We start from the raw sequence: 114,087 nt of genomic DNA, 5'->3' as shown, positions 1-114,087 counted from the left end.
GAGCTCTTGAGCGGAAGGAGAGCATCATGCCGAAAGCACTGACTCCGGGGACGCCGGCACCGTCGTCCGGGCTGTACCGCAATAACGTGACTCGCACCGAAGTGACGGGGGTGAAAGGCCGCCCGCTGCCGCCTACGCCCGGGCGTCATCAGACCTACACCCTGGTTGATCCCGCGAAACATAAGCGCTAATTCGAGAGCGGGAGGACGGCGCAATGAGTACACCAGCACTGACTATTAGCCCCTTGGACGGTGGCAGGGGAGAAGGCCGCGGAGCGACGTTGCAGACGCCGCAACGGCGATCTACCTTTTCGTACCGTGCGGAGACGCAGTTCTTTCACCTTGCCGATACGATCGCGCGCTCGCACGAACTGACGTCGACCCAACTTCTGGCGCTCGAGTCCTCCTACATCAGCACCGCGGAGTATCTTGCCGAGAGTGACGAATTCGCCGGTCTGACGACGAACATTCATGGCCATGGCTCGAGGGCCTTGGGGACGTTGCTTAGGCCGTCGGATGAATCCCGTGAAGGTTTCGACATCGATCTCGTCGCGCGACTCGATCAGCGTGCCATGTTGAGATACGGTGGAGACGGTGGTCCAGGATTGCTGATCAACCACCTGCATGCAGTCCTGTCACGATATGCGAGCGCGCACAGTCTGAAGGTCAAGCGTTGGGAACGGTGCGTCACACTTGAATATGCAAGCGGCATGTTCGCCGACATCACGCCGGTTGTCGACGATCCGCTATCTTGGGCCCCGTACGGCGACACGCATGGCCGTGTCCCAGATCGCCAGTTGCGGACGTACGAACCGACGAATCCGCGCGGGTTGACCCGTAGCTTTGCGCGTGCCGCAGCGATTGCGCCGGTCTTCACTGCCGTCGAGCATCGGACATTCGCGGCCGATTCCGTTCGCAAGTCCATTTCCCCCCTTCCGAAGGCCGATGAGGTTTTCGAGCGATTGCTCAGCCGCCTCGTACAGCTGCTCAAACTACATCGGAACGTAGCGTTCGGGAAGGCGAGCGGTCACGAGGATTTCGCTCCCTCGTCCGTGTTCATCACCACCCTCGCAGCTGCGGCGTACGTTGATCTGGCTCCGAAACCGCATTCCACGCCGCTGGATCTTCTGCTTGATATCGTCGAGGCGATACCGCGGTACTTCACGCGGGAGCGCGATTTCGGTGGCAGGGAAGTCTGGTATCTCCAGAACCCGTCGTCGCCGTACGATAACCTCGCGAGCAGCATGAACACACGTGAGCGCCAGGGGGCATTTGACGAGTGGCATGCCCGAATCTGTAGGGACCTGCGCAAGCTCCTTGACGCGATCGAAGCAAACGCGGGCCTGGATGCCGTCATGCGTATCGTGCGCGCTGTTTTCGGGGAGCGTGCGGAGGCGGAGATTCTCAAGGACGATCGGGCGCGACGGGAAGCGGGCCGGAGAGCAGGGCGCGTGGCTATCATCGGCGGCGGCGCGGCCCCATCTTCCGTCATCGCCAGGTCGAAGCCGCACACCTTCTACGGTGATTGAATGCGCCGCGTCACGCCACCACCGAGTCTTGCTGCACGGGCGCTGGATCTTGAGTCGCTGCGATTGCCTTACAGTTCATTTACCTTGTGTTCCGGCAAGGAGCTGCGCTTTGTGTTCGTGGTCTCCCCCGGACCGTATGCGCGCAGATACAGATGCCTTCTTCGGTTGAAGGCCGGACGCAAGGTGCCCGAACTCTTGGTACTGGAACCCGACCTGAGTGCTCTCGCAAACGGCAAGCGGCCGCCGCATACCTACTTGCACGACGGTCCGGGCACAAAACTCTGCATGTGGTGGCCGAAGGCGCGTGAATGGTCTACGGGTATGAAGTTGTCTGAAACGTACATTCCGTGGGCCGTCGAGTGGCTGGGGTATTTTGAGGAATGGCTGGCGACGGGAAAATGGACGGGCGGCGGTGAGCATCCACCGTCGGTTCCCCGCCGACGGTATGGCATCGGACGAACGGCCGCTTGAGGACCTTCCGGTCGGGCATAGCCAGACATGATTTGCTGGAGTTATTGAACGCTTTCTCTGAAACAAAAATGTCCAACGTAGATCCGATACGAAAACGTTACTTCGATGACGTCGAGCTTGCCGATACCGCGACAGACTGGCTGTTTTACGTCGGCGCGATCTTGTCGGTTCTGTCGCTGCTGCTCGACAAGAGCGTGTACCCGAGAATCTACGATTGGGTTCAGGTCGGGTTTCTGGTTGATGCCGTCGTCCTGTTTGTTCTGGGTCAGGTTTCCCGGTTGTATCTAACGCCCCGGGCTGAGGATAAACGTCGTCAGGATTTTTTCGGGCGCGCGTTCGATGTCAGTCTTAGTCACGAAGTGACCGATGGCTACTACAACAACGATGCCCGTGACCCGAACAGGAAGCTCGCCGCGCAGTTGCTCGAAAATAGCCTCTTCAGCAAAACCATTGCTCTGTCGATGGCGCGCTTCGAGCGCATCAGGCTTCTCGTATATGCAGTGCTCTGGCTCGTCTGTGTAATTAATCGCCAGTCCGATCTCGGCGTAATTCTGGCAGCGTCGCAGGTGGTCTTCAGCGAGCAGGTGGTATCCCGCTGGTTGCGACTGGAATGGTTGAGGATGCGATTCGAGAAGACATACGACGACGTGTACCGCTTGTTTCAATCTCGCCCCGCTGCCTCAACGTTTGCTGCGATGGCTCTCGATTCATTGACGTCGTATGAAGCGGCGAAATCCACGGCAGGCATCACGCTTTCGTCAGGGACGTTCGATAAATTGAACCCGTGGATTTCGAAGGAGTGGACTTCGATCAAGGCGCTGCTCAAGCTTTGACGGCGTGATCGGGAGAGCGAGTCGCGGCCCGTGAGTTCGTATCGTGATGATCGACGTAGCGCGATTAGAGCGGAGCACTGTCACGCTTCGAAAAACTGCGCTAATGATCGTCGGTGTGGCATTGCCATCATTGAAACGATCATGTAGTCGATGCCTGATTGCTCGTCCATCTTGCGCAGCAAGATGGTGTGTCTCGTGTCGACGATCCGAAGCGCAAGTGCTGCTTCACCGTTCCGCGAAATGCTGCGCCATCCGGGGCAATCGATGATTGTTCAAATCGGGGCGTGGTGGCTAAGCTGGTCAAAGGCTTAGTATCGGTTTCGTCGCTTCTTCGACTTGCTGTTATCGTTTTCTGGCGAGATCCGGTATTTGCGTCGCCGACTCGCTGAGCTGGCTCGCCCCCGACATCGAAGCCACACAACTCGCCCGTGCGTTACCCGGCAATATGGATCTAAATTGATTAATGCAGACTTAAAACGCCTACACAGCGCCTACATGGGTCCAGAAAGCAAAAAGCCCAACCGGTTAAGGATGGGCTAAGTGCTTGATATCTTTGGTGGGGCGTGAGTGACTCGAACACTCGACCTACGGATTAAGAGTCCGCTGCTCTACCAACTGAGCTAACGCCCCAACAGAAGCGAAATTATGCAGCATGTTCCATCCATTGCCAAGCCCCCTTTCGCAGATTTCTTAAAAATACCGCTTCGTTCCAGTAGAGTCGTCGCTCGCCAAAACGGGCGCCCGCGAGAACGCGCCGCCTTCGGCGTCCCGGTATCATGTCGCGGACACTTGCCGCTTCCGCGCAGCGCGGCTTTTTACGGGGAATTGCCATGGATGACAAAGAGATCACCGAATTGCTCGACCGCGTCCTCGCGCCCTGGGTCCGTTCGCTGACGCTGACTCCCGTGAAGGTCGACGCGGACAGCGCAACGCTTCGCCTGCCTTTCTCCGGCGAGCTGCGTCACTCAGGCGGCGTCATCTGCGGACAGGTGTTCATGGCGGCGGCCGACACGGCGATGATCGTCGCCATTTCAGCCGCGCTCGGCGGCTTCAAGCCGATGACAACCGTGTCGCTCAACATCAGCTTCATGCGTGCTGTACGCAATGGCGACGTGCTGATCACGGCCCGCGTGCTGCGTCTCGGCCGCAATCTCGTGTTCGGCGAAGTCGAGCTGCTGGACGAGACCGGCAACATGGCCGTTCACGCAACCACGACCTACGCGTTGCTCGCATAAACCGCGCGCCAGACAGCATTAGAGGAAATCGAGATGTTCGACCAGGTTGTGTTCGCGGGCGGCGGCAATCGTTGCTGGTGGCAGGCGGGTTTCTGGGACGTCGTGCAACCGGAATTGCGCATCCGTCCACGCGTGATCGCCGGCATTTCCGCTGGCGCCGCGACCGCGTGCATGCTCTACACGCGCGACTCACAGTGGGTCATGCGCTACTACGAAGACGCGCTACGTCACAATTCACGCAACGCCTATTGGGGCAACCTGCTGCGCGGCGAGTCGGTGTTTCCGCATTACCGCATCTACCGTCAGGCGCTGCTCGACATTTACGGTGAGAAGTTTTCATCACTCGCGCAAGCGCCAGAAATTCGCATCGGCGTTTCGCATCTGCCGCGCTGGCTGGGCGCGCGCAGCGCGGTGGCGGCCGGCCTGATCGCGTACAACATCGAAAAATACGTGCGCAAGACGCTGCACCCTACGCTCGGTCAGACGCTTGGTTTTCATCCGGAATTCGTGCGCGCTCAAGATTGCGCGACTGTCGAAGATCTTGCGGACCTGATCCTCCAGTCGTCGAGCACGCCGCCTTTCACGCCGGTCTTGAGGCGCAATGGCCGCCCGGTGCTCGACGGCGGCATGGTCGACAACGTGCCCGTCGGCGCGCTCGACGCCGACGCGCCCGGCAACGTACTCGTGATGGTCACGCGTCTCTATCCGCGGCCGCAGATGTTCGTCGTGCCTCACGGCGCGCAACAACGGCTTTACGTGCAGCCCTCGCGCAAAGTGCCCATTTCGAGCTGGGACTACACGAGTCCTTCGCAGATGGTGCATGCATACAACCTCGGCCGCGCTGACGCCGAGACGTTCCTCCAACGCATGCCCGATCTGCTGGAAATTGCCGCTTAACGCCGGCGTCCGCCCTGCAACGCTTCGGGATTTGCCACGCTGGCGGTGTCGCCGGCGTCGAAAGCCAGAATGTTCTTGAACGCCGCGCTGAAGTAAAGCTCATAGCTCTCGCGCTCGACATAGCCGATGTGCGGCGTGCAGATCACGTTTTCCATGCGCAGGAGGCTGTAGCCCTGCAGAATCGGCTCGCTTTCATACACGTCGATTGCGACCATGCCCGGACGGTTATGCGAAAGCGCGTTGACCAGCGCGTTCTCGTCGAGCAGTTCGGCGCGGCTCGTGTTCACGAGCAACGCGGTCGGCTTCATGCGCATCAGGTCTTCCTGCTTGACGATGCCGCGCGTGTCGTCATGCAAACGAAGATGCAGCGACAGCACGTCGCTCTGCTCGAACAGCGCTTCGCGGCTCTCGGCCACGCCATACCCATCCTCGCGAGCGGCTTCACGCGAATGCTCGCGGCCCCAGATCAACACGTTCATGCCGAACGCCTTGCCGTAGCCGGCAACGAGCCGCCCGATCTTGCCGTAACCCCAGATGCCCAGCGTCTGACCGCGCAACACCTGGCCCAATCCAAAATTCGGCGGCAGTGCTGACGTCTTCAACCCCGACTGTTGCCAGGCTCCTTGCTTAAGGTTAGCCACGTATTGCGGAATGCGCCGCTGCGCCGCCATGATGAGAGCCCACGTGAGTTCCGCGGGCGCGATCGGTGAGCCGCTGCCTTCCAGCACGGCGATGCCGCGCTCCGTACAAGCCGCGAGATCGATGTGATTGGACACCTTGCCCGTCTGGCTGATCATGCGCAAACGAGGCAGTTTATCGAGGAGTTGCGAGCTGATGCGAGTGCGTTCCCGAATCAGGACAAGCGCGTCGACCTCCGAGAGACGGCTCGCCAGTTGGCCGAGTCCGCGGACGGTGTTATTGAAAACTTTGACCTCATGGTCGGCCAGCAATTGAAAGCAGTCGAGCTTGCGAACGGCGTCCTGATAATCGTCGAGGATGGCAATCTTCATGGTATGTGTCTTGCGTCGCACCACGTTGGTGCGGAACGGAATGTTATGCTGACTGTCCCATCATGTGACCCAGGTCACATGGCGGTCTGGCTGATTGCCTTACCGTAGAAGCTGCCGCATAGAACGACAGCGTGACGGCAAGGCCGATTGACATCGTTTTTAACAGTTTGTTGCGTGTTGAGGCAAGCCGCTTTACAGACGGTTGCATCGCCTGTCCAGCGCGTATCGGCCCAACAGACTGTGTTGAAGCCCGTGATGACCTGCGCAATTGCGCGTCGGTTCCTAGAACTGGCGCAACCAATTAAATGCCTCTCGCATGCAGCATCGCCGGGCTTGTACCGTTTTCCTATTCACTACAAACGGAGACAAGTCGATGAATCATCCATCATTCGAAGGACAACCCACAGTCAAAGCGTCAGTAGAAGCGCCCGGGTGGGTCAAACATCGAAAACTGATCGACTGGGTTCAGCGCGTTGCCGCTATGACCAAGCCGGACAACATCGTCTGGTGCGACGGATCGCAGGAAGAGTATGACCGGCTGTGCGCACAGATGGTCGAAGCCGGCACGCTCAGAAAGCTCAATCCCACCAAACGTCCCAACTCATATCTCGCATGGTCCGATCCCTCCGACGTCGCGCGTGTCGAAGATCGCACGTTCATTTGCGCGCAACGTCCGGAAGACGCGGGACCGACTAACAACTGGGTCGCGCCGCAAGAAATGCGCGAAACGCTCGACGGCCTGTTCGACGGCGCGATGCGTGGCCGCACCATGTACGTGGTTCCGTTCTCCATGGGCCCGCTGGGTTCGCCGATCGCGCATATCGGCGTCGAATTGAGCGACAGCCCGTATGTGGTCACCAACATGCGCATCATGACGCGCATGGGCCGCAAGGTGTACGACGTGCTCGGCGAAGACGGCGAGTTCGTGCCGTGCGTGCATTCGGTGGGCGCGCCGCTCGAGGCAGGCGCGAAAGACGTGCCCTGGCCGTGCAACCCGACCAAGTACATCGTCCATTTTCCCGAGACACGCGAAATCTGGAGTTATGGCTCTGGATACGGCGGCAACGCGTTGCTGGGCAAGAAGTGCTTTGCGCTGCGCATTGCATCGACAATGGGCCGCGACGAAGGCTGGCTTGCCGAGCACATGCTGATTCTCGGCGTGACTTCACCCGAGGGACGCAAACATCACGTAGCGGCGGCGTTTCCGTCGGCGTGCGGCAAGACCAACTTCGCAATGCTGATTCCGCCAGAAGGGCTGAACGGCTGGAAAATTTCAACCATCGGCGACGATATCGCGTGGATCAAACCAGGCAAGGACGGCCGCCTGTACGCGATCAATCCGGAGGCAGGCTACTTCGGCGTGGCCCCCGGCACGAGTGAAAAGACCAACTTCAACGCAATGGCCACGTTGAAGGAAAACGTGATTTTCACCAACGTGGCGCTCACCGACGACGGCGACGTCTGGTGGGAAGGCATGACCGATGAACCGCCCGCGCACCTGATCGACTGGCAAGGCAAAGACTGGACGCCGGCGAGCGCGAAGGAGAGCGGGCGCAAGGCCGCGCATCCCAATGCGCGCTTCACGGCGCCGGCGTCGCAATGTCCGTCTATCGACGCGGACTGGGAAAACCCGGCTGGCGTGCCGATCGACGCGTTCATCTTCGGTGGCCGCCGGTCGACCACAGTGCCGCTCGTCACGGAGGCGCGCAACTGGGTCGAGGGCGTCTACATGGCGGCGACCATGGGCTCTGAGACCACCGCCGCAGCCGCCGGGCAGCAGGGCGTCGTGCGGCGCGATCCATTCGCGATGCTGCCGTTCTGCGGCTACAACATGAGCGAGTACTTCGGCCATTGGCTGAAGACAGGCGAGCGCTTGCAGCAGATGAACGCGAAGCTGCCGAAAATCTTTTGCGTCAACTGGTTCCGCAAGGGTGCCGACGGCAAGTTCGTCTGGCCGGGCTTCGGCGAAAACATGCGCGTGCTTGGCTGGATGGTCGGCCGCATCGAGGGCACCGCGCAGGGCGAAGAGCATGCGTTTGGCACGTCGCCGCGGTACGAAGACGTCGACTGGAGCGGTTTGGACTTTAGCCGCGAGCAGTTCGAGCAGGTCATCTCCGTCGACGACGCAGCCTGGCGCGCTGAACTCGCGCTCCATGCCGAACTCTTCGACACGTTGCAGCAAGGCTTGCCGCCCGCGCTGACGCAAGCCAAAACCCAACTGGAAAGCAAACTGGCCGCCTAGCCATGTGAGTGGTCACTACCAATTGGAAGCCGCCTTCGGGCGGCTTTTTAGCTTTTTGGCCATGTTGCGTGCGAAGCGGCGACGCGCAAACCGGACCACGGCCGAGTCGTGTCTATTCGCACAACGGCCTGTCGCAAGCTGCGCCGCAGCACGTTTGTTTCCGTTTGCGGAACAATCGACACTCGCGCCCCACATTAGGGCGCACAGTCGCACGAAAATTGACGAAATTTCCGCTTTTGCGGGCAACTTCTGCACGATTGCGCGAGTCGTAGGAGAATCCCTAGTTCGCTTCCACTGGTTATCACCAATTGTCAGGAAGCCGTAACACGGCAGGAGTTGTCATATGGACCATTTGCAGTCGATGCGAGTTTTCGTCAAGGTGGCGGATCTCGGCAGTTTTGCCCGCGCCGCGAGCGCGATGGATATTTCCAACGCAGTTGCCACCCGTCACGTCGCCGACCTGGAGGGGCGTCTAGGCACGCGGCTGCTCAACAGAACAACTCGCAGCTTGTCCCTGACCGAATCCGGTCAGGTTTATCTCGAGCGCGCGCGCCAGATTCTCGACGAACTTGAAGACGTCGAGCAGATGGTGGTCGCGCGAAATCACGAGCCCGTCGGTACCTTGAGGATCGTCGCGCCGGTCGTGTTCGGCTTGCACAATCTGGCTCCGGTGCTGCAGACGTACGCGGAGCGGTATCCGAAAGTGATTCCCGACGTGACGCTGGTGGACCGTCAGGTCGATCTGGTGGAAGAAGGCTTCGACGTGGGTGTTGTCATTGCCCGGCAAATGCGCAGCGCGAGCATTGTCACGCGGCGTCTCACCACGGGCTGCATGACCGTGTGTGCAACGCCTGCGTATCTGGAAAAGCACGGCACGCCCACGCGTCCCGAGCATTTGCTGGAGCATCCGTGCCTGAGCCTGCCGTCAGAATATTGGGGCGACGAGCGCGTATTTACGGGCCCGGAAGGCGAAGTGCGGGTGCGTCCGTCGAACGTGATCGTGGCAAACAATACGGAGATGCTGCGTCAGTTTGCGCTGCTCGGCATGGGCATCGCGATTCTGCCGAGTTATCTGATCGGCCGCGACATGACGCGCGGCAGGCTGGTGCGCTTGCTCGGCGACTACCGTTTGCCACAAGTCGAGATCAACATCGCTTATCCGAGCCGCCGTCACTTGCCCGCGAAGGTGCGCACGTTCATCGATCACCTGGTCGAGCATTTCAGCCAGACGCCGAACAGCCTGCTTGGCGAACAGTGGATCAAAGACGGCGTCGGGCGGCCGGCGTCGCAGGCGTCATTCGAACCGGCGGATTCGTCCATGCCGCCCGAAGCTTTTGACGGCGCCGAGCCGCTGTCGCGTCTGCTGGACAGCGAACTGTCACCGGTACCCAAGACGTTGGCGAAGACGTCGAACCGCACGCGGCTCTCGGCGTTGACTCCACTGTAAAGGCGTCGTTCGAGAGTCCGGGCCGCGCAGTACAGGCGCGTTCCGCAAGGCGTAAAAAAAATCGCGGTCACCTTTGGTGATCGCGCTTTTTTATCGTCAACTTGAGATCGGGCAGGCAGCGGCGCAGAGGCCGTGCACGCCCGCCTTGTCGCTCGGTCAGGAGCCCGTCTTACGAGCCGCCGTCTTTTTGGCTGGCGCCTTCTTTGCCGCAGCGGTTTTGGTTGCCGGCGCTTTCTTCGCCGCGGCCTTTTTCGCCGCCGGCGCTGCCTTCACCGCGACCGTCGCGTCGCCTTCGTCCGACTCGAGCTCTGCTCCAGCCTTTGCGGCTGACTTCGCCGCGGCGGTCTTCGCCGCCGTCTTGGCTGAGGGCTCTTTCTTCTCGAATTCGAAGCCGATTTTGCCGTCGTTTTGCTTGACGAGGAACGCCTTGAAGTTACGGCCGGTGCGCGACGACTTGAAGTTGGTCAGCAGGTCGGTGCGGCCTTCTTCGAGCAGCTTCGCCATCTGCTCGCGGGCGATCTCCTGCTGCAGGATCACCTTGCCCGAGCGGAAGTCGCAAGTTTTCGGGCTCGCGACCGAGTTCTCGCAGACGTAGCTCATGCCGTGCTCGAACACGCGGCCCTTGCACTTAGGACATGCGCCCACCGATTCCTGGTCGGAGAAGTCAGGCGGTTCGCCGTCTTCGCCGCCCGCGTCCTGACCGAAGTCGAACTCGAGCTTGTAGTTCTCGATTTCGTCGTCGAGTGAAAGCTTGAGAATCGCCGAGAACGGACGGCCCATCTTGCTGCGGAAACCCGACAGCGGACCGATCGTCTTGTTCTTCAGCAGTTCCTCGACTTCCTCGATCTCGAACTGGCGGCCGCCGGGGATTTTCGAAATCGAGAATTCGCACTTCGAGCACGCGAAGCGACGGTAATTCTCCTTCACCTGACCGCCGCAGTGAGGACACGGCGTTTGCAACGTCGCGTAATCGCCGGGGATCGTGTCCGAATCGTATTCTTTCGCGCGCTTGACGATGGTCTGCGTCATGCGGGCAATTTCCTGCATGAACGCGTCGCGCGGCAGGTTGCCGCGTTCCATCTGCGACAGCTTGTATTCCCACTCGCCCGTGAGCTCCGGCGCGGTCAATTCCTTCACACCGAGCCCGCGCAGCAGCGTCATCAACTGGAATGCCTTCGCGGTCGGAATCAGATCGCGACCTTCGCGAATCAGATACTTCTCACCAAGCAGCCCTTCAATGATGGCGGCACGCGTGGCCGGCGTACCGAGCCCCTTTGCGGCCATCGCCTCGCGCAACTCGTCGTCTTCCACGAGCTTGCCCGCGCCTTCCATTGCGGACAGCAACGTGGCTTCGTTGTAGCGCGCAGGCGGTTTCGTCACGAGCTGCTGGGCGGCGATCTTGTCGGTCTTGACCTTCTCGTCCTTCTGCACCGGCACGAGGTTGGCATCTTCACCGCTGATTTCGCGACCGTACACCTGCAACCAGCCCGGCTCGACGAGCACTTTGCCTTCGGTCTTGAAGTGATGCCCGACCACTTCGGTAATGCGGGTGGTCACTTTGAATTCCGCTGCCGGGAAGAACACCGACAGGAAGCGCTTCACCACCAGATCGTAGAGCTTCTGTTCCGGCTCTGACAGATTCTTCGGCGCCTGCAGCGTGGGGATGATTGCGAAGTGGTCGCTGATCTTCGAGTTATCGAAGATGCGCTTGTTCGGCTTCACCCAGCCCTTATCGAGCACCTGCTTGGCAAACGGGAGATAGTTGTTGCTCTCCTTGAGCATGCCGAGCGTCTGCTTGACCGTATCCATATAGTCTTCGGGCAGCGCGCGCGCGTCGGTTCGCGGATAGGTCAGCACCTTGTGCTTTTCGTACAGCGCCTGCGCGAGGCCCAGCGTATTCTTCGCCGAGAAGCCAAAGCGGCCGTTCGCTTCGCGCTGCAAGCTGGTGAGGTCGAAGAGCGCCGGCGACAACTGCGTGGACGGCTTCGATTCCTCGCTCACCGTACCGATCTGGCCGCGACATGCGGCGACGATCGTCTCGGCCGCGGGCAGCGCCCACAGACGCGAGTCGCGCTTTTCCGGATCGAACTCGTCGCGCTTGAACTTCGGGTCAAACCAGCGGCCCTCGTAGAAACCGGCCGCGCAGACGAACTCCGCTTTCACTTCCCAATAGTCTCGCGGCACGAAGCGGCGAATTTTCTCTTCGCGTTCGACGACGATAGACAACGTTGGCGTTTGTACCCGGCCGACCGTGGTCAGGAAGAAGCCGCCGCCCTTGCTGTTGAACGCGGTCATCGCACGGGTGCCGTTGATGCCGACGAGCCAGTCCGCTTCCGAGCGGCAGCGTGCGGCGTCGGCGAGCGGCTGCATTTCTTCGTCGCTGCGCAGACGCGCGAAGCCGTCGCGGATGGCGGCCGGCGTCATGGATTGCAGCCACAGACGCTGAACCGGCTGTTTCGCTTTCGCATGTTGCGCGATGAGGCGGAAAATCAGTTCGCCCTCGCGCCCCGCGTCGCATGCGTTGATGAGGCGGTCGATGTCCTTGCGCTTGAGCAGCTTGGTCAGCACCTTCAGGCGCGACTCGCTCTTGGCGATCGGATTCAGATCGAAATGCGGCGGAATGACGGGCAGGTTGGCGAAGCTCCACTTGCCGCGTTTGACTTCGTACTCGTCGGGCGCGGCGATTTCCAGCAGGTGACCCACTGCCGAAGAGAGCACGTACTCGTCGCTCTCGTAGTATTCGTCATGCTTGGTAAAACCGCCCAAAGCGCGCGCGATGTCGTTCGCGACGGAAGGCTTTTCGGCGATGATCAGTGCTTTGGACATGACTCGATGTGAGGTTGGTATATCCGGGTTGGTGGCCTTGAGCGCGCCCTTCTGGCGCGACCCTCGTTTGCGACCTTGCGACCCATTAACGACCGCTTTATAGCACACGGCGCGAACGCGGCGTGTCAACTGCCATAAAAGCGCGCCATCAAAATTGCGCGCCTGGCAACTGGCCAGGCCGCGTCAAACATGCACCGCGCCGGCCGCAACGCCTACGCCGTAACGGCGCCTACAGGCGGCCGATCGCTCTCAGGCGACGGTCAGCGCGGGTCGCAATTTCGGCGCGCCGCTCACGCCGGGCAACGCGGTCAAATCCGACAACATCCGCTCCACGATCGCTGCCTGCGGCAAAACGGTGCCGAAGAATCGTGTCGTTACTGAGTCTTCGATCAGGATGGTGGGAAAATTCTCGACATCGAGATCGTCGAAGCGATCAGCATGCGTTTCGATGTCGATCCATGCGAAACAGATTTCCGGATGCCGCTCGGCCAGCTTGTCGAACGCCTCCTGATACTCGCGACAGGTCCCGCACCATTGCGCACACAGGCAGGCAACGAACAGCGTGTCGGGCTCGTTGACGCGCTCGGCGATCCGGTCTTGGTCGGTGTCGAGATTCAGCGCGGGCATGGTGGTTCCTCAGGTGCTTTGTCGGATGCTTTGGCGCGAATGTAGCATGGCCGATCCCGGAGAGTGGTCAAGCTGGGTCAAAGCAGTTCGCGGCGGTCCGGCCTTGGCTTGCGCGGGTGTAACGCCCGCCGGGCAGCGCGCTGACCTCGCCGGCCAGTTCCAGCTGCAGCAACGTCGTTTGTAGTAGGGCGTAATCCATTTCGGTGCGCGTGGCCAGTATTTCAAGGGGCGTTGGGGCGTAGCCGAGGGCGGCGAGCAGTCGCTGGGCGTCCGGGTCCCGGCAGACGGTCATGTCCGATGCCCGCGCTCGTGACACCGTCTGCGTCGACTCTTCACTCTGCGCACGAGCGGTTGCCGCATTGTCGGCCGCAGCGGAGCAAGCCGCCTGCGTCGCCGCCCTATCCCGCCGGGTGCTAGCCCGAATTGGCGTGGTTATCGCGAAGCCCAATTCCTCCAGAACCTCGTCTGGCGTCTCCACGAGCTTCGCCCCCTGCTTGATCATGCGATGGCATCCGCGCGACAGCGGCGCGTGGATCGAGCCCGGCAACGCGAAGATATCGCGGCCCATCTCGTTCGCTAGGCGCGCCGTGATGAGCGAGCCCGAACGCATGGCCGCTTCCACGATCAGCACGCCGCTGACGAGTCCAGCGATCAGCCGGTTGCGCTGCGGAAAGTTGGCGGCGCGTGCGGGCGTGCCGAGCGGCCATTCCGAGAGAATGGCGCCTTGCATCGCGATTTGCCGGGCGAGAGCGTGGTGCGCAGCCGGATAGACGAGATCGGCGCCCGTACCGATTACGGCGACCGTGCTGCCGACGCCTTCGAGCGCGCCCCGATGAGCCGCACCGTCAATGCCTTGCGCCAGCCCCGACACGACGGTGACGCCTGCCGCCGCAAACGTCCGCGCGAACCGCTCGGCGTCTTCCATGCCTTGCGGCGTGGCGCTGCGGCTGCCCACCAGCGCGACGGCTCGTGTATGCAACAGGTCCAGCCGGCCCTTTATATATAGCAACGGAGGTGGATCGGGCATGGTGAGGAGCGCTGGCGGATAGGCCGGGTCGTCGAGCGTGACCAGATGGTTGCCCGGCAGCTCGCGCCATGCGATTACCGCGTCGAGCTGAGCGTCGAATTCGGGGCCGGTGGGAGCCAGGGCGGCGCGTGCTGCAGCCTCGCCGGCGATCGCGGCGAGCGTTTCATGGTCCTGCTGGAGAATCGTTTCGGGTAGGCCAAAGGCGCTCAGCAGCAGGCGCAGCGCCGCGGGTTTGAGCCCCGTGGCGAGAGAAAGCCGCAGCCACGCGGCGAGTTCGATATGGGTTGCAGGCAAGGTGTGCATTGCGGGGCGATCCTCGTGCAGGGCCAGCGGGCAGACGGGCGCCATGCTAAAATTTTCATCATCCGAAATAACTGCGGCGCCGCGCCCACCCGCGCGGGCTCGTCGTTTGGCGCATCTGGCGCGTTGAATCGAACCGGTTCGACACCATCTATCGTGTGCGTATTGCGACGGGCCGACAACCTGGCCGAATGGCCAACGTGAGCCCTCACACGGCTGGCGGCGCCAAAAAATCACACTCGAAATCATGGCTTTACTGAACATTCTCAATTACCCGGACAAGCGCCTGCACAAGGTCGCGAAGCCGGTCGAACAGGTCAACGACCGCATCCGCCGCCTTGTCGCGGATATGGCCGAGACCATGTATGCCGCGCCGGGCGTTGGCCTTGCGGCCACCCAGGTGGACGTGCACGAGCGCGTGATCGTGATCGACGTGTCGGACGCGCACGATCAACTGCTCGCCTTCATCAATCCGGAAATCGTCTGGTCCAGCAACGAGAAAAAGCTGTCGGAAGAAGGTTGTCTGTCTGTGCCGGGCATTTACGACAACGTCGAGCGCGCCGAGAAAGTGCGCGTGCGCGCCCTGAACGAAAAGGGCGAAACCTTCGAAATGGACTGCGAGGGTTTGCTCGCCGTGTGCATCCAGCACGAAATGGATCACCTGATGGGCCGTGTGTTCGTCGAGTATTTGTCGCCGCTGAAGCAGACGCGCATCAAGAGCAAGATGAAAAAGCTCGCCCACGCAATGTAATGCGCGTTCATTCCGCTCCCTGCTTCGGCCCCTGCTCATGAGCCATTCGTTGCGCGTTGTCTTTGCCGGTACGCCGGAATTTGCGTCGGCCGCGCTGGCCGCAATTCACGACGCCGGTTTTCCGGTGCCGCTCGTGCTGACGCAGCCCGACCGCCCGGCCGGGCGCGGCATGAAACTGCAGGCGAGCCCGGTCAAGCGCTACGCCGAAGAACATGGGCTGGCCGTCGCGCAACCGCCTTCGCTGCGCCGGGAAGGGAGATACCCAGCCGAGGCCGAAGCCGCCATCAATCTCCTGCGCACCACGCCGCACGACGTGATGGTGGTTGCAGCCTACGGCCTGATCCTGCCGCAGGAAGTACTCGATATCGCGCCGCTTGGCTGCATCAACATTCACGCGTCGCTGTTGCCGCGCTGGCGCGGCGCCGCGCCGATCCATCGCGCGATCGAAGCGGGCGACGCTGAAACCGGCATCACGCTGATGCAAATGGATGCCGGTCTCGACACCGGCGCCATGATCTCCGAGGTGCGCACGCCGATTTCCGCGAACGAGACAACCGCCACGTTGCACGATCGCCTCGCCGAACACGGCGCGAAGCTGATAGTCGCGGCGCTCGTCGAACTGGAGCGCAATGGCAAGCTGACCTCGACGCCGCAACCCGCCGATGGCGTGACGTACGCCGAAAAGATCGGCAAGCACGAGGCCGCGCTCGACTGGCGCCGCCCGGCCTCGGTGCTCGCCCGCCAGGTGCGTGCGTTCGATCCGTTTCCGGGCAGCGTGGCGACGCTCGAAGACGGCACGTCGATCAAGATCTGGGCGGCGGCGGCCGAACCCACGCAAGCCGGGGATGCGCCCGGCACGATCGCCGGCGTTTCGCCCGAAGGGGTCGTCGTGACCTGCGGCGACGGCGCGCTGCGTCTCACGCAATTGCAGAAGCCCGGCGGCAAACGTCTGCCGGTACGCGAATTCCTGGCCGGCTTTGCGCTGGCTGCGGGGCAGCGTTTCCAGCTTCCCGAAGCAAAGTAGCACCAGTCGGCGGCGCCTGAACATCGTCCGTTTGGCCGATGCTCAACGGCCCCGCCCGACAGTCGCCGCGCGTTAAAATCCTCTATGCAAACGCTCATGTTCCGAGGATCCTCATGTTCGGCATCACCCATTTCGAATTCTTCGTCGTCGCGGTCTTCCTGCTGAACGTGACGCCCGGGCCTGACACGGCTTATATCGTCGGGCGTAGCGTCGCGCAGGGCCGCGGCGCGGGGCTCATGTCCGCGCTGGGGATTTCGGCCGGGTGCTGCGTCCATTCGCTAGCTTGCGCGTTCGGCTTGACCGCGCTGCTCGCCGCGTCGGCCACGGCGTTCACCGTGATCAAGTTTGTCGGTGCGATTTATCTGATTTATCTCGGCGTGCGCCTCATCTTCGCGAAACCTGCCGAAGACCAGGCCCGCGGCGAAGCGCGCGGGGCGGGTGCACCAAAGTCGCTGCGCCAGCTGTTCCTGCAAGGCTTCTGGACAAACGTACTGAACCCAAAGGTCGTGCTTTTCTTCGTCTCTTTCTTTCCGCAGTTCGTTACTGCCGGCACGGATCACAAGGCGCTCGCTTTTCTCACGCTCGGCGCCGTATTCGTCGTGATGAGCATGCTGTGGAACAGCTTCGTCGCCTGGATCGCCGGCAGCGTGACGCGGCGTTTCTCCGGCAAGCCGTCGGTGAAGAAGTGGCTGGACCGCGGCGTCGGCAGCGCCTTTGTCGGCCTGGGAATCAAGCTCGCCACCGCATCGAGATGATTGAATTTTCCGCGCGCGCCTATATCTAACAGTTAGCTTACAATCAGGCGCCGCGAAGATGCGGCATGGAAATGAACCCCGCGTTAGGGCAAGGAGTTGCAGACATGTTCAATTGGGTCAAAACCGCGATGTTGATGGCCGCGATCACGGCCCTTTTCATCGTGATCGGCGGAATGATAGGCGGCACGCGCGGCATGACGATCGCGCTCGTCATCGCTCTCGGCATGAATTTCTTTTCGTACTGGTTTTCGGACAAGATGGTGCTGCGCATGTACAACGCGCAGGAAGTCGACGAAACCAGCGCGCCGCAGTTCTACCGCATGGTGCGCGAGCTTTCCACGCGCGCCGGCTTGCCGATGCCGCGCGTGTATCTGATCAACGAAGACGCGCCTAACGCGTTCGCCACCGGCCGCAATCCGGAGCATGCAGCGGTTGCCGCGACCACGGGCATTCTGCGCGTGCTGTCCGAGCGCGAAATGCGCGGTGTGATGGCACACGAACTGTCGCACGTGAAGCACCGCGACATTCTGATTTCGACAATTTCGGCCACTATGGCCGGCGCGATTTCCGCGCTCGCGAACTTTGCTATGTTCTTCGGCGGCCGCGACGAAAACGGGCGTCCCACGAACCCGATCGCCAGCATTGCGGTCGCGCTGCTCGCGCCTATTGCCGGTGCCCTGATCCAGATGGCGATCTCGCGTGCGCGCGAATTCGAAGCGGATCGTGGCGGCGCGCAGATTTCCGGCGACCCGCAAGCGCTGGCTTCGGCGCTCGACAAGATTCATCGTTATGCGAGCGGCATTCCGTTTCCGGCAGCCGAGCAGCATCCGGCCACTGCGCAGATGATGATCATGAATCCGCTGGCGGGCGGCGGCATCGCGAATCTGTTTTCAACGCACCCGGCCACAGAAGAGCGCATCGCGCGCTTGATGGAAATGGCCCGAACCGGGCGCTTCGAATAACGGCGATGCGCAGTGCATGACCAAAGGCGAGTCTTCTGACTCGCCTTTTTAATTTGGTGACAGCGCGCGCTTCCGCGGCCGCCGCGCGTGCGGGGGCCGTTAGCCGCGCCACGCTACAATGTGTGTTCATTGTGTCGCGCGTACCGCACGGCCTGCCTTTGCCTTCCCATGAATCTAAAGCCTTCTTCGCGTTCTGCTTCTTCGTCGGCGCGTCCGCGCGAATCCCGTTTGTCCGTGCTGCATCTTGCGCCGGAATCGCTCGGCTTTGCGCTCGACTGCGCAGCGCAAGCGGTTGGCGCTGTCCGCCTCGGGGCAGCTTTGCCGGCCGCGCTGCAATCTGTCTTCGTGTCTGCGCCCGAGGGTAGTGCGGCCGCTGCGCGCGGCGCGGTGCAGGACATCGCCTATCGCACGATGCGCCGTCTCGGGACTGCCGAATGGTTGATCGCAAAGCTCGTCAAAAAGGCGCCGCCGCCGCACGTCGGTCATGTGCTTGCCTGCGCGATCGCGCTTCTGATCGACGACGAAGCCAGTGCAGCCTACACGCCGTTCACGGTGGTCGACCAGGCAGTGAGCGCGATCTCGGCGCGTCGCGAATTCTCGTTCGCCAAGGGGCTTGTCAACGCCGTGCTGCGCAACTTCCTGCGCGAACGCGAGGCGCTGCTCGAAGCGGCGCAGACCGATGAAGTCGCGCGCTGGAACTACCCGTCATGGTGGATCGACGCGGTAAGACGCGCATGGCCGGACGCGTGGCAGGACGTGCTCGCAGCCGGCAACACGCAAGGTCCGTTGACGCTGCGTGTGAACGCCCGTCATTCGACGGTTGATGCGTACCTGCAGGTTCTCGAGCAGCATCACATTGCCGCGAGCAAGGCCGGCGAATATGCGGTGAAGCTCGCCACGCCCATGCCCGTCGACCGCATTCCCGGCTTTAGCGAAGGCGTGGTTTCGGTGCAGGACGCAGGCGCTCAGCTCGCCGCGCAACTGCTCGGCGTGCGTGACGGCATGCGTGTGCTCGACGCCTGCGCGGCGCCCGGCGGCAAGACCGGGCATCTGCTGGAACTGGCGAACCTGCAACTGATTGCGCTCGAAAGCGATGCGACGCGCGCCCGGCGCATCGGCGAAAACTTGCAGCGGCTGAAGCTCCAGGCGGAAGTGCGTATTGGCGACGCGGGCACGCCGTCGAAATGGCACGACGACATCGATCAGCCGTTCGACCGCATTCTCGCCGACGTGCCGTGCTCGGCGTCGGGAATCGTGCGGCGTCATCCGGATATTCGCTGGTTGCGCCGCGCCTCCGATATTCCCGCGCTCGTCGACGAACAGCGGCGCATTCTCGACGCGCTGTGGCCGCTCGTGAAGCCAGGCGGTGAATTGCTCTACGTTACGTGCTCGATCTTTCCCGAAGAAGGCGAGTTGCAGGCGCAGTGGTTTGGAAACAAGCACCAGGATGCGGTACGATTGGACGCGCCGGGGCAACTTTTACCTACGGTCGCCCGCGCGCCCGCCGACACATCGGCCGGTTCCCATGCCGGAGAATTCGCTGACATCAGCGCCGGCGCGAACTCAGACCACGACGGATTTTTCTACGCGCGCTTTCAGAAACGGTGACCATCAAACGCTTCTTCCCGCTTCGGCTCGCTGCCGTGCTTTGGGTCGCGCTGGCCGTCTGGCTTGTCGCGCCCGGCGCGGCGTACGCCGACTCGATTGCCGTGCAGCGCGCTTCGCTGCAGGCCGACAACACCGGTTGGAGCCTGGACGCGCGTTTCGACTTCGAGTTGAACAGCAATCTCGAAGACGCCGTGAATAAGGGCATCCCGTTGTATTTCACCACCGACTTCGAGTTGAGCCGGCCGCGCTGGTACTGGTTCGACGAGCAGCCGGTGAACGTGTCGCAAAGCCTTCGCCTGTCGTTTCAGCCGCTCACGCGCGAATATCGCGTGTCCAGCGTGTCGTCGGGCGGTTTGCAACTCGGCTTCACCACGCTAAAGGATGCGCTCGCGGTCATCAAGCACGTGACGTCGTGGCACGTGATCGACCGCAACGAAGTGCATGCCGGCGAGACATACAACGCGTCCGTGCGTATGCAACTCGACATCGCATTGATGCCCAAACCGTTCCAGATCGACGCGGTCAACAACCGCGACTGGAATCTCGCTTCCGAATGGAAGCGCTTTACTTTTACGGTGACCGAACGTGCTAAATAAAGTGCGCTCCGCCACCAGTGTCAGCAGCATCGTCGTGCGCGTGCTGGTTTCCACCGTCGCCGTGACGGCTGTGTTGCTGCTCGTGCTGCTCGCGGCGGCAAGCGCGAACACCGAATTCTTCGACCGCTATTACCAGTGGCTTTACGCCGCGAATCTCGTGGTCGCGATGATCTTTCTGCTGGTGGTGGCGACGCTCGTCATCATCATCATTGCCCGATTACGAAAGGGTAAGTTCGGCACGCGGCTTCTCGCAAAACTCGCGTTCTTCATGGCGCTGGTCGGCGTGGTGCCGGGCGGCATCATTTATGTGGTCTCGTATCAGTTCGTGTCGCGCAGTATCGAGTCGTGGTTCGACGTGAATGTCGAAACCGCGCTCACGTCGGGTCTGAACCTCGGGCGCGGCATGCTCGACGCGTCGCTGTCCGATCTGCAAACCAAGGGCCGCCTGATGTCCGAGCAGCTCGCGAGCGCGGACGCCGCGGGTACGACGCTCACGCTGCTGCGTCTGCGCGACCAGTTCGGCGTGCAGGACGCGACAATCGTCGAGCCCACGCGCAGCATGTCCGGCGCAACGCCCGACATGCATGTGGTCGCGCAGGCATCCAGCAATTACGCGTCGCTCGTACCGAACGATTTGCCTACGCCGCTAATGCTCGACCAGGCGCGCGGACGCGGCTACGCGGCAATAGAAGGCGAAGTCGACGGCGATCCGCGCGCTCACGGCAGCAAGGGCGCGCTGCGACTGCGGGTCGTGCAGCGTATTCCCGACTCGAACGCGTCGCTGTTGCAGCCCACTGAACGCTTCCTGCAACTCACACAGCCAGTGTCGCAATCGCTCGCACGCAACGCCGATGCTGTGCAACGCGCGTATCGCGAGTATCAGGAGAAAGCGCTCGGACGAACCGGCTTGCGCAAGATGTATATCGGCACGCTGACGCTCGCGCTCTTTCTCGCCACGTTCATCGCGATGATGCTCGCGCTCGCGCTCGGCAATCAGCTCGCGCGGCCGCTGTTCCTGCTCGCGCAGGGCACGAAGGAAATCACCGAGGGTGACTACACGCCGAAGCGCGAAATCAAATCGCGCGATGAGCTCGGCTTTCTCACCCAGTCGTTCAACGCAATGACGCGGCAATTGTCCGAGGCACGCGCGGCCGTCGAGAATAATCGCATCGCACTGGAGCATTCGAAGGCGTATCTGGAAAGTATTCTCGCGAACCTCACTGCGGGCGTGTTCGTGTTCGACCGCCAGTTCCGGCTCACCACCGCGAATCGTGGCGCCGAGCGCATCTTCCGTCAGCAGTTCCAGGAGGTGCTGGGCTCGGCGCTCGAACAGATCGGCGTGCTGAGCGAATTCGGCGGCATGGTGCGCAAGGCGTTTGCCGATCGCGAAGCGGCAAGCGGCGACGGTCACGACGACGGCGGCCACTGGCAGCAGCAGTTCTCGGTTCAGGTGGCGGGCGAAAGCGAGCCCCTCACGTTACTCGTGCGCGGTGCGCGACTCGTGTCGGCGACCGATCGCGACGCTCAGGACATGCAGACGTCGGGCTATGTCGTGGTATTCGACGACATCTCGGACGTCATTTCCGCGCAGCGTTCCATTGCATGGGGCGAGGTCGCGCGGCGGCTCGCGCATGAGATCAAGAATCCGCTTACGCCGATTCAGCTATCTGCCGAACGTCTGCAGATGAAGCTCGCCGACAAGCTGTCGCCGTCGGACGCAGATGTTCTCAAGCGCGGCGCGACCACAATTGTGAACCAGGTCGCGGCGATGAAGCAGATGGTCGACAATTTCCGGGACTACGCACGCACGCCTCCCGCCGTGCTGGCGCATCTGCAATTAAACGATCTCGTGACCGAAGTGCTGACGCTGTATGGCATCGAGGAAGGCAAGGGCGCGATTCATGTCGAACTCTCCGCGCTGCCCGCGATTCGTGGCGACGCAACGCAATTGCGCCAGGTGATTCACAACCTGCTGCAGAATGCGCAGGACGCGGTGGCAGAGATCGAGCACCCACGTGTGGTGCTCGAGACGAGGACAGTAGAATACGGAGACCCCGACGCGGAAGGCAAGGCACGCGTCGCGGTACGTCTGACAGTGTCGGATAACGGACCGGGCTTCCCAACGCGTATCCTCACCCGTGCATTCGAGCCTTACGTCACGACCAAGGCGAAAGGCACGGGCCTGGGTCTTGCGATGGTCAAGAAGATCGTCGACGAACATGGCGCGCGCATCGACATTCGAAACCGCCTGAAAGCGGGCGATGTCATCGAAGGCGCGCAAATTTCGATTCTCTTCCTTCAACTGGCAGACGACGCCGCGGCTCCCGAAGCGGGACCGCGTCCTGCGCACGGCAGTACGTCGCAGGGAAAGACAAAAGCAACATTGCAGACAAAGGCAGCGTAAATGGCAACCATCCTGGTGGTAGATGATGAAATGGGCATCCGGGAATTGCTCTCGGAGATCCTGAGCGACGAGGGGCATGTCGTGGAGGCAGCGGAAAACGCGCAGCAGGCGCGCGAATTCCGTTTGCGTCAGGCGCCGGACCTGGTGCTGCTCGACATCTGGATGCCCGATACCGACGGCGTGACGCTGCTCAAGGAATGGGCTGCGCAAGGGCAGCTCACGATGCCGGTGATCATGATGTCAGGCCACGCGACGATCGACACCGCAGTCGAAGCGACGAAGATCGGCGCGCTGAATTTTCTCGAGAAGCCGATCGCGTTACAGAAGTTGCTGAAGGCTGTGGAGCAAGGCCTTGCGCGCGGAACTGCGGCCGTAGCGCCGGGCGGCACCGCCGCCAAATTGACGTCGCCGATGAATTCTTCGGCGGTGGCTTCGGCAGCGGCATTGCCGATGCTTTCCTCGGCTGACGGCTTGGGCAGCGGCGTGCTCGCGGCGCAAACGGCATCCATCTCGTTCGACATCCCGTTGCGCAATGCGCGCGATGCGTTCGAGCGCGCGTACTTCGAGTATCACCTCGCGCGCGAGAACGGCAGCATGACGCGTGTCGCGGAAAAGACGGGCTTGGAGCGCACGCACTTGTATCGCAAGCTCAAACAGCTCGGCGTCGATCTCGGGAAGAACAAAGGCGAGTGAGCACCGCGTTACCTGCGCGGATTTCACCTCCCCACATTTTTTCGGGAAGGGGCTTGCCCAGCGAATGACCCTTTGATATCATTTCGTTCTTCGTTGGCCCGGTAGCTCAGTTGGTAGAGCAGCGGATTGAAAATCCGCGTGTCGATGGTTCGATTCCGTCCCAGGCCACCAAGATTCAGCCCCAGGAAATCGCAAGATTCTTGGGGCTTTTCCTTTTGCGGTGAGCTTTCGTTGCTTCGGTGCTCGCCGGTAGTACGTCGGGGCGCGCCGGGCGAGGTTCGGCATCGCGTGATAAAATCGCGCCAGTTCAAGCACTTGCATGCGAGTGCGTCGCCCGCCGAATTCGTTCAAGGGCCCGCGGCCGAGCCGCGATCCGCACCGAACCCCTCGCCCGACGATCAACGGTATAAGCGCCCAGCGACTTTGCAGGCCGAAGGCGCGGCCTATACTGCTTTGGGCCGGCAGCAGTGCCGGCTCGCGTCGCGCCGCGTTGCTTGCATGGCGCACCTCGCGCAGCGCGACGCGGCACTCATCATTCACGGAGTTTCACGGTGATCCGCAAAGACGCTAAACGTAGCGCTCTGGTGCTGTTTTCCGGCGGCCAGGATTCCGCCACGTGCCTCGCATGGGCACTTGAACGTTATGAAACGGTTGAGACGCTCGGCTTCGACTATGGTCAGCGGCACCGCGTCGAACTCGAATGCCGCGAAGGCTTCCGCAATGCAGTAGTGCGTACGTTCCCGGCGTGGAGCGAGCGCCTCGGCGACGATCACATGATCGATCTGTCTGTGCTCGGCGCAATCAGCGACACGGCCATGACGCGCGGGATCGAAATCGAGGCCACGGCCAACGGTTTGCCGAATACGTTCGTGCCGGGCCGCAATCTGATGTTCATGACGATCGCGGCGGCCATCGCTTATCGGCGCGGTTTGCAGGTGTTGGTCGGCGGAATGTGCGAGACGGATTTTTCGGGCTATCCCGATTGCCGGGACGACACCATGAAGGCTTTGCAGGTCGCGCTGAATCTCGGCATGGACACGCGCCTCCTGCTCGAAACTCCGCTGATGTGGCTCGACAAGGCGGATACGTGGCGCCTCGCGCATGAGCTAGGCGGCGACGAACTGGTGGAACTGGTGCGCATAGAGACGCATACCTGTTATGTCGGCGAGCGCGCGGAATTGCACGCATGGGGCTTCGGCTGCGGCGAATGCCCGGCCTGCCGCTTGCGTAAGCGTGGTTACGAAGCCTATCTCGCCGGTGAAAAGGTAACCGAGCCGGTGTGAAAAGGCCTCGCCACAGCGGGGCTCCAACAGTCGTTTTTAGGTACACAAGTACAAATCTAGGCAGAAGGCAGCATGACGTACGCGGTCAAGGAAATCTTCTATACGTTGCAAGGCGAGGGCGCGAATGCCGGGCGTCCGGCTGTGTTTTGCCGCTTTGCCGGCTGCAATCTGTGGTCGGGCCGCGAGGAAGACCGCGCCGAAGCCGTCTGCCGGTTCTGCGACACGGACTTCGTAGGCACGGACGGTGAGAACGGCGGCAAGTACCGCACGGCCGAAGACCTCGTGCAGATGATCGCGTCGCAATGGCCCGAAGGCGAGGGTCAACGCTTTGTCGTGTGCACAGGCGGCGAGCCGATGTTGCAGATCGACCAGCCGCTGGTAGACGCGCTGCATGCGGCCGGATTTGAAATTGCGATTGAAACGAACGGCTCGTTGCCGGTGCTCGAGACGATCGACTGGATCTGCGTGAGCCCGAAGGCCGACGCGCCTCTCGTCGTTACGAAGGGCAACGAACTGAAGGTCGTGATCCCGCAGGACAACCAGCGCCTGTCCGACTACGCGAAGCTCGACTTCGAGTATTTCCTCGTCCAGCCAATGGACGGCCCGTCGCGCGACATCAACACCAAGCTCGCGATCGACTGGTGCAAACGCCATCCGCAATGGCGCCTGTCGATGCAGACCCACAAGTATCTGAATATTCCCTGATTTGCCGTGCTGACGATTACACGAAAACTCGAATTCGACGCGGGTCACCGCATTCCCGATCACCGCAGCCAGTGCCGTAATCTGCACGGCCATCGCTATGTGATCGAAATCACGCTGCAAGGCGATCTGGTCGACACGGAGGGTGCGCCCGACCGCGGCATGGTGATGGACTTCGCCGACGTCAAGTCGCTCGCCGTCGAACATCTCGTCGACAAGTGGGATCACGCGTTTCTCGTCTACGAAGGCGACACGCAAGTGCGCGGCTTCCTCGAGACAATGGCGGGCCACAAGACCGTGGTGCTCGACCGCATCCCGACCGTGGAAAACCTCGCGGCCGTAGCGTTCGCCATTCTGGCAAACGTTTATGACGCGCACTATGGCGTGAATCTGCGCCTCCACAAGCTGCGTCTGTACGAGACGCCGAATTGTTGGGCCGACGTGGTTCGCGACTAATCCTCACACGCGTTACGCGGGCCAACCGCCGCGTTATTGTCACGGTATGATCGCTCCGATAACCACACGGAGCGAGACATGCCGGTCACCGCAATGCGTTGCAGCAGCCAAACGAGCCGTCCGCGTTCGAGCCTGGCTCGCCTGACGAGCGCGCTTCCCCTCGTGTCAGGCAATGAAGCTGGTCGTCGTCACGGAGTGTGGCGATGAGCACCTTCACCAATCCCCTCAAGCAACGTCTTAGAGATGCCGATCCGCTGTTCGGGCTATGGCTGTCGCTCGGCAGCGATTCCGCCGCTGAGGCACTCGCTCACGCCGGCTTCGACTGGCTGCTGATCGACATGGAGCACGCGCCCAACGACAGCGGCGACGTGACTTCGCAATTGCGTGCGATTGCCGCCGCGCATCTGCCGAGCGAACCGGTGGTGCGCGTACCGGCGAACGAGGGCTGGCTCGTCAAGCGCGTGATGGACGCTGGCGCACGCACGCTGATGTTCCCCAATATCGAGTCCGCCGAAGAAGCTGCGCATGCCGTGCGCCTCACGCAATATCCGAGCGCCGAGGCGCTCGATGGTCTGCGCGGCGTCGCTGGCGTCGTCCGGGCCGCCGCCTACGGCATGCGGCGCGATTACGTGCAAACGGCCAACGCGCAAATCGCGACCATCGTGCAGATCGAATCGGCGCGCGCCCTCGACGAGGTCGACAAGATTGCAGCGACGCCGGGCGTCGATTGCCTGTTTGTCGGACCCGCCGATCTCGCCGCGAGCCTCGGTCATCTCGGCGATTCGAAGCACGCCGATGTGCAAGCGGCCATGGCGCGCATTGTGAGCGCCGCGGACAAGGCGGGCATTGCCGCCGGCATTTTTTCGATGGACGTCGCGAGCGCAAGGCAGCATCGCGATGCCGGTTTTCGTTTTATCGCTCTGGCCGCCGACGTCATGTGGATGTTGCGCGCAACCCGCCAGGCGCTGCAGGAGGTGAGGTCATGAAGTGGATGGTGCAAGGCGTTGTCGCGCGCATGTTGATTACGGCGGCGTTGACCACGGGCGTCGCAGCGCATGCGCAGGATCGTCTCGCGAAGCCGAACGATCCGGAAACGCAAACCGCGGTCGCCGACTACAACGCCGGCAATTTCGGTGCGGCGCTTGCAGAGTTCCGCAAGGCCGCCGAGCGCGGCAGCCGGCTTGCGCAGTTCAATTACGCAATGATGCTGCTCAACGGGGAAGGCACCGCGGTCAACGTCGACGAAGGCAAGAAGTGGCTGCGCAAGGCCGCCGACGCGAACATGTCGCACGCGCAATATGTGTACGGCAAGATGTATGACGATGGCGAGTTCGTCGGCCGCGATCCGGTCGAGGCGCACCGCTGGTTTCTGAAAGCCGCGCAGCAAGGGCACGTGCAGGCTGAGCTTGCGCTCGCTAATCAGTTCCTCGATGGCCGGGGCACCGATCGGGACAACCAGCAGGCGTTCGTCTGGTACAAGAAGGCTGCCGAGGGCGGCGATATGACCGCGCAGTACGTGACAGGCTCTTTCTACGAACGCGGCGGCGACGGCGTCGACAAAAACCTCAACGTGGCGCGGGCTTATTACGCGGCTGCAGCTGCGCAAGGCGATCCGGCGGCGCGCTTGAAGTATCAGCAACTGAGCGCGCAGCTGCGGGACCACAAGGAAGTGAAACCGCAATAACGAGAAAGGGCGCATCTGGCGATGCGCCCTTTCTGTTTTGCAACTTGCGATGCGGCGTGCTGGCAGTCCGCGTTGCAGTCGGTCTTGCAGTTTGTCTCGCAGCTAGACGAAGCCGCTTCTCTCTATCAGCTCAGCCGACCGGCTAGCTTTGCATCAACCGTTTCTGTCGCGCGACGCTCATGATCAGGCCGATGGCGACGCCAAGCGTCGTCAGCGCGGTGCCGCCATAACTCATGAATGGCAGCGGCACGCCGACCACCGGCAAGATGCCGCTCACCATACCGATATTGACGAACGCGTACGTGAAGAACGCCATTGTCAGAGACCCTGCAAGCAGGCGTCCGAATAGCGTCGCGCCGTTGGCGGCGATATACAACCCGCGCGCGATCAACAACATGTACAGCGTGAGCAGCACGACGCCGCCCGCGAGCCCAAATTCCTCGGAGAACACAGCGAAGATAAAGTCGGTGTGTTTCTCGGGGATGAACTCCAGATGCGCCTGTGTGCCCTTCAGCCAGCCCTTGCCGAGCGGGCCGCCGGAGCCGATCGCGATCACCGCCTGAATGGTGTGGAAGCCCTTGCCGAGCGGATCGGAAGTCGGGTCGAGCAACGTACAGATGCGGTGCTTCTGATAGTCGTGCATGAGCGGCCACTGCACTTCCGGCTGGCAGATCTTGTCCTGAAACGCTGCAATCGAGCCGACCGCGATCACGCCGGCAATCAGCACCGGAACGATCAGTTTGAAGCTCAAACCCGCAAAGTAAATGACGAAGAAGCCGGCTGCGAAAACGAGCACGGCGGTGCCCAGGTCGGGCTGTTTAGCGATCAACCCCACGGGCACGGCAAGAATCACCAGTCCGACCAGAAAGTCGTACCAGCGCATCACGCCTTCGCGCCGCTGATAGTACCAGGCGAGCATCAGCGGAGTCGCGATCTTCATGATCTCCGACGGCTGAATCACCACGCCGACATTGATCCAGCGCTTCGCGCCTTTGCGCGTGAGGCCGAAGAGCGCCACCGCAACCAGTAGCGCGATCCCGAAGGTATAAAGCGGGACCGCGAAGCGCATCAGCGTGGTGGGCGGAACGTTGGCGAGCGCCCACATCAGCACGAACGTCAGCATGATGTTGCGCAACTGGTCTTCAACGCGGCCCGGTACATCGAGACTCGCGCTGTACAAAGTGACGATGCCCACGCACAGCAGCAGAAACACTACCAGTGCGAGCGGGCGGTCGAAGCCTGCGAACATCCGCTTGATGCGGTCGATCCAGGCGCGCTTGTCGAATTGCATGCCTTTCTCCTTACTCGTCGATGCCGCCGGTAACCGGCTGGCGTGGCGAGGTGGCTTGAGTGCCGTTATCGCGCGATGGATCGCGTAGCATGCTGGTTCCCGAGCGTGCGGCGACCGGTGCCGGCTCGCTCGCCGGTCGCGGTTGACGCGGGGCGCCAGTTTTGCGGGGCACGGAACCCTTTGCCGCCGACGCGGGTGTGCCCGCAGTGGCCGCAGTGGCCGAGGCCGGTAGCTTTGGCGTGGTCGCGGGCGTCGCCGTCGATGCGGACAACTTCGATGTGGGCGTGACGGCAGACGCTGCAGCCGCTCCCGACGCCGCACCTGCGCCCGATGCCCCGTTCGCCGCTGCGGCCGCGGCCGCAGCCGACGCAGCCGCCGCGGCTGACGCCGCTCCGGGCATCGGTAGCGCGGCGAAGCCCGCGGCGATCCTGACCGGCTGCCCGGCTTCCTGCGGCGCCGGCGCACCGCCGACTTCCGGCGCAGACGCGTCCTCGGTCGCGGACGCTGCCGCTGCAACTGCCGCTGCCTCCGCGCCCGGCTTATTCTTGCCGACGAGGTAGTAGTCCAGCACCTTGCGCGCGATCGGGCCGGCCGCCTCCGCGCCCCAGCCGCCGTTCTCCACGATCAGGGCGAGCGCGATTTTCGGTTGCTCCGCCGGTGCGAAAGCGATGAAAAGCGCGTGATCGCGCAAGTGCTCCGCAATCGCATGGCCCTTGTAGTTCGCGCCTTGCAGCGAATACACCTGCGCCGTGCCGGTCTTGCCCGCGGCGACATACGGCGCGCCAATGAACAGCTTGGACGCCGTGCCGTTCGTTATGACGCCTTCCATCGCGCGCTTGATGATGTCGATGTCGGACTGCTTCACCGCGATTTTGTCGCTCGGATCGCGCACGACGGGGCGCGTGCCTTTGGTGATCGGATTTTCGATGTCGCGCACGAGGTGCGGCTTCATCACGACGCCGTTGTTGGCGAGCGTGGCCGTGGCGTGCGCGAGTTGCAGGATCGTGAACGAGTTGTAGCCCTGGCCGATGCCGAGGCTGATCGTTTCGCCTTCGTACCAGCGTTGCTGTTCGGGCTTGCGGTAGGCCTTGCGCTTCCATTCCGTCGAAGGCAGGATGCCGCGCGCCTCGCCCGAAATGTCGATACCCGTGATCTGGCCAAAACCCCACGGTTTCATGAAACCGGCAATGGCGTTCACGCCCAGGTCGTGAGCCAGCATGTAGAAGTAAGTGTCGTTCGACACGACGATCGCGCGGTTCATGTCGACCCAACCCTGACCCGAGCGCACGTCGTTGCGGAACGTGTGACCGCCGAAAGTGTAGGAGCCGGGGTCCTGGAAACCCCAACCCGGCGTGCGCTTGTGCAGCGACAGCGCGGCGAGCGCCATGAACGGCTTATACGTCGAGCCTGGCGGATAAGTGCCGTGCAGCGGCCGGTTCAGCAGCGGATGGTCAGGCGAGTTGTTGAGTTCGTCCCAGGTCTGCTGATCGATGCCGTCGACGAACGAATTCGGGTCGAAGCTCGGCGCGGAGACGAACGCGAGCACGTCGCCGGTGGCCGGCTCGATAGCGACGAGCGCGCCGCGGCGGCCCGCGAAGGCCTGCTCGGCAACCTGCTGCAAACCGATGTCGAGCGACAGCACGAGGTTGTTGCCCGGCGTTGCCTGCGTGCGCGACATTGTCCGCACGGGCCGGCCGCCGGCGGTGACTTCGACTTCCTCGAAACCCGTCTGGCCGTGCAACTCGGTCTCGTAACTTTGCTCGACACCGATCTTGCCGATGTAGTCGGTGCCCTTGTAGTTGTTTGCGTCCAGACGCGGATCGTAGTGTTCCGGATCGCTGTCGTTCTGATCGCTGGCGTCGTCGATACGATCCTGGTCGCGCTGCGAGATGCGGCCAATGTAGCCGATCACGTGCGCCGCCGTCGGCCCGAGCGGATATTGGCGGAACAGGCGGGCGCGCACCTCCACGCCCGGAAAACGGAAGCGCTGCGCGGTAAAGCGCGCGACTTCGTCGTCAGTCAGACGGGTGCGGATGGGCAGGCTTTCGAAGTTTTTCGAGTCTTCCTGCAGCTTCTTGAAGCGGCGCCGGTCACGTGCGTCGATCGACACGACCGAGGCCAGATCGTCGATCACTGTTTCGAGCGGCGCGCCTAGCTTGGACGGCGTGATTTCGAGCGTGTAAGCGGAATAGTTCTTGGCCAGCACCACGCCGTTACGGTCAGTGATGATGCCGCGGTTCGGCACGATCGGCGCGACGGAAATGCGGTTTTCGTCGGCTTGCAGCGAGTATTTGCTGTAGTGCCACACCTGCAGGAACAGAAAGCGAAAGCCGATCAGCCCAAAGCAGACGAACACGAACAGGCCCGCCGCCGCGACCCGCAGGCGGAACTTCGAGAGCTGTTGCTGAGTGTCCTTGAATTCGGTCATGCGATTCTGCAAAAGGCCGGGCGACGGCCATCATGAGTGTGCGCCTGATCCGGCCTGAACCGGAAGGCATGAACAGCGATGGGCGTCGAACGGGCAGAAAAGTTGAGTTCCATGAGGACTGCTTGCGCGCTCGACGCCTTGTTAAATTGGCCGCGTGTCGTCGGGGTCGGCTGGCCGGCGTTGCGGCATCAGCAGCAGCAGGCTCGCGACGGGCCACAGCGCGGCTTCGACAAACCCGTCGATCAGATAACCCCAGCCTGGAAAGGCCGCGCCCGTCAGCAGGCGGATGACGAACGGCACCAGTTGAGCGATCACCAGCAGCGGCATGACGGCGAAAGTCTGCACGCCGAGCGACATCCACAGGACGCGGCGATGGATCGTGATCGCGCCATACGACAGCAGCGTGTACGCGAGCGCGTGCTCGCCCAGCAGGCTGGCGTTGTGCACGTCCATTAGCAGACCCAGGAAAAACGCGATCCCCATGCCGACCTTGCGCGGCTGATGCACATTCCAGAACAGCAGCACGAGCGCGACGAAGTCCGGCACGCCGATCAGGCGCCCCCACGGCATCAGGTTCAGCAGAAAGGCCGCAGCGAGGCTGAACGCGATGAAGTACGGATTGACCGGCTGCAGAATGTATTGCGGACGGTTCATGGCTTCACCCCCGGCGCGGCTTGTGGCCTCGCTTTTTCGACGGCGGCGGGTTTCTTTGACGCAGCGGGTTTCTGGTCGACCGGCGCCGCTTTACCTGCCTGGCCAGGCGCGCTTGCCGCGGGCTTGGGGGCGTTCTTGTCAGCGGCCGGTTTTTCCGCCGGCTTGGCGGATTTATCGGCGGCGGCCTTGCTGTCTGCCGCTTTCGCGCTCTTCTTTGCCTTCGCGTCTTTAGCGGACAGCTCCGGCTCTTCGGCTGGACGCGGCGGCACGTCGGCCACGTAATGCAGCACCAGCAACTGACGCGCGCCGCGTACCGGCGCGATAGGCAGGCAGATGACGCGCGCAAATGCGGTGTCCGCCTGCTTATCGACGCGGACCACCTTGGCAACCGGCAGCCCCGGCGGATACACGCCGTCGAGCCCGCTCGTGACGAGTTCGTCGCCCGTCTGGACGTCGGCGCTGATTGGCACGAAGCGCAGATCGAGCGTGTCGCCCTTCGGCGTGCCGTAGATCACGCTGCGCAGGCCGGTGCGAACGATCTGCACTGGCACAGCCTGGTCTTTGTCGGTGAGCAGCGTTACTTCGGCCTGTAGCGGGAACACGCGCGTAACCTGGCCGATCACGCCGTCTTCGTTGACGACCGGCGATCCGTTCTGGATGCCTTGCTGCGCGCCGCGGTTGATTACGACCTTCTGCGTGAACGGATCGCGTGTGTCGTACTGGATTTCCGCAGGCAGCGATTGTGTGGTCGCACGTTGCGAAAGTTGCAGCAACGCGCGCAAATGGGCGTTTTCAGCGGATAGCTCAGCCGCCGTGTTCGCCTGCTGTGCGAGCTGGAGGTTCCTGGTATGCAACTTTTCGTTGTCGCTACGCAGCGTGGCGCTGGTCACGGCCAGATCGGCGGCGCCCATGAAGACGTCGCGCGGCACAAGCGCCGCGCGTTGCAACGGATAAAGACCCGCGCCGAGCACACCCCGAACGATTTCGAGCGTTTTGAAGCGTGCGTCGGAGATCAGCAAAGCCAGCGCGAGCACGACGAAAAACAGCAGTCGGGCGAGAGCGGATGGGCCTTGCTTGAACAGGGGCGGCGGACTGTATTCCATGGTCGGCGCCGGGGGCGTAAGCGGTTGGGTGAGGCGGCGGCGCGCTGGAAACGCGGGTTCAGCGCACGGAGGCTGGTTGGCCCAGCCAACGGCAAACCGGCCCGCAAGGGGCCGTTTGCCAGATCCGCGCTACTGACATCGATCTCGCTCGCTTACTCGTACGAGAAGATGCTGCCGAGCTTGTCCATGCGCTCGAGCGCCATGCCCGAGCCGCGCACGACGCACGTCAGCGGGTCTTCAGCGACGAGCACCGGCAGACCGGTTTCTTCGGCGAGCAGGCGGTCCAGATCGCGCAGCAGCGCGCCACCGCCCGTCAGCATCATGCCGCGCTCGGCGATGTCCGCGCCCAGTTCCGGAGGCGTTTGTTCGAGCGCAATCTTGACCGATGAGACGATCTGGTTGAGCGGATCGGTCAGTGCTTCGAGAATTTCGTTGCTGGAGATGGTGAAGCTGCGCGGAATGCCTTCCGACAGATTGCGGCCCTTCACTTCCATTTCCTTGACTTCGGAACCCGGGAAGGCCGAACCGATTTCCTTCTTGATGGCTTCGGCGGTTTGCTCGCCGATCAGCATGCCGTAGTTGCGGCGGATGTAGTTGACGATTGCTTCGTCGAACTTGTCGCCACCCACGCGCACGGAGCCCTTGTACACGATGCCGCCGAGCGAGATCACGCCGACTTCGGTCGTGCCGCCGCCGATGTCGACGACCATGGAGCCGGTCGCTTCCGACACCGGCAGGCCGGCGCCGATTGCGGCGGCCATGGGTTCTTCAATGAGATACACCTGCGAAGCGCCTGCGCCGTGAGCCGCTTCCTTGATGGCGCGGCGCTCGACCTGGGTCGAACCGCACGGCACGCAAATGATGATGCGCGGCGACGGCGAGAACATGCGCGACTCGTGAGCAGTTTTGATGAACTGCTTGATCATCTGCTCGGTCACCGTGAAGTCGGCAATCACGCCGTCTTTCATGGGGCGGATCGCCTCGATATTGCCCGGCACCTTGCCAAGCATCTGCTTGGCTTCCTTGCCGACTGCCTGAATGGTTTTCTTGCCGTTGGGACCGCCTTCCTGGCGGATCGAAACCACCGACGGTTCATCGAGAACGATGCCTTTGCCACGCATGTAGATGAGCGTGTTGGCGGTGCCTAGATCAATCGCCAGATCGTTGGAGAAGTAGCTGCGCAAAAAACCGAACATTCAAAATCCTGTCTCGCTTGGGGCCGGCCCTCGCAACGATGCGCAGGGCGGCAGCGGAAAAAATAACAGCTTCAACCGGGCGAAGCGGCGCCACCGGAACTTGAAGCTGCGAGGGAGTCTACCGGAGGCCGAAGCAAGGCCGAGTCAGAAATATCTGAACTATCTTTACGAATTGTCCAGAAAGGCCTTGGTCAGTCGGTCCGGGTTTGGGTCGAACGCGTAATGATACCTTATAATTTTGGATGTTTTGAAGGAAACGGACGGCACTTTTTGCCGCCGCTGGCCCCTTTTTCGAGGTCATCCTCCCGCGTCGTAACCCACTGTCGCAGCGCTCTTTTCGCGCTGCGGCGGTCTGCCACTTTTTCCGGTGACTGCATGGCTTTGACCCTGACCGATGTTAAGCGCATCGCGCATCTTGCGCGGCTCGAACTGGCCGACGCCGACGCCGAACACACGCTTGCCCAGCTCAACGACTTTTTTGGCCTCGTCGAGCAGATGCAGGCGGTCGATACCACAGGCATCGCGCCGCTTGCCCATCCGATCGAACAGATCGAAGACGTCGCGCTGCGCCTGCGCGACGACGTGGTGACCGAAACGATCGAACGCGAAGCTTTTCAGCGTCCCGCGCCGGCCGTGCAGGACGGTCTGTATCTCGTGCCGAAGGTGATCGAGTAAGACCCGCATGGCGAGCGCCGCGGCCCGCGGGCAGCGCGCCGGAAAACAGCATGCCGTTTTCCGGGCGGCCCTCGCGGGTGCTGCTGGGAGCCCACACCCGGCCGGGCTCGCCGGCGCGCAATCGAACGCCTACACGGCAGCGTGATCCGCGCTGCCGCGCTTTCCAGGACAAAACGCAATGCATGAAAAAAGTCTGACCGAACTGCGCGCCGCACTGGCGGCCAAGGAATGCTCCGCCGTCGAACTGGCGCAGCTTTATCTCAAGCGCATCGACGCGGCCAATAGCCTGAACGCTTTCATTCAGGTCGACGCGGACCTGACGCTCGCGCAGGCGAAGGCCGCGGACGCGCTGCTCCACGCGGGCCACGGCGGTCCGCTGACCGGCCTGCCCATCGCGCACAAAGACGTGTTCGTCACCAAGGGCTGGCGCTCCACTGCCGGCTCGAAGATGTTGTCGAACTACGAAAGCCCGTTCGACGCAACGGTGGTCGAGCGTCTGCAGAAGGCGGGCATGGTTTGCGTAGGCAAGACCAACATGGACGAATTCGCGATGGGCTCGTCCAACGAAAATTCGTACTTTGGTCCCGTGCAAAACCCGTGGGATCGTCAGGCCGTGCCGGGCGGCTCGTCGGGCGGTTCTGCGGCGGCGGTCGCCGCGCGCCTTGCGCCCGCCGCGACTGGCACCGACACCGGCGGCTCGATCCGTCAGCCGGCGTCGTTCTCGGGCATCACCGGCATCAAGCCTACGTACGGCCGCGTGTCGCGCTACGGCATGATCGCGTTTGCGTCGTCGTTGGATCAGGGCGGCCCGATGGCGCAAAGCGCCGCCGATTGCGCCACGCTGCTCAATGCCATGGCCGGCTTCGACGAGCGCGATTCGACGAGCCTCGTGCGCGACGACGAAGACTACACGCGCTATCTCGGCCAGCCCTGGAAACAGGACGGCGCCGGCAAGCCGCTCGCCGGTCTGCGCATCGGCCTGCCGAAAGAGTATTTCGGCGCGGGTCTCGCCGACGACGTGCGTGCTTCTATCGACGCGGCGTTGAAGGAATACGAAGCACTCGGCGCAACGCTCGTCGAAGTGTCGTTGCCGAAAACCGAGCTGTCGATCCCGGTCTACTACGTGATCGCGCCGGCGGAGGCGTCGTCGAACCTGTCGCGTTTCGACGGCGTGCGCTTTGGCCATCGCGCCGCGGAATACCGCGATCTGCTCGACATGTACAAGAAGTCGCGGGCCGAAGGTTTCGGTCCGGAAGTTAAACGTCGCATCATGGTCGGCGCTTACGTGTTGTCGCACGGGTATTACGACGCGTACTACCTGCAGGCGCAGAAAATCCGCCGCATCATCGCGCAGGACTTCCAGGAAGCGTTCAAGCAGTGCGACGTGATCATGGGACCGGTCGCGCCGTCGGTGGCGTGGGATCTGGGCGCGAAGGGCGACGACCCGGTGCAGATGTATCTCGCCGACGTCTACACGTTGTCGGTGAGCCTCGCCGGTTTGCCCGGCATGAGCGTGCCGTGCGGCTTCGGCGCGGGCGCGAACGCGCAGCGCCCCGTGGGATTGCAGATCATCGGCAACTATTTCAATGAAGCCCGGATGCTGCAGGTGGCCGACGCGTTCCAGCGCGCGACCGACTGGCACCGTAAAGCACCGGCAGGAGTGTGAGCACCATGACCAAGCAATGGGAAGTCGTGATCGGTCTGGAGACCCACGCGCAGCTGTCCACGCAATCGAAGATTTTCTCGGGCTCCCCGACGCAATTCGGCGCCGCGCCCAACACGCAGGCGAGCCCGGTCGATCTCGCGTTGCCGGGCACGTTGCCGGTGATGAACCGCGGCGCTGTGGAACGCGCAATCCAGTTCGGCCTCGCAATCGGTGCAACGGTCGCGCCGCGCAGCATCTTCGCGCGCAAGAATTATTTTTATCCCGATCTGCCGAAGGGCTATCAGATCAGCCAGTACGAAATTCCCGTCGTGCAGGGCGGCCAGGTGACGATTCAGGTGCCGGCCAACGAGAAAGCGGGTAAGGAAGCGTATTCAAAGGTCGTCAATCTCACCCGTGCGCATCTGGAAGAAGACGCAGGCAAGTCGCTGCACGAAGACTTCGCGGGCATGACGGGCATCGACCTGAATCGTGCGGGCACGCCGCTGCTCGAAATCGTCACCGAGCCTGAAATGCGCAGCGCGGCAGAAGCCGTCGCATACGCAAAAACGCTGCATACGCTCGTGACCTGGCTCGGCATTTGCGACGGGAACATGCAGGAAGGATCGTTCCGTTGCGACGCGAACGTGTCGGTGCGTCCGGTCGGTCAGGCGGAGTTCGGCACACGCGCCGAGATCAAGAACCTCAACTCGTTCCGCTTTCTGGAAGAAGCGATCCAGTACGAAGTGCGCCGTCAGATCGAACTGATCGAAGACGGCGGGACGGTGGTGCAGGAAACGCGTCTATACGATCCGGATAAGCGTGAAACGCGTTCCATGCGCAGCAAGGAAGACGCGCACGATTACCGCTATTTCCCCGATCCCGATCTCATGCCGCTCGTGGTCGACCCGGCGTGGGTCGCGCGCGTCAAGAGCGAAATGCCGGAGTTGCCCGAAGCGATCCAGCAGCGCTTCGTGTCGCAATACGGTCTGACGCCGTACGACGCGAACGTGCTCACGTCGAGCAAGGCAATGGCCGCGTATTACGAAGCGGTAGTCGTCAAGCTCGGCGCAGGCAACGCCAAGGTCGCGGCGAACTGGCTGATGGGCGAGGTGTCGTCGCAACTGAATCGCGAAGGCCTCGATATGGCGGACTGCCCTGTGTCGTCCGCGCAACTGGCATTGCTGCTGCAGCGCATTGCAGACGGCACGATCTCCAACAAGATCGCAAAGGAAATCTTCCTCGCGATCTGGGAAGAGAAGGCCACAGACGAAGCCGCCGCCGACCGCATCATCGAAGCGAAGGGTTTGAAGCAGATCTCCGACACGGGCGCGCTTGAGGCGATCATCGACGAAGTGCTCGCTGCTAACCAGAAGTCGGTTGAAGAGTTCCGCGCGGGCAAGGAGAAGGCATTCAACGCGCTGATCGGCCAGGCAATGAAAGCGACGAAGGGCAAGGCCAATCCGGCGCAGGTCAACGAACTGCTGAAGAAAAAGCTGTCGTGAGCCGGAGCGTGGCTGAAGCTGAAGTGAAGTGCAGTTGAAGAAAAAATACGGCTGAAGCGCTCGCGCTTTGGCGACAGCGGGCTGTTGCCGGAAACGAAAGTTGGAGGCAACGGCCCGTTTCATTTCGCGGCCGCGCTTTTGCGAGCCGCTGAACGCAGATCACGGAGTGTGTTGATGGCCAAGCAACCCGAACTCGACGATTTCCGCGTGCCTTATTTCGAGACCAAGAAGAACGACAAGTTTTCGCTCGACGATTTCGATCCCGCTGCAAAGCCATTTTCGACGGGATCGAAAGACACCGACCGCGCGCGTCTGTCAGAAATTGGCGCGAAGCTCGACAGCTTGCAGGAATGCTTGCACGCGCAGCAGAAGCGACGCGTGTTGCTGGTCCTTCAAGGCATGGACACGAGCGGCAAGGACGGTACGATTCGCGCGGTGTTTCACGAAGTCGATCCGCTCGGTTTGCGGATTGTGCCGTTCAAGGCGCCGACGCCCGTGGAATTCGCGCATGATTTCCTTTGGCGCGTCCATTGGCAGGCGCCTGCTGCCGGCGAGCTAACTATCTTCAATCGCAGCCACTACGAAGACCTGTTGGTCCCGACCGTCCTCGGCGAACTCGACAAGGACGCGTTCCAGGTGCGCAGCCGACACATTCGCCAGTTCGAGGAGTTGCTCGCCGACACTTGCACGACAATCGTCAAGTGCATGCTGCATATTTCGACAGACGAGCAGCGCGCGCGCCTGCAAGCGCGGATCGACGACCCGACCAAGCACTGGAAATTCGACGTTTCCGATCTCGACGCGCGCAAACAGTGGGATAAGTATCAGGCCGCGTATCGCGACGCCCTCGCCGCGACTTCCACCGAATACGCGCCGTGGTACGTGATTCCCGCCGACTCGAAAACGCATCGCAATCTGATGGTCGCCGAACTGCTGTTGCGTACGTTTGAGGCGCTGAAGCTCGAATATCCGCCCGCGAAAGAATCGCTGAAGGGCGTCAAGGTCGAGTGACTTTCGCCGTTCGGCTCGACCAAATCTCACAAACGAATTGAAGATAAAAGGAACGACATGTTGCGTGTGATTACCGCCAACCTGAACGGCATCCGCTCAGCGGCGAAGAAGGGTTTTTTCGACTGGTTTGGCGAGCAGAATGCCGACGTGCTCTGCGTGCAGGAAATCAAATGTTCGCAAGACGACATGACGCCGGAATTCCTCGCGCCGCACGATTTCACCGGCTATTTCCAGCACGCCGTGAAGAAGGGCTATAGCGGCGCGGGTGTCTATACGCGTCATGAGCCGGACGAAGTCGTGATTGGCTTTGGCAGCGAGGAGTTCGATCCGGAAGGGCGCTACGTCGAACTGCGTTTCGGCAAGCTGTCGATCGTGTCGGTGTATGTGCCGTCAGGGTCGAGCGGTGACGAGCGCCAGCAGGCCAAATACCGTTTCATGGACGAGTTCATGCCGCATCTCGCGGAACTTGCCCGCGAGCGCGAAGTGATCGTGTGCGGCGACGTGAACATCGTCCACAAGGAAATCGACATCAAGAACTGGAAGAGCAACCAGAAGAATTCAGGTTGCCTGCCCGAAGAGCGCGCGTGGCTCACCAAGCTTTTCGACGAAGTCGGTTACGTGGACGTATTCCGCACGCTCGATCAGCGTCCGGAGCAATACACGTGGTGGAGCAATCGCGGCCAGGCGTATGCGAAGAACGTGGGGTGGCGGATCGACTACCAGATCGCGACGCCGGGCATCGCGAGCAAGGCGAAACGCACGGACGTGTTTCGCGATATCAAGTTCAGCGACCACGCGCCGCTGACGGTCGACTACGACCACGACGTCAAGAAGTGAAATTCGCGTTCGTCGTCAGGCGGCTGGAACATGCGTAGCTCGATCGCGAGCAACGTCTGACGCGACGCGTGCGGAATTGATCGAGCCGTCTTAATCGCGTGCAAGCTTGCGGCGCGGGCGCCCCATGCCGGCGTAGTCCGGGAGCGCATCCACGGTCTTGCCAATGGCTTTCGCATACAGCGGCAGCATATCGGGCAAGCGCTTGATGATGTCCTCGCGGCGCGCCGGCGTGTACGGGTGCACGTAGATGAAGCCCTGCTCGCGATTGCTGCGCGTGGCCTGAGCGAGTTTGTCCCAAAGCGTGACTGCCGCGCGCGGATCGAAGCCCGCGCGAGAGGCGATGTCGCTGCCGATCACGTCGGCTTCGGTCTCGTCAGTGTTCTCGTACTTCATTTCGAGCAGGCGCGAGCCGATGCCGAGCGGCGCCATGCCGAGATCCGCAAGTCCGAATAGCTGCGGAATCGTGCCCGACGAATTGAGCTGGCTCGCCTGCAATTGACCGAGCCGCTCCCGCGCATGTTCACGCAGTGCGTGCGCGATCTCGTGGCCAATCAGCATGCCGAGTTCGTTGTCGTTCAGATGCGCGCGGTCGAGCAGCCCACCATACACGACAATCTTGCCTCCCGGCAGACAGTACATACGAACGTCGGTCGAGCGCACCACGGCGACATCCCACTTCCAGCCCTTCGCCCGCTCGTTCCATTTGAGCGAGTACGGCACCATCTTGTCGACGATCGAGCGCACACGTGTCACGTGCGCGTCAGTGTCGCCGTAGAGGCGGTTTGCATGCTCCGCACCGTACGCGATCTGGCTGAACTCGTCTGCGGCTTGCGCCTCGAGCACCGGCGACGGCACCAAATTACGGAACACGAGATAGCCGCCGAAGCGCAACTGGTTGTTCGGGCTGTATGGCGCCGACGCGCCCGCGCCCGCTGCAGGCTTTGTCACGCCAGTGGGCGAAGACGTTGCCGTCGGGGTTCGCGCGATAGCGGGTGGTTGCGCCGATGCCCCGGGCGACGTGCCTGCGGCCTGCCCGCTCCCGGAGGGTGTCGCGTTGGCCGCACTGCTCGCGGCCGGTGTTGCGGAAGTGGCGCTGTCCGCCCCGGCGGATGGCGCTGCGGATTTCGTGACCGGCGCCGGCGGTGCCGCCGTTGTTGCATTAGCGGACGTGCCGGCGGCGGCACTGTTACCGGTAGCCGGGGCCGCAGCTGCGGGGAGCGCTGCCGCGGCAGCGTAGGCGCTGGACGGTGCGGCGGCACTCAACAGGCTCAGACAGACAAGGCTAAACGCTGCATGCAACGCGCCGCGGCGGGCCTTGTACCACGCATCGCGCGGGACCGGCGACAACAACCGCTTCGGGAGACGCACCTTCACGACCTGTCTCTCCACGGCGCAATGCGCAACAGAAGCAGCATGCCCGGCACAGCCAGCGCCGTGCAGACAATGAAGTAGTCGAACCAACCGATCTTGGCCACCACGTAGCCGCTCGCCGCCGAAGCCAGCGTGCGCGGCACCGAAGCGAGACTCGTGAAGAGCGCGAACTGGGTAGCCGTGTAGCGCGGGTCCGTAGTGCTGGCGATGTACGCGGTGAAAGCCGCCATCGTCAGACCAGTAGAGAAGGTCTCGAAACCGTAGACCAGCGCGAGCGCGACCGAGCGCGGTTCGAGTTGCACTGACCAGTCGACGCCGACGAAGGCGAGCAGTCTCGTCGTACCTTCGCTTATCCACACGGCGATGTCATAGACCGCCGTCAAACCGGGCGAGGCGGGTCCGAGATGGGCGAGCCACGCGAAGCCGAGCGTCGACACCATCTGCAGGATGCCGAAGATCCACAAACCTCGCCCGATGCCGATTTTCATCAGCCAGATACCGCCGACGATTCCGCCCGCGAGACTCGCGCCGAACGCCGTGGTTTTCGCGATCACGCCGATCTGCGTGCGCGAGAAGCCGATATCGAGGAAGAACGACGTGGACAACGTCGTTGCCATCGTGTCGCCGAGCTTGTACAGAAAGATGAAGCCAAGCACGAACAGCGCGCCGCGCCAGCCGTCACGTTCGAGGAATTCGCGGAACGGCTGCACGATCGCTTCGCGCAGATTCTTGGGCGGCGTGCCGTGCACCTCGGGTTCGCGCACAACGAGCGTCATCACCATACCGGGCACCATGAACGCTGCGGTGACCATGAAAACGGTAGTCCACGGCAAATGATCCGACAGAATGAGCGCGAGCGACCCGGGTACTAGCGCTGCAATCTTGTAGGCGTTCACGTGCACCGCGTTGCCGAGGCCTTGCTGCGTGTCGCTTAGCAATTCACGCCGGTATGCGTCGATCGAAATGTCCTGGCTTGCGCCGAAGAATGCGACGAGCGCCGTCAATGCCGCGACGGTCCAGATCGAGTCGCGCGGCGACACGAAGCCCAACGTTGCGATGGCCCCCGCGACCAGAATCTGCGTGACGAGCATCCAGCCGCGCCGTCTGCCCGGGCGCCAGCCCGGAAAGCGCGGGACGTAGCGGTCCATCAGCGGGGCCCAGATGAATTTCCAGGTGTACGGGAACTGGATCAGCGCAAAGAGGCCGATTTCCTTCAGATTGACGCCTTCGGAGCGTAACCACGCTTGCACCAGGTAGACGAGCGTGAACAGCGGCAATCCCGACGTAAAGCCGAGAAAGACGCAGATCAGCATGCGCGTATTAAAAAACGCGCGCCAGCCGGGATGTTCTTCGTGAGCGGTAAGTGCAGGCGCCTCGTGCGGCGGGTTCGACATGTGGATAACTTGCGTTAGCTTTTCTTGACGCGATAGACCGCAAGACTACCACGCCAGTTCACCCCCCATCGCACCGTCTGACCGTCGTGCAGCACCACACGGTCCAGAATTTCGATGCCGACTTCGGGCGCGAGCGCCTCGAAGTCCTTGATGGTCAGCACCCGCACGTTCGGCGTGTTGTGCCATTGATAAGGCAGTGACTTCGACACCGGCATGCGTCCCTGCAGCACGGAAAGACGGTGCGCCCAGTAGCCGAAGTTCGGGAACGACACGATACATTCCCGGCCGACCCGCACGGTCTCGCGCAAAATCGCGGCGGTCTGATGAATGGTTTGCAGTGTCTGCGACAGAACCGCGAAGTCGAAGCTGCCGTCTTCGAAGAGGCGCAGGCCGTCTTCCAGATTCTGCTGGATCACGTTGACGCCGTTTTGCGTCGCGGCCAGCACGCCAGCGTCGTTGATCTCGATGCCGTAGCCTTGCACGTCCAGTTCCTCGGTGAGCAGCGACAACAGCGAGCCGTCGCCGCAGCCGAGATCCAGCACCGTGGCGCGCGGTTCGACCCAGCGGGCGATCGCGCGAAAGTCCGGGCGCAGCGCCAGATAGTCCAGGGCTCGCTGGTTCATGCGTTCACCTCGTTCGCAATGCGTTCGTAGTAGGCGCGCATCAGGTTGTGATAGCGCGCGTCGTCGAGCAGGAAGGCGTCGTGACCGTGCGGCGCGTCGATTTCCGCGTAGGTGACGGTGCGCTTGTGATCGAGCAGCGCCTTCACGAGTTCGCGCGAACGGGCCGGCGCGAAACGCCAGTCGGTTGTGAAGCTCGCGATCAGATACTTCGCCGTTGTATGGGCAACGGCCGCTGTCAGATCTCCTTCGAAGGCTTTGGCCGGATCGAAGTAATCGAGCGCGCGTGTGATCAGTAGATAGGTGTTGGCGTCGAAGTAGTCGGCGAACTTGTCGCCCTGATAGCGCAGATACGACTCCACCTCGAACTCAACGTCGAAATTGAAGTTGTATGCGTCGAGCGCGCCCTCGGCGCGGCGCAGCGACCGGCCGAATTTTTCGGCCATGTCGTCGTCCGACAGATACGTGATGTGGCCGATCATTCGTGCAACCCGCAGGCCGCGTTTCGGCTTCACGTTATGCGCGTAGTAGTTGCCGCCGTGGAAGTCGGGATCCGACAGGATCGCCGAGCGCGCCACCTCGTTGAACGCGATGTTTTGCGCCGACAACTTGGGCGTCGACGCCACCACGATGCAATGCCCGACCCGCTCCGGATACATCATGCTCCACGCGAGCGCCTGCATGCCGCCCAAGCTGCCGCCCATCACAGCGGCAAAGCGTGTAATGCCGAACTGATCCGCGACGCGCGCCTGGGCGTTGACCCAGTCTTCCACCGTGACCACGGGGAACGTCGCGCCGTACGGATTGCCGGTTGCAGGATCGATGCTCATGGGACCCGTCGAGCCGAAGCACGAGCCGAGGTTGTTCACGCCGATCACGAAGAACTTATTGGTGTCGAGCGGCTTGCCGGGGCCGACCATGTTGTCCCACCAGCCGATGTCCTTCAGATTGTCCGCATAGACGCCCGCGACATGATGCGACGCGTTCAGCGCGTGACACACGAGTACCGCATTGCTGCGCGCAGCGTTGAGCGTGCCATAGGTCTCGACCATCAGGTCGTAGCTGGCGAGCGAGCTGCCGTTTTGCAGACGCAACGGCTCGGTGAAATGCATTTTTTGTGGAGCGACGATACCGATCGATTCCATTCATTCCGCCATTTGACAAAGACAGGGCGGCTAGACGGCGTCGGCAAGCACGGAGGAGAAAGACTTGTGCGCGGCTGACGACCTCTTTAGCCGCATTTATAGTGAACCGCGGAAATCTTCCACTGGTTCGCGCGCCCGCAATCGAGTCAGCAAATCGGCGCGTACTAGGTTTTCACAACAGGAATTCACACACGTATTCAGACGTGTTCTGAAGCGCGGCATTAGAAGCTGGGGAGCGATTTCCGGAGACAATCAGGGCCGCGATCAGGCGCAAAGTATAGCGGAAAAACTCGCGCGGCAGCGTCTGACACCCCGTGGCGCGCCTTCTTCAGCGGACTACTGAAGGATCACTCGCAATTGGGAATCCGCGTCGGCGGCCGGCATACGCATGAACCCGCTGCGAACGAACCGATGCCAGCGGCCGATGATATAGCTGAGCAGCAAGCTTGCCCTCACGGCCGGGTCGTAGTCGGCCGGGACGGGCACCGGCGACGGCGCGTCTTGAGCGGATGCATCGGCGTTCGTTGCGGCTAAGCGCAGACATTGCTTCAACGAAGCTTCCACGCGCTCGAGCATCTGATTGACGCGCACGGTCAGCCGCTCATGTTCGCCGACCAGCGCCTCGCATGTGAGTACCCGGGTCATGCCAGGATTTTTCGCGGAGAAATTCAGCAGCATCAATGCGATTGCGCGCGCCTGCAGCACACCGCTCTCTTCCCTGTCGACAATCTGATTGATCAATCCGAAGATGGTCTGCTCGATGAACTCGATTAGCCCTTCGAACATTTGCGCCTTGCTGGCAAAGTGCCGATAAAGCGCGGCTTCGGACACGCCGAGCCGTGCCGCAAGCGCAGCCGTGGTGATTTTTTCGCTCTTCGGCGCTTCAAGCATGGAGGCGAGCGTCTGGAGAATATGCACGCGGCGCTCGCCCGGTTTCAGGCGCTGCCCGCGCGGTGCAGTAGGCGCGGCGGGTTCGTGTTCGGCTAGGGCTTCGTCAGGCTTGTCGATCGGCTGCATGGCTGTCGTCCCGTCTGCTGGCGCTTCACTCGAACCGAGCGGGTGCTCAGTCGTAGCGATTTTAACGAACGAATGCTGCGATCGACATAGTGCGGCCGGCCTGTACCCGGCAGCCGGGTGGGCACGCCGTCCGCATGAGGCTTACGCGGCAGATGGCCGGTGATCCATACGGTGCGGATGCCGAGGCGCCGGTAGTTCTTCAGGTGCGAACGCGTGTCTTCGACGAGGATCACGTCTTTCAGCGACACATGAGCGTCGCCCATGGCCTTGCGCAACATCGCGTGGTCGGGTTTTGCGCGCCAGCGGCGCCGGTCGCGCATGTGCTCGATGGCGATTACCTGCTCGAACAGACGCTCGATACGAAGTTGCGCCAGGACTGCGCGCGCGTACGCTTCGGGCGCATTGGTCAGCACGATCTTGCGCCCCGGCAGCGCCGCAACGAGACGCGCCACGCCGCGCTCGTGGCGGACCATAGAGCCGAGATCGGGGAACGTGTGCACGACCTTCAGGAAGTCGCTTGCGTCGAGTGGATGATGGCGCGTCAGACCCAGCAGCGCAGCGCCGTAGCGCTCGGTGTAGCCGGTGCGCAGACGGTTGGCTTCGTCGAGCTCGACCTGGAGCGCGTCGATGATGTACTGCGTCATCGCCTGATTGATTGCAGGGAAGATGGCGTGCGACGCGTGGTGCAGCGTGTTGTCGAGATCGAACAGCCAGACCGGACGGCCGCCTGCGATGTGCGGACGGCGGCGTCGGGAAGTTGGAGTGCGCATGGTCAGTAGGGCCGTTCAGGCCGGAGCAGTTGCTGCGCGCGGCGGCCATACGTTGCCGGATTGTTGCCGCAGTGCACATAAGGCGCGCCGGTTTGGCGTGCCTTATGTGCTGGGCGGGGGACAGCAATCAATGCGAGCGGATCATTGTGCCGAACGGCTGCTCGGTGAGAATCTCCAGCAGCACCGAATGCTCGATACGCCCGTCGATAATATGCACCGAGCGCACGCCGCTCTTGGCCGCGTCAAGCGCCGACGAGATTTTCGGCAGCATGCCGCCGGAAATCGTGCCGTCGGCAAACAGGCCGTCGATTTCGCGCGCTGACAGGTCGGTGAGCAGATTGCCTTCCTTGTCCATCACGCCGGGGATGTTCGTCATCATCACGAGCTTTTCGGCGTTGAGCACGACCGCCAGTTTGCCCGCGACGAGGTCGGCGTTGATGTTGTACGACAGGCCGTCTTCGCCGAAACCGATTGGCGAGATCACCGGAATGAATGCGTCGTCCTGCAGCGCCTTTACAACCGCAGGGTTGATGGCTTCGACTTCGCCCACCTGGCCAATGTCGACGTACTGACCGGGATTGTCACGGTCGGGCATCAGCATCTTGCGCGCGTGGATCAGGCCGCCGTCCTTGCCGGTCAGACCGACCGCGTGTCCGCCGAAGTGGTTGATCAGTGTAACGATGTCCTGCTGCACTTCGCCGCCGAGCACCCATTCGACGACTTCCATCGTCTCTTCGTCGGTGACGCGCATGCCTTGAATGAACGTGCCCTGCTTGCCGACTTTCTTCAGCGCCTGGTCGATTTGCGGACCGCCGCCGTGCACGATGACCGGATTGATGCCGACCAGCTTCAGCAAAATGACGTCGCGCGCGAATCCCTGCTTTAGCCGCTCCTCCGTCATGGCGTTGCCGCCGTATTTGATGACCACGGTCTTACCGTGATACTGGCGAATGTAAGGCAGCGCCTCGGCCAGGATTTCAGCCTTCAGGGTGGGCGCAATCTGCGAAAGGTCGGGAAGCTCGGACATGGCGGCAGGCTCGGGCACGGAACAGTTAAAACACGGCGAATTGTACAGGACTGGCGCGCTGCAACAGGGTTTTCGACACGCGCGCTCGCGGCACGCAGCCGGTGTCTGCGCGCGGCGCGAGCGGTGTTTGCAGCGCCAGCCGACGACCAAGCGTACCGCGCCTCGCGCGCACCTGTGAACTAGCCGAATGGACGACTCACGGCCGGACGCCGGCCGTGGCATTATTGGCTCGTCGATGCTTCGCGAGGCCATCCGCCTGCCATGAAACCATCTGCTTCCCGCCCGCAAGGCAGCGCGCGTTGCCCGCGCTGCGGTAACGCGTTCGACTGCGCGATGCATGCAGAGCCTTTCGACTGCTGGTGCCGCGAAATGCCCGCACTGCCGCGCGACCGACTGGACCCGGCCGGACGTTGCCTTTGCCCTGAATGTCTCGTAGCGGAGATTGCGAAAGCGGCGCAAGCCGAGCCGGGCGCCAATCCGCCGTGACGCTGCCGTGACAGCCGCCGTGACCGTCGCCGCGACCGTCGCCGGGCTGCTGGCGAAGCCGCGGCTGGCTTCAGCGGCCCGTCAGGCCGCGCGGTGCCGGGCAGCGAGCGCTTCGAGATCGCGGGCCACCGCCTGGAGCACCGGATCCCAGTTGCCGAATTCTTCCTGCCGGTACAGCGTCGCGCCCGGATACCACGGACTGTCGCGGCGACCGGTCAGCCAGACCCAGTGCGGATTGACGTCGAGCAGCACCCATGTGCGCTGTCCGAGCGCGCCGCTCAGATGCGCAGCCGACGTGCAAACGCTGATAACAAGATCGAGCCCGCCGACAAAGGCGGCTGTATCGTCGAAAGTCGAAAATTCGGCGGTGTAGTCGGCGAGCGGCAGGCCTGCGGCGTTGGCCGCGCGGACATCGGCAACTGCACCGGGTTGCAGCGAATAGAACGCTACGTTCTGAATGGCGCCGAGGTGCTTCGCATAGCGTTCCCAGCCTACCCGGCGGAACGGATTGCGCTGATGACCATGGCTGCCGGTCCACGTGAGCCCTACCCTGAGCCTCGATTCGCCGGCAAGCCGTTGCTGCCAGCGCTGCACGGCAGCGCGGTCCGCATACAGGTAAGGCGTGGTGGTGGGAACGGTCGCCTCGCGCGTGCCGAAAATCAACGGCAGACTCATCAATGGAATCTCGAAGTCGAAAGGCGGCAGCGATTCGACGCCGCCGCCCGCCGAGTAGTGGTCGACATGCCCGCCGAGACTGCGGGCGAGCAAGGCGCCCATTTGCGGAAACGAATTCCATGCGAGGCGGCCGCCTTCACGATGCACAAGCTCGGCCAGCATCGGAATGTAGCGGCTGAACTGCAACACATCGCCCATGCCTTGCTCGCCCCACACTAGCAGCGTTTTGCCGGCGAGCGGCTCCCCGCGCCAGGTGGGTGCAGGCAAGGCAGGACGATTGCCGCGCAGTTCGGACGAACCGCTCCAGCGCGCTTCATGCGACTGCCAGCCGTTCGCATAATCGCCGCTCATGAGTTGCAGCATCGCGAGGTTCGAACGCATGCTCGCGTCAGTGGGCGCGAGCGCGCAAGCGGTTTGCGAGGCGTGTGCCGCCTCGGCCCAGCGTTGCGCTTCACGTAGTGCCAGCGCATAGTTGTTGTGGGCGAGGGGACTAAGCGGTGCGCACTGGACGGCTCGCGCGCCCGCTTCAAGCGCGCGAAATACATCCATATTGTTGCGATAAGCGTTCGACAGGTTGGTCCAGCTGTTGCCGTCGTCGGGTTCATCCTGGAGCGTATCTTCGAGCAGCTGAATCTGTTCGCTCAGCTCGCCGTGCGTGACCGCAAGTGCGCCGGCGAGATTGCAGCGGAGTGACGGCAATGAGGGGTTCAGTGCGAGCGCGCGGCGATATGGAGCGATCGCTTCGTCGTGACGATTCGCCATTTGCAATGCGTAGCCGAGACGAAAATGCGCGTCGGCGTTGCTTGCTTCGAGTTGCGCAATAATGGCGGCCAGTTCGATTGCGTCGTCGTGGCGTTGCTGCTCGATCAAAGCGTGGATGTGCGAGGCGAGCGACGCGTTGTCGAGAGAGTGGAGTTGCGCCGCGGCGTCGAGCCATTGCGCTTCGGATTCCGCAGCGCCGTTCTTTCGGGCTGCGGCGGCTTGCCGCATGAAGTTAAGGAAAGCTGACGACATGTCAGAGGTGACCATGGATAATTGGCTGCCGAACGACCGGCTCCGCGCGCTAACAAGGAAAGCTATGGTATCGCCGTGCAGCAGCGAGATGATTCGGAAGCGTCCGAACGGGTAAACTGAAGTCATGCATCGTATAACCAACACGGGTCGGGTCAATCTGGGCCATTTGTTCTGGCTGCGCAGCCTCGCGATCATCGGTCAGTTGCTGACAATCGCGTTCGTGCAGATCTTTATCGGCGTGCATTTGCCGTTGCCGGCCATGCTGCTGGTCATCTCACTCGAGGTGCTCTTCAACGGACTCACGTGGTGGCGCGTCGCGCAGCAGCGGCCCGAGTCGAACATGGAGCTGTTCGGTCAGATCTGGGTCGATCTCGGTGCGTTGTCCGCGTTGCTATTTTTATCTGGCGGCACGACGAATCCGTTTGTTTCGCTGTACCTGCCGTCGCTCGCCATTGCCGCGGCTGTTTTGCCGTGGCAACTGATGGCGTGGCTCGCCGCATTCGCCGTGGCCTGTTACGCGGTGCTCGGCTTCGACTCGGTGCCGTTGAATCTCGACAACCCCGCGAACCTGTTCGACTACTATCGCGCCGGCATGTGGGTCAACTTCATGGTGAGCGTCGGTCTGATTGCATGGTTCGTCGCGCGCATGTCGCGAGCCCTGCGGCTACGTGACGCAGCGCTCGGAGAAGCGCAGCAGCGCTTGCTTCACGACGAACGCGCGGTCGCGCTTGGCGTGCAGGCCGCTACCGTCGCTCACGAAATCGGCACGCCTCTGTCTACAATTGCGATGCTGTCCGAAGAACTGCGCGACGCGGCACGAACCGATAAAGGGCTCGCGCCATACAAGGCCGATCTCGAATTGCTCGAACAGCAAATGGGTCTGTGCACGTCGGCGCTTGCCAGGTTGCGCAGCCGCGCAACGACCGCGACGAACCGTCAGCCTGTCGACGAATGGCTCGAGTCGTTTGCCGAGCAGTGGCGCTTGCGTCATCCACATGTGAAGTTCGAGCGGATCGGCACGCCGCCCGCCGATGTCAGTCTCGACGACACGGTTGCCGTCAGCCAGATTCTGACGATTTTGCTCGACAACGCCGCGCGTGCGAGTCGCGATCACGTGACGTTGTCGTGCGCGTTGACGGCGCGCGGCGATCAGGTCGAATTCGAAGTATGCGACGCCGGCCCCGGCATTCCAGCCGCGCTGCGCGGCTCGCTCGGCGCGGTGCCGGTCGAGAGCACGCAAGGCGGCCACGGCGTCGGCTTGTATCTGGCTTTTTCGGCGGCGGCGCGCCTCAAAGGCTCGATCGAATTGACCGACGTCAGTTCGATCAAGCCGCGTGGCACGCGCGCGGTTTTGCGGTTGCCGCTCACCGAGCGAAAAATATCCGGCACGGGCCGTCAAGGCGCCGCACCATCCAACACGGAGAAACAGGCATGAGCGAAATGAATTTTCTGGTGATCGACGACGACGAGGTGTTCTCCGGCATCCTCGCACGTGGCCTGACGCGCCGCGGGTACACCGTGAGCGAAGCGCACAACGCGGACGAAGCGATCAAGCTGGCAAACCAGCAAAAATTCAGTCAGATCACGGTGGACCTGCACCTCGGCAACGACTCCGGCCTCACGCTCGTCGCACCGCTACGCGATTTGCAGCCCGACGCTCGCATGCTGGTGCTGACGGGCTATGCGAGCATCGCCACCGCGGTGCAAGCGGTGAAAGACGGTGCGGACAACTATCTGGCAAAGCCTGCCAACGTCGAAACGATTCTGTCGGCGCTGCAAAGCGAGGCGAGCGCGTTGCAGGCGGAAGAGGCGATCGAGCACCCCACGCCGTTGTCTGTCGCGCGGCTCGAGTGGGAGCATATTCAACGCGTGCTCGCCGAGCATGGCGGCAATATCTCGGCCACCGCGCGCGCTTTGAACATGCATCGGCGGACGTTGCAGCGCAAACTCGCGAAGCGGCCAGTCAAGCAGTAAGCGCGGCTTTATCGCTGATATTGTGTAAAAGAAAACGGGCTGCCTTTTTACAGGCAGCCCGTTTTTTGCGTCCGTTCAAAGCTTGATGTGACTAGGTCACTACGTCACAGCACATAACGCGACAGGTCTTCGTCTTCGGCAACTTCGTTCAGCGCGCGATCCACATATGCTGCGTCGATTTGCACCGTGTGGCCGGAGTGGTTGCCGGCGGAGAACGACACTTCTTCGAGCAGCTTTTCGATAACCGTATATAGACGGCGTGCGCCGATATTCTCGGTCTTTTCGTTCACCGAATAAGCGATTTCGGCGAGGCGGCGAATGCCGTCGTCGGCGAATTCGAGGTGCACGTCTTCTGTTGCGAGCAGTGCCTGGTATTGCTTGACGAGGCTCGCGTCCGTCGACACCAGGATCGACTCGAAGTCCTTCACAGACAACGAATCCAGTTCGACGCGGATCGGAAAGCGCCCTTGCAGTTCGGGAATCAGATCGCTCGGCTTCGCCAGATGGAACGCGCCGCTCGCGATGAACAGAATGTGATCCGTCTTCACCATGCCGTACTTGGTGTTGATGGTGGTGCCTTCCACGAGCGGCAGCAAATCGCGCTGCACGCCTTGGCGGGACACTTCGCCGCCGCCTGCCTCATTGCGCGACGCGATCTTGTCGATTTCGTCGAGAAACACGATGCCGTTCTGCTCGACGTTCTGAACCGCCTTGGTTTTCACCTCTTCGTCGTTCAGCATCTTGCCGGCTTCTTCGTCGGTGAGGACCTTCAGCGCTTCCTTCACCTTCATCTTGCGGCGCGTTTTTTTGCCGCCGCCGATGTTGGCGAACATCGAACGGATCTGCTCGGTCATGTCTTCCATTCCCGGCGGCCCCATGATGTCCATGCCGACTTGCGGCTGTTCGACGTCGAGTTCAATCTCCTTGTCGTCGAGCAGTCCTTCGCGCAGGCGCTTGCGGAACGTCTGACGAGTGGTGCCGCCTTCGTCGGCGGTATCAGTGGCGCTCGAACTGGAGCCGAAGCCAACCGGACGCGCGCTCGGCAGAAGGATGTCGAGAATGCGGTCTTCGGCCTGGTCTTCAGCCTTGGTTCGCACCTTGCGCATTTCCGATTCGCGAGTCTGCTTGACCGATATCTCGATCAGATCGCGCACGATGCTGTCGACGTCGCGGCCCACGTAGCCCACTTCGGTGAATTTGGTGGCTTCGATCTTGATGAACGGCGCGTCCGCGAGCTTGGCCAGCCGCCGCGCAATCTCGGTCTTGCCGACGCCGGTCGGTCCAATCATCAGAATGTTTTTCGGCGTGATTTCCTGGCGCAGCGGGTCTTCTACCTGCTGACGGCGCCACCGGTTGCGCAGCGCTACGGCCACCGCTTTTTTCGCGCGGCCTTGGCCGATGATATGTTTGTCGAGTTCCGAGACGATCTCGGCAGGGGTCATGGTGCTCATCGTGGGTCCTTACTCGATCGTCTCGATGACGCGGTTATGGTTCGTGTAGATGCACATGTCGCCGGCTATCTCCAGCGACTTTTCCACGATCTCGCGAGGCGACAACTCGGTGTTGTCGGCGAGGGCTTTGGCGGCGGCTTGCGCATATGCGCCGCCCGAACCGATCGCGCAGATGCCGCCTTCGGGGTCCAGCACGTCGCCGTTACCGGTGATGACGAGCGTGGTGGTCGCGTCCGCCGTAATCAGCATGGCTTCGAGACGACGCAACATGCGGTCCGTGCGCCAGTCTTTTGCAAGCTCCACTGCGGCTCGCGTAAGGTTGCCCTGATGCTTTTCGAGCTTCGCTTCGAAGCGGTCAAGCAGCGAAAATGCGTCGGCCGTGCCGCCTGCGAAGCCGACCAGCACCTTGCCGTTATAAATGCGCCGGACCTTCTTCGCACCGCCCTTCATGACGATGTTGCCAAGCGTCACCTGGCCGTCGCCGCCGAGCGCGACCTTGTCGCCGCGGCGCACGGAGACGATCGTCGTGCCGTGAAATTGCTCCATATGCGTTCCTCTTTGCAAAGCGGGTAGGACGCGGCGGCGGGATGCGCCACCGCATGAATCCTGGAAGCGGACGGCGCGCGACGCCTGTAGTGCTGGCGGTCGGCGCGCTCGTACAGCGCATGTCCGGTTTATTTTAGGGCTTGCGCTGTCATATCAAGAGCCGGCAAACGGCATAAGACAAAAAACGTGACTTCGCAGGATGACTTGCCCGCGTGATGTGCGAGATTCGCGCGCAAAAGAAAAAAGGCGCACGGATCACCGTGCGCCTCTCGACGAAGCAGCGTTTGTTGGCGCGGCGCCGAAGCCGCGCCGCCGGCGTTCAGTCGCCGAACAGCTTCTGGCGCAGTTCGCGGCGCTCCTGCGCCTCGAGCGACAGCGTAGCCGTGGGTCGCGCGAGCAGACGCGGAATGCCGATCGGCTCACCGGTTTCTTCGCACCAGCCGTAGTCGCCAGAGTCGATGCGCGCGATCGACTGCTGCACCTTCTTCAGCAGCTTGCGCTCGCGGTCGCGCGTGCGCAGTTCGAGAGCGTGCTCTTCCTCGATCGTTGCGCGGTCGGCCGGGTCCGGCACGATCACGGTCTCGCGCAAGTTCTCGGTCGTCTGGCCGGCATTGCGGAGAATGTCCGCCTGCAGCTGTTCGAGCTTGTTCTTGAAGAAAGCGAGCTGATCCTCATTCATGTAATCCTTGTCGCTCATCTTCAGGATTTCGGCTTCGGTCAAGAGTCGTTTCGTCGTCATCTGGCTTACTTCTTCAATGTGAGGCAAAACTCTGCATAGTGCCCGCACTTTCGTATTGCCCGCAAGGCGCCTGGGACGCGGAGCGCAGGGCGGACACGGACGATGGGCTGTCGTGACGCCGGAGCGTCTCTCGCCCAACTCGGGCGTCGTAACGCCAATGCGGGGCCGAACTCCTCTGGAAACCGATTCTCAAATGCTCCTGAGGTATTGCTCCCGGGCACCAACCTTGTCAGGCGGCGGCGGGCACTGTCGGCGTGTTCCCCGGATTAGATTTTCCGGCGCCGCTTCAGGCCCGGCGCGCACTGTTCACTGACCGCGCACTGACCGGGCAAATCGTTCTCATTCTCCAGTGGGCACGTATTGTAACTGAATCACAATCCGGCACCGCAACTGGTGGAAATCCCTCTGCGGCGCACCGGTATCCCGAAAATATAACGCGCGAACGGTCAAAAAGCGATGGTCGTGCACGCATTAATACAGCAGGGTTTTCACGCGCTTTTCACACGTGTGCGCCAGCGCACATTTCACGGCGGCAATTGCGCCGCCGCCTCATGCTTTTTCTGCTGACTATTGCCTGAATGCCGACAACGTCGTTCAGGCGAGACAGGCGTCCAAACCGTCTGTAATCAGGTCTTGCGGCAATTCGATACCGATAAACACCATCTTGTTGGTCTTCTTCTCGACCGGCTGCCATTTCGCCGCGAGATCGCTGCCCATCATCTGATGCACGCCCTGGAAGACGACTTTGCGATCCACGCCCTTCATGTACAGCACGCCCTTGTAGCGCAGCAGCCGTTCGCCGTAAATCTGCAGAATGCCGCCGAGGAAGTCTTCCAGCTTGTTCGGATCGAACGGACGGTCGTTGCGGTACACGAACGACTTGATTTTGTCGTCGTGATGCGCGTGATGATGGTGCGCGTGATCATGGCCTTCGTGATCGCAATGGCCATGGTCGTGATCGCAGTTCGCATGATCGTCGCCATGAGCGTGCGTATGGCCGTGCTCGTCGTGCGCGTGCGCATGGCTATGCGCGTGTTCGTCTTCAACGAGGAAGTCCGGATCGATCTCGAGCTTCGAATTCAGGTTGAAACCGCGCAGGTCGAAGATCTCCTTGATGTCCGCTTCGCCGAAATTGACGACCTTGATCGCGGCCTTCGGATTCATGTGCAGCAGACGGTGGCGCAGATCGGCCAGGTGCTGCTCGTCGACGAGATCGGCCTTGGTGATGAACAGGCGGTCGGCGAAACCGACCTGGCGTTGCACGACTTCATGCTCGTCCAGCTGATGGTTCGCGTGCTTGGCGTCGACCAGCGTAATGATCGCGTCGAGCAGGAATTCGCTGGCGATCTGATCGTCCATAAAAAAAGTCTGCGCAACGGGGCCCGGATTTGCGAGGCCGGTCGTTTCGATGACCACGCGGTCGAAATCCAGCTTGCCCGACTGCTTTTGCGCGGCCAGGTCGCTGAGCACCCGAGACAGGTCGCCGCGGATCGTACAGCAGATGCAGCCGTTGCTCATCTGGATGATCTGCTCGCTCGTGTCCTGCACGAGAATTTCGTTGTCGATGTTTTCTTCGCCGAACTCGTTCTCGATCACGGCGATCTTCATGCCGTGCTTTTCATTCAGGATGCGCTTGAGCAGGGTGGTTTTGCCGCTGCCGAGAAAGCCGGTCAGGATAGTGACTGGGATCATGTTGTTCGCCTATATGGTCGTGAAACGATGCGTATGCATAAGCGGGCGCGGCAGCCTCGCGGCGCGCGGCCCGTCTAGCCGATTATTGAAACATATCTGTCAAGCCGGCGCTGGCAGGCGGGATTGAAAGCCCTCGCCGCGCACGCCCCAGCGCGAAATAACCCTGAATCTATAGGCGATCAGGCGATTTGCAACAGCAGGCCTTTCAGGTATTCACCTTCCGGGAATGCTGTGAGCAACGGATGATCCACCCCGGCGCCGAGGCGCTTGAGGATGCGCGCGTCGACGCGTGCATCGGCGGCGGCGCTCGACACGATCTTCTGAAACAACTCGGAATCGATCGCGCCGGAGCACGAGTAGGTGAACAGCAGGCCGCCCGGGCGCAGCAGTTTGAGGCCGGTCAGGTTGATGTCCTTGTAAGCGCGCGACGCGCGGTCCACGTGTTCACGCGAAGGCGCGAATTTCGGCGGATCGAGCACGATCAGGTCGAAGCGCTCGCCTTCGTCGTAGAGGCGGCGCAGCGTTTTGAACGCGTCGGCGTCGAGCCAGGTCGCGCGTTCGGCGTCGAAACCGTTTGCCGCCACGTTCTGCTGGGCTAGCGCCAACGCTTCGCCGGACGAATCGATCGAGACCACGCGCTTCGCGCCGCCTTTCAGCGCCGCCAGCGAAAAACCGCCGGTGTAGCAAAAGCAGTTCAAGACGTCGCGGTCCTGCGCGAGCTGCTGCACGAGCAGGCGGTTGTCGCGCTGATCGACGTAAAAGCCGGTTTTATGGCCATTGCGGACGTCGACGTGATAGCGCACGCCGTTCTCGCTCGCGATCAGCGCCTCCGAGGGCGGTTCGCCCGCCAGCACGCCGGTCGTCTGTTCGAGCCCTTCCTTCTGACGAATCGACACGTCCGAACGCTCGTAGACGTTTGGACAGCCGGTCGCGTCGACCAGCGCCGCAACGATCGCCTCCTTCCACGCCTCCACGCCCGCCGCCATGAACTGGCACACGAGCTGGCTGCGCTGGCCTTCGTCTTCGGCGACGTAGTGATCGACGATCAGTCCCGGCAGGCCGTCCGCTTCGCCGAAAATGAGCCGCACTGCGCCGGTGTCGTGAACCATCGTTCGGCGGTGCGCCAGCGCACGCTGCACGCGGCGCTTGAAAAACGCGTGATCGATCGGCTCGCTTTCGTCGAAGCTCCACACGCGGGCGCGGATCTGCGAGTGCGGGCTGTACGCGGCGCGCGCGAGAAACCGGCCGTCGTGCGCGCGCACCAGCACGGTCGCGCCGGGCGCGGGATTGCCGTCGATCCGGTCGATCGCGTTCGCGTAGACCCACGGATGGCGGCGCAGCAGCGATTTATCTTTCGACGGTTTGAGCGTAACGATATTCATCAGGATGTCAGCGAGAGCAAAGGGCCGCGCGGCATGCTGCGCACGCGCGACAGATAAAGCGAAGGCGGAGACCGAAAAGCCGCAAAGCGGCGTCAGTCGCGTTTTTTGGCGCGCGGATGCGCCTGATCGTAGACGTGCGCGAGATGCTGGAAGTCGAGCCCGGTGTAGACCTGCGTCGCCGTGATGCTCGCGTGCCCGAGCAATTCCTGCACGGCGCGCAGGTCGCCGCTCGACTGCAGCACGTGCGTGGCAAACGAATGCCGCAGCACGTGCGGATGCACATTGGCGGGAATGCCGGCCACGAGGGCCGCGCGCTTTACGCGCTCGCGCACCACATTCGGTGACAGCCGGTTGCCGCGCGCCGACAGAAAAAGCGGATGCGGGTCGTGCTTGACCATCTGGTCGCGCACTGCCAGCCACGCGTTGAGCGCGTCGAGCGCCTTGCTGCCGACTGGCACGATGCGGCGCCGGTTGCCCTTGCCGAGCACTTCGACTTCGGCGGAATCGAGCTTGAGCCAGCCGGCCGAGCGATAACCGTCGGCGTCGGCGAAACGGGCGTCCAGACCGACAAGTTCGGCGAGACGCAGCCCCGACGAGTAGAACAATTCAAGCATGGCGTGATCGCGCAAACCTTCTGCCGATGCGGCGGGCGGGCTTTCCATCAGGCGGGTGGCGTCGTCGACGGACAGTGCCTTCGGCAGCGTCTTGGCCTGCTTCGGCGCGCGCACGGTGGCGACTGGATTGGCAGGCAGATCGACGCGGCCGGCGAGCCAGCGATAAAACGCGCGCCATGCGGACAGGCGGTGACTGATCGAGCGCGCCGTCAGTCCGCCGGCATGCGCGCGTGAAACGGCGCCGCGAATGTCGACGGCGGTAAGGCTTTCCAGAGGCCGGCCCTTGGCCAGCAGCCGGAGTTCTTCGAGTTCGTGCGTGTAGCCGCGCAAGGTATGCGCCGACAGCCGCCGCTCATGTTCGAGATTCGACAGATAGGCGGCGATGGGATCGGCTTCGGTCACGTTGGCTTTTTAACCGGCGGTTGACGCGTGGCGCTCGCTGAATCAGCGCGGCAGCAAACGGCTCAGCGCCGCGCTCGCGAGCCCGCCGATCTGCGTGAGGAAGTCGGTCGCCATGCCTTCGTGGAACCGTCGCGCATCCGCCGAGCCCATTACCAGCAGGCCGAAAGCCGACGCTTCTTCCTTTCCCTCCGGATCGCGCAGCGCGAGAAGTGCAATCGACTCCGTCGCATGCGCGGACTCGGGCGCGGCACCGCCCGACGTGTTTTCGTCGGCCGCGGCCTGTGCGCCCGGTGCACCGTGCGCGGGCACCAGCCATTGCGCCGCTTCGAAACCCGTGTTCGCGCCGCAATAGGGCGCGGTCAGGCTGTTCGCAAAAATGCGCACTTCCTCGCCAACGTGGCGCGCGAAGTCCGCCTGAGCGTACGGCTCGGCGACGTCCCAAACGCGCAGCGCGGCCTGCGGCACGTCGAAGATGTCGCGCAAGCCGTTGGCGATCGTGCGCGGCAGCGCGTACGAGTCGCGCTCGGACATGACGCGGATCGTCCAGCGGTTGAAGCGCGAGGCGATGCTGTCGTTTTCGTGGCCGTAGCGCAGCAGTTCGGCAAGCCGGCGTTCGAGATGTTTGTTCTTGTCGCGCAACATTTCCATTTGCCGCTCCTGCAGCGACACCGCGGCTTTGCCGTGCGGGTTCGCGAGGCGAATGGTCGCGAGGATTTCCGCGTGTTCGGCGAAGAATTCGGGGTTGGCGAGCAGGTATTCGGCGACTTCGCGATCGTTCATGGTTTCGGCTGTAGGACTACGGGACGACGCCTTCATGCGACGCGTCGGTCAAAAGAGTTTGTGCACCAGTCGTGCGCGATGGAACTGGAGGCGTTCAATCGGCCAGTTCGATCTCGCCCTGAAAAACGGTTGTGGCGGGGCCCGCCATCAGCAAAGGCTCGTTTTGCTGCTTGCTGTCCCATGAGATGGTGAGCTTGCCGCCATGCGTATGGACGAGCACCGGCGCGTCGAGCAGTCCGCGGCGAATGCCGGCTGCGACTGCCGCGCAGGCGCCCGTGCCGCATGCCAGCGTTTCACCGGCACCGCGCTCATACACGCGCAGTTTGATTTCGCTGCGACCGACGATCTGCATGAAGCCGGCGTTGACCCGCTGCGGAAAGCGCGCGTGCCGCTCGATCACCGGACCTTCGACGAGCACGGGGAACTGCTCCACGTCTTCTACTACTTGCACGGCGTGCGGATTGCCCATCGACACGACCGAGATCCAGCGCGTGGTGCCGTTGACGTCGAGCGGCCATAGCGTGTCCGCGCCTTCCCGGCGCCCTTCGAGACCTTTAGTAGCGAAAGGCACACGTTCCGGGTCGAACACCGGCGCGCCCATATCGACCAGCACTTCGCCGTTTTCCTGCATGGTTAGCGTGATCGTGCCGTTCTGCACCTGCACGCGCACGCTGCGCTGATCGGTGAGACCGCTGTCGCGGACGAACTTCACGAAGCAACGGGCGCCGTTGCCGCAATGTTCGACTTCGCCGCCGTCGCAATTGAAGATGCGATATCTGAAATCGACGCCTTCTACCGTTGGCTTTTCGACCAGCAGAAGCTGGTCGGCGCCCACGCCAAAATGCCGGTCCGCAAGCGCGCGCACCTGCGCCGGCGTCAGGTTGACCGGTTGGGTGTAGCCGTCGAGCACGACGAAGTCGTTGCCCGCGCCGTGCATTTTGGTGAATTTCAGTTTCATCACGCTATTGTAAGTGACGCGCCCAGAAGTGAGCCAAACGGGTGAGCCAGGTCGGTGAGCCGAACGGCGCGCTGCTTCCAGCTTCACCAGCCTTCCAGCTGGCGTCAATACACGCTCGGCACGCCGGGCGGCCGCGTCTTGAAACGCTTGTGGACCCAGTAGTACTGCTCGGGCATCAACGGAATCTGTTCTTCGAGGAAAGCGTTCATGCGTCGCGCATCCGCTTCATCGTCGCCGGTCGGATAGTTGTCCCACGGCTTGAACACCTTCAGGCGATATCCCTTGTAGTTAGGCAGCACTTCGCCGATGAACGGCACCACTTGCGCATGACCGACTTTCGAAAGACGCCCGACGGCGGTCAGCGTGCAGGTCGGCACGCCGAAAAACGGCACGAACGTTGAATTGCGCGCGCCGTAGTCCATGTCGGCGCCGAGCATGACCGGCTTGCGTTCGCGCAACCAGCGCAGCACGATGCGCGCGCTGTCGGCGCGGCTTGCCATGTCCGCGCCGAAACGCGCGCGGGCCGCCTTGGCGACTTCTTCCAGTTCCGGATTCGACATCGGCTGATAAAGTGAGCCGCAACGGCGCTTGAGCGAGTAATTGAGAAAGATCGAGCCTGCCTCGATGCCGACGAAGTGAAAGCCGAGAAAAAGCGTGGGCGGCAGATTCGGGTCGGTCAAATCGATCGCGCTGTCGAGCTGAATGAGCTTTTCGAGTTTCCTGGCGGAGCCGAACCACTGCACGCTGCGTTCGAGGTAACTGCGGATCGCGTGACGGAAATGCTTCTGCGCGACTTCTTCACGCCGCTCGTCGCTCCATTGGGGGAAGCACAGGTTCAGGTTGATATGGACGATGCGCTTGCGCCGGCTGGGAATCTGATACAGCAGCCAGCCGAGTCCGTCGCCGAGACGGGCGATGAGCCCATACGGCAGCAGCGCGAAAAGTTTGAGCAGGCCGATCGCGAGCCGGGCTCCGAGGCGGCTCAGCATGTGGCCTCCGTGGAGGCGCTTTGCGGGACGGGGTTCAGGAAAGCGGAGAGGTGGACGTAATACCGCACTCGTGGGCACTCTGTGACAATCAATGGAAGTCGCTATAATAAGGGCTTCGCCGAGTTAATAGACAACTTGCGGGGCGAAGCCGGGCGGTGCGATCCACGTGATATGCGCCTGCCGGTAAGGTAATCCGCTAAAGCGTCGCCGCTTCAGACTCCCGAAGCTGGCTACGTGAAACTCAACCGTAACCACAAAACAGGAGTCTGCAACGTGGCAAACGACTATTTCTTCACCTCCGAATCCGTTTCCGAAGGCCATCCCGACAAAGTCGCGGACCAGATTTCCGACGCGATTCTCGACGCCATCCTGACGCAGGACAAGTACTCGCGCGTTGCCGCGGAAACGCTGTGCAACACGGGTCTCGTGGTGCTCGCGGGCGAAATCACCACGACCGCCAACGTCGACTACATCCAGATCGCGCGCAACACGATCAAACGCATCGGCTACGACAACACCGACTACGGTATCGACTACCGCGGTTGCGCGGTGCTCGTCGCGTACGACAAGCAGTCGCCGGACATCGCGCAGGGCGTGGACCGTGCGCACGACAACAACCTCGATCAGGGCGCGGGCGACCAGGGCCTGATGTTCGGTTACGCGTGCGAAGAAACGCCTGAATTGATGCCGTTGCCGATCCACCTGTCGCATCGTCTGGTCGAGCGCCAGGCGAATCTGCGCCGTGACGGCCGTCTACCCTGGCTGCGTCCCGACGCCAAGTCGCAAGTCACCGTGCGCTATGTCGACGGCAAGCCGCACTCCATCGACACCGTGGTGCTGTCCACGCAGCATTCGCCGGACATCGACCTCGATACGCTGCGCGAAGCCGTGATCGAAGAAGTCATCAAGCCGACGCTGCCGGCTGAGCTCATCAAGGGCGACATCAAGTTCCTCGTGAACCCGACCGGCCGTTTCGTGATCGGCGGTCCGCAAGGTGACTGCGGTTTGACGGGGCGCAAGATCATCGTCGACACGTACGGCGGCGCGGCGCCCCACGGCGGCGGCGCGTTCTCGGGCAAGGATCCGTCGAAGGTCGACCGTTCGGCTGCTTATGCGGGCCGTTATGTCGCGAAGAACATCGTGGCCGCCGGCCTCGCATCGCGCTGCCTGATTCAGGTGTCGTACGCCATTGGCGTCGCGCAGCCGACTTCGGTCATGGTCAACACGTTCGGCACGGGCCGCGTTTCGGATTCGACGATCACGCGCCTCGTGCAGGAGCATTTCGATCTGCGTCCGAAGGGCATCATCCAGATGCTCGACCTGCTGCGCCCGATCTACGAGAAGAGCGCGGCTTATGGTCACTTCGGCCGCGAAGAGCCGGAATTCACGTGGGAAGCCACCGACAAGGCTCTGGCACTCGCGGAAGCTGCCGGTACCGAACCGGTCGCTGCGCTGGCGGATTAACGCTAGCTGCACGCATTTCGCGTAAAAAAACCCCGCCGGCTTGCGCCGCGCGGGGTTTTTTATTGGCCGTCGATTGTTCGGCGGTTCGGCGCGGACAAAGGGCGATGCGTCGGCATCGCGCGTGGGCTTGAGCGCTGGTGTGCTCTAAACCGTCCGCAGCCGCCTCATTGCGGGCTATCGACGCGTGCTGTTCAGCGGCGCTTTAGCGGCTCGCAAACGCGAACGCAAACCAGCCCGTGCTGCCGTTCGTCGACATCCGGCGGGGCCGGCGGCTCGCGTTTTGCGCGGGCACGGCGACGGGCGCGCGCTGAGTAGCGCTCAGACGCAGCGGTGTCGGTTTGCGCAGGAGAGTGCGCAGTGAGAAGCGGCGCGAACCGCCGCGTGTGCGCAGCGCCGAGAAGAAGGTATTGAACCAGGTGCGAATGCCGTCGACCGCTCGGGCATCGCGCCATTGTTCGCCTAAAGCGCGCGTGCGCGTGGCGTGGTGACGCAGAGCGCGCACTACGTGGCGGCGCGCGGGGCGGGCCGCTTTGAGTGCGGCTCGGGTAAAACGGGTGCTCAGAAGAGTATGCATGGCTTCACAGGTAGGCAACGTGTCGCGCGGTCAGATGTGCGCCAATAGCAGCACCAAGCATGCCAATGGCGGCATCGCGATCGACTGCGCGGCAGCCCGGGATTCGATGGAAAACTGCGCGACGGACAGCCGGGCGGGCCTTGATGGCCGGTGCAGCGCGCAAACAGGCGGGAATAGCGATCAACATGCGAGCAGGCTACACGTGATTCGTGACGTCTGAAAGTCGGTTTTTACCCTGCGGATACGGGTTTTCACGAGGGTGCATGAAGCTTTGAGACGGACATTGCTCCCACCCTTCGCGGACGATTAGCGTGCGCGGCTGCCCGGGAAATGTGCGGCGCCATCGCGAGCCGCATGCAAACAGTGCGCAAATGGCCGGGTTGCATCAAGTTCATCGCAGCGTGCGACGTCAAACACCGGGCGATATGATCGCGCCCGTTTTACAATCGAACATCGGTTTGTCGACGGTCACGGAACACCATGTCATTTCATTCGAAGAAAGAGCAGATTCAAGCATTGCGGGAGCAGGGCTTCGTCGTCGTGCCGGGCCTCGTGCCGGTCGAGCGATGCGAGGAGATGAAGCGGGTCGCGCAATGTCAGTTGAACGAAGCCGCGGCGCCGGTCGAGTTCGAAGCGGATTTGCAGTACCCTGGAGCGCCGTCTTCCCGGCATGCGCCCGGCGGCAAGACCGTGCGGCGATTGCTCGACGCGTATGCCCGCGATCGCAGTTTCGCCGAATGGGCGACTGCGCCGGAAATTCGCGGCTGGATGGAACTGTATTTCGGTGAGGAGCCGCGCCTGTCGCGCGCGCATCACAATTGCATGATGACGAAGCATCCGGCGTACGGCAGTTTGACCGGCTGGCATCGCGATGTGCGCTACTGGTCGTTCGAGCGCGACGACCTGGTTTCGGTATGGCTCGCGCTGGGCAATGAGAACGTCGACAACGGCGCGCTATGGTTCGTGCCTAGATCGCACACCGCTGCATTCACGGGTGAACGCTTCGACGACGCGAAGTTCTTCCGCTCCGATCTCGAGGAAAACCAGGCGTGGATTCGCACCGCCGTATCGCCGGAACTGAAAGCCGGGGACGTGGTGTTCTTTCACTGCAATACGCTGCATTCGGCGGGCAAGAACATCAGCGATCAGGTGAAGTTCTCGCTCGTGTACACGTACCACGGCGCGAGCAATGTTCCGTTGCCGGGAACCCGGTCAGCGGCGAAGCCTGAAATCGCGTTCTGACTTTTCGGCGCTTTTCAGCGCCGTTTTGTTGCCTTCTTGTCGGCACCCAGGCCTGCGCCGCTTCGCGCCTAGCGCTTGCGGCCGGACAGGGCGATGCCCGTTATTCCCGCGAGCGTCGCCACCACGCCGCCTACGATCAGCATGATCGCCTTGTTCGACGGTGAGCCTGTAAAGACGCGGGACACGTCGCTGCTGACCGAATTCAACGCCTGCCCGCCGAAATACAGCAACAGAATGCCACCGACAATCAACGCGATTGAAATCGCCTTCGTCATTTAATGCTCCATAAGCTCGAACGACGAAAGTGTAGGGGACGTGCAAGCAGTCGTCCATCCTGCATATTGGGCGTCTGCACGCATCCCGTCGATTGGCTACCATAGCGGTCTGACCGCACATAAAACAAACCCACAGCAGCACGCCTCCCGCAGCATGCGATTGCCCATGCCCGCAGATTCCCGGGCGACATCACCATCAAGGACACCAGCAATGGCTTACGAAGCAGCTTCAGAACGCTATTCGGACATGCAATACCGCGTGTGCGGCAAATCAGGTCTCAAACTTCCCGCACTGTCGCTCGGCTTGTGGCACAACTTCGGCGATACGACGCCGCTCTCGACTCAACGCGAAATTCTGCGTGCCGCGTTTGACGTGGGCATCACGCACTTCGATCTCGCGAACAACTACGGGCCGCCGTATGGCAGCGCCGAAACGAATTTCGGCCGCCACTTCAAGGACGACTTCAAACCGTATCGCGACGAGCTGCTGATTTCGTCGAAGGCCGGTTGGGACATGTGGCCCGGTCCGTACGGTCAAGGCGGCGGTTCGCGCAAATATGTGCTCGCGAGTCTCGACCAAAGTCTGAAGCGCATGGGTCTCGACTACGTCGACATTTTCTATTCGCATCGCTTCGACGCGCACACGCCGCTCGAGGAAACCGCTGGCGCACTGGCGAGCGCCGTGCAGCAGGGCAAGGCGCTCTACATCGGCATTTCGTCGTACTCGGCGAGCAAGACGCTCGAAATGGCGAAGCTGCTCGCCGAATACAAAGTGCCGTTGCTGATTCATCAGCCCGCGTACAACATGCTCAATCGCTGGATCGAACAGGATCTGCTCGACACCCTCGAACAGGTCGGCGCGGGCACCATTGCGTTCACTCCGCTCGCACAGGGCCTGCTCACCGGCAAGTATCTGAATGGCGTGCCGCAAGACGCGCGCGTCAACAAGCCGGGCGGCGGTTCACTGAAAGAGGAGCATTTGAGCGCGCAGAACATCGAGCATGTACGCAAGCTGAACGATATCGCTCAGCGTCGCGGACAAAGCCTCGCGCAAATGGCGCTTGCGTGGGCGTTGCGCGATCCGCGCGTGACTTCGGTGCTGATCGGCGCGAGCCGCGCGGAACAGGTGCGCGAGAACGTCGGCGCGCTGAAGAACCTCGCGTTCTCGAAAGAGGAACTCGCGGAGATCGACCGCTACGCGACGGAGGGCGGCGTCAACTTGTGGGAAAAGCCGTCGACGGATCAGGCGGTCTGATTCCAGCGGCGCTGCCGCATGCAACTGAAAATCGAAAGCCGCCGATCAGGCGGCTTTTTGCTATACGAGCGCGGGCAAGCCTTCGACCAGCACGACTGCGAACATTACGCCGAGCAGGGCGCCCAGCACGCGCAGCGCGTTGTGCCGCAATTCCGTCTTGCAAGGAAGCGCGCCTACGAACAATGCCCCGGCGAGCGCCATCGGAATGACCAGAATGAAATCGCCGATCGTGAAATAGGTCGTCATACTCGTCTCCTTTTGTATTGGCGGCGTAATGAGCGGGTCTCGTTCAGAGTCGCACGCTGCAACGCTCGATTTGAGTATAGGTGACGGCGGAGGCGGCGTAGGCGCGTCCGTTACTTCCAGAAGGTTTATTCGCAATCCGTAGAAGCCAGTCGCCGCAAGGCTTCCCGCGGTTGCCGCGACGCAGCAAACTCAGCCAGAAAGTGTGAAGCGTTTGCTTACGCGCTGCTTACTTTTTATGGATTTCCAATGCAGTGTGAATCACTGGGCGAACTGTGCGATGCAGACAGTCGCACATTCGCCCGTCACGCTCAGGCCTGGTCGAGCCGGCGTAACCTCAGCGTCGCCAGCACGCCGATCACGAGCAGTGCGAAGACCAGTCCAGCAACGCCGTTCCACCCGTAACCGGCCCACATGTGCCCGCCGTACGAGCCGACCAGGCTCGAGCCGATGTAGTACGCGAGCAGATACAGCGCGGCCGCCTGGCCTTTCGCCTCTTTGGCGAGTCGCCCGACCCAGCCGCTCGCGACGGCGTGTCCGGCGAAGAAGCCGAATGTCACGCACGCGATGCCGCCGACAATCGCCGAAAGCGGACTCAACATGGTGAGTGCGAGTCCCAGGGCCATCAACAGCAGGCTTGCCGTCAGCACACGAGCGCGGCCGAATGTGTCGGCCATGCGCCCCGACCACGGTGAGGCGATCACGCCCGTCAGATACACCACGAAGATCGCGCCGATCTCGGTTTGACTCAACCGGTACGGCGGCGCGAGCAACCGGTAGCCGATGTAGTTGTACAGCGTGACGAAGCTGCCCATCAGCATGAAGCCAAGCAGGAACAACAAGGGCAGACCCGGCCGCCTGAATTGCCTGACGAGTGCGCTGCGATGATGCGTGAAGCCCAGCCCGCGCCGCGGCACGAAATGGCGCGACGGCGGTAGCAGCGAACGAAACGCGAGCATCGACAGAATGCCGAGCACGCCAATCGTGCCGATTGCAACGCGCCATGAAAACAGATCGGCGACGATGCCCGTAATCACGCGCCCCGCCATGCCGCCTATTGCGGTGCCGCCGACGTAGAGACCCATTGCAAGACCGAGGCCGTCGGGGTGCACTTCTTCCGCGAGATAAGCCATCGCGACGGCCGGCACACCGCCGAGCGCGAGACCTTCGAGCGCGCGCAGCACGAGCAACTGGTGCCATTGCGGGGCGATGGACACTCCGATGGTCAGGAGCGCGGAGACGGTGAGCGACATCGTCATCAGCTTGTGACGGCTCCAGCCTTCGGAGACGAAGCCGGCCATAAAGATGGCGACTGCTAGCGCTGCCGTACTCAACGAGACCGTGAGACTGCTTTGCGCGGGTGTCACGTTGAATGCCGCTGAAAACGACGGCAGCAGCGGCTGCACGCAATAGAGCAACGAGAACGTGGCGTAGCCCGCGAACAGCAATGCGATGCTGGCGCGCCAGTAAGCGCGGGTGCCGCGTTCGAGATAGGGCGTGTCGGAGGTGTTGGGCACGGCAGAGAGCAAAGAGCAGAAGGCGGAACGAAGCAGATGAACAACCGGCAGCGATGTATCAGGCGCGGCGCGATGGCGACCGTCACGCGCGAGACGACGCTCGTGCAAAACAGTTAAGGATACGCTGAAAATGGCGCCTGCGTGCGCCGCAACGCACGCGTCGCGCAGACGCCGCACGTTTTTGATATCTCTGCCCACGAGGGTTTATGATGGTCTCGTCGCGATGCCGCGCGTCTCGACGAATCAAGCGAAACGACGGGTGAAGCGCCCTCAGTTCCCGCTTTCCAAGGCCCCGCAAAACGGGAACAATGACTCGAAGCTCTCACGCGTATTCACGCGCAGCTGTTTGGGTGCGTACGCAACGTTACCGGCGAAGCGGCGCTTTTATCATCACCTTGACCGGCGCGAACTTATAAAGCCGGCTATGGGAGAACGGGGAAACATCATGCAAATCGGTTCCATTGTCCGATCAGTGCATATCGCCGTGCCGCAGGGCGCGCGCGGAATCGTCATGCGCATTCTCGGCGACATGGCCATGGTGGCGTGGTATGCCGGCGAGCCCGGCGCTTCGCCGCAGCTGAACACTGAACCCTTTTTCCTCGAAGACCTTATCGACACCGGCGAACTCGTGCGTCCGTCAAGCGCGCAGATGCATTGAAGCGATTACCGTTTGGCGTGTCTGTCGCGTGACGGCAGACGCGTGCCCCATGTTCACTCGCACTCGTCTTTGACGGCGGCGCGGCGCACAATGCGGGCATGAACGACATTCTCGATACACAGGACGGCGCAGACCGCGCCGTGCCTTTCGCCCGGCTCCAGCCGGAAATCGTGCTCGACGCGCTCGACAGCGTGCTCGCCACAGTCGGCGTACGTACCGACGGCCGTATGTTGCCGCTCAACAGCTACGAGAACCGCGTGTATCAGGTGGGCGTCGAAGACGGCCCGCCCGTCGTTGCGAAGTTCTATCGTCCTGAGCGCTGGAGCGACGCCGCCATTCTCGAAGAACACGCGTTCGTTGCCGAACTGGCCGCGCGGGAGATTCCCGCTGTGCCGGCGCGTGCGTACGAGGGCCGCACGCTGCATACCTTCGATGGTTTCCGTTTCTCGATCTTCGAGCGCCGCGGCGGACGCGCGCCCGATCTCGACCGGCGAGATACGCTTGAATGGCTTGGGCGTTTCATCGGCCGCATTCACGCGGTTGGGCAGACGCACGACTACACTGAGCGTCCCACGCTCGACAGTCAGACGTTCGGCTATGAACCGCGCGATTTCCTGCTCGCGCACCGCTTCATACCCGACGACGTGCGCGCTGCCTGGGAAACTGTCGTCAATCTGGCGCTGGAAGGCGTGGAGCGTGCATTCGAGCGGGCCGGCGAGATCCGCATGCTCCGCATGCACGGCGACTGTCATCCGAGCAACGTGTTGTGGACCGACGCGGGCCCGCATTTCGTCGACTTCGACGACAGCCGCATGGGTCCGGCCGTGCAGGACCTGTGGCTGCTGCTGCCCGGCGAGCGCGCGGAGGCATCGCGCGCGCTGACGGATCTCCTCTCCGGTTACGAAGACTTCTGCGACTTCGAGCCGCGCGAACTGCATCTGGTCGAAGCGCTGCGCACGTTACGGCTGATTCATTACCAGGCGTGGCTCGCACGCCGTTGGGACGATCCGGCGTTTCCGGCAGCGTTTCCGTGGTTCAACACGCAACGTTATTGGGAAGATCGCATCCTCGAAATGCGCGAGCAACTCGGCGCGATGCAGGAAGGGCCTTTGTGGCCGGTGTGAGCTTTTTGCCGCGATTGAGCAAAAGCGCCAGTTGTGTAATGATAGCCATTCTCAATTGAAGGGCATCGCCAGCTTCCTGTCACATTTCTCCTCCTCTGTGACTGCCAGCCAGCCTCTCAACAGGACGGCTCTGGACCGCAAGCCGGAGCTGTCCGCTCTCTCCTTCAGAAATTCCGTCGCCGCCCGTCTCTGAGCGCGCTCCTGTCTGCGCGCGGTCGGCGGCTTAACCTGCCGTGCCTGGAGCATGATGTGAACGCGCCTGATTCGATCGATATGAAACCTGCTGCCAATGGCGCTTCGCGATATGTCGCCCATGAACAGCGGCCCGGCCATCATCTGATGGACGACGCAGAGCAGGCGGCACGGCGTCAGCGTTCGCGGCGCGCGAACTTCATTAAGTGGCTGCGCAAAGTGCATGGCTGGGTTGGCTTGTGGGGCGCGGTGCTCGGACTCCTGTTCGGCGCAACCGGCTTCCTGCTGAACCATCGCGCGGGGCCGATGAAGGTGTCGACCGGGCAACCGCAGGTCGAAGAGTTGCAAATGGCCGTGCCCGAAAAGCCGTTTCATTCGCCGATGGACATGGCGAAGTGGCTCAAGGGCGAACTGAAGATCGACGGTAAGCCTGGCAGGATGAAGCGCGAGCCGGCGCATCCCGTGGCTTGGGGCGATCGCAGCACGATTCAGCCCGAGTTCTGGCAGATTGCGTTCGCCGCGCCCACGCAGAACGTTCAAGCCGAGTACTGGGTCGGCAACGGCTTCGTCGCGGTCAAACGCACGCAGAATTCCTTCCTCGCGACGATGACCAATCTGCACAAGGGCGTGGGCTTGAGCATCGGATGGATGCTGCTGGTCGATACGATCGCCGGCTCGCTGATCCTGCTTTCGCTGACCGGCGTGCTGTTGTGGACCGAACTGAACAAGCGCCGTGTGGTGGGCGTGGTGCTGATCGGCGGATCGGTGATTGCCGCCGTGGTTTGCGGAATGATGTAAGCCGCCGGGCGTTGCGCCAGCCATGTGGCTGAACGCCCGGGGTGTTCAGACGACTACGCGCTACAGGCTTCCCCGCCGGACGCCGCAATCTCGCGCGCTGCCTTCGCACCCTCGACCTGCAGCAGCGTCGGCAACGAAACGCCGTTTTTCGCCGCCGTCACTTCGGCGAGAATCGACACTGCGATTTCAGGCGGCGTGCGGCTGCCGATGTAAATGCCGACGGGCCCATGCAATCGCGCCAGTTCCGTGTCGCTCAGGTCGAACTCTTTGAGCCGCTCGCGACGCGCCTGATTATTGCGCCTCGAACCCAGCGCGCCGACGTAGAACGCCGGCGTCTTGAGCGCTTCCATCAGTGCGAGATCGTCGAGCTTCGGGTCGTGTGTGAGCGCAATGACCGCGCAGCGCTCATCGAGCTTCATGTCGAGCACGGTGTCGTCCGGCATGGTCCGTACGATCTTCGTGCCGGGGATGTTCCACTCTTCGGTGTATTCCTCGCGCGGGTCGCAGACCGTCACCTGATAGTCGAGACCCACGGCAATATTGCACAGATAGCGCGACAACTGTCCCGCGCCGATTACGAGCATGCGGTAACGCGGACCGTGAATCGTCAATAGACGCTCGCCGTCGAAAAGCACGCCGTCTGTTGCGAGCGCTTTGCCGAGCCGCGCCTCACCCGAATTCATGTTCAGTTCGCGCGCTACGAGGCGGCCTTCTTCCACGGCATTGCAGAGTTCGGCGATACCGCTTTGCGGCGTCAACGGTTCGAGCACCAATTGGATCGTGCCGCCACAAGGCAGTCCGAAGCGATGCGCCTCTTCTGCCGAGATGCCGTATTTCACGGCCTCGGGATGCGCCTGCTCGATGCCACGCTGCCGCACGCGATCGATCAGGTCGTCTTCGATGCAGCCGCCCGACACCGAGCCGACTACGAGTCCGTCGTCGCGCACCGCGAGCATCGCGCCCTCGGGGCGTGGCGACGAGCCCCACGTTTTCACCACCGTCACCAGTAGCGCGCGATGTCCCTCTTCCAGCCAACGTGCACTGGATTTCAGGACTTCGAGATCCACGCTGTCCATGATTTCTTCCTCTTCGTTGCATCGCCGCCGGACTCGCCGTCCGCGGCCTCGGTCGATGCCGTATTGTGCCCCTCCGCGTCGGCGGCTGCAGCGCCGCCGGCATCTTCAGGGTTTTCATCGCTGACGGCACCGGCGCCTTCGCCATCGAATCGCGCGCCGAAGCGCTTGAAAAACTCGCCGGCGATCTTGCGCGCCGCGCCATCGACGAGCCGCGAGCCGATCTGCGCGAGCTTCCCGCCGACCTGCGCGTTCGCGGTATAGCTGAGCTTCGTCGCTGCTTCGCCGTCGGATTCGAGCGTGACTCGCGCGTTGCCTTTCGCGAAGCCAGCCGCGCCGCCCTGGCCTTCGAACACGATGTTGTACGCGTTGGGCGCGTCGATATCGGTCAGTTGCATGCGGCCTTTGAAGCGCGCCTTGACCGGGCCGACCGCGGCGCTCAACGCCACCAGGTACGCATTCTCGCCGTCCGGGTCGATGCTTTCGCAGCCCGGAATGCAGGCGCGCAAAACCTCGGTGTCGTTCAGCGCATCCCACGTACGCTGCTGCGAAACCGGCAGCGTATGAGTTTCGGTCAGTTCCATGGACTTGCTCCTGCGGTTGACGTGGCAGCAACTTCCCGACGCGGCGCGCGCGTGAGTTGCGCGAGGTCGCGGCCGAATGCGGCCAGGCTGTCTAGATTATGAACCGGACGATGCGCGTCGACGTAGGGCAGAATCGCCTGCACGCCGCGCGCCTTCGGAGAAAAGCCGCTGAAACGCAGCAGCGGATTAAGCCATACGATACGGTGCGCGAAGCGGCGCAGACGGGCCATTTCCAGCTGGAGGACGTCGATCGCTTCGTGATCGAGGCCGTCGGTCACGAGCAGCACCGTTGCGCGACCGGTCAGCACGCGCCGCGCCCAGCGCCGGTTGAATTCAGCGAGCGCCGCGCCGATTCTCGTGCCGCCCGACCAGTCGACGACCTGTTCGGTGAGCGCGGCAATCGCCACATCCGGATCGCGCTCGCGCAATGCGCGGGTCGCGTTGGTAAGGCGTGTGCCGAACAGAAAAACCTGCAGGCGTTCACGCGACTGCACGAGCGCGTGGCAGAAATACAGCACCGCGCGCGAATAACTGCTCATCGAACCGGATATGTCGAGCATCAGAACCAGCGGCGGCTTGCGCTCGACCACCGCGCGATATTTCCAGACGGTCCAGTCGCCGCCCGCGCGCACCGCCTGCCGCGCGCTCGCGCGCAGGTCCGCATGCGTGCCATGCGACGCGGCCTTGAGGCGGCGTGTCGGCTCCTTCGCAAGCGGCAGACGCTGAGCGCGGATCAGATGGCGCAGTGTGCGCCATTCATCGGCGGAGAGGGTGTCGAAATCGCGATGACGCAGCCGCTCTTCCGCGCTGAAGGTGACGTGCGCGCGCAATTCCTGCCGCTCGGTTTCCTGCGGGCTGTGCGTCTGCGGCGAGGGCGGCGCGCGGACCGCCAGCGCGTCGGCGAGACGGTTGTTGCGTCTTGGCGGCGGAAGGCCGTCGCGGACTTTCGGCAGAAGCAGTGCACGCAGCTTCCCTTCCCAATCCGGATCTCGCCAGAACAGATCGAACGCGGCGTTGAAAAGCTCGCGCTCGTCGGGCGCGGAGACGAGCGATGCGGCTAGCGCTGCGCGCACGTCGTCACGGCGACTCAAGTCGATCCAGTGCAGCGCGGCGAGCGCATCGACGGCGTGTGCGGGCGACATCGGCAGGCCCGCGCCGCGCAGCACGCGCACGAAATGCACCACGTTGCGAGCGAGCGTTGGCGTCCCGGCAGGAAGCGGCGCTGGTTCGTCTGCGGAGGGTCGCGTCGTCATGCCCGCTACCCCGGCGCGGCGAGGCATTGCGCGATCTGATCCGCGTCGACACGCGCCAGATCGTCCTGATACTTGAGCAGTACGCCGAGCGTGTTCTGCACCGATTGTGGATCGAGTTCCGTGACCGACAGTGCTTCGAGCGCGCGGCACCAGTCGATTGTTTCGGCGATACCCGGCGCCTTGAACAGGTCCATGCCGCGCAGACGGTGCACGAAATCGACCGCGCGCCGCTGCAACTCCGCCGATGTCTTCGGCGCACGCGCCGCGACAATTTCAAGCTCGCGATCGCGCTCCGGATAGCCGATCCACTGATAGAGACAACGGCGCTTCAACGCGTCGTGCACTTCGCGCGTGCGGTTCGACGTCATCACGACGAGCGGCGGTTGCGTTGCGCGCACGGTGCCGTACTCGGGAATCGACACCTGGAAGTCGGAGAGCAGTTCGAGCAGGAACGCTTCGAACGGTTCATCTGCGCGGTCGATTTCGTCGATCAGCAGCACGCGCCGCGCGCCCGGATGATTTTCGTCGGGCATCAGCGCTTGCAACAACGGACGCTTGAGCAGGAATTCGCCGCGATACAGGGTGTCGTTATCGGGCCGTCGACCGGCGGCTTCCGCAAGACGCAACGCCATGATCTGCCGCGGATAGTCCCATTCGTATAGCGCGCTGGCCGTGTCGAGCCCTTCATAACATTGCAGCCGCAGCATCGACGTATCGAGCATGCCGGCGGCGGCCTTCGCAAGTTCCGTCTTGCCGACGCCCGGCTCGCCTTCGACGAACAACGGCCGGTCCATACGCAGCGCGAGATACAACGCAGTCGCAAGCTCGCGGCTCGCGAAGTAGTTCTGAGCGGCGAGTTGCGCGAGGGTGTCGTCGATTGAAACGGGGTGCATGGCGTTCCTGAATCTGCGCGCTGTCTGCTCGTCAAATGCAGCGTCAATGAAACGTGAAGCGCGTTCGTTGCGCGATATAGCATGCGCTGGCGAATGCGAGCGACTGACGTGTGCGAGCGACTGACGTGCGCGAGCTACACGCTCGACACGTCAGCAGCCAATAGCAAGCAAGACTAAGCGTTTGCCTTCGCTACCGCTCGCGCCGCCAGAACGGGGATCAGATGCGCGCGATACTCGGCGCTCGCGTGCATGTCGTCGTTCAGATTCGCCGACGGCACACTGACCGCTCGCGCCGACTCCGGCGTGAAGTTCGCCGACAACGCGCTTTCCAGTTCGGGCACACGAAAGACCGACGCCGCCGCGCCCGTCACCGCAACACGCACGCCGCTTGCGAACTTCGCGACGAACACGCCGACGAGCGCGAAATGCGACGCCGGATTGCGGAATTTCTCGTAGGCGGCGCGCTCGGGAACCGGAAATTCGACGGAGACGATCAACTCGTCCGGTTCCAGTGCCGTCTCGTACATGCCGACGAAAAAGTCGTTCGATGCAATGCGCCGACGCTGCGTGACGATGGTTGCGTCCAATCCCATTGCAGCAGCCGGATAGCACGCGGCGGGATCGTTGTTGGCAAGCGAGCCGCCCAGCGTGCCGAGCGCGCGCACCTGGCGGTCCCCGATATGCGCGGCGAGATCCGCGAGCGCCGGCGACACACGCCGCAATTCGGCGTGATCGGCGACGTCCGCATGGCAGACGGCCGCGCCGATCGTGACCAGATTTGCGTCGACGTCGATCGACTTGAGCGCGGGAATGCGCGTCACGTCGATCAGTCGCGATGGCTGCGCGAGACGCAGCCGCATGGTGGGCAACAGGCTCTGACCGCCGGCGAGGAACTTGGCGTCGCTGTCGGCAGAAATGGCTGCGGCGGCCGCTTGCGGATCCGTCGCGCGTTGATACTCGAATGAATACATGTCGAATGCTCCGCTCAGGGTCTCAATGGGCTGCCTGCTTGACGGCGTGAATCGCCGACCATACGCGATGTGGCGTTGCCGGCATTTGCAGATCGGTCACGCCCAAGGGCGCGAGCGCGTCGATGATCGCGTTGATCACCGCCGGCGGCGAACCGATCGCGCCCGCTTCGCCACAGCCTTTGACGCCGAGCGGATTGTGTGTGCACGGCGTGCCCTTCGCGGTTTCCACGGTGAAGTCGGGAAGGTCCGACGCATGCGGCATTGCATAGTCCATATACGAGCCCGACAGCAGTTGACCGCTCTCGTTGTCGTACACGCAGCGTTCGAGCATGGCTTGCCCGATGCCTTGACCGAGTCCGCCATGAACCTGGCCTTCCACGATCATCGGATTGATCACGTTGCCGAAATCGTCCACCGCGGTGAACCGCTGGATCCGGCACACGCCGGTATCCGGATCGACTTCCACTTCGCAGATGTACGCGCCGGATGGATACGTGAAATTGCTCGGATCGTAGAACGCGCTTTCTTCCAAGCCGGGTTCGAGCACGTCGAGCGGATAGTTGTGCGGCACGTAAGCAGCGAGCGAAATTTCGGCGAAGGCCTTGGTGCGATCCGTGCCCGCGACCCGGAACACGCCGTCTTTGAACTCTATGTCTTCCGTCGCGGCTTCGAGCAGATGCGCGGCGATTTTCTTCGCCTTGGTTTCGATCTTGTCGAGCGCCTTCATGATCGCCGAGCCGCCCACCGCGATCGAGCGTGAGCCATACGTGCCCATGCCGAACGGAATGCGGCCGGTGTCGCCGTGCACGATCTCGACGCTTTCGAGCGGAAGACCGAGCCGGTCCGCGACCACTTGCGCGAAGGTCGTTTCGTGACCTTGGCCGTGACTATGCGAGCCGGTGAATACGGTGACCGAACCGGTCGGATGCACGCGAATCTGCCCGACTTCGAAGAGGCCCGCGCGAGCGCCCAACGCGCCGGCAATATTCGACGGTGCGAGTCCGCATGCTTCGATGTAGCACGAGTAACCCAGGCCACGCCGCTTGCCGTTCCGTTCGGATTCCTGCCGGCGCGCTTCGAAGCCTTTCACATCGGCGAGTTCGAGCGAGCGCGCGAGGATCGTCTCGTAGTCGCCGGTGTCGTAGGTGAGGCCGACCGGCGTCGCATAAGGAAATTCGCGGATGAAATTGCGGCGGCGAATTTCCGCCGGGTCGAGCTTCATCTCGCGCGCGGCAGTCTCGACCAGACGCTCTACCACATAGGTCGCTTCCGGACGGCCCGCGCCGCGATACGCATCGACGGGAACGGTGTTGGTGAAAACGGCTTTCACTTCCGCGTAGATCGCGGGCGTCGCGTACTGGCCTGCGAGCAGCGTCGCGTAGAGGATGGTCGGCACGCTCGAAGCGAACGTGGACAGATACGCGCCCATGTTCGCGATGGTGTGAATGCGCATGGCGAGGAACTTGCCGTCGGCATCCATTGCCAACTCGGCTTTTGTCACATGGTCGCGGCCATGCGCATCCGACAGGAAAGCTTCGGAGCGCTCGGCGGTCCATTTCACGGGGCGGCGAATTTTCTTCGACGCCCATGTCAGCGCGACGTCTTCCGCATAGAGGAAAATTTTCGAACCGAAGCCGCCGCCGACGTCCGGCGCGATCACGCGCAATTTCGACTCGGGCAACGACAACACGAAAGCGGCCATGAGTAGACGCTCGACGTGCGGATTCTGATTGGCGACGTAAAGCGTGTAGCTGTCGTCCTGCGACGAATAGCTGGCATTCACGGCGCGCGGCTCGATCGCGTTCGGCACGAGGCGGTTGTTCACGATGTCGAGCGTCGTGACGTGCGCGGCCTTGGCGAAGGCGGCGTCGGTCGCGGCTTTGTCGCCGTGGCCCCAGTTGTAGCAGACGTTGTCCGGCACTTCGTCGTGAACGGCCGGCTGGCCTGCATCGGCTGCATGCGCGGTATCGACCACAGCGGGCAGAACGTCGTAGTCGACTTCGATCAGTTCGGCGGCATCTTTCGCGGCCTTGATCGAATCGGCGATCACGAGTGCGACCTGATCGCCGACGTGCCGCACTTTCGTATGCGCGATGATCGGATGCGGCGGCTCGTTCATCGGCTTGCCGTCGGTGCTGTGGATCAACCAGCCGCACGGCAGGCCGCCGACGTTTTCCGCAGCCATGTCCGCGCCGGTAAAGATCGCGACCACACCCGGCGACTGTTTCGCCGCGGTCGTGTCGATGCTGTTGATCTTCGCGTGCGCGTGCGGCGAGCGCAGGAACACTGCGTAGGTTTGCTGCGGTAGCAGGATGTCGTCGGTGTACTGGCCGTTGCCGGTCAGAAACCGGTAGTCTTCCTTACGTTCGACGGAAGCGCCGATCAGGCTGTGAGTTTCGGGTGCGTTCATCGTCGGCTCCTCAGGCGGTGGCCGCTGCGTTGGCGTTTGCCGATGCATTCGCATCGGCATTTGCGGTGGCGTTGGCTGTGCCGGAGGACTTCATCCCTTCGGCGCCCTCGAGCACTGCCTTGACGATGTTGTGGTAGCCAGTGCAGCGGCAGAGATTGCCGTCGAGTTGCGTGCGGACGTCTTCGCCGGTGAGGTCTGGCTGACGCTGCACGAGCGAGATCGCGCTCATCACCATGCCGGGTGTACAGAAGCCGCACTGCAGGCCGTGACAGTGTTTAAAGGCCGCTTGCATTGGATGCAGCGCGCCGTCTTTGGCGAGGCTTTCAATGGTGGTGATCTGCGCTCCGTCCGCCTGGGCCGCGAGGATATTGCAGGATTTGATTGCGCGGCCGTCGAGGTGGACGGTGCATGCGCCGCATTGGGCCGTATCGCAGCCGACGTGCGTGCCGGTGAGTCGGAGCTGATCGCGAAGGAACTGCACAAGCAGGGTGCCGGGCTCGACTGAAGCGCTGATGGGCGCGCCGTTCACCGTCAGACTGATGCTGATCGCCATGAAGTCGTCTCCTTATGGGGTGAAACCGGACCGTTTTGTTTTCGCCTTCAGCCTGCCTTCATGGGCCCGATTAGGGTGCTGCGGTTTTTATGAGTCTGCCGAAAAGTAAAGCACAAATCGGGCGGGCGCGCTATGAGGGGTTTTTTGCCCGCCCTCAGCAACCACCCGTTATCTGGCCAGATGCGACCGACGCCGCGAGTAGCCGAAATAAATCACCATTCCGATCAGAAGCCACACTACAAAGGCGACCCACGTCACGGCTTGCAGATTCGCCATCAAAAACACACACGACGCGACGGCGAGCACCGGCACCACCGGCACACCCGGGCAGCGAAACGCCCGTGGCAATTCAGGATGCGTCTTACGCAAGACGAGAACCGCAATCGACACCATCGAGAATGCGGCGAGCGTGCCGATGTTGATCAATTCGGCCAGCACATTCAGCGGCACCAGCGCCCCGATCAGCCCGAAGAAAATGCCGACGAGCCATGTGGTGAAAAACGGCGTCGCGAAGCGCGGATGCACGCGCGAGAGCCGCGCGGGCAGCAAGCCGTCGCGCGACATCGCGAAGATCACGCGGGTCTGGCCGTAAGCCATAACCAGAATCACGGTGAGCATGCCGAGTACCGCGCCAAGGTCGATAAAGCCCGCCACCCACTTTTGCCCCGCCACCTGCAAAGCGTACGACACCGGATGCGAAATGTTCGCGAACTGCGCCGACGGCACGATGCCGGTCACGACTGCCGCGACCGCCACGTACAACACCGCGCACACGCCGAGCGACGCAATGATGCCGATGGGCAGATCGCGCTTCGGGTTTTTGACCTCTTCGGCGGCGGATGACACCGAGTCGAAGCCGATGAACGCGAAGAACATCACCGCCGCCGCGCCGAACACGCCGTTCCAGCCGTTTGGCATAAACGGATGCCAGTTGGCCGGCGTCACGTGAAATACGCCCACGGCGATCACCAGCAGCACCACGACCACCTTGATCGCGACCATGATGTTGTTGATCCGCGCGGATTCGCGCACGCCCACCGACAACAGGGCGGTAATCGCCATCATCACGAGGAACGCGGGCAGATTGAAGAGCGTTTCGTGACCAGGGAGCGCGCCGGGCGCCGCCGTCAGTGCGACGGGCAGCGAGACGCCAAAGCCCGACAGCAGCGATTGCAAGTACCCCGACCAGCCAACGGACACAGCCGAGGTGGCGAGCCCATATTCAAGCATCAAATCCCAGCCGATGATCCACGCGGCCAGTTCGCCGAGCGTCGCGTACGAATAGGTGTAGATAGAGCCCGCGACCGGAATGGTCGACGCGAACTCGGCATATGCCAGCGCGGCAAAGCCGCAGGCCACGGCGGCGATCAGAAACGAGACCATCAGCGCAGGGCCTGCCTGCACGGCGCCCGTGCCCGTGAGCACAAAAATGCCGGTGCCGATGATGGCGCCGACGCCGAGAAACGTGAGATCGAGCGCGCCGAGCGCTTTTTTGAGGCCGGCATTCTGAGCGCTCGTTGCGATCATGTGCTCGACGCTCTTTTTGCGGAAGAGGGACATTGGCGGGGGTCTCCAGTAGTGCACGCGCGTCGCGCGCCGAATGTCGGGGAAACCCGCAATTTTAGCGGATGCGCGCGCTATGCACCTTTTTGGGACGCGCTATTGGACTGGCGTGATCGCCGGTTAATTGCTCAACGTCGGAAGGGGGCGACGAAAGCGAGAAAGAACCGGCAAGAACGATAACAAGCCGCGGTTCAGCCTGCCATCGCCGGATTCAGGTCGACGAGGCGGTTGCTCATCACGTAGAAAGTGAGTTCCGCGTTGTTGCGCAGCTTCATCTTCTCGAGCAGACGGGTGCGGTACACGCTCACCGTTTTCACCGACAGCGACAGTGCTTCGGCGATGTCGGTCAGCCGTTTGCCCGAAGCGAGCATGCACAGCGTCTGGTATTCGCGGTCGGAGAGCTTTTCGTGCGGCAACTGTTCGCCGTCGAAAGAGACGTAATCGGCCAGCGCCTCCGCCATCGCCGGGCTCACATACTTGCGGCCCGCGGCGACCTGCTGGATCGCGCCGATCATCTGCGCGGCGTCGACGGTCTTCGACAGATAGCCTGCAGCGCCGGCCTTCAGCGCGCGCACCGCATACTGATCCTCGCGGTACATCGAGAACATCAGCACCGCCACGCGCGGCGCCTTGCGCTTCAGGCGCTTGAGTACTTCCACGCCGTTCATGTCCGGCAGCGAAATGTCGAGCAACACCACGTCGTAGTTCTGGCTGGCGACGGCGTCGAGCGCTTCGGCGCCGGTTTGCGCCTCGGTGACCTCGCGCGCCACGCCGCGGTCGAGCAGTAATTGACGCACGCCCTGGCGGACCACGGCGTGATCGTCGGCGAGCAGGATGCGCAGACTCATGACGGCTCGCTCACGATTGCACCGCGCGCAGTCCGGCGGCGTACCCGTCCGCGAGCATCGCGTCCCACGCGAAGCGCGCACGCACGAGCGTGCCGCGCGAGCCTTCGCCGCTGTTACTGCGCGAACCGTCGTTCTTGTCGCGCCGTGCAGTCACGCGCAGCGTGCCGTCGAATGCGGCGCAACGCGCCTTCATTCCGCTCAGGCCGAAATGGCCACTGCGCCGCTGGGCGTTGCGCGAAACGCCGATGCCGTCGTCGCTGACTATCAGCGTGAGATGGCGGCGGCTTGTCTCGATGCGTACGTCGGCGGATTGGGCGCGTGCATGTTTGGCGATGTTGTTGAGCGCTTCCTGCGCGACGCGAAACACGGCTAGCGCCGCGTCGCCGGGTAGCCGCGTGAGACGGACGTCGGCCGCGCAGACGAAACTCGTGCGCAACTGCGTGCGTGCGGCGAAATCACCGGTCCATTGCGAAAGCGCGCCGACGATGCCCGCTTCCAGCGCCGGTGCGTGCAGTTCCGCCACAGCCTGCCGCGTTGCAGTGCAGACGGCGTCGAGCGAGCGGTTCGCGACGGCGAGCGCGGCCGAGCATTGTGCGGGAGCGTCGGCGGGCAACCATGTTTGCACGCCGGCGAGCGCAAAGCGCGTTGCGGTCAACTCGGCGCCCACGCCGTCGTGCAGTTCGCGCGCAACGTGGCGGCAAGCCGCTTCCTGCGCCCTGAGGAGTTCCGTGGAAAGCTCACGCACCCGAGCGCGCAGCCGCGCCAATTCGCGCTCAGCCGACGCAGCGGTTTCACCGCTCGCGTCGAAACCGCCGCGCAGCAACGGCGTTGGCGAATGGGCGGTTAATCGGACGACAGTCGACGTATCCATGACTTTCTCTCAGCAAGCGGCGCGGACAACGACAGAGTGGCGCATCGGCGCCGCAAAAACGAAAGAATGCATAAGGTCTCGGTACACCCCGGACGGCCCGTATCGAAAAAAGCGCGAGGCAAATTCACTACCGCAAACGTAACGAAATTTACATTCAGTAACAAGCGGGGCGCACCATGAGCCGCAACAAAGTCCACCGCCGGTGCGCCGCGATCATATCTTAAAAAGACGAAAAATACAGGCGCACCAAGGGTTAGCGCCAATATTGACAGCAATGACTGACCCCGGTCACGAGCGCTTTTGTAGGAAGAATTCCGACATTAAACGTCAAATGTGTGACGCCTAATTGTAACCACGAAAAAAAAGGAGCCAGAAGGCTCCTTTTACGCGACTTGCGGCGCGGCCGCGACAGTCGTCTTAACCGACAAACGCTTTTTCAACCACGTAGTGGCCCGGCGCGTTGTTGCTGCCTTCCTGGAAGCCCAGGTCGTCAAGCAGTTTGCGCGTGTCGCGCAGCATGTGCGGGCTGCCGCAGAGCATCACACGGTCGTCTTCGAGCGAGAAGCCGGGCACGCCGAGGTCGGCGAACAGCTTTTCGGTTTCGATCAGTTCGGTAATGCGGCCACGGTTCTGGAACGGCTCACGCGTGACGGTGGGGTAATACAGCAGCTTTTCCTGCACCAGTTCGCCGAGGTGCTCGTGCGCCGGCAGGTGGTCGGTGATGTATTCCTTGTACGCCAGCTCGTCGACGAAACGGCAGGTGTGCGTGAGAACCACGCGCTCGTAACGGTCGTAGATGTCCGGATCTTTGATGATCGACATGAACGGCGCGAGGCCCGTGCCCGTGGACAACAGCCACAGCGTCTTGCCCGGCAGCAGGTTGTCGGCCATCAGCGTACCGACCGGCTTTTTGCCGATCAGCACCTGGTCGCCCACCTTCAAATGCTGCAAACGCGACGTGAGCGGGCCGTCCTGCACCTTGATGCTCAGGAATTCGAGATGTTCTTCGTAGTTCGCACTTGCGAGGCTGTAAGCGCGGATCAGCGGCTTGCCATCGACTTCGAGGCCCACCATCGTGAACTGGCCGTTTTCGAAACGGAACGACGGATCGCGCGTGCAGGTGAAGCTGAAAAGCGTATCGGTCCAGTGATGGACGCTCAGGACGGTTTGTGAATTGAGGTTGCTCATGGCTTCTTGGATAGTGCGAAAACAAAGGCGGCCAGTCGTTCAAGCCGGCCGGCACGGCAAGGGCGATGCTGCGCTCACCCGCGAACGGGAAGTGCGCGCAATCCATTATTTTACCGCGCCCGCAGCCGATGGGCCGTGGCGCGGGCGATAGGGCGCGACAAATACAGAGACAAGCGCCGCCAGAAGCGCGGCCAAAAGCATTGCCGCTGGCACCGATACAGCAGTCCAGGCGACGGTTATCGGCCTGCGGTCATCGAGCGGATTACTGGTTTGAAAGCGCCCGCGCCTGATCTGGGTGAGATCTAAGTCCAATCGGCGGCGGGAAAACCTGGCGTGATGGCAGCCGCGCTTCACCACGGGTACGGCGATGAGCGAACGCCGCGCAGGGCGGTCGCCATTGGCTGTCGGCTTGCGCCGGGTAGGTGCGCCGCGCGGCCAACATTTTCGGGATAATACCGAAACCTGCCATGCGGCGCAGCATAGACCCTGCCGATAAAGCAGGCAAACGCGCCAGAAAAAAGCAGTGTGGAGCGGCCTGGCGGCAGCTTGGCGCCGCTCTCTGGCCCGTCCATCGCGCCTAACTCTGCGCGGCTGCCTCAATCCGCTTGTTGCCCCGCTGCTTCAACACTCTCGCTTGCAAAACGATGACGAGCAGCAGAAACACGCCCCGAATCACCGATTGCCAGTACGCCGACAAGCTGATGAACCCGAGGCCGTTCTCGAAGTTCAGCAGATTGAAGACGAGGCCGAGCAGCAACACGCCGGCAATCGTCATCGCAATCGAGCCTTCTCCGCCCGTGAGCAATGTGCCGCCGAGCACCACTGCGGAGATCGCGAACAACTCCCAGCCGACGCCCTCGTTCGGCTGCCCCGCGCCGAACTGCGCGGCCAGGATCACGCCCGCCATGCCGGCAAGCAGGCCGCTGACCGCGTAGGCCATCACGAGCGTGCGGTCCACGTTCAGGCCCATCAGCCGCGCTGCTTCCTCACTTCCGCCGATGGCGAGCGAATGCCGCCCGAAGCGCGTGCTACGCAGCGCGAGCCAGCCGGCCACGGCGACCAGCGCGGCGACGATCCCGGGAATCGGCAAGCCGAACAGATCGCCTTGGCCGAAATTCGCGAAATTCGAATCCGACGCGATCGACACTGCATCGTTCTTGCCGAGCAGCAACGCGACGCCGTGCGCGCCGAGGCTCGTCGCGAGCGTCACGATGAAGGGCAGAATCTTCAGCCGCGTGATGATGACTCCATTCAGCACGCCGACGGCAAGCCCGGCCGCGCAACCCGCGACCACGGCGACCCAGCCTCCGTGCGCGCTTGCCAGTGCCGCCACGACGCTCGACATGGCCGCGACCGTTCCCACCGACAAGTCGATGCCGCCCGTGATGATCACGAACGCCATGCCGACCGAGATCAGCGCGAACATCGAGTTGTAGCGCCAGAAGGAAGTGATGTTGTACGCCGACGCGAAATGCTCGTAGCGCACGAGGCCGAGCACGACGAGCGCAACCAGCGCGAGCAGGATAGGCAGATTCTTTTTCATCGCGATAAGGTTCCTGGCGTTAGCGCGAGCGACGCTGCACGTACACCGCGGCGACGATAATGCCGGCCTTCACCACCAGCGCGGCCGCATCGGGAATGCCGTGCGCGAGCAACGTGTAGCGCAGCAACTGGATGATCAACGCGCCGACCAGCGTGCCGCCGATAAACGCCTTGCCGCCGGTCAGCGCCGTGCCGCCAACCGCCACCGCGGCGATTGCATCGAGTTCGATGCCGAGCCCGACCACGTTCGCATCCGACGAAGAATTAACGGAGATCGAAATCAGCCCGGCGAGTCCGGCCAGCGCCGCACACAGCGTGTAGGCGATCAGCTTGACGCTCGCCGTCGGCACGCCCGACAGATAAGCCGCCTTCTCGTTGCCGCCGGTGATCAGCAGATACTGACCAAACAGCGTCTTACGCACGACCCACGCAAATGCGACCACCAGCGCGAGCATGAGAAGCACCTGGAACGGCACGCCCGCGACCTTGCCAAGCGCAATCCACTGGAAGGCCGGCGTATTGAACGCCTGCAGGCTGCCGTCGGTGACGACCTGGGCAATGCCGCGTCCGGCGATGAAGAGCACGAGCGTCGCGACAATCGGTTGAACGGCGAGCCTTGTTACCAGCAGTCCGTTGAAGACACCGCACAACGCCGCGGCCAGCACCGGCAGCACAAACGCCAGCGCGATGCCGCCGGGTACGGGTATGTTGAGGAAGAGCATCGGTGCGAGCGCGCCCGAGATGGCCATCGAAGCGCCGACCGACAGATCGATGCCGCCTGTCGCGACCACGAGCGTCATGCCGATGCCGACGATCACGATCGTCACCACCTGCGTGAGATTCACGTTGAACGTCTGCAGCGACCAGAAATGCGGCGTGAAGATCAGGTTGAACAGCACCATCGCGAGCAGCACGATCACTTCTCGTTGCATCGCGAGGCGCCGCCAGTTGCGCACGCCGGTGGCTTGGGAAGCCTGTGAACTTGCCTGCTGAGGCGACGCTTCGCTGCCAGGTTGCGGTCTGGCTTCCTGCCCGGCCTGCGGCTCGCTTTGCAAAGACTCCGCGTCCAGCTTAAACGCCATGACGGTCGCCCTCCAGCGCGTCTTCGATATGAGCGGCACTCGCCGTCTGTGCCGCTTCGGCCAGTTGCGAACTGCTGTCGCCGCCGTACGCGATGGCGTCCATGATCGCGCTCTCGCTCATTTCGGCGCCGTTCAGTTCCGCGACTGTCCGGCCGTCGCGAATTACGACCGCGCGGTCGGACACCGCCGTCAGCTCTTCCAGTTCCGAAGCGGACATGAGCACGGCGAGTCCCGCGTCGCGCAATTCGCGCACGATCTTCGCGACGTCCGCCTTCGCACCCACGTCGATGCCGCGCGTCGGCTCGTCGAGCAGCAGAAGCGACGGCTCGGCGGCGAGCCAACGCGCAAGCAGCACTTTCTGCTGATTGCCGCCCGACAGTTCGCGGATCGGTTGATCGGCGGAGCGCAGCTTGATGCCGAGCGACGCAATGAAGCGGTCGACAATCGCCTGCTGTTTCTTCACATCGACAATGCCGTTTCTCGTCAGCGTGCGCAGACAGACGAGCGTGAGGTTGTCGCGCACCGACAGTTCCGGAACGATGCCTTCGGCCTTGCGGTCCTCGGTCAGATACGCGAGACCGCGCGCGATTGCGTCTTGCGGCGATTTCAGCGTCACCGTTGCACCGTCGATCGAGACCGACCCGCGTTCCAGCGGATCGGCGCCGAACATCAGCCGCATGGTTTCGGTACGCCCTGAACCGAGTAGGCCCGCCAGGCCCACGGCTTCGCCCGCATGCACTTCGAGCGAGACGTCGCTCACTTTTGGATGCGCGCCGAGATCGCGCGCGGCGATAGCCTGCTTGCCGCGTCGTGCGAGATTCGCTTCGCGTGCCGCGGGATCGTCGTGCACGACGGCAGCGAGCGTACGGCCTAGCATCGTCGTCACGAGTTGCAGCTTGTCCATCTCCGCCATCGTGCTTTGCGCAACGGTCTGACCGTCGCGCATCACCGTGACGCGGTCGCACAACGCATACAGTTCGTCCAGCCGATGCGACACGAAGATCACCGCCCGTCCGTCGTCACGCAGCTTGCGCACCACGGTGAATAGCAACTCCACTTCACGTTCGTCGAGCGACGAAGTGGATTCGTCCATGATGACCATCTTCGCGTCGGAAGAAACGGCGCGCGCGAGTGCCACCATTTGCTGAATGGCGGTCGAATAGCGACCCACCGGTTTCTTCACATCGATATGCAAACCGAACGAGTCGAGTAATGCAGCGGCGCGATGCTGCACCGTGCGCCAATCGATCAGACCGAAGCGGCGCGGCTCGCGGCCAAGAAAAATGTTCTCGGCCACCGAGCGGAACGGCACCAGGTTGATTTCCTGATAGATCGTGCTGATACCGGCTTCGCGTGCCTGCTTCGGCGTGCGGAAATCGACTTCGCGGCCCTCGAAGCGCACGCTGCCCGAGCCGCGCCGATAAGCGCCGGTCAGGATCTTGATCATGGTGGATTTGCCTGCGCCGTTCTGGCCGATCAGCGCGTGGACTTCGCCCGCCGCGACGCTGAGATTCGCGCCGCGCAATGCGGGCACGCCACCGAAGCTGATGCCGATGTCCTGCATCTCGAGCAATAGCGGACGTGTAGCTGGAGACTGCGAAGGCTGCGGGGAGTGCGGCGTGTGCATGCCGGATTGCGTCACAGGTGTCCTCCTGATGCGCGTACAACGCTCGGCGCTTTGCGCCTGATCATCTTACGCTGCATAAAAGCGAAGCGACGGTCCGTGGTTCACGGGCGCGTCGCTTCGAACCCTTCCGTCATCCGCTTGCAGAGGAGACTGCTTCAAGCCGGAGACTTCTTGCTGCCTGGTTGGCGAGCTTCGCCAGCAACGCGGTCAATAGCCGTATTGCATGCTCTGTTGCACGTTGCTCTTGTCGTAGAAACGGTCCGACACCTTGACCCAGGTCGGGATCTTTTCACCTTTCGCATAACGCTGAGCGACGTCGCAGGCGAGCGGCCCGAAGAACGGGCTCGACTGCACGCTCGCGCCCAGTTCGCCGGCGGCGATTGCGTCGAGTCCGCCCTTGGTGCCGTCGATGGTGACGATCTGGATGTCTTTGCCCGGCTGCTTGCCTGCCGCCTTGATCGCGGCGATCGCGCCGAGCGCCATCTCGTCGTTGTGCGCGTAGACGGCGGTGACGTCCGGATGCGCCTGCAGCAACGTTTCCATCACTTGACGGCCTTTGTCGCGCGCAAAGTCGCCGCTCTGCGACGCGATGATCGTCATGCCCGGATTCTTCGCGATGATTTCGTCGAAGCCCTTCTTGCGATCATTCGCTGCGGACGCGCCTGTCGTGCCTTCGAGTTCGATGATCTTCGCCTTGCCGCCCGTTGCCTTGACGAGCCAGTCTGCGGCGCGATGACCCTGATCGATGAAGTCGGAGCCGATGAACGTGATGTAGTCGCGGCCCGCGACGGCCACCGACTGATCGACGTTACGGTCCACCAGAATCACCGGAATGCCGGCCTTTTTCGCCTGCAGCACGACGGGAGCAAGCGGTTTTTCTTCGCGCGGCGGGAACACCAGCAGATCGACGTGCTGCGCGATCATGCTTTGAATGTCGGACACCTGCTTGGAGTTGGAGCCGTTGGCGTCGGTCATCACGAGCTGCCAGCCGCATTTCGCGGCCACTTCCTTGAAGCTGCGTGTTTCCGCGAGACGCCACGGGTTGTTGCTTTCGGTCTGCGCGAAGCCGACCTTGAGCGGAGTCTTGCCGGGCAGTTTCGGCAACGCGTCTTCCGCGTGCGCCGCGATCGCACCAAGACCCGCGCCGAGACCGACTGCCAGAGCCAGCAGCGAACCCGCCAGCGGACGAATCTTCTGCGTGCGCGCATTCCTGCGCGCCTCTTTGTTGAGCAACGCCATGTCTTCCTCCAGTACCTGGTGAGGTGTATTTTGCTTTTTGATTTTGCTTTCGCCCGACAACTTTGCCACGACCGGACGCGTCGATTATTTCACCGCGAATTATTATCGGTCAATCACTAATAATATTAGTCATGGGAGTTTTTGCCTCGGTAATTACCCGCACTGAAGCACGTTCGACCAGCGGTCCGTCGAGCTTCACCATGCGGTGCCGCACCGGTGCGCCGGCTGCCCGGTTGTGTTCTTCCTGAAGCAGGGTTTCGACAGCCCAACGTCCCAGTTCGTAGTTCGGCAGCACCACCGTGGACAGCGGCGGATGCGTATGGCGAGCAATTTCCTGGTCGTCGTAACCCAGCACGGAGACGTCGTCGGGAACGCGGAGGCCGAGTTGCTTTAGCGCTTCGATCGCGCCGATCGCGGTCAGGTCATTCGCACAGAAAATCGCTGTCGGCGGATTGGGTTCACGCATCAGCGAAAGCGTCAGCTCGAAGCCGAGTCCGGAGCTCCAGTCGCCGTCGCGCACCAGTTCGGGCGCGTACGGCAGATCGGCCGTTGCCAGCGCCGTGCGATAACCTTTGAGCCGGTCTTTCGACGCATCCTGCCACGGCTCGCCGTTGATATAGCCAATTCGCCGATGTCCCGCTTGCAGCAGATAGTCGGTGGCCAGATGACCGCCCGCGACTTCGGCCGGCACGACCGACGAAAAGCCGCTGTCGCCCGTGTAGCAGTTCAGCAGCACGGTCGGCACACGGGAGAGCGCGGCCGGCGGCGTCACCTTGCGCGTATAGACGGTCGCGTAAATCACGCCGAGCACATGCGGGTTCGACAACGTTGTATCGAGCACCTGCTTTTCGATGTCGGCGTTGCCGTGCGTCGAATAGACCGCCAGCATCTTGCCGCTCGCGTAGGCCGCGTCGCGCGCGCCGTCAACATTGACGACCGGATGCGGGCTCGTGGAGATTTCGTCGGCGAGATAGACGATCAGATTGCGTTCGTCGCTCGAAGCCGCGACCGGCGCGCGCGGTGCAAGCCGGTAGCCGAGGTCGTGCGCGGCCTTGAGAACTTTCTTGCGGGTATTCTCGGAAAACTTCGCGCCGGTCGCGTTGTTGAGCACCAGTGAGACAGTGGATTGCGACACGCCAGTAAATTTGGCGATGTCGGTCATGGTGGGACGGCGTTGAGTCGATTTTTTCATTGTGCGGGCCGCGCGGCAGCGGCGCTAAAGCGAAGACATGCTGAAGATTCCGTGCTGACGGTACCACTAATAATATGCGCCCGGCAACGCGCGCTAACCCGTCACGGTGGGCGCAGGTGGTGGGATGTTTCGAAGTCGCGGAGACTCAGTTTATTACTAATAATATTGACCAGCGCGTCATGGCGTGCGATTCTGCGACGCGCGGACCTCGATCCGCACGGACCGCGCAGAGTGCGCGGTACATCGACGCCAACAGGGTCCGCGCTGTAGCCGTTAGCCGTCTTCGCGCGATGCCACGTTTTCTCTCTCCACATGCCCGACGTTTCCGCCAATCCCAAGCTGCCTCCTGCAACCGAACTGGCATGGCTCGACGATCCTTCCATCGCGCCGCAGCTTGTCACGCTGACGGCCGGCACGCTACGGCTCGTGATCGCGCCTGCAATCGGCGGCGCGCTGGCTGCTTTCTACGAGAGCACGGCGAACGGTCCCCTGCACTGGATGCGGCCAGCTTCGCATGCCGCATTCACCGGGCAGGACCCGTTGCGCATGGCGAGTTTTTCGCTCTTTCCGTATTGCAACCGGATTCGCAATGCGCGCTTCGGATTCGACGGCGCCATAGTCGATCTCAGCGGTAACGACCCGCGCTTTGCACACGCGCTGCATGGCAATGCGTGGCGACGTCCGTGGCAGGTTGGCGCGTTGACGCAAAATTCGGTGGACCTGCATTTCGAGCACGAACCCGATTCGCGCATTACCGGCGATTGGCCATTCCGGTACCGCGCGCGGCAGCGCATCGAACTCAGCGATCAGGCGTTGCGCATCACGCTGTCGGCGCAAAACCTGGCAGGGCGGCCGATGCCGTTCGGCATGGGGCATCATCCGTACTATCCGCGCACGCGGCAAACGCGCATCTACGCCGATGTAGCGGCAATGTGGCACGCCGACGCTCACGTGCTGCCGACGCATCTTGGTCCGCATCCGGCTGTCGATGCATTGCGCCGCGACGGTCTCTCGCCGGATGCTTTCGATCTGGACAACAACTTCGCAAACTGGGCGCGCGAAGCGACGATTGCATGGCCCGACGAAAGCCGTCAATTGACGATGACCGCCGAGGCGCCGTTCGACCATATGGTGATTTTTGCGCCCGCCGACGACTCGCAGCTATGCGTGGAACCGGTGACGAACACGACCGATTGCTTTAACGCGTCAGGGCCGCGCGAGCATGTCGGCGGCTGCGTGCTGCAGCCGGGCGAAGAACTCTCGGCTACGGTGACGTGGACGCCTGAACGGATGTAGCTGCTTTGGGCGCGGAGTCTGGCGGGATTAAAGAAAAGGGGCGGTCGCACCGCCCCCGACAACGTCGATTTCACGCTTTCGCGCCGTCACTCGACGCGCAACCGCGCCATGTACGGCAGGTGATCGGAGAGCCACGCGGTCTCCTGCGTCGGTTGAATCCACTCGATCGGCTTCATGCCGCGAATGAACATCTTGTCCAGCGCGAGGGCCGGCGAAAAAGCCGGGAAGGTGCGGCCGGATTCGCCGAGCAGTGTCGCGACTTCGTGCAGGCCATGTTCGCCGAAAAGCGGCACCGAGTCGTTGCGCCAGTCATTAAAGTCGCCGGCCAGCACAAGCGGCCCGTCCGGCGCTTCCTTCGCGATCCAGTGGGCGATCCAGTTCATCTGACGCAAGCGCGCCGAGCGCGTAAGGGCAAGGTGCGCGCACAACAAGGTGACCGAGTGCCCGCCGAACGTTGCGCGCGCGACAAGCAGGCCGCGTTTTTCAAAGCGATGCGCGGAGATGTCCCAGCGTCCGCCGAGATCGAGCGGATGTGGCGACAGAATCGCATTGCCGTGTCGCCAGGACGGCTTGAAGACGTTCGGCCCGAGCGCGATTTCGAGTTCGAGCGCCCGCGCGATTTCGGTCGCCTGGCAATGCCAGACATCGCTTAGCGGATCGGCAACGGGTGCGCCGAAACTGCTCCCCAGCACCGGCGACGGCATGCGTCGCGCCATGGCTTCCTGGAGAAAATAGGCGTCGGCCTGGGTCGACTGAACCCAGCGCTGCATGGCCTGCCAGGCCTGAAAGCCGAGCGGCGTTCTCCCTTTGTGAAGGTTCCAGCTCACCGCCACAAAATCTTTGGGTGCTGTGCTTTCGCGGATCAATTCTTCGGGGTTTCGCATGCCGCGTTATCCACGTGTTCTGTTTTCGGGGCTTTGATTATTCGTGCGTTGTTCGCACAACGTTCAGGTTGGCTCTTCAGCTTCGCTTTTCAACCCTTCGCCTTGCCGCTCAGTTCGTAGCGTTCGCGCCACTTGCGCCACTCGCGGCACCCGCGGCACTCGCGCCTGCCGCCTCACTTGCCCCGTTAGTCAGGCTCGCGCGGACGCGATAGACCAAGTTCGGATCTTTGGCGACGATCGTCCAGCTTGCCGATTGACCCGCTGCCACTTTCAGACCCGGATGGCTCGCGCTCACCTGACGCGGCTGCGGCGGCAGTTTGCAGCCGGTGTCCGTTTGCCGCGCGGCGGAGTCCTCGAAAGTTTCCTGCGCCTCGATGGACAGCGTGACCTCGTTACTGTCCGCCTGCAGCGGCGACACGGTTAGCGTCCGAGCGAGGTCGATGCTGCCGGCCGGCCGATCCTTGCAGCCGACGTTATGCTGAACCACCTTGTGATGCGTATCCGTGCGCGCCTGGCCAACCGTGGTCGTGCCTTGGAACGTGTCGATCTGCTGACCGTCGCGCAATACTTGCAGCTCCCATTGAACAACCGGCTGCGGCGGCCGTTGTTGCGCGTGTGCGAGCAACGAAGTGCCAAGCAGCACGGCCACGATACTGGTTTTCCACATAAAGCAAATCTCCGGTGACTGCGTCCGGCAGCGTTATCAGATGGCCATCTTACGCCTGAAGAGCAGAACGCTTTTCTGACAGGTTAAACGGGGCCGGGTTCAGCAACAATGCATTTCCGGTTGGGCCGGTAATCCGGACGGCGCTTCCCGCGCCCGTCTCAAATGACCGGCTGTTAGCAGCAGAGCCGCGCGACTGCTGGCTTGCGTGTCGATTTGTCCTCGTTAAACTGAACCTGAAACGGCGCCCGCCTTGGGTGCCGCCGAGCAAGGCCAGCCAGAACGGGGTGAGCAATGACAACAGCAATGGTCAAGCAGGAAATCGCCGTCGCATCGTTCAGTCAGGTGTACGACCTCGATCAGGTCGAGACCGCTCTGAACGATCTCGGCGAAGGCGCCAACGACGCGCTGCGTACAACCTACGAAAAGATGCTGAAAACCGGCAATCTGCGCTTCTGCGTCAAGCCGAACCGCATGCCGTCTATCGACGATCTGATCGACGCACTGCCGAACTTTGCCGACCCGCTCGACGACATTCGCAAGCAGGTCGCCCTCTGTCTCGAGACGGAAGACCGCCTCGAACTGATGCCGATCCTGCTGCTCGGCGACCCCGGCATCGGCAAGACGCATTTCGCGAAGCAGTTAGCGCGCCTGCTCGGCACGGCTTACCACTACGTCGCGATGAGTTCGTTGACGGCTGGGTGGATTCTTTCCGGTGCGTCGTCGCAATGGAAAAATGCGAAGCCGGGCAAGGTGTTCGACGCGCTCGTGAACGGCAGCTATGCAAACCCTGTTATCACGGTCGACGAAATCGACAAGGCTACCGGCGACTCGCAATACGATCCGCTTGGCGCGCTGTACGCGTTGCTGGAGCACGACACGGCGCAGACTTTCATCGACGAATTCGCCGAAGTTCCCATTAACGCCGGCCATGTGATCTGGATCGCCACAGCCAACGACGAGCGCTCGATTCCCGAGCCGATCATGAACCGGATGAATGTGTACGAAATTCCACCGCCGGACCGTGACGGCGCGCGCCGGATCGCGCAATCCATCTACGCGGAAATCCGCGGCGCACACAACTGGGGTCTGCGTTTTCCTGAACAGATTGGAGAGGGTGCCTTGGAGGCGTTGAAGAACGCGTCGCCACGCGAAATGCGCCGCGCGATTCTGAACGGCTTCGGCGCTGCGCGGATCGACGGGCGCGACGAGATCGGCGGTGGCGACATCCGGCTCGACTACGGCAACCGTCGCAGACCGATTGGCTTCTAACGTTCCTGCGCGCTCCTCTGCGCTTCTGTGCGCTAGTTCCGGCGCCGATGCCCGCTTAACGCCGCCTCGGGAACCACGGAGGGCATCAAGCTCTGTGCGGCGTCGTACAATTCCACGCAGCGGGTTGCGAAACGGCAGTGCGTTCGCCAGCGAGCGGTGTAAGACGCTCGTTGGCTGCATGCTGGCGTCATCTATATTGGTGAACGAGGCGGCGCGCGGCGAAGTTGGCTGCGTCGAGGGACATGGACCAAATCGAATGTGTCGTAATCGGCGCGGGCGTGGTCGGGCTCGCGGTAGCGCGCGCCCTCGCGGCGCGCGGGCGGGAAGTGATCGTGCTGGAAGCGGCCGAGGCCATTGGCGTAGGCACGAGTTCGCGCAACAGTGAAGTGATTCACGCGGGCATCTACTATCCACGCGGCTCGCTCAAGGCAACGCTATGCGTGCGAGGGCGCGAGATGCTCTACGACTACTGTGTCGAGCATAACGTGCCGCATTCCCGCTGCGGCAAACTGCTTGTGGCGACGTCGTCCAATCAGATTCCGCAGCTGGAAAGCATCATGCACAAAGGTCGCGAGAACGGCGTGCTCGACCTGATGCGTATTACCGGCGACCAGGCGCAGGCGCTCGAACCGGCGCTCGAATGTGTGGCGGCGGTCTTCTCGCCGCAGACCGGCATTGTCGACAGTCATCAGCTGATGCTTGCGTTGCAGGGCGACGCCGAGCGCGATGGCGCGGTGTTCGCGTTCCACTCGCCTGTGGAGGCAATCGAAGCGAGTAATGGCCGCTTCATCATCAAAGTGGGCGGCGACGCGCCGGCCACCATCAGTTCGGCTTGCGTGATCAACAGTGCGGGCCTGCACGCGAACGCGCTGGCCCGCAAGATCCGCGGACTCGACGCGCGGCACGTGCCGCCGCTTTATCTCGCGCGCGGCAACTACTTCGGTATCTCGGGGCGCGCACCGTTCAGCCGGCTGATTTATCCGATGCCCAATGAAGCGGGACTCGGCGTGCATCTGACAATCGATCTGGGTGGCCAGGCGCGCTTTGGTCCCGACGTCGAATGGGTCGATGCAATCAACTACGACGTCGATCCACGGCGCGCCGAATCGTTCTACGCGGCGATCCGCGCGTACTGGCCCGCGCTTCCCGACAATGCGTTGCAGCCTGCCTATGCGGGCATCCGTCCCAAGCTGTCGGGTCCGGGCGAGCCTGCCGCCGACTTCGTAATTCAGGGGCCGGCCGCGCATGGCGTGCGCGGACTGGTCAATCTGTTCGGCATCGAATCGCCGGGACTGACCGCTTCGCTCGCGATCGCGCAACGGGTCTGCGAGTTGAGCGGGCGCGCGTGAGGAGGGCGGCTGCGTCTGCCGCCATGCTGCGTCAATTCGTACCGATTCGCTTATCTCTATCATTTGAGCCGTCACGTACGGCGGCTTCATTGCTATGCTTGGGGACCGCTGTCGATAGAACGGCGATCAGTTCAATATAAATGGAGTGAGTCCCCATGAAAGCTTCCCGTCGTACGTTTTTGATCACCAGTATCGGTGTTGCCTCATCGCTCGCGCTGTCCCGGCAGGCGCTCGCCGATGCGCCGAAGGTCGCCGAGAGCGATCCGACCGCGCAAGCGCTCGGCTACAAGGAAGACGCCAGCAAGGTCGACAAGGCGAAGTTCGCCAAATACGCGCCGGGCCAGGACTGCGGCAATTGCAGCTTCTATCAGGGCAAGGCGGCAGACCCATACGCGCCGTGCCCGATGTTCGCCGGCAAGCAGGTCGCGGCCAAGGGTTGGTGCAGCGCATATAACAAGAAGGCGTGAACGCGTGCCTCACATGTCGTGCTGACATGTGAAGTGAATAGCGCTGCAAATATTGCGGCGCACGTTCAATGACCTGTCACTTGGGCGTCTGCCGCCATGCGCGGCAGACGCCCTTTTTGTGGCTTCATCGCGCGGACGCATATTGACGCTCACACCTCACGGGACACTTTCCGGAGTTTCGATTTCCGCATGGCGTTGGCGCTCTTCACGCGGCTCACCCCAGCGCCGGGCGTGTCATAGCTACTGAGCCCGAGTCCAACATCAACTGCGTCACCTAGCTGCGCGCCTTGATAAGCGGCGGCCGCTTGTCGAACCAGGGACGCGCCGCTTCCAGTTGCGCGGCAAGGCGCAACAGCGTCGCTTCGCCACCGTCGCGCGCGGCGAACTGCACACCCACCGGCAGTCCACGTGCATTCCAGTAAAGCGGTATCGACATGGCCGGCTGGCCGCTCAGATTGAACAACTCCGTGCAGCCTGCCCACGCAAATGCTTTATTCGACGCTTCGGCAAGCAGCTTCTTGAGCAACGGCTCAAGCGGCATCGCGCTGACGGCGCGCATTTGCATGCGTTCCGTCGAAGTCGGCTGCATCTCGCCGATCTTGATTGGCGCGCTCGCAAGCGTCGCGCACAGAATCACGTCGTAACGCTGCAGCAGACCCGTCAAACGTTCGGTGATGCGGCGCTGTTCTTCGAGCGCAGCGGGCAAGCCGCGTTCACCGAGCTTGCGGCCCACGTGCGCCATCACCCATGTCGAGATTTCGAACTCGTCGCGCAGCGGTTTGCGCCCGGTGATGCGCTCGGCGTTCAGCACGAGATCTTCCGCGGTGACGGACCAGAGCGTGAGAAACGCGTGTCTGACGGCCGCGAAATCGATGCCAAGCGAAATCGGCTCGATGTTATGGCCAAGCGAACTCGCGAGTTGCGCGGCGTCCTCCAGCGCTGCGCGCGCATCGGCGGAGAGGGACGGCGCGAGCATCGGCTCGGTGACGTAAGCGATGTTCAGCGGTTTGCACGGCTCGCGGCTCGCACCGAGAAACGTGCCGGGCGCGCCGAGCGGACGCTCGGCATTGCCAGCAAGAAGGTCGAGCAACACCGCACTGTCGCGCACGCTGCGCGATACGCCGTGATCAATGCCGAGTTCGCCGGCCGTCACTGCGGCGGGCATGCGCGGCACGCGTCCGCGCGACGGCTTCAGTCCAAAGAGCCCGCAGCACGATGCAGGAATGCGGATCGAACCGCCGCCGTCCGACGCATGCGCAAGCGGCACGATTCCGGCGGCGACTGCCGCTGCCGCCCCGCCGCTGGAGCCGCCCGGCGTATGGTCGAGATTCCACGGATTGCGGCAGGCGCCAAACAGTTCGGGCTCCGTATAAGGCATCTGGCCCAGCTCGGAAGTGCTCGTCTTGCCGAAGATGTTCAGCCCTGCGGCCTTGGCAAGCGCGACCACTGGCGCGTCGTCGCCGGGAATGAAATGACGGTAGTGGCGGCTGCCCATTGTCATGCGCAGTCCTGCAACGGGAGCGCCGAGATCCTTGATCAGATACGGCACACCGGCGAGCGCAGTCTGCGCGCTCGGCGTCGTTCCGTTGCTGCCGGTGTCTGCGGGATTCGCTCCGTTCGTCGTGCTTGCGTCGTAACGCGACGCGCGTTCACGGGCCGCGTCATAGTCCTTCAGCACGATCGCATTGATCGCGGGATTGACCGCTTCGGTGCGCGAGATCGCTGTGTCGATCAACTCGCGCGCGCTCGCTTCACGAGTTCGCACCAGTTCGGCGAGGCCGATGGCGTCATGGGCAAGATAGTCTGATAGCACGACGGAAGAGCCCTCGTTGCCGAATGTTGAATACCGGATATTCATGCGCGCCAGCGGCTGCGGCAAACAGGGCGCCGCGATATTCGAGCCGCTCATGGGCGCGCACAAAAGAAGACGGCGCGCTGGCGACGCGCCGTTCTTGACAGGGTAGCCGACTTACGCGCAGACGTGAAAAGCCGCGCGCATCGTGCCGACTATTGGCTTGACTTAAGCACGCTCGCCAAGGAACGTCAGCGTGCGGCCATGCGCGAGCGCCGAAGCGCGCTGGTTATACGACGCACGGTCCCAGCAGTTGAAGCCGTGATCGGCATTCGGATAGATGTGGAATTCGGTATCCGTGCGGCCCGCAAAGCGCTCCTGAATCTGGCCGACGGCCGACAGCGGAATGTGCTCGTCGAGTTCGCCGTAGTGAAACTGCATCGGCACCTTGATCTTTGCGGCTTCGTCGAGCTGGTTCTGAATGCCGCCGCCGTAATAGGCGACTGCGGCGTCCACGCTGCCTCGCGCCGCCGCCATATATGCAAGGCGTCCGCCGAAGCAGAAGCCGATGGCGGCGATCTTGCCGGTGACTTCGGGCATCGCGCGCAGTGCCGCGGCAGCGGCGCCGATGTCGTCGGCGGCCTCGTTCGCGTCGAGCTTTTGCATCAGTTCGATGCCCTTGGCGCGGTCGGCGCCTTCATATGTCAACTCGACGCGCGGCTGCACCCGCCAGAACACGTCCGGGGCGAGCGCGATATATCCGTCTAGCGCGTACTGATCAGCGACCGAACGAATATGGCTGTTCACGCCGAAAATTTCCTGGATGATGATGACGGCCGGTCCCTTGCCGCCTTTGGGCAACGCCAGATAGCCGCCGAACGTGTCGTCGCCGGCAGGGATGTCGATCCATCGGGAAGTGGTGCTCATGATGTTCTCCATAGTCGCGCGTTGCGCGCGAGGTGAGTCTGCGGATTGAGTCCAGGTCAACGCAAGAGGCTCGAATGCCTGAAGCGGGCGGTCAGTTTGCCATCAAACGAAAGCCGCTGCAGTCAGGGGTCCGGCAGCCTTGCGCGCAGCCTTCGGAAGCCGTGGCGACGCGCCTTCGGAAGGCAATCTCGTAAGGCGATTGAAACGTTCTCGATAATTCATTTTTCCGTTGCGCGTGGTGCCGGTAGAGTCCACGGTAGTGGTTTGCCGTAATGAAGAGCGGGTCGCGCGAAGGAGAATCGATCATGGGTGAAGTCAATTTTGTGACGCCGTTTGCCGAGCGTTTTGAAATGCGGGTGCCGGTCGTCCAGGCGCCGATGGCGGGCGCGACCACGCCGGAGCTGGTGGCCGCAGTATCGAATAACGGCGGCCTGGGGACGCTGGCGGGCGCGGCGCTGTCGCCGGAGAAGATTGCAACCGATGTCGCGGCGATTCGCGCGCTCACCGATCGTCCGTTCGGCGTCAATCTGTTTGTGCTGGAACCGGCCTCGCCGGACGACTCCACAGTGCGCCGCGCGCTCGAAGCAATCGACCCGGTGCGCGCGGATCTCGGCTTGCCGCCGGGCCGGCCGCTCGAACGCTATGCGCCCGATTTTCGCGCGCAACTCGAGGCGCTGATCGAGTCGCGCGTGCCGGTGGTCAGCTTCACTTTCGGAGTGCTGTCGAGCGAGGACGTCGCGCGGCTTCATGCCAACGGTCAGTATGTAATCGGCACCGCGACGCACGTCGCCGAAGGTGTCGCGTGGCGTGACGCCGGCGCCGATGCAATCGCCGCGCAAGGATCGGAGGCGGGCGCGCATCGCGGTACGTTCATCGGCTCATTTGAAGAAGCGCTGGTCGGCACGATGGCGCTCGTACCGCAACTCGTCGATGCAACCGGGCTGCCGGTGCTGGCCGCGGGCGGCATCATGGACGGACGCGGGATCGTCGCCGCGCTTGCGCTCGGCGCACAAGCCGCCGTGATGGGCACCGCGTTTTTGACGAGCCGCGAGAGCGCTATACCGCAGGCATGGAAAGAGCGGCTGCGTTCGATCACGGACACATCGACTTCAGTGACGCGTGCAATCACAGGCCGTCATGCCCGCGGCATACGTAATCCGCTGATGCAGCGGTTGAGCGATACGCCGCAGAACATCGCGCCGTATCCGGTGCAGAACGCATTGACGCAAGAGTTGCGTCAGACGGCCGCCCGCGCGCAGAACGGCGACTATCTCTCGTTGTGGTCGGGGCAGGGCGCACCGTTGGGCCGTGCGCGACGCGAAGACTTCGGCGCTGCTGAACTGATGGAGCAACTCGAGCAGGAATGGCGTGCGGCAAGCGCGCGTATTGCGGCATTCGGGCGCTGATCGGCATGAGTCAGGCGTGCATCGCCCCTGCTTGCGATGCACGTCGTTTTCACAATCAAAAGCCGCTCGAAGCTTATTCGAACCATTAACGGTTTAACCCGCTAAAAGCTTGAGGCCGGGTTCCTCAATGAACGCTTTACATAGCGGAAACCCGCATGGGCTGGAGTTCTCCGGCCCGCCATGCAAGCCGGAAACGGTCGCTGTTGGATAAACGCTATTAGTGTTCATCCCACTTCCTCAAAAAAGTCCCACAAATTAATTTGATAGCCTACACTTGCGCGCAAGTACGGGTCGCCGCCTGCCACAAACAGTCCGGCGAACGTGCTGGCCAAGTGCATGAACGATGCAACCGGCGTGGTCGTCCACGGGACTGAGCGACACGTGTAGGGGAAGCGGGGGCACAGGGCGATTACGTTGTTTTTGGGACCGAAACTGGAGACTTACATGAACATCAAGATTCAAAAGCTGTTGCCGATCAGCGCTGCGGCGATGCTGTTCGCGACGTTGGCAACATCGGCTGCGGCTGACACGGTCGTCAAGATCGGTCACGTTGCACCGTTGACTGGCGGTATCGCTCACCTGGGGAAAGACAACGAAAACGGCGCTCGCCTCGCGGTTGAAGAAATCAACGCGAAGGGCCTGACGATTGGCGGCCAGAAAATCACGCTGCAACTCGACGCACAAGACGACGCAGCCGACCCGCGTACCGCTACGCAGGTCGCGCAGAAGCTGGTCGACGATAAAGTCGTCGCAGTGGTCGGCCACCTGAACTCGGGCACGTCGATTCCGGCTTCGAAGATCTACAGCGATGCAGGCATCGTGCAGATCTCGCCGTCGGCAACGAACCCGGCCTACACGCAACAAGGTTTCAAGACGACGTACCGCGTCGTCGCAACCGATGCGCAACAAGGTCCGGCACTGGCTAACTACGCAGCCAAGGGTCTGAAAGTGAAGAGCGTCGCGATCGTCGACGACTCGACCGCTTATGGCCAGGGTCTCGCGAACGAATTCGAAAAGACCGCAAAGTCGCTGGGCCTGAACGTGATGTCGCATGACGCGACGAACGACAAGGCTGTCGACTTCCGCGCAATTCTGACGAAGATCAAGGGTGAGAATCCTGACGCCATCATGTACGGCGGCATGGACGCAACCGGCGGCCCGTTCGCGAAGCAAGCCAAGCAGCTCGGCCTGCGTGCGAAGGTGCTGGCAGGCGACGGCGTGTGTACCGACAAGCTGTCCGATCTGGCCGGCGACGCAACCGACAACATCGTCTGCTCGGAAGCCGGTATGGCGCTCGAGAAGATGGAAGGCGGCCCGGCGTTCCAGGCAAAGTATCTGAAGCGTTTCGGCCAGCCGATCCAGATTTACGCTCCGTTCACGTATGACGCGGTGTACATCATCGTCGACGCAATGAAGCGCGCTGGCTCGACCGATCCGGCGAAGATCCTGGCTGCAATGCCGAACACCGACTACAAGGGTGTGATCGGCCAGACGACCTTCGATTCGAAGGGCGACCTGAAGCACGGCGTGATCTCGCTGTACAACTACAAGTCGGGCAAGAAGACGCTGCTCGACGTGGTGAAGATGTAAGAGCGCATGTACGCGGGCAGCTTGCGCTGCCCGTGAACGCATGATTAAAAAAGGCACGCGTACCGTCAGGTCGCGTGCCTTTTTCTTTGATGCCGCGCGTTGTTGCTAGATTTTCAGGCGTCGCAGTACTTTCGGGCCCGCGAACGCAATCAACGCACAACACACGGCGACAACGGAAAGCCCGATCGACAGATTGGTCACCTGCGCGACTGCACCGATCACCACTGGCCCGAACAGCAGCCCGAAATACGCGAGCCCGGCGACGTGCGCGAGGCCTTCGGCTGCGTGAATGCCCTTTACGCTCGCTGCGGCCGCGAACAGCACCGGCATCATATTGGCCAAGCCGAGGCCCATCAACGTGAAGCCGACTAGCGCGGCGACCGGCGTCGGCAGCAGGAGCGCGCCGATCATTCCCGCGAGCGCGAGCGTTGCGCTGCCCATGACGAGTTGCGGAGCGCCGAAGCGTGCGCGCACGGCGTCGCCGGCAAAACGGGCCGCCGCCATGCCGCCGGAAAACGCGGCATACGCAGCGCTCGCGAGCGCGGGCGTGGCGAGGACGACGTCGCGCATATAGACGGTCGCCCAGTCGTACATTGCGCCTTCTGCGATCAGCGCGACGAGCGCCATGGTGCCGAGCGCCCACAACGCCGGCGAGCGCCAACGATTGGCGCGCGGCGTCGCGGAATCCGGATGATCGTCGTGCGGTACATGCGGCAACACTGCCGGACACGCGGCGATCAGCACCAGTGCGCTGACGGTGGCCGCCAACGCCAGATGCACGGCCGGCGCCATGCCGTGCGCGAGCAGCGCGCCGCCCGCCGCCGCACCGAACATCCCGCCGACGCTGAACATGCCGTGCAACGACGACATGATCGGCTTGCCCAACGCTTTCTCAACGGCGCTGGCCTCAGCGTTCATGGCGACATCGAGCGTGGCCATGCCCGCGCCGAACGTTGCCAGCACGATCAGCAAAAGCCAGTAATACGGCACCACCAGGATCAATGCGGCGCAGACCGCCATCACGAGGCCGCCGGTCAGGCAGGCGCGGCGTGTGCCGACACGCGCGATCCACGACGCATTGGCGGCCATCGCGCCGATCGAGCCACCGGCGACGGCGAGAAGCGCCAGCGACAGCAATGCTGGACTAAGCTGGAAACGATCGCGCACGGTTGGCACGTGCACACCCCACGACCCGTACACCATCCCGGCGATGAAAAACACTGCCATGGTCGCAATGCGGGCTCGCTGACGAACTGTGTAGGACAGGTCTCGGTGAGCGGCGGGGATGGCGGCGAAGTCGGGAGAGCGATCGGACACGGAAGTCTCGTGGAGAAAGATGCTGGGAGAAAGCGCACTGAAAGCGAGTTTCCGATTCTAACCAGGCACGCTGTCTTATGCTTGAAGCGCTCAAGACCGTGAAAGCTTGCGTCCGGAGGCGATCGGCGCCGACTGCAAGCGCTAGCGCCGGCCCCGGGCGATAGCTCAGGCGTCCCCCGTGCAACTGCGCTTTCGGGGTCTCAGGCGAGCAGAGATCATTCATCAAGGAAAGCAATTGAACATTCCCGCACAAGCGCCATTGCACCTGCTGCATACCTCCGCCGTCGGTACGCTCGCGACGCACGCTCGCCAGCCGGAAGGTTTCCCTTATCCGTCCGTGCTGCCATTCGCGCCAGACGCGCGCCACCGGCCTACGATTCTGATAAGTCGGCTCGCCGAGCATACGCACAACCTGCATGCGGACCCGCGGGCCGGCTTTCTCGTCGTCGACGCGCCCGACGGCGACGTACTCAATGGTCAGCGCGTCACCTTGCTGGGAACGTTTGAACCGGTCGATCCGGCGCCGGAACTCGTCGCGCGCTATCTGCGCTATCACCCTGACGCGGAGCGCTACCTCGTTCTCGGCGACTTTACGTTCTGGACCATGACGCTCGACCGCCTGCGCTATATCGGCGGGTTCGGTGCGATGGGGTGGCTTGGCGGCGACGAACTGGACCCGCTGCCCGCGCTGGAATCCGATCAGGAAGAGGCTTTCATAGGTGAATTCACCGATGCGTTTTTTAACCGATCCGGTTATCAGCTCATCGGCGTGGACCGGTATGGCGCTGATTTAAGAAAAGACGGGCTTCGCAAACGTTTTCCATTCGACAGCGGAATGCCAGATCGGGAAACCTTGCACGTGGCGCTAGAAGATTGCATGAGGCGACAAACAGATTAGGCGTTTATTGCCGATTGCCAAAGACCTTATCGCAGAAAAGACGGCGGAAAAGTTCTATCGCAATATGTTACATGGTCTCATATCAAAGCTTTCATGAAATGACATGTTCGGCCGTTCAAACGTATCTTAATTTTCATCTGCTGATAATTAATCCCATAATTACCGACACGACAAGGCCTTCCGCTGCAAAATGCGGACATAGCCAAATGAAAGGGAACACGTGGACACCGCGCCAAACGGAAAGTTTTTGAAACGAAGAAGTATTAGTTTCACGCCGATGCATTTGTAGTCTTTCTATTTTGTGTTAATCTCGCGTTCAAATTCCGAGGCATGAACACCTTCAAAGGGCAAGCTGGCTTAAGACTGGCAGTCGTTAATTCAAACCACAAGGGAACCTATGTCTTCCTACAAGGAACTACTCGCACAGCGAGAGAAGCTTGAAAAGCAGATCGAAGAGGCTAAGTCGCGCGAATACGCGGAAGTGCTGAACGAAATCAAACAGAAAATGGCCGACTACGGCATCTCGCTTAGCGAACTGGGCGGCGGTCGCGCACCTAAAGGCGCCAAAGCCGCGCGTCCGCGCGCGGGCGTTGCACCGAAATATCGTGACCCGGAATCCGGCAGCACGTGGTCCGGACGTGGCAAACCGCCGCGGTGGATTGCCGGTCTCGATCGTGAGAAGTTTCTGATTCAAAAGTAATTCCCTCCGAATTACTCAGATGTAAATGGCTGCCCCATTAAATGTAATACGAATACGAGCCGGTCGCGCAAGCGCTGCTGCCTCGTCATGAAAGGTCGCGTGTTGTTCGGAACGCGACCTTTTCATTGTCGCGCCTAAACCATCCAAAGTTGCCGCACGCGCCTACTTCGCGTAATTTGAATGCGAATAGTTTTCGTTTTCATAAGCGGCTGATTTTTATGGATGTTTTTCGAGTCAACGCAGTTTAAGAAGGCCCGGCGGGTAGAATGTAGGCATTGAACTCCTGCTTTCTTCAAGATGCCCTCCGCCGCCGTTGAGTCCGCCGAGAAACACCGCGTCGCGCGCAAAAGTACGTTTGTCAGTATTGCGCTGAATGCCGTATTGATGGCGCTGCAAATCGCCATCGGCGTGTTCGCGCACTCGCAGGCACTCGTGGCCGACGGCATCCATTCTCTTGCCGATCTGATTTCAGATTTTGTCGTGCTGTTCGCCAATCGGCACAGCGGCGCAAAGCCGGATGCGGATCACAATTACGGACATAGCCGTTACGAAACGGTCGCTTCGTTATTTCTTGGCGCGCTGCTCATTGCAGTCGGCGTCGGCATGTTGTGGCGTGCCGGCACTCGCCTCGCCGATCTCGACAACATTCCGGCCGTTCATCTGAGCGCTCTGTTCGTGGCAGTGCTCGTGCTCTTTTCCAAAGAAGGACTGTTCCGCTACATGCTGCGCGAGGCGCAGCGCGTGCGCTCGGCCATGCTGATTGCGAACGCGTGGCATGCGCGGTCGGACGCGGCATCGTCGCTGGTGGTCGCGCTCGGTATTCTCGGCAGTCTCGCCGGCGTGCGGTTGCTCGACCCCATCGCCGCCGCAATCGTCGGTTTCATGGTGGCGCGTATGGGCTGGATGTTCGGATGGGACGCGCTGCAGGATCTGTCGGACCGCGCGCTAGACGAAGCCGCCACTGCCGACATGCGCGCACTGTTGCTGTCGACGCCGGGCGTGCGCGACGTCCACGAACTACGAACGCGAAAAATGGGCGACTTCGCGCTGGTCGACGCACATATTCTGGTCGATCCGCTGATCTCGGTGTCCGAAGGGCATTACATCGCAGAGAGTGCACGTTTGCGTGTGTTGAGCGACAACCGTGTGCTCGACGCGCTGATCCACGTTGATCCCGAGAACGATGCGGTTGCGCATCCGCCGGTGGGGTTGCCTTCGCGCGAGCGGATCGTTGCCGACGTGAACGCGGCATTGGCGACGGTCGGCCTCAAGGCCGCGGCGGTCAACATTCATTATCTGAGCACCGGGCTCGACGTCGAAGTCGTATTGCCCGCGCAATCCTTGCGCCATGACAACAGCGAAAGCATGGGGGCGCTTCAACGTGTCGACCTCGCCGCGCTCAAGCGCCGCCTTGGCGCGCGCAAGCTCGATTTACTGCGCGAAGTCGACACGCCGTCGGCGCAAAGCGGTTCGCCGACGCAGGCCGGCGCGGGTGCGGATCGTCACAAAAGCACGGTCCCGCACGGCACCAGCTAAGCTGCGAAAGGATGCAATTCGACGCGACGCGTCGAACGCCGCTGCAACCCTCGTTGAACGAGCCACCGCACGCAGCCGCACCGGTTTGTGCTGCAATTAAACGGCTTGCGGCCATCTAACAGCGCGCGTCAGCGCCTGTCCGCGCATATCACAGCGGTAGTTGCGTATCGAATTTGATTTCGCGCAGCACGACGCTCGTGCGTACCTGAGCAACCGCTGGAATCTTGAAGATGCGTTCGTGAAGGAACGTGTCGTACGCCTTGATGTCCGGGGCGACGATCTTGAGGATGTAATCGGACTCGCCGGTGGTGCTGTAGCACTCAGTCACTTCCGGGCAAGTGGCGATTTCCCGCTCGAACTGTTCGACGCCGCCCTCGGTATGACGCGTGAGGTGAATGTGTGCGAGCGCGCACACGTGCAGTCCCAGCTTCTCGCGATCCAGCAGCGCCGTGTAGCGCTGGATCACGCCCGATTGCTCCATGTCCTTGATGCGCCGCCAGCATGGCGTGCTCGACAGACCGACCTGGTCGGATATTTCTTGCACCGAGCGGCGTGCATCTAGCTGCAAAAGGCGCAGGATTTTTTGAGAGAACGTATCGAGTGTCAACTGCGCCTCCGTTGGCGTCGCCGTATCACCGCATGGTAGAGGGCGCGAAAACGAAACGCAATGCAAAACGGCCTGAGCGAGGGAGATTACCTAATTTGCCGGTTCCTCAGCGGGATTTTGTCCTGACGCGTCCCCTTCTACGCCGGCCGCCGAGCCTGCGGCCTGCATTGCGCGCAGATCCTTCAGCATGTTGCAGAAAAGCGCGCCCTGCTCGATAGCGTCGTCGAGCGCCACATGCGTATGCGGATGTTCGTCGAACCAGTGTTTCGGAAAGCGCGGCTTGATGTTCTTGCGATACGGCAAGCCGGTCATTGCGAACGCGAGTGTCTTGATGTCGAGCGCCGACCACGAGAACGGGCAACGGCCGACAAAACGCATCATGTACCAGAACATGTAGGTGAAGTCGAAGCCCGCCGGCATCGCGACGAACACCGGTTTGCCGGGCAGCGCCTCGACCCAGTCGACATACGCCGCGAGCGCCGCCTCCGGACGTTGCAAGTCCTTCCGGCACGCTGCCCAGGCTTCCGGCTGCGTCTTCCACCACGCTTCTTGCACGGGATGCGGCGCGGCGCCTTCGAGCAACTCCAGATTCGCGGAGAAAGTGGCGATGAGTTGCTTGTCTTCCGTATAGGCCGCCGACGCGAAGCTCAGCATCGAATGCGGGCCGGGAATCGGGCCATCCGCTTCGACGTCGGTGCTGACATAGATTTCGCTGCTCATGCGACGACTCCGTCGGCAACATAGGGATTGCTACGCCGCTCCGCGCCGAAGGTCGACGTCGGACCGTGGCCCGGGACAAAGGTGACGTCGTCGCCGAGCGGCCAGAGCTTTTCGCGAATCGAGCGCACCAGATCCGCATGATTGCCGCGCGGAAAATCCGTGCGGCCGATCGAACCCGCGAACAGCACGTCGCCGACCAGCGCTAGCCGGTGCGCACGGCTAAAGAACACGACGTGGCCGGGCGTATGCCCGGGGCAGTGATAGACCTCGAGCGTCTCGTCGCCGAATTGCACGGTGTCGCTATTGTCGAGCCAACGATCGGGCTCGAATGCGTCGGCTGCCGGAAAGCCGAACCGCGTGCTTTGATCGGGCAGTTTGTCGAGCCAGAAGCGTTCGTCGGGATGCGGGCCTTCGATCGGCACTCCGTAATGCGTGGCAAGTGTCTTTGCACCTGCGCAGTGGTCGATGTGACCGTGCGTCAGGAAGACTTTCTCGACGCTCACGTTCTGGCGCGCGATCTCAGCCTGAATGACGTCCAGATCGCCGCCCGGATCGACGACGGCCGCGCGCCCGGTTGCCTCACAAACGAGCAACGAGCTGTTTTGCTGGAACGGCGTGACGGGGATCAAAGTGACTTTCATGAATGACGGCGCCGCGGGGAAAACGTTGATTGTACCGGCGTCTCGACGCGCCGCGCCGACGTTCGCCGGCGCCCGCGAATGCTTGCGGCGCTGCGTTTTGTCTGCTCATTCTTGCAGCAATGGTGAAGATTCATCAAGGTTTTCAGTCGCTTAGCAACACAGCATTCTGTTTTGGGTATAATGGACCCCATGCACGAGGAATCGTGCTGCCACAAGGCGATGCGTCCCTATCACAAATAGGAGCGCGGATCGCCACTCAAGTATGGGCTGTCGCGGTTTTGGACGGCCATCAGGTATCGAGCTTTCGATGCACACGTCTTGCCCAGCCAGGCGCCACGCGCCTGCTATGACTCTTACGGTCGTGACGCTGGGTGGGGCCTACGCCGCCGTTCCTGCACGCTGAGTCTCGCGCGCAAGAACGTGTTTGCCACGTTCGATGGCGGCATGTGGGGTCTGGTCAGGCTGCCGGGGACAGGTTGCGCCAGACGTGAAAATTAACCGTGCGGTAGCGGCTGAATGAGCCGCATCCGGGCTTTGACGTTCTGCGCTCGTCTGCGCGGCGCGTTGTCGTCCTTTGCCGCCGGAGTCGCAGGCAACACGCTCAACTACGCGTGATGCGGCTCGACAATTTGATTGCACGTCTTATGAAAACTCGGTTATCCCGTAGTCTGGGGACACTTTTTGCCTTTTTTGTGCTGGCCGGTTGCGCCACGCCGCCGGGCGCCGACAACAGTGTCGCAAGCGCCGTGCCGCTCCGCACAAAGAACGCGCAAGCTGCGTCTTTCGGACCGCAAGCCTACGGCAGCGCGCCGGCGTCCGCCGATGCTGCCGCGCAAGGGCCATCGCTGGCCGATGCGAAGCCTCTTTCGGATGACAGTACCGGTGCTTCGGACTTTCATCAGACCGGACGCGCCTCCTGGTACGGCCGCGGCTTTCATGGCCGCCGCACCGCCAATGGCGAGCGTTACGACATGCACGCGCTGACCGCCGCGCATCGCACGTTGCCACTCGGTTCGTATGTGCGAGTGACGAATCCCGCCACTTCGCGTTCCGTCGTTGTCCGGATCAACGACCGCGGCCCGTACGCTCGCGGCCGCGTGATCGATCTGTCGATGGCGGCAGCGAATGTTCTCGATATGCGCCACGCGGGCACCGCGCGCGTGAAAATCGAAGGTGTGACGCAGGACGAAGCGCGCCAGGCGCGTGACGAAACGCTGGCGTCCGATTCGGGTCCGATCGCGCAGAAGTAATAGGTGCAGGGCGCTGTTTGCGCCGGTCGGTATGGCGAACTACGTCCGCCTGCAGAAAAAAAAGGGCCGCTCATGCACATGGGCGGCCCTTTTTGTTTGATCTTTGCTGCTGCGTGTAAGGCGCTGCCGTTTCTCTCAATCGTCTTCTTTCTTGAGCGCCAGTGCGCGCGTGTACAGCGCGTTGCGCGACGCGCCGGTGATCGACGCCGCGATCCTGGCCGCGCTGCTCACCGTCAACTCCTCCAGCAACATCTCGAGCAACGCGTCGTGATCGTGTTCGCCGGCCGTTTCCTGCTGCGCGCCTTCTACCACCAGTACGAACTCACCGCGTTGGCGGTTTGGATCGGCGGCGAGCCACGTTGGCGCTTCGGCCAGGGTGCCGCAATGCAAGGCTTCGTGTAACTTCGTCAGTTCTCGCGCGATGAGCAGCTTGCGCTCGCCGCCCCACGCATCGGCCAAAGCCTGCACCGTTTCTACGATGCGGTGCGGCGCTTCGTAGAAGACCATGGCGTGCGGATGCTGCGCGAGGGTTTGCAGCGCGGCGGCGCGGGCTTTAGGTTTCGGCGGAAGGAAGCCGAGGAACGAGAACGTCGAGACCCAATCCCCCGCCGCGCTCAGCGCAGTGGCAAGTGCACTCGCGCCCGGCAGCGGAATCACTGCGAAGCCCGCTTCGCGAGCCGCGTCGACGAGCTTTGCGCCCGGATCGGAGATGCCGGGTGTGCCCGCGTCGGACACATAGGCCACGCGCTCGCCTGCTTGCAAATGCTCGACGATGCGTTGCGCGGCGGCTCGCTCGTTATGTTGATGCACCGCGATGAGCGGCTTCGAGATGCCATAGCGCGCGAGCAACTGCCCGGTGTTGCGCGTGTCTTCCGCGGCGATGCGATCCACGAGTCCGAGCACATGCAGCGCGCGCAGCGTGATGTCGGCGACGTTGCCGATCGGCGTGGCCACCACATACAGCGCGGCGGCGGGGTACTGCTGTCCTTGCGCGAGTTCAGAGAGAGGAGTCATGAGGCAGAAAACGCAAACGGACGGAATGAGGCTGTCATTGTGCCACGCAGCGCCGCGCGTTCCGGCCGCCGAGAGGAATGCCGACGCGGCGACGAAGAAGCCGAACGCAAGCGCCGCCATAACGAACAACTTTTCCGGACAGGCGGGGTCCAAACTCGTCGGCGCGGCGTTCGAGGCGCGTGCGCAGGAGTTTTTGCAGCGTCAGCGTTTGCGGTTCGTGGCGCGCAATGTGTCTTGCCGCGGCGGGGAAATCGATCTCGTGATGCGCGAGCGCGACGGCGCGCTTGTATTCGTCGAAGTTCGTGCGCGCGCGCAACGCAAGTATGGCGGCGCGGCTGCGAGCATCGGTTGGCAGAAGCGGCAACGAATCGTACGCGCCGCGCAGCACTATCTTGCGACTCAGCGTTCGGATTCGCGGGCTCAGCCTGCTTGCCGCTTTGACGTGATTGCGTTCGAAGCGGGGCGCCTCGTCTGGTTACGCGATGCTTTCCGCGCGGACGAAGTGTGACTCAATTGCGCGGAGAACATGGGTTAGTGCGATAAACTTGCGCTCGCGTGCGAGCTACGGGGCGAAATGGTGAGATTTCAGTGTGCTTCACAGCGCATTTTGCGAGGTGTCGAAACGCACACGGTTCGTTGCGCTCAAAGGTCGGTGGAGCGCTATTGCTTGCAGCAAGACTTCATTCATACAACTTCACAACACGGCCGCATGTCGCGGCTTATTCGCGGTAGAAGATAGAGACTCGATGTCAGTCGAACGCATTCAACAACACTTCCGCGATAGCGCGGCAGTCAAACTCGAAGCTTTGGAAACCTTGTCGATGCCGATTGCCGCAGCAATCGACACGATGTTTGCCGCGCTTGCCAATGGCAACCGTATTCTTGCGTGCGGCAATGGCGGCTCCGCAGCGGACGCGCAGCATTTTGCCGCTGAACTGATTGGCCGCTTTGAACGCGAGCGGCCTGGCTTGCCGGCCGTCGCACTTAGTACCGATACGTCGGTGCTCACCGCCATCGCTAACGATTATTCGTTCGAGCAGATTTACTCGAAGCAGGTGTGGGCGTTGGGTCAGCCGGGCGATGTCCTGCTCGCGATCAGCACGTCGGGCAATTCCGCGAATGTGATTGCCGCGATCGAAGCCGCGCACGAGCGCGAGATGATTGTTGTCGCGTTGAGTGGAAAGGGCGGCGGACGCATGCAGGAAGTATTGAGCGATACCGACATCCACGTGTGCGTGCCGTCAGATCGCACCGCGCGCATCCAGGAAGTGCATTTGCTGACCATCCATTGTCTATGCGACGGCATCGATGCCATGTTGCTGGGCGAAGACTGAGATTGATCCGAAGGAGAGCTAGTTGATGAGCGTATTCCGCGTCAAGAAGACACTGGTGAGAACCGTGCTGGTGATTGGGTTTGCGGCGGGGTTGTCCGCGACGTTGCAGGGTTGTTTTCTCGCCGTTGCGGGCGCGGCGGGCGGCGGCGCGTTGATGGCGACCGACCGGCGCACAATCGGCGCGCAGACCGAGGACCGCGAAATCCAGGTGAAGGCGCTTTCGCAGATCAGTCAGAATTTGCCGGATTCGGCGCACGTCAACGTGACGGTATTCAACCGCCGCGTGCTGCTGACCGGCGAAGTGGCAGGGGATGCGTCCAAGCAGCGCGCCGAGAGTATCGTGCGTGGTTTGAACAACGTGAATACGATCGTCAACGAACTCACGATCATGCCGGCGAGTTCATTCTCCTCGCGCACGAACGACACGTATCTCGAGACGCGCGTGAAGACCGCGCTGATCGCCGAGAAGGATATCTCGGCGAACGATTTCAAGGTCGTCGCCGAGCGCGGCTCCGTGTATCTGATGGGCCTCGTCACGATGGACGAAGGCAATCGCGGCGCGGACGTCGCGAGCCGGGTGCCGGGCGTTACGCAGGTCGTGAAGGTCTTCCAGTACATCCAGCCGCAAGAGGCCGCGGCGGCAAATGCGGCTGCGGCGACAGCGCCTGTTGCCGCGTCGCAGCCGGACGCTGGCGCGGCGACGGTTGGGACGATCCCTGACTCATCAGTCAGCGCGAGGCCGCTCGAGCAGCAGGCGCCGGCGCCGGTCACGAACTCGAACGCGGTGCATCCGGGCAATCCGAAGGCGCCGCAATGAAGCTCGGGGTTGTTGGCGTTGTTGTCGCTTCTTTGATGTTCGGGGCGGCGAGCTTGTTTGTATCGACGGCCTACGCGGCCGATATGCCGAGCGGTCAGCGGATCGCTAACGCCAATGCCTGCATGGGATGCCACGCGGTGGATCGCAAACTGGTCGGTCCGTCGTTCCAGCAGATCGCCGCCAGATACAAAGGCGACGCGCAGGCTCCTGCAAAGTTGGCGCGCAAGGTGAAGGACGGCGGCTCGGGTGTGTGGGGCATGATTCCGATGCCCGCGCATCAGTCGATGAGCGATGCGGACATTCGCGCGGTGGTCGATTGGGTGCTTGCTGGGGCGCCTTCGAAGTGAGTTTTTGCTGGGCTGGCGGCTTGGCAAAACGGAAAATGCCTGTGCTAGAATAATTTGCACGTTGGGGGGGTAGCTCAGCTGGGAGAGCGTCGCGTTCGCAATGCGAAGGTCGGGAGTTCGATCCTCCTCCTCTCCACCATCACGTGTTCCATGCAGTTCCGTAGAATTCCGCAAAACCCCGCGTCCCGTAAGGCTCGCGGGGTTTTTGTTTCCATTCCGGGATTGTGGTTTCCGTTGACAGCCGGGGGCCTTTCAGAGCAGCTTTAGGGGCATCAGGCTCATTTTTGAGCCCGCCGGAAATTTAGGCCCCCACGCTGTTGGAGGTGTCCCATGCCTCTTACCGATCTGGAAGTTCGCCGCGCTGCGGCTCGCGAGAAGACCTACCGGGTCTCGGACGGCCGCGGAATGTATCTCGAGATTTCTCCGTCCGGCGGCAAATACTGGCGCCTCAAGTACCGGTTCAACGACCGGGAGCGGAAGCTCGCGCTGGGCGTCTATCCCGATGTCACGCTTGCCCATGCCCGCAGGAAGCGCGGCGAGGCGCGAGCCATGCTCGCCGACGGCATTGATCCCGGTCAGGCGAAGAAGGACAAGAAACGCCTCGCGCGGCTCAACGCGGCCACTACCTTCGAAGCCGTCGCGCTCGAGTGGTTCGAGCAGCAGGCACCCGGGTGGGCGCTGAGCCACTCCGAGAAGATCATGGGGCGGCTGAAGAAGGACCTGTTTCCATGGCTGGGTTCGCGTCCCATCGCCGACATCACTCCGCCTGAAGTCCTCGAAGTGCTGCGCCGTGCCGAAAAGCGCGGTGCTCACGACACCGCGCACCGGCTCCAGCAGAACTGCGGGCAGATATTTCGCTACGCCGTGGTGACGGGGCGCGCGATGCGTGACGTGAGCTCCGACCTGCGCGGCGCGCTGCGGCCCAATCGCCATACCCACTTCGCCTCGATCACGGATCCCGAGAAGGTCGGAGAAATGCTGCGCGCCTTTGATGGCTTTTCCGGGACACTGGTTGTGCGCGCGGCGCTGCAGCTTGCGCCGTTGCTGTTCGTGCGACCTGGCGAACTGAGGCAGGCTGAGTGGGCGCAGATTGATCTCGAACGGCGCGAATGGCGCTATACCGTCTCCAAGACGAACACGGAGCATCTGGTACCACTGGCTGCGCAGGCGGTGGAGATCCTGAAAGAGTTGCAGGCGCTGACCGGAAAATGGCGTTGCGTCTTTACAGGCCGGGATCGCAGAAAACCCATGAGCGGCGCGGCGATCAATGCCGCGCTGCAGCGGCTGGGCTTCGATACGAAAACTGAGATCACGGGTCACGGATTCCGGGCCATGGCCCGGACCATTCTTCATGAGCGGCTCCGGTTTCCGGCGGAAGTCATCGAGCACCAGCTGGCACACCGGGTGCCCGACTCGCTCGGTAGTGCATACAACCGTACGCGGTTCATCGATGACCGGGTCGCGATGATGCAGGCGTTTGCCGATTATCTGGATCGGTTGAAGGCCGGGGCAGAGGTGGGTCCGATTAGGCCAAGAGGCGTTTGAAGTGAGCTTTGTTGTAGTGAGCCGAACTATCGAATGTCGAATTCCAGCTCTAGGAATTGGCCAGGCAGGAAAACGTCTGCCGTTTTTCGAATTGCGGCCTAAGTGAAACCACCAATCTCCTCCTTGTGTATGACGATACAAGTGTGCGGCGGCGAACGGACCCAGCATCAGACAACTGGCTCACTGTGGATGGCACGGGGTCGGCCTACCCATCTCCGATCGAAAAGGCATAGCTGGTTGAAATTCTGGCGAATGATTCTTTTTCATGCGGCATGGTGTTCGCCCTTCGAAAGGACTGAAGGCGTGAAACAATTACGGATCCATTTCGCCAGGCAAGTGATGGACAAGGATGCCGGTGGACATGATTCTGCCAGTTGGGTATCCGGAGATGGGCCAATACGTCGAATGCGCGTTGTGGATGCAAGCGTACGCCACAGGGCACGCGACGCCTGCGTTTTAGCTCGGCGCGGTAATCACATTGCAGCTAGTCGATGCCTGAAAATTCCCGCCCACCGCTCCTGCCTCCTATGACGGACGAGTGGCAACTGGCCTTGAATGTTGCTCGGTTCGACGAACGGCAGCGTCAGCAACGCCTGCGCTTGCCTGTTAACCCAACATGCTGGGACTATGCGCCTTTGATCGACGTCGTACTGAAAGCTCCCGGCTCGAACGCATTTCGGTTTACAGGCAGGACGGCCGGTCAATGGATGGCAGAACTCCGCGGCAGGTGTCTA

105 protein-coding genes and 3 tRNA genes are annotated in these 114,087 nt (G+C 62.3%); 52 read left to right on the top strand and 56 right to left on the bottom strand.

The annotated features are described in order from the left end of the window. Positions 1-26 precede the first annotated feature (26 nt). From H281_RS36805 to H281_RS0111655, 4 genes are all read left to right on the top strand, one after another. Positions 27-191, top strand: a complete 165-nt coding sequence (locus H281_RS36805) for a hypothetical protein (protein ID WP_020067288.1) — start codon at positions 27-29, stop codon at positions 189-191. 23 nt (positions 192-214) lie between these two features. Continuing rightward, positions 215-1,528: a nucleotidyltransferase domain-containing protein gene (locus tag H281_RS0111660; protein WP_241077865.1), complete on the top strand. Its 1,314-nt coding sequence runs from the start codon at positions 215-217 to the stop codon at positions 1,526-1,528. Then, the gene (locus tag H281_RS35950) at positions 1,529-1,999 is read left to right on the top strand and encodes a hypothetical protein (protein WP_084690083.1); all 471 of its coding nucleotides are present in this window, start codon (positions 1,529-1,531) and stop codon (positions 1,997-1,999) included. Positions 2,000-2,067: 68 nt separating this feature from the next. Then, the gene (locus H281_RS0111655) at positions 2,068-2,832 is read left to right on the top strand and encodes a hypothetical protein (RefSeq protein WP_020067286.1); all 765 of its coding nucleotides are present in this window, start codon (positions 2,068-2,070) and stop codon (positions 2,830-2,832) included. A gap of 554 nt (positions 2,833-3,386) precedes the next feature. Here H281_RS0111655 and H281_RS0111650 read toward each other — a convergent pair. After that, a tRNA-Lys gene (locus tag H281_RS0111650) sits at positions 3,387-3,462 on the bottom strand. A 200-nt stretch (positions 3,463-3,662) separates the two neighbouring features. Between H281_RS0111650 and H281_RS0111645 the strand changes: the two genes are divergently transcribed. Together H281_RS0111645 and H281_RS0111640 are read left to right on the top strand one after the other, a co-directional pair. Further along, positions 3,663-4,067: a PaaI family thioesterase gene (locus H281_RS0111645; protein WP_020067285.1), complete on the top strand. Its 405-nt coding sequence runs from the start codon at positions 3,663-3,665 to the stop codon at positions 4,065-4,067. A 33-nt stretch (positions 4,068-4,100) separates the two neighbouring features. After that, entirely contained in the window at positions 4,101-4,964 is an 864-nt protein-coding gene (locus H281_RS0111640; RefSeq protein ID WP_020067284.1) for a patatin-like phospholipase family protein, read from the top strand. Here the strand turns inward: H281_RS0111640 and H281_RS0111635 are convergent. Beyond that, the gene (locus tag H281_RS0111635; protein ID WP_020067283.1) at positions 4,961-5,974 is read right to left on the bottom strand and encodes a D-2-hydroxyacid dehydrogenase family protein; all 1,014 of its coding nucleotides are present in this window, start codon (positions 5,972-5,974) and stop codon (positions 4,961-4,963) included. The genes H281_RS0111640 and H281_RS0111635 overlap by 4 nt on opposite strands. Positions 5,975-6,347: 373 nt before the next feature. Between H281_RS0111635 and H281_RS0111630 the strand changes: the two genes are divergently transcribed. Together H281_RS0111630 and H281_RS0111625 are read left to right on the top strand one after the other, a co-directional pair. Continuing rightward, on the top strand, positions 6,348-8,216 hold the full coding sequence (locus H281_RS0111630) for a phosphoenolpyruvate carboxykinase (GTP) (protein WP_020067282.1): 1,869 nt from the start codon (positions 6,348-6,350) through the stop codon (positions 8,214-8,216). 343 nt (positions 8,217-8,559) lie between these two features. Beyond that, positions 8,560-9,663, top strand: a complete 1,104-nt coding sequence (locus H281_RS0111625) for a LysR family transcriptional regulator (RefSeq protein ID WP_020067281.1) — start codon at positions 8,560-8,562, stop codon at positions 9,661-9,663. Between the two features lie 156 nt (positions 9,664-9,819). On the opposite strand, the gene H281_RS0111620 is transcribed toward H281_RS0111625, so the two are convergent. The 3 genes from H281_RS0111620 to dprA form a co-directional block, all read right to left on the bottom strand. Next, the gene (locus H281_RS0111620) at positions 9,820-12,489 is read right to left on the bottom strand and encodes a DNA topoisomerase III (RefSeq protein ID WP_020067280.1); all 2,670 of its coding nucleotides are present in this window, start codon (positions 12,487-12,489) and stop codon (positions 9,820-9,822) included. A gap of 249 nt (positions 12,490-12,738) precedes the next feature. Then, positions 12,739-13,116: a thioredoxin family protein gene (locus H281_RS0111615; RefSeq protein WP_020067279.1), complete on the bottom strand. Its 378-nt coding sequence runs from the start codon at positions 13,114-13,116 to the stop codon at positions 12,739-12,741. Between the two features lie 67 nt (positions 13,117-13,183). Continuing rightward, positions 13,184-14,446, bottom strand: a complete 1,263-nt coding sequence (gene dprA / locus H281_RS0111610; protein WP_033379528.1) for a DNA-processing protein DprA — start codon at positions 14,444-14,446, stop codon at positions 13,184-13,186. 244 nt (positions 14,447-14,690) lie between these two features. Here dprA and def point away from each other — a divergent pair, with 244 nt between their 5' ends. From def to H281_RS0111535, 14 genes are all read left to right on the top strand, one after another. Then, positions 14,691-15,194, top strand: coding sequence for a peptide deformylase (def, locus tag H281_RS0111605; protein WP_020067277.1), 504 nt, complete (start codon positions 14,691-14,693; stop codon positions 15,192-15,194). Between the two features lie 37 nt (positions 15,195-15,231). Then, positions 15,232-16,218, top strand: coding sequence for a methionyl-tRNA formyltransferase (gene fmt / locus H281_RS0111600; RefSeq protein WP_020067276.1), 987 nt, complete (start codon positions 15,232-15,234; stop codon positions 16,216-16,218). Between the two features lie 113 nt (positions 16,219-16,331). Further along, complete coding sequence (locus H281_RS0111595; RefSeq protein ID WP_020067275.1) at positions 16,332-16,973, top strand: LysE family translocator; 642 nt, start codon at positions 16,332-16,334, stop codon at positions 16,971-16,973. Between the two features lie 104 nt (positions 16,974-17,077). Further along, entirely contained in the window at positions 17,078-17,935 is an 858-nt protein-coding gene (gene htpX, locus H281_RS0111590; protein WP_020067274.1) for a zinc metalloprotease HtpX, read from the top strand. 168 nt (positions 17,936-18,103) lie between these two features. Beyond that, positions 18,104-19,543: a 16S rRNA (cytosine(967)-C(5))-methyltransferase RsmB gene (gene rsmB / locus H281_RS0111585; RefSeq protein WP_020067273.1), complete on the top strand. Its 1,440-nt coding sequence runs from the start codon at positions 18,104-18,106 to the stop codon at positions 19,541-19,543. Next, positions 19,540-20,139, top strand: a complete 600-nt coding sequence (locus H281_RS0111580; protein ID WP_020067272.1) for a DUF4390 domain-containing protein — start codon at positions 19,540-19,542, stop codon at positions 20,137-20,139. Before rsmB ends, H281_RS0111580 begins: the two co-directional genes overlap by 4 nt. Continuing rightward, a complete protein-coding gene (locus H281_RS0111575; RefSeq protein WP_033379527.1) occupies positions 20,129-22,543 on the top strand; it encodes a sensor histidine kinase in 2,415 nt (804 codons plus the stop codon). The genes H281_RS0111580 and H281_RS0111575 overlap by 11 nt, the downstream gene beginning before the upstream one ends. After that, complete coding sequence (gene esaR / locus H281_RS0111570) at positions 22,544-23,236, top strand: response regulator transcription factor EsaR (RefSeq protein WP_020067270.1); 693 nt, start codon at positions 22,544-22,546, stop codon at positions 23,234-23,236. 95 nt (positions 23,237-23,331) lie between these two features. Further along, positions 23,332-23,407, top strand: a tRNA-Phe gene (locus H281_RS0111565). A gap of 380 nt (positions 23,408-23,787) precedes the next feature. Beyond that, the gene (gene queC, locus H281_RS0111555) at positions 23,788-24,519 is read left to right on the top strand and encodes a 7-cyano-7-deazaguanine synthase QueC (protein ID WP_020067268.1); all 732 of its coding nucleotides are present in this window, start codon (positions 23,788-23,790) and stop codon (positions 24,517-24,519) included. Between the two features lie 72 nt (positions 24,520-24,591). After that, positions 24,592-25,224, top strand: coding sequence for a 7-carboxy-7-deazaguanine synthase (gene queE, locus H281_RS0111550; RefSeq protein WP_020067267.1), 633 nt, complete (start codon positions 24,592-24,594; stop codon positions 25,222-25,224). A 6-nt stretch (positions 25,225-25,230) separates the two neighbouring features. Continuing rightward, the gene (gene queD / locus H281_RS0111545) at positions 25,231-25,677 is read left to right on the top strand and encodes a 6-carboxytetrahydropterin synthase QueD (protein ID WP_020067266.1); all 447 of its coding nucleotides are present in this window, start codon (positions 25,231-25,233) and stop codon (positions 25,675-25,677) included. A gap of 203 nt (positions 25,678-25,880) precedes the next feature. Beyond that, positions 25,881-26,663, top strand: coding sequence for an HpcH/HpaI aldolase family protein (locus H281_RS0111540; protein WP_020067265.1), 783 nt, complete (start codon positions 25,881-25,883; stop codon positions 26,661-26,663). Continuing rightward, a complete protein-coding gene (locus tag H281_RS0111535) occupies positions 26,660-27,361 on the top strand; it encodes a tetratricopeptide repeat protein (protein WP_020067264.1) in 702 nt (233 codons plus the stop codon). Before H281_RS0111540 ends, H281_RS0111535 begins: the two co-directional genes overlap by 4 nt. Before the next feature lie 142 nt (positions 27,362-27,503). On the opposite strand, the gene rodA is transcribed toward H281_RS0111535, so the two are convergent. The 5 genes from rodA to H281_RS0111510 all read right to left on the bottom strand — a co-directional run bounded on the left by rodA (position 27,504) and on the right by H281_RS0111510 (position 34,033). Beyond that, a complete protein-coding gene (rodA, locus tag H281_RS0111530) occupies positions 27,504-28,652 on the bottom strand; it encodes a rod shape-determining protein RodA (protein WP_020067263.1) in 1,149 nt (382 codons plus the stop codon). Between the two features lie 10 nt (positions 28,653-28,662). After that, complete coding sequence (gene mrdA, locus H281_RS0111525; protein WP_020067262.1) at positions 28,663-31,080, bottom strand: penicillin-binding protein 2; 2,418 nt, start codon at positions 31,078-31,080, stop codon at positions 28,663-28,665. Positions 31,081-31,221: 141 nt separating this feature from the next. Continuing rightward, positions 31,222-31,734: a rod shape-determining protein MreD gene (gene mreD, locus H281_RS0111520; protein WP_020067261.1), complete on the bottom strand. Its 513-nt coding sequence runs from the start codon at positions 31,732-31,734 to the stop codon at positions 31,222-31,224. Further along, entirely contained in the window at positions 31,731-32,837 is a 1,107-nt protein-coding gene (mreC, locus tag H281_RS0111515; RefSeq protein WP_020067260.1) for a rod shape-determining protein MreC, read from the bottom strand. The genes mreD and mreC overlap by 4 nt, the downstream gene beginning before the upstream one ends. A 152-nt stretch (positions 32,838-32,989) precedes the next feature. Beyond that, entirely contained in the window at positions 32,990-34,033 is a 1,044-nt protein-coding gene (locus tag H281_RS0111510; RefSeq protein ID WP_004189550.1) for a rod shape-determining protein, read from the bottom strand. 375 nt (positions 34,034-34,408) lie between these two features. Between H281_RS0111510 and gatC the strand changes: the two genes are divergently transcribed. The 5 genes from gatC (at position 34,409) to H281_RS0111485 (ending at position 39,703) form a co-directional block, all read left to right on the top strand. Beyond that, a complete protein-coding gene (gatC, locus tag H281_RS0111505; protein ID WP_020067259.1) occupies positions 34,409-34,708 on the top strand; it encodes an Asp-tRNA(Asn)/Glu-tRNA(Gln) amidotransferase subunit GatC in 300 nt (99 codons plus the stop codon). Between the two features lie 178 nt (positions 34,709-34,886). Beyond that, positions 34,887-36,374: an Asp-tRNA(Asn)/Glu-tRNA(Gln) amidotransferase subunit GatA gene (gene gatA, locus H281_RS0111500; protein WP_020067258.1), complete on the top strand. Its 1,488-nt coding sequence runs from the start codon at positions 34,887-34,889 to the stop codon at positions 36,372-36,374. 5 nt (positions 36,375-36,379) lie between these two features. Continuing rightward, positions 36,380-37,855: an Asp-tRNA(Asn)/Glu-tRNA(Gln) amidotransferase subunit GatB gene (gene gatB / locus H281_RS0111495; protein WP_020067257.1), complete on the top strand. Its 1,476-nt coding sequence runs from the start codon at positions 36,380-36,382 to the stop codon at positions 37,853-37,855. A gap of 174 nt (positions 37,856-38,029) precedes the next feature. Beyond that, entirely contained in the window at positions 38,030-38,866 is an 837-nt protein-coding gene (locus tag H281_RS0111490) for a PPK2 family polyphosphate kinase (protein ID WP_020067256.1), read from the top strand. 57 nt (positions 38,867-38,923) lie between these two features. Next, positions 38,924-39,703 (top strand): exodeoxyribonuclease III, encoded by a 780-nt coding sequence (locus H281_RS0111485; RefSeq protein WP_020067255.1) that lies wholly within the window; start codon positions 38,924-38,926, stop codon positions 39,701-39,703. Positions 39,704-39,793: 90 nt separating this feature from the next. On the opposite strand, the gene H281_RS35945 is transcribed toward H281_RS0111485, so the two are convergent. The 7 genes from H281_RS35945 to argB form a co-directional block, all read right to left on the bottom strand. Beyond that, positions 39,794-41,077: a M48 family metallopeptidase gene (locus H281_RS35945; protein ID WP_084690082.1), complete on the bottom strand. Its 1,284-nt coding sequence runs from the start codon at positions 41,075-41,077 to the stop codon at positions 39,794-39,796. Next, positions 41,074-42,468: an AmpG family muropeptide MFS transporter gene (locus tag H281_RS0111470; protein ID WP_020067252.1), complete on the bottom strand. Its 1,395-nt coding sequence runs from the start codon at positions 42,466-42,468 to the stop codon at positions 41,074-41,076. Before H281_RS0111470 ends, H281_RS35945 begins: the two co-directional genes overlap by 4 nt. A gap of 14 nt (positions 42,469-42,482) precedes the next feature. Then, complete coding sequence (metW, locus tag H281_RS0111465; RefSeq protein ID WP_020067251.1) at positions 42,483-43,091, bottom strand: methionine biosynthesis protein MetW; 609 nt, start codon at positions 43,089-43,091, stop codon at positions 42,483-42,485. Next, positions 43,088-44,233, bottom strand: a complete 1,146-nt coding sequence (gene metX, locus H281_RS0111460; protein WP_020067250.1) for a homoserine O-succinyltransferase MetX — start codon at positions 44,231-44,233, stop codon at positions 43,088-43,090. The genes metW and metX overlap by 4 nt, the downstream gene beginning before the upstream one ends. A gap of 336 nt (positions 44,234-44,569) precedes the next feature. Then, a complete protein-coding gene (gene slmA, locus H281_RS0111455) occupies positions 44,570-45,250 on the bottom strand; it encodes a nucleoid occlusion factor SlmA (protein WP_020067249.1) in 681 nt (226 codons plus the stop codon). After that, positions 45,217-46,020 (bottom strand): pyrimidine 5'-nucleotidase, encoded by an 804-nt coding sequence (locus H281_RS0111450; RefSeq protein WP_020067248.1) that lies wholly within the window; start codon positions 46,018-46,020, stop codon positions 45,217-45,219. Before H281_RS0111450 ends, slmA begins: the two co-directional genes overlap by 34 nt. A gap of 127 nt (positions 46,021-46,147) precedes the next feature. After that, on the bottom strand, positions 46,148-47,047 hold the full coding sequence (argB, locus tag H281_RS0111445) for an acetylglutamate kinase (protein WP_013337747.1): 900 nt from the start codon (positions 47,045-47,047) through the stop codon (positions 46,148-46,150). Between the two features lie 261 nt (positions 47,048-47,308). Here argB and H281_RS34565 point away from each other — a divergent pair, with 261 nt between their 5' ends. Beyond that, positions 47,309-47,533: a cysteine-rich CWC family protein gene (locus H281_RS34565; protein ID WP_033379526.1), complete on the top strand. Its 225-nt coding sequence runs from the start codon at positions 47,309-47,311 to the stop codon at positions 47,531-47,533. 81 nt (positions 47,534-47,614) lie between these two features. Here H281_RS34565 and H281_RS0111435 read toward each other — a convergent pair whose 3' ends face one another. After that, the gene (locus H281_RS0111435) at positions 47,615-49,237 is read right to left on the bottom strand and encodes a tetratricopeptide repeat protein (protein ID WP_020067246.1); all 1,623 of its coding nucleotides are present in this window, start codon (positions 49,235-49,237) and stop codon (positions 47,615-47,617) included. A gap of 109 nt (positions 49,238-49,346) precedes the next feature. On the opposite strand from H281_RS0111435, the gene H281_RS0111430 reads away from it, so the two are divergent. Continuing rightward, positions 49,347-50,657, top strand: coding sequence for an ATP-binding protein (locus H281_RS0111430; RefSeq protein WP_020067245.1), 1,311 nt, complete (start codon positions 49,347-49,349; stop codon positions 50,655-50,657). Next, the gene (locus H281_RS0111425) at positions 50,654-51,196 is read left to right on the top strand and encodes a response regulator transcription factor (protein ID WP_007179684.1); all 543 of its coding nucleotides are present in this window, start codon (positions 50,654-50,656) and stop codon (positions 51,194-51,196) included. The genes H281_RS0111430 and H281_RS0111425 overlap by 4 nt, the downstream gene beginning before the upstream one ends. Before the next feature lie 104 nt (positions 51,197-51,300). On the opposite strand, the gene hslU is transcribed toward H281_RS0111425, so the two are convergent. The 9 genes from hslU to H281_RS0111380 all read right to left on the bottom strand — a co-directional run bounded on the left by hslU (position 51,301) and on the right by H281_RS0111380 (position 60,749). Further along, complete coding sequence (hslU, locus tag H281_RS0111420; RefSeq protein ID WP_020067244.1) at positions 51,301-52,647, bottom strand: ATP-dependent protease ATPase subunit HslU; 1,347 nt, start codon at positions 52,645-52,647, stop codon at positions 51,301-51,303. A gap of 9 nt (positions 52,648-52,656) precedes the next feature. Continuing rightward, positions 52,657-53,193: an ATP-dependent protease subunit HslV gene (gene hslV / locus H281_RS0111415; RefSeq protein ID WP_020067243.1), complete on the bottom strand. Its 537-nt coding sequence runs from the start codon at positions 53,191-53,193 to the stop codon at positions 52,657-52,659. A gap of 319 nt (positions 53,194-53,512) precedes the next feature. Next, complete coding sequence (dksA, locus tag H281_RS0111410) at positions 53,513-53,932, bottom strand: RNA polymerase-binding protein DksA (RefSeq protein WP_012431412.1); 420 nt, start codon at positions 53,930-53,932, stop codon at positions 53,513-53,515. Positions 53,933-54,526: 594 nt separating this feature from the next. Beyond that, positions 54,527-55,624, bottom strand: coding sequence for a CobW family GTP-binding protein (locus H281_RS0111405; protein ID WP_020067242.1), 1,098 nt, complete (start codon positions 55,622-55,624; stop codon positions 54,527-54,529). A 179-nt stretch (positions 55,625-55,803) separates the two neighbouring features. Continuing rightward, the gene (locus H281_RS0111400) at positions 55,804-57,006 is read right to left on the bottom strand and encodes a class I SAM-dependent rRNA methyltransferase (RefSeq protein WP_020067241.1); all 1,203 of its coding nucleotides are present in this window, start codon (positions 57,004-57,006) and stop codon (positions 55,804-55,806) included. 92 nt (positions 57,007-57,098) lie between these two features. Continuing rightward, positions 57,099-58,022: a tyrosine recombinase XerC gene (gene xerC / locus H281_RS0111395; RefSeq protein ID WP_020067240.1), complete on the bottom strand. Its 924-nt coding sequence runs from the start codon at positions 58,020-58,022 to the stop codon at positions 57,099-57,101. Between the two features lie 42 nt (positions 58,023-58,064). After that, a complete protein-coding gene (locus H281_RS0111390) occupies positions 58,065-58,802 on the bottom strand; it encodes a DUF484 family protein (protein WP_020067239.1) in 738 nt (245 codons plus the stop codon). 94 nt (positions 58,803-58,896) lie between these two features. Beyond that, on the bottom strand, positions 58,897-59,760 hold the full coding sequence (gene dapF / locus H281_RS0111385) for a diaminopimelate epimerase (RefSeq protein ID WP_020067238.1): 864 nt from the start codon (positions 59,758-59,760) through the stop codon (positions 58,897-58,899). Between the two features lie 104 nt (positions 59,761-59,864). Next, the gene (locus tag H281_RS0111380; protein WP_020067237.1) at positions 59,865-60,749 is read right to left on the bottom strand and encodes a lipid A biosynthesis lauroyl acyltransferase; all 885 of its coding nucleotides are present in this window, start codon (positions 60,747-60,749) and stop codon (positions 59,865-59,867) included. 273 nt (positions 60,750-61,022) lie between these two features. On the opposite strand from H281_RS0111380, the gene metK reads away from it, so the two are divergent. Continuing rightward, positions 61,023-62,213 (top strand): methionine adenosyltransferase, encoded by a 1,191-nt coding sequence (gene metK / locus H281_RS0111375; protein WP_020067236.1) that lies wholly within the window; start codon positions 61,023-61,025, stop codon positions 62,211-62,213. A gap of 202 nt (positions 62,214-62,415) precedes the next feature. Here metK and H281_RS0111370 read toward each other — a convergent pair whose 3' ends face one another. After that, positions 62,416-62,787, bottom strand: a complete 372-nt coding sequence (locus H281_RS0111370; RefSeq protein ID WP_027804499.1) for a hypothetical protein — start codon at positions 62,785-62,787, stop codon at positions 62,416-62,418. A gap of 480 nt (positions 62,788-63,267) precedes the next feature. On the opposite strand from H281_RS0111370, the gene H281_RS0111360 reads away from it, so the two are divergent. Beyond that, positions 63,268-64,029: a phytanoyl-CoA dioxygenase family protein gene (locus H281_RS0111360; RefSeq protein ID WP_020067233.1), complete on the top strand. Its 762-nt coding sequence runs from the start codon at positions 63,268-63,270 to the stop codon at positions 64,027-64,029. Positions 64,030-64,097: 68 nt separating this feature from the next. Here the strand turns inward: H281_RS0111360 and H281_RS0111355 are convergent, their stop codons facing one another. After that, positions 64,098-64,304 carry a DUF3185 family protein gene (locus H281_RS0111355; RefSeq protein ID WP_020067232.1) on the bottom strand — a complete coding sequence of 69 codons (207 nt, stop codon included), beginning with the start codon at positions 64,302-64,304 and terminating at the stop codon, positions 64,098-64,100. 211 nt (positions 64,305-64,515) lie between these two features. Between H281_RS0111355 and mgrA the strand changes: the two genes are divergently transcribed. After that, positions 64,516-65,559 carry an L-glyceraldehyde 3-phosphate reductase gene (gene mgrA / locus H281_RS0111350; protein ID WP_020067231.1) on the top strand — a complete coding sequence of 348 codons (1,044 nt, stop codon included), beginning with the start codon at positions 64,516-64,518 and terminating at the stop codon, positions 65,557-65,559. A 60-nt stretch (positions 65,560-65,619) separates the two neighbouring features. Here the strand turns inward: mgrA and H281_RS0111345 are convergent, their stop codons facing one another. Both H281_RS0111345 and H281_RS0111340 read right to left on the bottom strand, forming a co-directional pair. After that, positions 65,620-65,805, bottom strand: coding sequence for a hypothetical protein (locus H281_RS0111345; RefSeq protein WP_020067230.1), 186 nt, complete (start codon positions 65,803-65,805; stop codon positions 65,620-65,622). A 308-nt stretch (positions 65,806-66,113) separates the two neighbouring features. Next, positions 66,114-67,319, bottom strand: a complete 1,206-nt coding sequence (locus tag H281_RS0111340; RefSeq protein WP_033379543.1) for an MFS transporter — start codon at positions 67,317-67,319, stop codon at positions 66,114-66,116. A gap of 445 nt (positions 67,320-67,764) precedes the next feature. On the opposite strand from H281_RS0111340, the gene H281_RS0111335 reads away from it, so the two are divergent. The 3 genes from H281_RS0111335 (at position 67,765) to H281_RS0111320 (ending at position 70,091) form a co-directional block, all read left to right on the top strand. Beyond that, positions 67,765-67,977 (top strand): hypothetical protein, encoded by a 213-nt coding sequence (locus tag H281_RS0111335; protein WP_006050502.1) that lies wholly within the window; start codon positions 67,765-67,767, stop codon positions 67,975-67,977. A 98-nt stretch (positions 67,978-68,075) separates the two neighbouring features. Then, a complete protein-coding gene (locus H281_RS0111330) occupies positions 68,076-69,101 on the top strand; it encodes a serine/threonine protein kinase (protein ID WP_020067228.1) in 1,026 nt (341 codons plus the stop codon). 249 nt (positions 69,102-69,350) lie between these two features. After that, positions 69,351-70,091 (top strand): PepSY-associated TM helix domain-containing protein, encoded by a 741-nt coding sequence (locus tag H281_RS0111320; RefSeq protein WP_020067226.1) that lies wholly within the window; start codon positions 69,351-69,353, stop codon positions 70,089-70,091. Positions 70,092-70,144: 53 nt separating this feature from the next. Here the strand turns inward: H281_RS0111320 and H281_RS0111315 are convergent, their stop codons facing one another. The 16 genes from H281_RS0111315 to H281_RS0111235 form a co-directional block, all read right to left on the bottom strand. Further along, complete coding sequence (locus tag H281_RS0111315) at positions 70,145-71,167, bottom strand: XdhC family protein (protein ID WP_020067225.1); 1,023 nt, start codon at positions 71,165-71,167, stop codon at positions 70,145-70,147. Then, positions 71,140-71,748, bottom strand: coding sequence for a CoxG family protein (locus H281_RS0111310; protein ID WP_020067224.1), 609 nt, complete (start codon positions 71,746-71,748; stop codon positions 71,140-71,142). The genes H281_RS0111315 and H281_RS0111310 overlap by 28 nt, the downstream gene beginning before the upstream one ends. Then, the gene (locus tag H281_RS0111305) at positions 71,739-73,001 is read right to left on the bottom strand and encodes a vWA domain-containing protein (RefSeq protein WP_051120945.1); all 1,263 of its coding nucleotides are present in this window, start codon (positions 72,999-73,001) and stop codon (positions 71,739-71,741) included. The genes H281_RS0111310 and H281_RS0111305 overlap by 10 nt, the downstream gene beginning before the upstream one ends. Positions 73,002-73,006: 5 nt before the next feature. Beyond that, the gene (locus H281_RS0111300) at positions 73,007-73,894 is read right to left on the bottom strand and encodes an AAA family ATPase (protein ID WP_020067222.1); all 888 of its coding nucleotides are present in this window, start codon (positions 73,892-73,894) and stop codon (positions 73,007-73,009) included. Positions 73,895-74,067: 173 nt separating this feature from the next. Then, positions 74,068-74,865, bottom strand: coding sequence for an FAD binding domain-containing protein (locus tag H281_RS0111290; RefSeq protein WP_020067220.1), 798 nt, complete (start codon positions 74,863-74,865; stop codon positions 74,068-74,070). A gap of 22 nt (positions 74,866-74,887) precedes the next feature. Then, the gene (locus H281_RS0111285) at positions 74,888-77,275 is read right to left on the bottom strand and encodes a xanthine dehydrogenase family protein molybdopterin-binding subunit (protein ID WP_020067219.1); all 2,388 of its coding nucleotides are present in this window, start codon (positions 77,273-77,275) and stop codon (positions 74,888-74,890) included. Between the two features lie 10 nt (positions 77,276-77,285). Continuing rightward, a complete protein-coding gene (locus H281_RS0111280; RefSeq protein ID WP_020067218.1) occupies positions 77,286-77,828 on the bottom strand; it encodes a (2Fe-2S)-binding protein in 543 nt (180 codons plus the stop codon). 168 nt (positions 77,829-77,996) lie between these two features. Then, positions 77,997-79,388: an amino acid permease gene (locus tag H281_RS0111275; RefSeq protein WP_020067217.1), complete on the bottom strand. Its 1,392-nt coding sequence runs from the start codon at positions 79,386-79,388 to the stop codon at positions 77,997-77,999. A 194-nt stretch (positions 79,389-79,582) separates the two neighbouring features. Then, the gene (rqpR, locus tag H281_RS0111270) at positions 79,583-80,239 is read right to left on the bottom strand and encodes a response regulator transcription factor RqpR (RefSeq protein ID WP_020067216.1); all 657 of its coding nucleotides are present in this window, start codon (positions 80,237-80,239) and stop codon (positions 79,583-79,585) included. Positions 80,240-80,249: 10 nt separating this feature from the next. Then, on the bottom strand, positions 80,250-81,110 hold the full coding sequence (locus tag H281_RS0111265; RefSeq protein WP_020067215.1) for a sensor histidine kinase: 861 nt from the start codon (positions 81,108-81,110) through the stop codon (positions 80,250-80,252). A 417-nt stretch (positions 81,111-81,527) separates the two neighbouring features. After that, complete coding sequence (locus H281_RS0111260; protein WP_020067214.1) at positions 81,528-82,298, bottom strand: ferredoxin--NADP reductase; 771 nt, start codon at positions 82,296-82,298, stop codon at positions 81,528-81,530. A gap of 577 nt (positions 82,299-82,875) precedes the next feature. Then, a complete protein-coding gene (locus H281_RS0111255; RefSeq protein ID WP_020067213.1) occupies positions 82,876-83,841 on the bottom strand; it encodes an ABC transporter permease in 966 nt (321 codons plus the stop codon). A 19-nt stretch (positions 83,842-83,860) separates the two neighbouring features. Continuing rightward, on the bottom strand, positions 83,861-84,922 hold the full coding sequence (locus H281_RS0111250) for an ABC transporter permease (protein ID WP_020067212.1): 1,062 nt from the start codon (positions 84,920-84,922) through the stop codon (positions 83,861-83,863). Continuing rightward, positions 84,912-86,564 (bottom strand): sugar ABC transporter ATP-binding protein, encoded by a 1,653-nt coding sequence (locus H281_RS0111245; RefSeq protein WP_027804497.1) that lies wholly within the window; start codon positions 86,562-86,564, stop codon positions 84,912-84,914. The genes H281_RS0111250 and H281_RS0111245 overlap by 11 nt, the downstream gene beginning before the upstream one ends. Positions 86,565-86,756: 192 nt before the next feature. Continuing rightward, positions 86,757-87,788, bottom strand: coding sequence for an ABC transporter substrate-binding protein (locus H281_RS0111240; protein WP_027804496.1), 1,032 nt, complete (start codon positions 87,786-87,788; stop codon positions 86,757-86,759). Positions 87,789-87,897: 109 nt separating this feature from the next. Beyond that, entirely contained in the window at positions 87,898-88,950 is a 1,053-nt protein-coding gene (locus tag H281_RS0111235; RefSeq protein ID WP_020067209.1) for a LacI family DNA-binding transcriptional regulator, read from the bottom strand. Positions 88,951-89,292: 342 nt separating this feature from the next. Between H281_RS0111235 and H281_RS0111230 the strand changes: the two genes are divergently transcribed. Next, complete coding sequence (locus H281_RS0111230; protein WP_020067208.1) at positions 89,293-90,276, top strand: aldose 1-epimerase; 984 nt, start codon at positions 89,293-89,295, stop codon at positions 90,274-90,276. Positions 90,277-90,362: 86 nt separating this feature from the next. Here the strand turns inward: H281_RS0111230 and H281_RS0111225 are convergent, their stop codons facing one another. Together H281_RS0111225 and H281_RS0111220 are read right to left on the bottom strand one after the other, a co-directional pair. After that, positions 90,363-91,160, bottom strand: coding sequence for an endonuclease/exonuclease/phosphatase family protein (locus H281_RS0111225; protein ID WP_020067207.1), 798 nt, complete (start codon positions 91,158-91,160; stop codon positions 90,363-90,365). Positions 91,161-91,269: 109 nt separating this feature from the next. Beyond that, the gene (locus H281_RS0111220) at positions 91,270-91,827 is read right to left on the bottom strand and encodes a hypothetical protein (protein WP_020067206.1); all 558 of its coding nucleotides are present in this window, start codon (positions 91,825-91,827) and stop codon (positions 91,270-91,272) included. Between the two features lie 291 nt (positions 91,828-92,118). Between H281_RS0111220 and H281_RS0111215 the strand changes: the two genes are divergently transcribed. The 3 genes from H281_RS0111215 to H281_RS0111205 all read left to right on the top strand — a co-directional run bounded on the left by H281_RS0111215 (position 92,119) and on the right by H281_RS0111205 (position 94,912). Next, positions 92,119-93,096 carry an AAA family ATPase gene (locus H281_RS0111215; protein WP_027804494.1) on the top strand — a complete coding sequence of 326 codons (978 nt, stop codon included), beginning with the start codon at positions 92,119-92,121 and terminating at the stop codon, positions 93,094-93,096. Between the two features lie 242 nt (positions 93,097-93,338). Continuing rightward, positions 93,339-94,445, top strand: coding sequence for an NAD(P)/FAD-dependent oxidoreductase (locus tag H281_RS0111210; protein WP_020067204.1), 1,107 nt, complete (start codon positions 93,339-93,341; stop codon positions 94,443-94,445). A gap of 155 nt (positions 94,446-94,600) precedes the next feature. Continuing rightward, the gene (locus H281_RS0111205) at positions 94,601-94,912 is read left to right on the top strand and encodes a high-potential iron-sulfur protein (protein WP_020067203.1); all 312 of its coding nucleotides are present in this window, start codon (positions 94,601-94,603) and stop codon (positions 94,910-94,912) included. Between the two features lie 274 nt (positions 94,913-95,186). Here H281_RS0111205 and H281_RS0111200 read toward each other — a convergent pair whose 3' ends face one another. Further along, positions 95,187-96,725, bottom strand: coding sequence for an amidase (locus H281_RS0111200; protein WP_027804493.1), 1,539 nt, complete (start codon positions 96,723-96,725; stop codon positions 95,187-95,189). A 207-nt stretch (positions 96,726-96,932) separates the two neighbouring features. Continuing rightward, positions 96,933-97,631 (bottom strand): dienelactone hydrolase family protein, encoded by a 699-nt coding sequence (locus tag H281_RS0111195; protein WP_020067201.1) that lies wholly within the window; start codon positions 97,629-97,631, stop codon positions 96,933-96,935. A gap of 305 nt (positions 97,632-97,936) precedes the next feature. On the opposite strand from H281_RS0111195, the gene H281_RS0111190 reads away from it, so the two are divergent. Together H281_RS0111190 and H281_RS0111185 are read left to right on the top strand one after the other, a co-directional pair. Next, positions 97,937-99,037, top strand: coding sequence for an NAD(P)H-dependent flavin oxidoreductase (locus H281_RS0111190; protein WP_020067200.1), 1,101 nt, complete (start codon positions 97,937-97,939; stop codon positions 99,035-99,037). A gap of 444 nt (positions 99,038-99,481) precedes the next feature. Then, complete coding sequence (locus H281_RS0111185; protein WP_020067198.1) at positions 99,482-100,627, top strand: branched-chain amino acid ABC transporter substrate-binding protein; 1,146 nt, start codon at positions 99,482-99,484, stop codon at positions 100,625-100,627. A 105-nt stretch (positions 100,628-100,732) separates the two neighbouring features. Here H281_RS0111185 and H281_RS0111180 read toward each other — a convergent pair whose 3' ends face one another. Continuing rightward, entirely contained in the window at positions 100,733-101,944 is a 1,212-nt protein-coding gene (locus H281_RS0111180) for an MFS transporter (RefSeq protein WP_027804492.1), read from the bottom strand. Positions 101,945-102,179: 235 nt separating this feature from the next. On the opposite strand from H281_RS0111180, the gene H281_RS0111175 reads away from it, so the two are divergent. The 3 genes from H281_RS0111175 (at position 102,180) to H281_RS0111165 (ending at position 105,078) form a co-directional block, all read left to right on the top strand. Continuing rightward, entirely contained in the window at positions 102,180-102,842 is a 663-nt protein-coding gene (locus H281_RS0111175) for a HugZ family pyridoxamine 5'-phosphate oxidase (RefSeq protein WP_020067196.1), read from the top strand. Positions 102,843-103,239: 397 nt separating this feature from the next. Further along, positions 103,240-103,542 carry an H-NS histone family protein gene (locus H281_RS0111170; protein ID WP_020067195.1) on the top strand — a complete coding sequence of 101 codons (303 nt, stop codon included), beginning with the start codon at positions 103,240-103,242 and terminating at the stop codon, positions 103,540-103,542. 297 nt (positions 103,543-103,839) lie between these two features. Beyond that, positions 103,840-105,078, top strand: coding sequence for a cation diffusion facilitator family transporter (locus H281_RS0111165; RefSeq protein WP_020067194.1), 1,239 nt, complete (start codon positions 103,840-103,842; stop codon positions 105,076-105,078). A gap of 148 nt (positions 105,079-105,226) precedes the next feature. On the opposite strand, the gene H281_RS0111160 is transcribed toward H281_RS0111165, so the two are convergent. From H281_RS0111160 to H281_RS0111150, 3 genes are all read right to left on the bottom strand, one after another. Beyond that, positions 105,227-105,685 carry an Lrp/AsnC family transcriptional regulator gene (locus H281_RS0111160; RefSeq protein ID WP_006050474.1) on the bottom strand — a complete coding sequence of 153 codons (459 nt, stop codon included), beginning with the start codon at positions 105,683-105,685 and terminating at the stop codon, positions 105,227-105,229. A gap of 90 nt (positions 105,686-105,775) precedes the next feature. Then, complete coding sequence (locus H281_RS0111155) at positions 105,776-106,405, bottom strand: 3'-5' exonuclease family protein (RefSeq protein ID WP_020067193.1); 630 nt, start codon at positions 106,403-106,405, stop codon at positions 105,776-105,778. Continuing rightward, positions 106,402-107,046: an MBL fold metallo-hydrolase gene (locus H281_RS0111150; RefSeq protein WP_020067192.1), complete on the bottom strand. Its 645-nt coding sequence runs from the start codon at positions 107,044-107,046 to the stop codon at positions 106,402-106,404. Before H281_RS0111150 ends, H281_RS0111155 begins: the two co-directional genes overlap by 4 nt. Before the next feature lie 644 nt (positions 107,047-107,690). Here H281_RS0111150 and H281_RS0111140 point away from each other — a divergent pair. Beyond that, entirely contained in the window at positions 107,691-108,296 is a 606-nt protein-coding gene (locus H281_RS0111140) for a septal ring lytic transglycosylase RlpA family protein (protein WP_408484610.1), read from the top strand. Between the two features lie 135 nt (positions 108,297-108,431). On the opposite strand, the gene rsmI is transcribed toward H281_RS0111140, so the two are convergent. Next, positions 108,432-109,310 carry a 16S rRNA (cytidine(1402)-2'-O)-methyltransferase gene (gene rsmI, locus H281_RS0111135; protein ID WP_020067189.1) on the bottom strand — a complete coding sequence of 293 codons (879 nt, stop codon included), beginning with the start codon at positions 109,308-109,310 and terminating at the stop codon, positions 108,432-108,434. Between the two features lie 37 nt (positions 109,311-109,347). On the opposite strand from rsmI, the gene H281_RS34560 reads away from it, so the two are divergent. The 6 genes from H281_RS34560 to H281_RS0111105 all read left to right on the top strand — a co-directional run bounded on the left by H281_RS34560 (position 109,348) and on the right by H281_RS0111105 (position 113,353). Continuing rightward, a complete protein-coding gene (locus H281_RS34560; protein WP_408735239.1) occupies positions 109,348-109,818 on the top strand; it encodes a YraN family protein in 471 nt (156 codons plus the stop codon). 238 nt (positions 109,819-110,056) lie between these two features. Next, on the top strand, positions 110,057-110,644 hold the full coding sequence (locus H281_RS0111125) for a phosphoheptose isomerase (RefSeq protein WP_020067187.1): 588 nt from the start codon (positions 110,057-110,059) through the stop codon (positions 110,642-110,644). Between the two features lie 25 nt (positions 110,645-110,669). Continuing rightward, positions 110,670-111,461: a BON domain-containing protein gene (locus H281_RS0111120; RefSeq protein ID WP_020067186.1), complete on the top strand. Its 792-nt coding sequence runs from the start codon at positions 110,670-110,672 to the stop codon at positions 111,459-111,461. After that, positions 111,458-111,808, top strand: coding sequence for a c-type cytochrome (locus H281_RS0111115; protein WP_020067185.1), 351 nt, complete (start codon positions 111,458-111,460; stop codon positions 111,806-111,808). The genes H281_RS0111120 and H281_RS0111115 overlap by 4 nt, the downstream gene beginning before the upstream one ends. 63 nt (positions 111,809-111,871) lie before the next feature. Then, positions 111,872-111,947: transfer RNA gene (locus H281_RS0111110), tRNA-Ala, on the top strand. 191 nt (positions 111,948-112,138) lie between these two features. After that, positions 112,139-113,353 (top strand): tyrosine-type recombinase/integrase, encoded by a 1,215-nt coding sequence (locus H281_RS0111105; RefSeq protein WP_020067184.1) that lies wholly within the window; start codon positions 112,139-112,141, stop codon positions 113,351-113,353. Positions 113,354-114,087: the final 734 nt, after the last annotated feature.

Origin of the sequence: Paraburkholderia caledonica, from assembly GCF_000383275.1 — a bacterium.
Lineage (GTDB): Bacteria > Pseudomonadota > Gammaproteobacteria > Burkholderiales > Burkholderiaceae > Paraburkholderia > Paraburkholderia caledonica.
The sequence above is the reverse complement of the archived record's forward strand: the minus strand, read 5'-3'. Positions and strand labels throughout refer to the sequence as shown.

What these genes read in the sequence shown, in the direction of transcription:
- H281_RS0111260 (WP_020067214.1), bottom strand. Translation starts at nt 82,298, where the DNA reads ATGAGCAACCTCAATTCACAAACCGTCCTGAGCGTCCATCACTGGACC.
- H281_RS0111280 (WP_020067218.1), bottom strand. Translation starts at nt 77,828, where the DNA reads ATGGCGATCAGCATCAGTCTGACGGTGAACGGCGCGCCCATCAGCGCT.
- H281_RS0111400 (WP_020067241.1), bottom strand. Translation starts at nt 57,006, where the DNA reads ATGAATATCGTTACGCTCAAACCGTCGAAAGATAAATCGCTGCTGCGC.
- def (WP_020067277.1), top strand. Translation starts at nt 14,691, where the DNA reads ATGGCTTTACTGAACATTCTCAATTACCCGGACAAGCGCCTGCACAAG.
- H281_RS0111330 (WP_020067228.1), top strand. Translation starts at nt 68,076, where the DNA reads ATGAACGACATTCTCGATACACAGGACGGCGCAGACCGCGCCGTGCCT.
- H281_RS0111310 (WP_020067224.1), bottom strand. Translation starts at nt 71,748, where the DNA reads ATGGAACTGACCGAAACTCATACGCTGCCGGTTTCGCAGCAGCGTACG.
- H281_RS0111205 (WP_020067203.1), top strand. Translation starts at nt 94,601, where the DNA reads ATGAAAGCTTCCCGTCGTACGTTTTTGATCACCAGTATCGGTGTTGCC.
- H281_RS0111315 (WP_020067225.1), bottom strand. Translation starts at nt 71,167, where the DNA reads ATGGACAGCGTGGATCTCGAAGTCCTGAAATCCAGTGCACGTTGGCTG.
- H281_RS0111125 (WP_020067187.1), top strand. Translation starts at nt 110,057, where the DNA reads ATGTCAGTCGAACGCATTCAACAACACTTCCGCGATAGCGCGGCAGTC.
- queE (WP_020067267.1), top strand. Translation starts at nt 24,592, where the DNA reads ATGACGTACGCGGTCAAGGAAATCTTCTATACGTTGCAAGGCGAGGGC.
- dksA (WP_012431412.1), bottom strand. Translation starts at nt 53,932, where the DNA reads ATGACGACGAAACGACTCTTGACCGAAGCCGAAATCCTGAAGATGAGC.
- metW (WP_020067251.1), bottom strand. Translation starts at nt 43,091, where the DNA reads ATGAACCAGCGAGCCCTGGACTATCTGGCGCTGCGCCCGGACTTTCGC.
- H281_RS0111510 (WP_004189550.1), bottom strand. Translation starts at nt 34,033, where the DNA reads ATGTTCGGTTTTTTGCGCAGCTACTTCTCCAACGATCTGGCGATTGAT.
- gatB (WP_020067257.1), top strand. Translation starts at nt 36,380, where the DNA reads ATGACCAAGCAATGGGAAGTCGTGATCGGTCTGGAGACCCACGCGCAG.
- H281_RS0111390 (WP_020067239.1), bottom strand. Translation starts at nt 58,802, where the DNA reads ATGAACGATCGCGAAGTCGCCGAATACCTGCTCGCCAACCCCGAATTC.
- H281_RS0111165 (WP_020067194.1), top strand. Translation starts at nt 103,840, where the DNA reads ATGCCCTCCGCCGCCGTTGAGTCCGCCGAGAAACACCGCGTCGCGCGC.
- fmt (WP_020067276.1), top strand. Translation starts at nt 15,232, where the DNA reads ATGAGCCATTCGTTGCGCGTTGTCTTTGCCGGTACGCCGGAATTTGCG.
- H281_RS0111430 (WP_020067245.1), top strand. Translation starts at nt 49,347, where the DNA reads ATGCATCGTATAACCAACACGGGTCGGGTCAATCTGGGCCATTTGTTC.
- H281_RS0111425 (WP_007179684.1), top strand. Translation starts at nt 50,654, where the DNA reads ATGAGCGAAATGAATTTTCTGGTGATCGACGACGACGAGGTGTTCTCC.
- H281_RS0111170 (WP_020067195.1), top strand. Translation starts at nt 103,240, where the DNA reads ATGTCTTCCTACAAGGAACTACTCGCACAGCGAGAGAAGCTTGAAAAG.
- H281_RS0111185 (WP_020067198.1), top strand. Translation starts at nt 99,482, where the DNA reads ATGAACATCAAGATTCAAAAGCTGTTGCCGATCAGCGCTGCGGCGATG.
- H281_RS0111335 (WP_006050502.1), top strand. Translation starts at nt 67,765, where the DNA reads ATGCAAATCGGTTCCATTGTCCGATCAGTGCATATCGCCGTGCCGCAG.
- H281_RS0111190 (WP_020067200.1), top strand. Translation starts at nt 97,937, where the DNA reads ATGGGTGAAGTCAATTTTGTGACGCCGTTTGCCGAGCGTTTTGAAATG.
- H281_RS0111450 (WP_020067248.1), bottom strand. Translation starts at nt 46,020, where the DNA reads ATGCGCACTCCAACTTCCCGACGCCGCCGTCCGCACATCGCAGGCGGC.
- H281_RS0111360 (WP_020067233.1), top strand. Translation starts at nt 63,268, where the DNA reads ATGTCATTTCATTCGAAGAAAGAGCAGATTCAAGCATTGCGGGAGCAG.
- H281_RS0111660 (WP_241077865.1), top strand. Translation starts at nt 215, where the DNA reads ATGAGTACACCAGCACTGACTATTAGCCCCTTGGACGGTGGCAGGGGA.
- H281_RS0111285 (WP_020067219.1), bottom strand. Translation starts at nt 77,275, where the DNA reads ATGAACGCACCCGAAACTCACAGCCTGATCGGCGCTTCCGTCGAACGT.
- rqpR (WP_020067216.1), bottom strand. Translation starts at nt 80,239, where the DNA reads ATGAGTCTGCGCATCCTGCTCGCCGACGATCACGCCGTGGTCCGCCAG.
- H281_RS0111640 (WP_020067284.1), top strand. Translation starts at nt 4,101, where the DNA reads ATGTTCGACCAGGTTGTGTTCGCGGGCGGCGGCAATCGTTGCTGGTGG.
- H281_RS0111615 (WP_020067279.1), bottom strand. Translation starts at nt 13,116, where the DNA reads ATGCCCGCGCTGAATCTCGACACCGACCAAGACCGGATCGCCGAGCGC.
- H281_RS0111115 (WP_020067185.1), top strand. Translation starts at nt 111,458, where the DNA reads ATGAAGCTCGGGGTTGTTGGCGTTGTTGTCGCTTCTTTGATGTTCGGG.
- esaR (WP_020067270.1), top strand. Translation starts at nt 22,544, where the DNA reads ATGGCAACCATCCTGGTGGTAGATGATGAAATGGGCATCCGGGAATTG.
- H281_RS0111275 (WP_020067217.1), bottom strand. Translation starts at nt 79,388, where the DNA reads ATGTCCCTCTTCCGCAAAAAGAGCGTCGAGCACATGATCGCAACGAGC.
- H281_RS0111235 (WP_020067209.1), bottom strand. Translation starts at nt 88,950, where the DNA reads ATGACCGACATCGCCAAATTTACTGGCGTGTCGCAATCCACTGTCTCA.
- metX (WP_020067250.1), bottom strand. Translation starts at nt 44,233, where the DNA reads ATGGAATCGATCGGTATCGTCGCTCCACAAAAAATGCATTTCACCGAG.
- gatA (WP_020067258.1), top strand. Translation starts at nt 34,887, where the DNA reads ATGCATGAAAAAAGTCTGACCGAACTGCGCGCCGCACTGGCGGCCAAG.
- H281_RS0111195 (WP_020067201.1), bottom strand. Translation starts at nt 97,631, where the DNA reads ATGAGCACCACTTCCCGATGGATCGACATCCCTGCCGGCGACGACACG.
- H281_RS0111370 (WP_027804499.1), bottom strand. Translation starts at nt 62,787, where the DNA reads ATGCATACTCTTCTGAGCACCCGTTTTACCCGAGCCGCACTCAAAGCG.
- H281_RS0111485 (WP_020067255.1), top strand. Translation starts at nt 38,924, where the DNA reads ATGTTGCGTGTGATTACCGCCAACCTGAACGGCATCCGCTCAGCGGCG.
- H281_RS0111405 (WP_020067242.1), bottom strand. Translation starts at nt 55,624, where the DNA reads ATGATCCCAGTCACTATCCTGACCGGCTTTCTCGGCAGCGGCAAAACC.
- rodA (WP_020067263.1), bottom strand. Translation starts at nt 28,652, where the DNA reads ATGCAATTCGACAAGCGCGCCTGGATCGACCGCATCAAGCGGATGTTC.
- argB (WP_013337747.1), bottom strand. Translation starts at nt 47,047, where the DNA reads ATGTCCGAGCTTCCCGACCTTTCGCAGATTGCGCCCACCCTGAAGGCT.
- H281_RS0111435 (WP_020067246.1), bottom strand. Translation starts at nt 49,237, where the DNA reads ATGGTCACCTCTGACATGTCGTCAGCTTTCCTTAACTTCATGCGGCAA.
- H281_RS0111620 (WP_020067280.1), bottom strand. Translation starts at nt 12,489, where the DNA reads ATGTCCAAAGCACTGATCATCGCCGAAAAGCCTTCCGTCGCGAACGAC.
- H281_RS0111290 (WP_020067220.1), bottom strand. Translation starts at nt 74,865, where the DNA reads ATGTATTCATTCGAGTATCAACGCGCGACGGATCCGCAAGCGGCCGCC.
- H281_RS0111220 (WP_020067206.1), bottom strand. Translation starts at nt 91,827, where the DNA reads ATGTGGAAAACCAGTATCGTGGCCGTGCTGCTTGGCACTTCGTTGCTC.
- H281_RS0111635 (WP_020067283.1), bottom strand. Translation starts at nt 5,974, where the DNA reads ATGAAGATTGCCATCCTCGACGATTATCAGGACGCCGTTCGCAAGCTC.
- H281_RS0111210 (WP_020067204.1), top strand. Translation starts at nt 93,339, where the DNA reads ATGGACCAAATCGAATGTGTCGTAATCGGCGCGGGCGTGGTCGGGCTC.
- H281_RS0111105 (WP_020067184.1), top strand. Translation starts at nt 112,139, where the DNA reads ATGCCTCTTACCGATCTGGAAGTTCGCCGCGCTGCGGCTCGCGAGAAG.
- H281_RS0111355 (WP_020067232.1), bottom strand. Translation starts at nt 64,304, where the DNA reads ATGACGAAGGCGATTTCAATCGCGTTGATTGTCGGTGGCATTCTGTTG.
- gatC (WP_020067259.1), top strand. Translation starts at nt 34,409, where the DNA reads ATGGCTTTGACCCTGACCGATGTTAAGCGCATCGCGCATCTTGCGCGG.
- htpX (WP_020067274.1), top strand. Translation starts at nt 17,078, where the DNA reads ATGTTCAATTGGGTCAAAACCGCGATGTTGATGGCCGCGATCACGGCC.
- H281_RS35950 (WP_084690083.1), top strand. Translation starts at nt 1,529, where the DNA reads ATGCGCCGCGTCACGCCACCACCGAGTCTTGCTGCACGGGCGCTGGAT.
- H281_RS0111300 (WP_020067222.1), bottom strand. Translation starts at nt 73,894, where the DNA reads ATGCACCCCGTTTCAATCGACGACACCCTCGCGCAACTCGCCGCTCAG.
- H281_RS0111255 (WP_020067213.1), bottom strand. Translation starts at nt 83,841, where the DNA reads ATGAAAAAGAATCTGCCTATCCTGCTCGCGCTGGTTGCGCTCGTCGTG.
- mreD (WP_020067261.1), bottom strand. Translation starts at nt 31,734, where the DNA reads ATGAACCGTCCGCAATACATTCTGCAGCCGGTCAATCCGTACTTCATC.
- H281_RS0111140 (WP_408484610.1), top strand. Translation starts at nt 107,691, where the DNA reads ATGAAAACTCGGTTATCCCGTAGTCTGGGGACACTTTTTGCCTTTTTT.
- mgrA (WP_020067231.1), top strand. Translation starts at nt 64,516, where the DNA reads ATGGCTTACGAAGCAGCTTCAGAACGCTATTCGGACATGCAATACCGC.
- H281_RS0111470 (WP_020067252.1), bottom strand. Translation starts at nt 42,468, where the DNA reads ATGTCGAACCCGCCGCACGAGGCGCCTGCACTTACCGCTCACGAAGAA.
- H281_RS0111380 (WP_020067237.1), bottom strand. Translation starts at nt 60,749, where the DNA reads ATGCTGAGCCGCCTCGGAGCCCGGCTCGCGATCGGCCTGCTCAAACTT.
- H281_RS0111345 (WP_020067230.1), bottom strand. Translation starts at nt 65,805, where the DNA reads ATGACGACCTATTTCACGATCGGCGATTTCATTCTGGTCATTCCGATG.
- H281_RS36805 (WP_020067288.1), top strand. Translation starts at nt 27, where the DNA reads ATGCCGAAAGCACTGACTCCGGGGACGCCGGCACCGTCGTCCGGGCTG.
- rsmI (WP_020067189.1), bottom strand. Translation starts at nt 109,310, where the DNA reads ATGACTCCTCTCTCTGAACTCGCGCAAGGACAGCAGTACCCCGCCGCC.
- H281_RS0111230 (WP_020067208.1), top strand. Translation starts at nt 89,293, where the DNA reads ATGCCCGACGTTTCCGCCAATCCCAAGCTGCCTCCTGCAACCGAACTG.
- H281_RS0111645 (WP_020067285.1), top strand. Translation starts at nt 3,663, where the DNA reads ATGGATGACAAAGAGATCACCGAATTGCTCGACCGCGTCCTCGCGCCC.
- H281_RS0111240 (WP_027804496.1), bottom strand. Translation starts at nt 87,788, where the DNA reads ATGGCGTTGCTCAACAAAGAGGCGCGCAGGAATGCGCGCACGCAGAAG.
- H281_RS0111225 (WP_020067207.1), bottom strand. Translation starts at nt 91,160, where the DNA reads ATGCGAAACCCCGAAGAATTGATCCGCGAAAGCACAGCACCCAAAGAT.
- H281_RS0111250 (WP_020067212.1), bottom strand. Translation starts at nt 84,922, where the DNA reads ATGGCGTTTAAGCTGGACGCGGAGTCTTTGCAAAGCGAGCCGCAGGCC.
- dapF (WP_020067238.1), bottom strand. Translation starts at nt 59,760, where the DNA reads ATGAAACTGAAATTCACCAAAATGCACGGCGCGGGCAACGACTTCGTC.
- H281_RS34565 (WP_033379526.1), top strand. Translation starts at nt 47,309, where the DNA reads ATGAAACCATCTGCTTCCCGCCCGCAAGGCAGCGCGCGTTGCCCGCGC.
- H281_RS0111305 (WP_051120945.1), bottom strand. Translation starts at nt 73,001, where the DNA reads ATGACGACGCGACCCTCCGCAGACGAACCAGCGCCGCTTCCTGCCGGG.
- H281_RS0111595 (WP_020067275.1), top strand. Translation starts at nt 16,332, where the DNA reads ATGTTCGGCATCACCCATTTCGAATTCTTCGTCGTCGCGGTCTTCCTG.
- H281_RS0111540 (WP_020067265.1), top strand. Translation starts at nt 25,881, where the DNA reads ATGAGCACCTTCACCAATCCCCTCAAGCAACGTCTTAGAGATGCCGAT.
- H281_RS0111265 (WP_020067215.1), bottom strand. Translation starts at nt 81,110, where the DNA reads ATGGATACGTCGACTGTCGTCCGATTAACCGCCCATTCGCCAACGCCG.
- H281_RS0111630 (WP_020067282.1), top strand. Translation starts at nt 6,348, where the DNA reads ATGAATCATCCATCATTCGAAGGACAACCCACAGTCAAAGCGTCAGTA.
- hslU (WP_020067244.1), bottom strand. Translation starts at nt 52,647, where the DNA reads ATGAGCACCATGACCCCTGCCGAGATCGTCTCGGAACTCGACAAACAT.
- H281_RS0111535 (WP_020067264.1), top strand. Translation starts at nt 26,660, where the DNA reads ATGAAGTGGATGGTGCAAGGCGTTGTCGCGCGCATGTTGATTACGGCG.
- H281_RS0111155 (WP_020067193.1), bottom strand. Translation starts at nt 106,405, where the DNA reads ATGAGCAGCGAAATCTATGTCAGCACCGACGTCGAAGCGGATGGCCCG.
- H281_RS0111625 (WP_020067281.1), top strand. Translation starts at nt 8,560, where the DNA reads ATGGACCATTTGCAGTCGATGCGAGTTTTCGTCAAGGTGGCGGATCTC.
- rsmB (WP_020067273.1), top strand. Translation starts at nt 18,104, where the DNA reads ATGAATCTAAAGCCTTCTTCGCGTTCTGCTTCTTCGTCGGCGCGTCCG.
- H281_RS0111655 (WP_020067286.1), top strand. Translation starts at nt 2,068, where the DNA reads ATGTCCAACGTAGATCCGATACGAAAACGTTACTTCGATGACGTCGAG.
- dprA (WP_033379528.1), bottom strand. Translation starts at nt 14,446, where the DNA reads ATGCACACCTTGCCTGCAACCCATATCGAACTCGCCGCGTGGCTGCGG.
- H281_RS0111150 (WP_020067192.1), bottom strand. Translation starts at nt 107,046, where the DNA reads ATGAAAGTCACTTTGATCCCCGTCACGCCGTTCCAGCAAAACAGCTCG.
- mreC (WP_020067260.1), bottom strand. Translation starts at nt 32,837, where the DNA reads ATGGAATACAGTCCGCCGCCCCTGTTCAAGCAAGGCCCATCCGCTCTC.
- hslV (WP_020067243.1), bottom strand. Translation starts at nt 53,193, where the DNA reads ATGGAGCAATTTCACGGCACGACGATCGTCTCCGTGCGCCGCGGCGAC.
- slmA (WP_020067249.1), bottom strand. Translation starts at nt 45,250, where the DNA reads ATGCAGCCGATCGACAAGCCTGACGAAGCCCTAGCCGAACACGAACCC.
- H281_RS0111490 (WP_020067256.1), top strand. Translation starts at nt 38,030, where the DNA reads ATGGCCAAGCAACCCGAACTCGACGATTTCCGCGTGCCTTATTTCGAG.
- H281_RS0111120 (WP_020067186.1), top strand. Translation starts at nt 110,670, where the DNA reads ATGAGCGTATTCCGCGTCAAGAAGACACTGGTGAGAACCGTGCTGGTG.
- H281_RS0111215 (WP_027804494.1), top strand. Translation starts at nt 92,119, where the DNA reads ATGACAACAGCAATGGTCAAGCAGGAAATCGCCGTCGCATCGTTCAGT.
- mrdA (WP_020067262.1), bottom strand. Translation starts at nt 31,080, where the DNA reads ATGACCGAATTCAAGGACACTCAGCAACAGCTCTCGAAGTTCCGCCTG.